General features: G+C 28.8%; 121 protein-coding genes and 1 tRNA gene (1 of these 122 running past the window's edge). 52 read left to right on the top strand and 70 right to left on the bottom strand.

Annotation, left to right across the window (positions count from 1 at the left end; all coding sequences use genetic code 11):
* From CRU95_RS06570 to nifN, 18 genes are all read right to left on the bottom strand, one after another.
* Positions 1-572, bottom strand: partial view of a response regulator gene (locus CRU95_RS06570; RefSeq protein WP_129100350.1) — the 5' portion only. 118 nt of this gene lie to the left of the window's left edge; only the first 572 of its 690 coding nucleotides appear in the window; it begins with the start codon at positions 570-572; its stop codon lies off the left edge, out of view.
* On the bottom strand, positions 569-1,600 hold the full coding sequence (locus CRU95_RS06565) for a DUF4118 domain-containing protein (protein ID WP_129100349.1): 1,032 nt from the start codon (positions 1,598-1,600) through the stop codon (positions 569-571). Before CRU95_RS06565 ends, CRU95_RS06570 begins: the two co-directional genes overlap by 4 nt.
* 204 nt (positions 1,601-1,804) lie before the next feature.
* On the bottom strand, positions 1,805-3,214 hold the full coding sequence (locus CRU95_RS06560) for a methyl-accepting chemotaxis protein (RefSeq protein ID WP_129100348.1): 1,410 nt from the start codon (positions 3,212-3,214) through the stop codon (positions 1,805-1,807).
* 144 nt (positions 3,215-3,358) lie between these two features.
* Positions 3,359-4,822 carry a methyl-accepting chemotaxis protein gene (locus tag CRU95_RS06555; protein ID WP_129100347.1) on the bottom strand — a complete coding sequence of 488 codons (1,464 nt, stop codon included), beginning with the start codon at positions 4,820-4,822 and terminating at the stop codon, positions 3,359-3,361.
* A 158-nt stretch (positions 4,823-4,980) separates the two neighbouring features.
* Positions 4,981-6,228 carry an RNA polymerase factor sigma-54 gene (locus CRU95_RS06550; protein WP_129100346.1) on the bottom strand — a complete coding sequence of 416 codons (1,248 nt, stop codon included), beginning with the start codon at positions 6,226-6,228 and terminating at the stop codon, positions 4,981-4,983.
* A 53-nt stretch (positions 6,229-6,281) separates the two neighbouring features.
* Positions 6,282-6,578 carry a 2Fe-2S iron-sulfur cluster-binding protein gene (locus CRU95_RS06545; RefSeq protein ID WP_129100345.1) on the bottom strand — a complete coding sequence of 99 codons (297 nt, stop codon included), beginning with the start codon at positions 6,576-6,578 and terminating at the stop codon, positions 6,282-6,284.
* A 142-nt stretch (positions 6,579-6,720) separates the two neighbouring features.
* Complete coding sequence (locus CRU95_RS06540) at positions 6,721-7,062, bottom strand: hypothetical protein (protein ID WP_129100344.1); 342 nt, start codon at positions 7,060-7,062, stop codon at positions 6,721-6,723.
* Between the two features lie 91 nt (positions 7,063-7,153).
* Entirely contained in the window at positions 7,154-7,564 is a 411-nt protein-coding gene (locus CRU95_RS06535) for a nitrogen fixation protein NifZ (RefSeq protein ID WP_129100343.1), read from the bottom strand.
* Positions 7,554-7,889: a nitrogenase-stabilizing/protective protein NifW gene (locus CRU95_RS06530; protein WP_129100342.1), complete on the bottom strand. Its 336-nt coding sequence runs from the start codon at positions 7,887-7,889 to the stop codon at positions 7,554-7,556. Before CRU95_RS06530 ends, CRU95_RS06535 begins: the two co-directional genes overlap by 11 nt.
* 126 nt (positions 7,890-8,015) lie before the next feature.
* The gene (locus CRU95_RS06525) at positions 8,016-8,531 is read right to left on the bottom strand and encodes a flavodoxin domain-containing protein (RefSeq protein WP_129100341.1); all 516 of its coding nucleotides are present in this window, start codon (positions 8,529-8,531) and stop codon (positions 8,016-8,018) included.
* 19 nt (positions 8,532-8,550) lie between these two features.
* Positions 8,551-8,982 (bottom strand): NifX-associated nitrogen fixation protein, encoded by a 432-nt coding sequence (locus CRU95_RS06520; RefSeq protein ID WP_129100340.1) that lies wholly within the window; start codon positions 8,980-8,982, stop codon positions 8,551-8,553.
* Complete coding sequence (locus tag CRU95_RS06515; RefSeq protein ID WP_129100339.1) at positions 8,982-9,377, bottom strand: NifB/NifX family molybdenum-iron cluster-binding protein; 396 nt, start codon at positions 9,375-9,377, stop codon at positions 8,982-8,984. The genes CRU95_RS06520 and CRU95_RS06515 overlap by 1 nt, the downstream gene beginning before the upstream one ends.
* Before the next feature lie 56 nt (positions 9,378-9,433).
* Entirely contained in the window at positions 9,434-9,736 is a 303-nt protein-coding gene (locus CRU95_RS06510; protein WP_129100338.1) for a hypothetical protein, read from the bottom strand.
* Positions 9,733-10,980 (bottom strand): nitroreductase family protein, encoded by a 1,248-nt coding sequence (locus CRU95_RS06505; protein ID WP_129100337.1) that lies wholly within the window; start codon positions 10,978-10,980, stop codon positions 9,733-9,735. Before CRU95_RS06505 ends, CRU95_RS06510 begins: the two co-directional genes overlap by 4 nt.
* Positions 10,964-11,416: an ankyrin repeat domain-containing protein gene (locus CRU95_RS06500; RefSeq protein ID WP_129100336.1), complete on the bottom strand. Its 453-nt coding sequence runs from the start codon at positions 11,414-11,416 to the stop codon at positions 10,964-10,966. The genes CRU95_RS06505 and CRU95_RS06500 overlap by 17 nt, the downstream gene beginning before the upstream one ends.
* On the bottom strand, positions 11,413-11,934 hold the full coding sequence (locus CRU95_RS06495) for a hypothetical protein (RefSeq protein WP_129100335.1): 522 nt from the start codon (positions 11,932-11,934) through the stop codon (positions 11,413-11,415). Before CRU95_RS06495 ends, CRU95_RS06500 begins: the two co-directional genes overlap by 4 nt.
* Positions 11,935-12,312 carry a hypothetical protein gene (locus CRU95_RS06490; protein ID WP_129100334.1) on the bottom strand — a complete coding sequence of 126 codons (378 nt, stop codon included), beginning with the start codon at positions 12,310-12,312 and terminating at the stop codon, positions 11,935-11,937. It abuts the gene before it with no gap.
* Positions 12,302-13,597 (bottom strand): nitrogenase iron-molybdenum cofactor biosynthesis protein NifN, encoded by a 1,296-nt coding sequence (gene nifN / locus CRU95_RS06485; RefSeq protein WP_129100333.1) that lies wholly within the window; start codon positions 13,595-13,597, stop codon positions 12,302-12,304. The genes CRU95_RS06490 and nifN overlap by 11 nt, the downstream gene beginning before the upstream one ends.
* Positions 13,598-13,757: 160 nt before the next feature.
* On the opposite strand from nifN, the gene CRU95_RS06480 reads away from it, so the two are divergent.
* On the top strand, positions 13,758-14,180 hold the full coding sequence (locus tag CRU95_RS06480; RefSeq protein ID WP_129100332.1) for a hypothetical protein: 423 nt from the start codon (positions 13,758-13,760) through the stop codon (positions 14,178-14,180).
* A gap of 48 nt (positions 14,181-14,228) precedes the next feature.
* Positions 14,229-14,474 (top strand): hypothetical protein, encoded by a 246-nt coding sequence (locus CRU95_RS06475; protein WP_129100331.1) that lies wholly within the window; start codon positions 14,229-14,231, stop codon positions 14,472-14,474.
* A gap of 6 nt (positions 14,475-14,480) precedes the next feature.
* Here the strand turns inward: CRU95_RS06475 and CRU95_RS06470 are convergent, their stop codons facing one another.
* The 3 genes from CRU95_RS06470 to CRU95_RS06460 all read right to left on the bottom strand — a co-directional run bounded on the left by CRU95_RS06470 (position 14,481) and on the right by CRU95_RS06460 (position 18,483).
* Positions 14,481-15,503, bottom strand: coding sequence for an AI-2E family transporter (locus tag CRU95_RS06470; RefSeq protein ID WP_129100330.1), 1,023 nt, complete (start codon positions 15,501-15,503; stop codon positions 14,481-14,483).
* A gap of 49 nt (positions 15,504-15,552) precedes the next feature.
* Positions 15,553-17,058 (bottom strand): hypothetical protein, encoded by a 1,506-nt coding sequence (locus CRU95_RS06465; RefSeq protein ID WP_129100329.1) that lies wholly within the window; start codon positions 17,056-17,058, stop codon positions 15,553-15,555.
* Between the two features lie 84 nt (positions 17,059-17,142).
* Positions 17,143-18,483 carry a nitrogenase component 1 gene (locus CRU95_RS06460; protein WP_129100328.1) on the bottom strand — a complete coding sequence of 447 codons (1,341 nt, stop codon included), beginning with the start codon at positions 18,481-18,483 and terminating at the stop codon, positions 17,143-17,145.
* Positions 18,484-18,636: 153 nt separating this feature from the next.
* On the opposite strand from CRU95_RS06460, the gene CRU95_RS06455 reads away from it, so the two are divergent.
* Genes CRU95_RS06455 through CRU95_RS06440 form a run of 4 tightly spaced genes read left to right on the top strand, consistent with a single transcriptional unit; the run spans position 18,637 to position 21,598 of the window.
* Positions 18,637-19,023 (top strand): NifB/NifX family molybdenum-iron cluster-binding protein, encoded by a 387-nt coding sequence (locus CRU95_RS06455; protein ID WP_129100327.1) that lies wholly within the window; start codon positions 18,637-18,639, stop codon positions 19,021-19,023.
* A gap of 10 nt (positions 19,024-19,033) precedes the next feature.
* Positions 19,034-20,005, top strand: coding sequence for a NifU family protein (locus CRU95_RS06450; RefSeq protein ID WP_129100326.1), 972 nt, complete (start codon positions 19,034-19,036; stop codon positions 20,003-20,005).
* Entirely contained in the window at positions 20,002-20,358 is a 357-nt protein-coding gene (locus tag CRU95_RS06445; protein ID WP_129100325.1) for a NifB/NifX family molybdenum-iron cluster-binding protein, read from the top strand. Before CRU95_RS06450 ends, CRU95_RS06445 begins: the two co-directional genes overlap by 4 nt.
* A gap of 1 nt (position 20,359) precedes the next feature.
* Entirely contained in the window at positions 20,360-21,598 is a 1,239-nt protein-coding gene (locus CRU95_RS06440; protein WP_129100324.1) for an FprA family A-type flavoprotein, read from the top strand.
* 63 nt (positions 21,599-21,661) lie between these two features.
* Here CRU95_RS06440 and CRU95_RS06435 read toward each other — a convergent pair whose 3' ends face one another.
* Positions 21,662-21,847, bottom strand: a complete 186-nt coding sequence (locus CRU95_RS06435) for a hypothetical protein (protein ID WP_129100323.1) — start codon at positions 21,845-21,847, stop codon at positions 21,662-21,664.
* Entirely contained in the window at positions 21,844-22,203 is a 360-nt protein-coding gene (locus CRU95_RS06430) for an ArsC/Spx/MgsR family protein (RefSeq protein WP_129100322.1), read from the bottom strand. Before CRU95_RS06430 ends, CRU95_RS06435 begins: the two co-directional genes overlap by 4 nt.
* A 102-nt stretch (positions 22,204-22,305) precedes the next feature.
* Here CRU95_RS06430 and nifB point away from each other — a divergent pair, with 102 nt between their 5' ends.
* The 7 genes from nifB to CRU95_RS06395 all read left to right on the top strand — a co-directional run bounded on the left by nifB (position 22,306) and on the right by CRU95_RS06395 (position 27,646).
* Positions 22,306-23,754 (top strand): nitrogenase cofactor biosynthesis protein NifB, encoded by a 1,449-nt coding sequence (gene nifB / locus CRU95_RS06425; protein WP_129100321.1) that lies wholly within the window; start codon positions 22,306-22,308, stop codon positions 23,752-23,754.
* A gap of 68 nt (positions 23,755-23,822) precedes the next feature.
* Positions 23,823-24,938 (top strand): homocitrate synthase, encoded by a 1,116-nt coding sequence (gene nifV, locus CRU95_RS06420; RefSeq protein ID WP_129100320.1) that lies wholly within the window; start codon positions 23,823-23,825, stop codon positions 24,936-24,938.
* The gene (locus CRU95_RS06415; RefSeq protein WP_129100319.1) at positions 24,920-25,726 is read left to right on the top strand and encodes a hypothetical protein; all 807 of its coding nucleotides are present in this window, start codon (positions 24,920-24,922) and stop codon (positions 25,724-25,726) included. Before nifV ends, CRU95_RS06415 begins: the two co-directional genes overlap by 19 nt.
* A 23-nt stretch (positions 25,727-25,749) precedes the next feature.
* Positions 25,750-25,959, top strand: coding sequence for a CCE_0567 family metalloprotein (locus CRU95_RS06410; RefSeq protein ID WP_129100318.1), 210 nt, complete (start codon positions 25,750-25,752; stop codon positions 25,957-25,959).
* A gap of 6 nt (positions 25,960-25,965) precedes the next feature.
* Positions 25,966-26,208: a hypothetical protein gene (locus CRU95_RS06405; RefSeq protein ID WP_129100317.1), complete on the top strand. Its 243-nt coding sequence runs from the start codon at positions 25,966-25,968 to the stop codon at positions 26,206-26,208.
* Between the two features lies 1 nt (position 26,209).
* Positions 26,210-27,202, top strand: coding sequence for a leucine-rich repeat domain-containing protein (locus tag CRU95_RS06400; RefSeq protein WP_129100316.1), 993 nt, complete (start codon positions 26,210-26,212; stop codon positions 27,200-27,202).
* Positions 27,203-27,325: 123 nt separating this feature from the next.
* Positions 27,326-27,646 (top strand): nitrogen fixation protein NifQ, encoded by a 321-nt coding sequence (locus CRU95_RS06395; protein ID WP_129100315.1) that lies wholly within the window; start codon positions 27,326-27,328, stop codon positions 27,644-27,646.
* Between the two features lie 2 nt (positions 27,647-27,648).
* Here the strand turns inward: CRU95_RS06395 and CRU95_RS06390 are convergent, their stop codons facing one another.
* Positions 27,649-28,551: an RluA family pseudouridine synthase gene (locus CRU95_RS06390; protein ID WP_129100314.1), complete on the bottom strand. Its 903-nt coding sequence runs from the start codon at positions 28,549-28,551 to the stop codon at positions 27,649-27,651.
* Between the two features lie 141 nt (positions 28,552-28,692).
* Here CRU95_RS06390 and purB point away from each other — a divergent pair, with 141 nt between their 5' ends.
* The 5 genes from purB to CRU95_RS06365 all read left to right on the top strand — a co-directional run bounded on the left by purB (position 28,693) and on the right by CRU95_RS06365 (position 35,113).
* A complete protein-coding gene (purB, locus tag CRU95_RS06385; protein ID WP_129100313.1) occupies positions 28,693-30,021 on the top strand; it encodes an adenylosuccinate lyase in 1,329 nt (442 codons plus the stop codon).
* A gap of 27 nt (positions 30,022-30,048) precedes the next feature.
* The gene (locus tag CRU95_RS06380; protein ID WP_129100312.1) at positions 30,049-32,433 is read left to right on the top strand and encodes a ribonucleoside-diphosphate reductase subunit alpha; all 2,385 of its coding nucleotides are present in this window, start codon (positions 30,049-30,051) and stop codon (positions 32,431-32,433) included.
* Positions 32,434-32,482: 49 nt separating this feature from the next.
* Positions 32,483-33,502: a ribonucleotide-diphosphate reductase subunit beta gene (locus CRU95_RS06375; RefSeq protein WP_129100311.1), complete on the top strand. Its 1,020-nt coding sequence runs from the start codon at positions 32,483-32,485 to the stop codon at positions 33,500-33,502.
* 488 nt (positions 33,503-33,990) lie between these two features.
* Entirely contained in the window at positions 33,991-34,239 is a 249-nt protein-coding gene (locus tag CRU95_RS06370; protein WP_129100310.1) for a hypothetical protein, read from the top strand.
* Positions 34,240-34,663: 424 nt separating this feature from the next.
* Positions 34,664-35,113 (top strand): thioesterase family protein, encoded by a 450-nt coding sequence (locus CRU95_RS06365; protein WP_129100309.1) that lies wholly within the window; start codon positions 34,664-34,666, stop codon positions 35,111-35,113.
* 9 nt (positions 35,114-35,122) lie between these two features.
* Here the strand turns inward: CRU95_RS06365 and CRU95_RS06360 are convergent, their stop codons facing one another.
* Positions 35,123-35,737, bottom strand: a complete 615-nt coding sequence (locus CRU95_RS06360) for a LysE family translocator (protein ID WP_129100308.1) — start codon at positions 35,735-35,737, stop codon at positions 35,123-35,125.
* Complete coding sequence (locus CRU95_RS06355; protein ID WP_129100307.1) at positions 35,738-36,619, bottom strand: EamA family transporter; 882 nt, start codon at positions 36,617-36,619, stop codon at positions 35,738-35,740.
* A gap of 140 nt (positions 36,620-36,759) precedes the next feature.
* On the opposite strand from CRU95_RS06355, the gene CRU95_RS06350 reads away from it, so the two are divergent.
* The 5 genes from CRU95_RS06350 (at position 36,760) to CRU95_RS06330 (ending at position 40,550) form a co-directional block, all read left to right on the top strand.
* A complete protein-coding gene (locus CRU95_RS06350; RefSeq protein WP_129100306.1) occupies positions 36,760-37,644 on the top strand; it encodes a GyrI-like domain-containing protein in 885 nt (294 codons plus the stop codon).
* A 138-nt stretch (positions 37,645-37,782) separates the two neighbouring features.
* The gene (locus tag CRU95_RS06345) at positions 37,783-38,772 is read left to right on the top strand and encodes a hypothetical protein (protein WP_129100305.1); all 990 of its coding nucleotides are present in this window, start codon (positions 37,783-37,785) and stop codon (positions 38,770-38,772) included.
* 51 nt (positions 38,773-38,823) lie between these two features.
* Positions 38,824-39,219: a VOC family protein gene (locus CRU95_RS06340; protein ID WP_129100304.1), complete on the top strand. Its 396-nt coding sequence runs from the start codon at positions 38,824-38,826 to the stop codon at positions 39,217-39,219.
* 123 nt (positions 39,220-39,342) lie between these two features.
* Positions 39,343-40,158: an OmpA family protein gene (locus tag CRU95_RS06335; protein ID WP_129100303.1), complete on the top strand. Its 816-nt coding sequence runs from the start codon at positions 39,343-39,345 to the stop codon at positions 40,156-40,158.
* A 2-nt stretch (positions 40,159-40,160) separates the two neighbouring features.
* On the top strand, positions 40,161-40,550 hold the full coding sequence (locus CRU95_RS06330; protein WP_129100302.1) for a hypothetical protein: 390 nt from the start codon (positions 40,161-40,163) through the stop codon (positions 40,548-40,550).
* Between the two features lie 3 nt (positions 40,551-40,553).
* Here CRU95_RS06330 and CRU95_RS06325 read toward each other — a convergent pair whose 3' ends face one another.
* Genes CRU95_RS06325 through CRU95_RS06315 form a run of 3 tightly spaced genes read right to left on the bottom strand, consistent with a single transcriptional unit; the run spans position 40,554 to position 43,090 of the window.
* The gene (locus CRU95_RS06325; protein WP_129100301.1) at positions 40,554-40,997 is read right to left on the bottom strand and encodes a low molecular weight protein-tyrosine-phosphatase; all 444 of its coding nucleotides are present in this window, start codon (positions 40,995-40,997) and stop codon (positions 40,554-40,556) included.
* Position 40,998: 1 nt separating this feature from the next.
* The gene (locus CRU95_RS06320; protein ID WP_129100300.1) at positions 40,999-41,715 is read right to left on the bottom strand and encodes a carbon-nitrogen hydrolase family protein; all 717 of its coding nucleotides are present in this window, start codon (positions 41,713-41,715) and stop codon (positions 40,999-41,001) included.
* Positions 41,690-43,090, bottom strand: a complete 1,401-nt coding sequence (locus CRU95_RS06315) for a phosphomannomutase/phosphoglucomutase (protein ID WP_129100299.1) — start codon at positions 43,088-43,090, stop codon at positions 41,690-41,692. The genes CRU95_RS06320 and CRU95_RS06315 overlap by 26 nt, the downstream gene beginning before the upstream one ends.
* Before the next feature lie 108 nt (positions 43,091-43,198).
* On the opposite strand from CRU95_RS06315, the gene CRU95_RS06310 reads away from it, so the two are divergent.
* On the top strand, positions 43,199-43,828 hold the full coding sequence (locus CRU95_RS06310; RefSeq protein WP_129100298.1) for a LysE family translocator: 630 nt from the start codon (positions 43,199-43,201) through the stop codon (positions 43,826-43,828).
* An 8-nt stretch (positions 43,829-43,836) separates the two neighbouring features.
* Here CRU95_RS06310 and CRU95_RS06305 read toward each other — a convergent pair whose 3' ends face one another.
* Genes CRU95_RS06305 through CRU95_RS06295 form a run of 3 tightly spaced genes read right to left on the bottom strand, consistent with a single transcriptional unit; the run spans position 43,837 to position 48,070 of the window.
* The gene (locus CRU95_RS06305) at positions 43,837-45,069 is read right to left on the bottom strand and encodes a glutamate-5-semialdehyde dehydrogenase (RefSeq protein ID WP_129100297.1); all 1,233 of its coding nucleotides are present in this window, start codon (positions 45,067-45,069) and stop codon (positions 43,837-43,839) included.
* Between the two features lie 53 nt (positions 45,070-45,122).
* Positions 45,123-47,057 carry an adenylate/guanylate cyclase domain-containing protein gene (locus CRU95_RS06300; protein WP_129100296.1) on the bottom strand — a complete coding sequence of 645 codons (1,935 nt, stop codon included), beginning with the start codon at positions 47,055-47,057 and terminating at the stop codon, positions 45,123-45,125.
* Between the two features lie 38 nt (positions 47,058-47,095).
* Positions 47,096-48,070 (bottom strand): YhdH/YhfP family quinone oxidoreductase, encoded by a 975-nt coding sequence (locus tag CRU95_RS06295; RefSeq protein WP_129100295.1) that lies wholly within the window; start codon positions 48,068-48,070, stop codon positions 47,096-47,098.
* Between the two features lie 106 nt (positions 48,071-48,176).
* On the opposite strand from CRU95_RS06295, the gene CRU95_RS06290 reads away from it, so the two are divergent.
* On the top strand, positions 48,177-48,521 hold the full coding sequence (locus CRU95_RS06290) for a helix-turn-helix domain-containing protein (protein ID WP_129100294.1): 345 nt from the start codon (positions 48,177-48,179) through the stop codon (positions 48,519-48,521).
* Positions 48,522-48,530: 9 nt separating this feature from the next.
* Here CRU95_RS06290 and CRU95_RS06285 read toward each other — a convergent pair whose 3' ends face one another.
* Positions 48,531-49,217: an ABC transporter permease gene (locus CRU95_RS06285; protein ID WP_129100293.1), complete on the bottom strand. Its 687-nt coding sequence runs from the start codon at positions 49,215-49,217 to the stop codon at positions 48,531-48,533.
* 1 nt (position 49,218) lies between these two features.
* The gene (locus tag CRU95_RS06280; protein WP_129100292.1) at positions 49,219-50,109 is read right to left on the bottom strand and encodes an NAD(P)H-dependent glycerol-3-phosphate dehydrogenase; all 891 of its coding nucleotides are present in this window, start codon (positions 50,107-50,109) and stop codon (positions 49,219-49,221) included.
* A gap of 143 nt (positions 50,110-50,252) precedes the next feature.
* Between CRU95_RS06280 and CRU95_RS06275 the strand changes: the two genes are divergently transcribed.
* On the top strand, positions 50,253-50,693 hold the full coding sequence (locus CRU95_RS06275) for a MarR family winged helix-turn-helix transcriptional regulator (protein WP_164969741.1): 441 nt from the start codon (positions 50,253-50,255) through the stop codon (positions 50,691-50,693).
* A gap of 54 nt (positions 50,694-50,747) precedes the next feature.
* Here CRU95_RS06275 and gatB read toward each other — a convergent pair whose 3' ends face one another.
* The 13 genes from gatB to CRU95_RS06210 all read right to left on the bottom strand — a co-directional run bounded on the left by gatB (position 50,748) and on the right by CRU95_RS06210 (position 65,965).
* Positions 50,748-52,166, bottom strand: coding sequence for an Asp-tRNA(Asn)/Glu-tRNA(Gln) amidotransferase subunit GatB (gene gatB, locus CRU95_RS06270; RefSeq protein ID WP_129100290.1), 1,419 nt, complete (start codon positions 52,164-52,166; stop codon positions 50,748-50,750).
* Between the two features lie 9 nt (positions 52,167-52,175).
* Positions 52,176-53,027 carry a peptidylprolyl isomerase gene (locus CRU95_RS06265; protein ID WP_129100289.1) on the bottom strand — a complete coding sequence of 284 codons (852 nt, stop codon included), beginning with the start codon at positions 53,025-53,027 and terminating at the stop codon, positions 52,176-52,178.
* A 75-nt stretch (positions 53,028-53,102) separates the two neighbouring features.
* The gene (locus tag CRU95_RS06260; RefSeq protein ID WP_129100288.1) at positions 53,103-55,934 is read right to left on the bottom strand and encodes an FAD-binding and (Fe-S)-binding domain-containing protein; all 2,832 of its coding nucleotides are present in this window, start codon (positions 55,932-55,934) and stop codon (positions 53,103-53,105) included.
* 176 nt (positions 55,935-56,110) lie between these two features.
* Entirely contained in the window at positions 56,111-57,472 is a 1,362-nt protein-coding gene (locus tag CRU95_RS06255; RefSeq protein ID WP_129100287.1) for a TRAP transporter large permease subunit, read from the bottom strand.
* Positions 57,469-58,077, bottom strand: coding sequence for a TRAP transporter small permease subunit (locus tag CRU95_RS06250; protein WP_129100286.1), 609 nt, complete (start codon positions 58,075-58,077; stop codon positions 57,469-57,471). The genes CRU95_RS06255 and CRU95_RS06250 overlap by 4 nt, the downstream gene beginning before the upstream one ends.
* 108 nt (positions 58,078-58,185) lie before the next feature.
* A complete protein-coding gene (locus CRU95_RS06245) occupies positions 58,186-59,259 on the bottom strand; it encodes a TRAP transporter substrate-binding protein (RefSeq protein WP_129100285.1) in 1,074 nt (357 codons plus the stop codon).
* Between the two features lie 95 nt (positions 59,260-59,354).
* The gene (locus CRU95_RS06240; RefSeq protein WP_129100284.1) at positions 59,355-59,996 is read right to left on the bottom strand and encodes a response regulator transcription factor; all 642 of its coding nucleotides are present in this window, start codon (positions 59,994-59,996) and stop codon (positions 59,355-59,357) included.
* Complete coding sequence (locus tag CRU95_RS06235) at positions 59,993-62,191, bottom strand: ABC transporter substrate binding protein (protein WP_129100283.1); 2,199 nt, start codon at positions 62,189-62,191, stop codon at positions 59,993-59,995. The genes CRU95_RS06240 and CRU95_RS06235 overlap by 4 nt, the downstream gene beginning before the upstream one ends.
* 18 nt (positions 62,192-62,209) lie before the next feature.
* Positions 62,210-62,797: an LUD domain-containing protein gene (locus CRU95_RS06230; RefSeq protein ID WP_129100282.1), complete on the bottom strand. Its 588-nt coding sequence runs from the start codon at positions 62,795-62,797 to the stop codon at positions 62,210-62,212.
* Complete coding sequence (locus tag CRU95_RS06225; protein ID WP_129100281.1) at positions 62,797-64,161, bottom strand: lactate utilization protein B; 1,365 nt, start codon at positions 64,159-64,161, stop codon at positions 62,797-62,799. The genes CRU95_RS06230 and CRU95_RS06225 overlap by 1 nt, the downstream gene beginning before the upstream one ends.
* Positions 64,158-64,901: a (Fe-S)-binding protein gene (locus CRU95_RS06220; protein WP_129100280.1), complete on the bottom strand. Its 744-nt coding sequence runs from the start codon at positions 64,899-64,901 to the stop codon at positions 64,158-64,160. The genes CRU95_RS06225 and CRU95_RS06220 overlap by 4 nt, the downstream gene beginning before the upstream one ends.
* A gap of 59 nt (positions 64,902-64,960) precedes the next feature.
* Positions 64,961-65,530, bottom strand: coding sequence for a class I SAM-dependent methyltransferase (locus CRU95_RS06215; protein ID WP_129100279.1), 570 nt, complete (start codon positions 65,528-65,530; stop codon positions 64,961-64,963).
* The gene (locus CRU95_RS06210; RefSeq protein WP_129100278.1) at positions 65,531-65,965 is read right to left on the bottom strand and encodes a dCMP deaminase family protein; all 435 of its coding nucleotides are present in this window, start codon (positions 65,963-65,965) and stop codon (positions 65,531-65,533) included.
* A gap of 194 nt (positions 65,966-66,159) precedes the next feature.
* On the opposite strand from CRU95_RS06210, the gene accB reads away from it, so the two are divergent.
* The 3 genes from accB (at position 66,160) to CRU95_RS06195 (ending at position 69,648) form a co-directional block, all read left to right on the top strand.
* On the top strand, positions 66,160-66,618 hold the full coding sequence (accB, locus tag CRU95_RS06205; protein WP_129100277.1) for an acetyl-CoA carboxylase biotin carboxyl carrier protein: 459 nt from the start codon (positions 66,160-66,162) through the stop codon (positions 66,616-66,618).
* Positions 66,619-66,630: 12 nt separating this feature from the next.
* Positions 66,631-67,983 carry an acetyl-CoA carboxylase biotin carboxylase subunit gene (locus CRU95_RS06200; RefSeq protein WP_129100276.1) on the top strand — a complete coding sequence of 451 codons (1,353 nt, stop codon included), beginning with the start codon at positions 66,631-66,633 and terminating at the stop codon, positions 67,981-67,983.
* Positions 67,984-68,175: 192 nt separating this feature from the next.
* Complete coding sequence (locus CRU95_RS06195) at positions 68,176-69,648, top strand: DEAD/DEAH box helicase (protein WP_129100275.1); 1,473 nt, start codon at positions 68,176-68,178, stop codon at positions 69,646-69,648.
* On the opposite strand, the gene CRU95_RS06190 is transcribed toward CRU95_RS06195, so the two are convergent.
* Positions 69,645-69,869 (bottom strand): hypothetical protein, encoded by a 225-nt coding sequence (locus CRU95_RS06190; protein WP_129100274.1) that lies wholly within the window; start codon positions 69,867-69,869, stop codon positions 69,645-69,647. The genes CRU95_RS06195 and CRU95_RS06190 overlap by 4 nt on opposite strands.
* A gap of 263 nt (positions 69,870-70,132) precedes the next feature.
* Here CRU95_RS06190 and CRU95_RS06185 point away from each other — a divergent pair, with 263 nt between their 5' ends.
* The 5 genes from CRU95_RS06185 to CRU95_RS06165 all read left to right on the top strand — a co-directional run bounded on the left by CRU95_RS06185 (position 70,133) and on the right by CRU95_RS06165 (position 75,157).
* Complete coding sequence (locus CRU95_RS06185) at positions 70,133-71,689, top strand: inorganic phosphate transporter (protein WP_258238655.1); 1,557 nt, start codon at positions 70,133-70,135, stop codon at positions 71,687-71,689.
* Positions 71,690-71,755: 66 nt separating this feature from the next.
* Complete coding sequence (locus tag CRU95_RS06180) at positions 71,756-72,673, top strand: AEC family transporter (RefSeq protein WP_129100272.1); 918 nt, start codon at positions 71,756-71,758, stop codon at positions 72,671-72,673.
* Between the two features lies 1 nt (position 72,674).
* The gene (asnB, locus tag CRU95_RS06175; RefSeq protein WP_129100271.1) at positions 72,675-74,456 is read left to right on the top strand and encodes an asparagine synthase (glutamine-hydrolyzing); all 1,782 of its coding nucleotides are present in this window, start codon (positions 72,675-72,677) and stop codon (positions 74,454-74,456) included.
* A gap of 10 nt (positions 74,457-74,466) precedes the next feature.
* Positions 74,467-74,772: a hypothetical protein gene (locus CRU95_RS06170; protein WP_129100270.1), complete on the top strand. Its 306-nt coding sequence runs from the start codon at positions 74,467-74,469 to the stop codon at positions 74,770-74,772.
* A gap of 121 nt (positions 74,773-74,893) precedes the next feature.
* A complete protein-coding gene (locus CRU95_RS06165; protein ID WP_129100269.1) occupies positions 74,894-75,157 on the top strand; it encodes a hypothetical protein in 264 nt (87 codons plus the stop codon).
* Here the strand turns inward: CRU95_RS06165 and CRU95_RS06160 are convergent, their stop codons facing one another.
* The 11 genes from CRU95_RS06160 to rsmA are packed head-to-tail and all read right to left on the bottom strand — an operon-like array spanning position 75,158 to position 86,484.
* Entirely contained in the window at positions 75,158-75,898 is a 741-nt protein-coding gene (locus tag CRU95_RS06160; RefSeq protein WP_129100268.1) for a succinate dehydrogenase/fumarate reductase iron-sulfur subunit, read from the bottom strand.
* Positions 75,895-77,484, bottom strand: coding sequence for an FAD-binding protein (locus CRU95_RS06155; protein ID WP_129100267.1), 1,590 nt, complete (start codon positions 77,482-77,484; stop codon positions 75,895-75,897). Before CRU95_RS06155 ends, CRU95_RS06160 begins: the two co-directional genes overlap by 4 nt.
* 1 nt (position 77,485) lies before the next feature.
* Positions 77,486-77,905 carry a hypothetical protein gene (locus tag CRU95_RS06150; RefSeq protein ID WP_129100266.1) on the bottom strand — a complete coding sequence of 140 codons (420 nt, stop codon included), beginning with the start codon at positions 77,903-77,905 and terminating at the stop codon, positions 77,486-77,488.
* Complete coding sequence (locus CRU95_RS06145; protein WP_129100265.1) at positions 77,898-78,827, bottom strand: D-2-hydroxyacid dehydrogenase; 930 nt, start codon at positions 78,825-78,827, stop codon at positions 77,898-77,900. The genes CRU95_RS06150 and CRU95_RS06145 overlap by 8 nt, the downstream gene beginning before the upstream one ends.
* A gap of 59 nt (positions 78,828-78,886) precedes the next feature.
* Positions 78,887-80,305, bottom strand: coding sequence for a PhoH family protein (locus tag CRU95_RS06140; protein WP_129100264.1), 1,419 nt, complete (start codon positions 80,303-80,305; stop codon positions 78,887-78,889).
* Positions 80,298-80,816 (bottom strand): protoporphyrinogen oxidase HemJ, encoded by a 519-nt coding sequence (gene hemJ, locus CRU95_RS06135; RefSeq protein ID WP_129100263.1) that lies wholly within the window; start codon positions 80,814-80,816, stop codon positions 80,298-80,300. The genes CRU95_RS06140 and hemJ overlap by 8 nt, the downstream gene beginning before the upstream one ends.
* Positions 80,817-81,998 carry a replication-associated recombination protein A gene (locus CRU95_RS06130; RefSeq protein ID WP_129100262.1) on the bottom strand — a complete coding sequence of 394 codons (1,182 nt, stop codon included), beginning with the start codon at positions 81,996-81,998 and terminating at the stop codon, positions 80,817-80,819.
* Complete coding sequence (locus CRU95_RS06125) at positions 81,991-82,791, bottom strand: pseudouridine synthase (RefSeq protein WP_129100261.1); 801 nt, start codon at positions 82,789-82,791, stop codon at positions 81,991-81,993. The genes CRU95_RS06130 and CRU95_RS06125 overlap by 8 nt, the downstream gene beginning before the upstream one ends.
* Before the next feature lie 5 nt (positions 82,792-82,796).
* Entirely contained in the window at positions 82,797-83,756 is a 960-nt protein-coding gene (locus tag CRU95_RS06120; RefSeq protein WP_129100260.1) for an SIS domain-containing protein, read from the bottom strand.
* Positions 83,757-83,765: 9 nt separating this feature from the next.
* Complete coding sequence (locus CRU95_RS06115) at positions 83,766-85,700, bottom strand: ribonuclease J (RefSeq protein ID WP_129100259.1); 1,935 nt, start codon at positions 85,698-85,700, stop codon at positions 83,766-83,768.
* Positions 85,672-86,484 carry a 16S rRNA (adenine(1518)-N(6)/adenine(1519)-N(6))-dimethyltransferase RsmA gene (rsmA, locus tag CRU95_RS06110; RefSeq protein ID WP_129100258.1) on the bottom strand — a complete coding sequence of 271 codons (813 nt, stop codon included), beginning with the start codon at positions 86,482-86,484 and terminating at the stop codon, positions 85,672-85,674. The genes CRU95_RS06115 and rsmA overlap by 29 nt, the downstream gene beginning before the upstream one ends.
* A 74-nt stretch (positions 86,485-86,558) precedes the next feature.
* On the opposite strand from rsmA, the gene hisF reads away from it, so the two are divergent.
* The 7 genes from hisF to CRU95_RS06075 all read left to right on the top strand — a co-directional run bounded on the left by hisF (position 86,559) and on the right by CRU95_RS06075 (position 93,609).
* Complete coding sequence (gene hisF, locus CRU95_RS06105; protein WP_129100257.1) at positions 86,559-87,320, top strand: imidazole glycerol phosphate synthase subunit HisF; 762 nt, start codon at positions 86,559-86,561, stop codon at positions 87,318-87,320.
* 1 nt (position 87,321) lies between these two features.
* The gene (locus tag CRU95_RS06100) at positions 87,322-87,993 is read left to right on the top strand and encodes an SIMPL domain-containing protein (RefSeq protein WP_129100256.1); all 672 of its coding nucleotides are present in this window, start codon (positions 87,322-87,324) and stop codon (positions 87,991-87,993) included.
* Complete coding sequence (locus CRU95_RS06095) at positions 87,990-88,526, top strand: purine-nucleoside phosphorylase (RefSeq protein ID WP_129100255.1); 537 nt, start codon at positions 87,990-87,992, stop codon at positions 88,524-88,526. Before CRU95_RS06100 ends, CRU95_RS06095 begins: the two co-directional genes overlap by 4 nt.
* 44 nt (positions 88,527-88,570) lie before the next feature.
* On the top strand, positions 88,571-89,638 hold the full coding sequence (gene rlmN, locus CRU95_RS06090) for a 23S rRNA (adenine(2503)-C(2))-methyltransferase RlmN (protein ID WP_129100254.1): 1,068 nt from the start codon (positions 88,571-88,573) through the stop codon (positions 89,636-89,638).
* A gap of 88 nt (positions 89,639-89,726) precedes the next feature.
* Positions 89,727-91,139 carry a glutamate--tRNA ligase gene (gltX, locus tag CRU95_RS06085; protein WP_129100253.1) on the top strand — a complete coding sequence of 471 codons (1,413 nt, stop codon included), beginning with the start codon at positions 89,727-89,729 and terminating at the stop codon, positions 91,137-91,139.
* A 75-nt stretch (positions 91,140-91,214) separates the two neighbouring features.
* Entirely contained in the window at positions 91,215-91,418 is a 204-nt protein-coding gene (locus CRU95_RS06080) for a heavy metal transport/detoxification protein (protein ID WP_129100252.1), read from the top strand.
* 10 nt (positions 91,419-91,428) lie between these two features.
* Positions 91,429-93,609 (top strand): cation-translocating P-type ATPase, encoded by a 2,181-nt coding sequence (locus tag CRU95_RS06075; protein WP_129100251.1) that lies wholly within the window; start codon positions 91,429-91,431, stop codon positions 93,607-93,609.
* A gap of 18 nt (positions 93,610-93,627) precedes the next feature.
* Here the strand turns inward: CRU95_RS06075 and CRU95_RS06070 are convergent, their stop codons facing one another.
* On the bottom strand, positions 93,628-94,056 hold the full coding sequence (locus tag CRU95_RS06070; RefSeq protein ID WP_129100250.1) for a DUF411 domain-containing protein: 429 nt from the start codon (positions 94,054-94,056) through the stop codon (positions 93,628-93,630).
* A gap of 148 nt (positions 94,057-94,204) precedes the next feature.
* Here CRU95_RS06070 and CRU95_RS06065 point away from each other — a divergent pair, with 148 nt between their 5' ends.
* The 7 genes from CRU95_RS06065 (at position 94,205) to CRU95_RS06035 (ending at position 102,140) form a co-directional block, all read left to right on the top strand.
* On the top strand, positions 94,205-94,867 hold the full coding sequence (locus tag CRU95_RS06065; RefSeq protein WP_129100249.1) for a response regulator transcription factor: 663 nt from the start codon (positions 94,205-94,207) through the stop codon (positions 94,865-94,867).
* Positions 94,868-94,922: 55 nt separating this feature from the next.
* Positions 94,923-95,996: a HAMP domain-containing sensor histidine kinase gene (locus CRU95_RS06060; protein ID WP_129100248.1), complete on the top strand. Its 1,074-nt coding sequence runs from the start codon at positions 94,923-94,925 to the stop codon at positions 95,994-95,996.
* Between the two features lie 63 nt (positions 95,997-96,059).
* Positions 96,060-96,443, top strand: coding sequence for a FixH family protein (locus CRU95_RS06055; protein ID WP_129100247.1), 384 nt, complete (start codon positions 96,060-96,062; stop codon positions 96,441-96,443).
* Positions 96,443-97,639 (top strand): TolC family protein, encoded by a 1,197-nt coding sequence (locus tag CRU95_RS06050; protein WP_129100246.1) that lies wholly within the window; start codon positions 96,443-96,445, stop codon positions 97,637-97,639. The genes CRU95_RS06055 and CRU95_RS06050 overlap by 1 nt, the downstream gene beginning before the upstream one ends.
* On the top strand, positions 97,636-98,619 hold the full coding sequence (locus CRU95_RS06045) for an efflux RND transporter periplasmic adaptor subunit (RefSeq protein WP_129100245.1): 984 nt from the start codon (positions 97,636-97,638) through the stop codon (positions 98,617-98,619). Before CRU95_RS06050 ends, CRU95_RS06045 begins: the two co-directional genes overlap by 4 nt.
* A gap of 6 nt (positions 98,620-98,625) precedes the next feature.
* On the top strand, positions 98,626-101,745 hold the full coding sequence (locus CRU95_RS06040) for an efflux RND transporter permease subunit (RefSeq protein ID WP_129100244.1): 3,120 nt from the start codon (positions 98,626-98,628) through the stop codon (positions 101,743-101,745).
* Positions 101,746-101,813: 68 nt separating this feature from the next.
* Entirely contained in the window at positions 101,814-102,140 is a 327-nt protein-coding gene (locus CRU95_RS06035) for a hypothetical protein (RefSeq protein WP_129100243.1), read from the top strand.
* A 32-nt stretch (positions 102,141-102,172) separates the two neighbouring features.
* On the opposite strand, the gene CRU95_RS06030 is transcribed toward CRU95_RS06035, so the two are convergent.
* The 5 genes from CRU95_RS06030 to rlmB are packed head-to-tail and all read right to left on the bottom strand — an operon-like array spanning position 102,173 to position 107,565.
* Positions 102,173-103,528 (bottom strand): MATE family efflux transporter, encoded by a 1,356-nt coding sequence (locus tag CRU95_RS06030; RefSeq protein ID WP_129100242.1) that lies wholly within the window; start codon positions 103,526-103,528, stop codon positions 102,173-102,175.
* Positions 103,529-103,551: 23 nt separating this feature from the next.
* Entirely contained in the window at positions 103,552-104,814 is a 1,263-nt protein-coding gene (locus CRU95_RS06025) for a homoserine dehydrogenase (protein WP_129100241.1), read from the bottom strand.
* An 8-nt stretch (positions 104,815-104,822) separates the two neighbouring features.
* Positions 104,823-106,031: an LL-diaminopimelate aminotransferase gene (locus tag CRU95_RS06020; protein ID WP_129100240.1), complete on the bottom strand. Its 1,209-nt coding sequence runs from the start codon at positions 106,029-106,031 to the stop codon at positions 104,823-104,825.
* 2 nt (positions 106,032-106,033) lie between these two features.
* The gene (locus CRU95_RS06015) at positions 106,034-106,855 is read right to left on the bottom strand and encodes a hypothetical protein (protein ID WP_129100239.1); all 822 of its coding nucleotides are present in this window, start codon (positions 106,853-106,855) and stop codon (positions 106,034-106,036) included.
* 17 nt (positions 106,856-106,872) lie between these two features.
* Entirely contained in the window at positions 106,873-107,565 is a 693-nt protein-coding gene (rlmB, locus tag CRU95_RS06010) for a 23S rRNA (guanosine(2251)-2'-O)-methyltransferase RlmB (RefSeq protein ID WP_129100238.1), read from the bottom strand.
* A gap of 117 nt (positions 107,566-107,682) precedes the next feature.
* Between rlmB and CRU95_RS06005 the strand changes: the two genes are divergently transcribed.
* Positions 107,683-109,662 carry a methyl-accepting chemotaxis protein gene (locus tag CRU95_RS06005; RefSeq protein WP_129100237.1) on the top strand — a complete coding sequence of 660 codons (1,980 nt, stop codon included), beginning with the start codon at positions 107,683-107,685 and terminating at the stop codon, positions 109,660-109,662.
* A 2-nt stretch (positions 109,663-109,664) separates the two neighbouring features.
* Here the strand turns inward: CRU95_RS06005 and rsmI are convergent, their stop codons facing one another.
* The 4 genes from rsmI to CRU95_RS05985 all read right to left on the bottom strand — a co-directional run bounded on the left by rsmI (position 109,665) and on the right by CRU95_RS05985 (position 113,202).
* Positions 109,665-110,480, bottom strand: a complete 816-nt coding sequence (rsmI, locus tag CRU95_RS06000; protein ID WP_129100236.1) for a 16S rRNA (cytidine(1402)-2'-O)-methyltransferase — start codon at positions 110,478-110,480, stop codon at positions 109,665-109,667.
* 16 nt (positions 110,481-110,496) lie between these two features.
* Entirely contained in the window at positions 110,497-110,697 is a 201-nt protein-coding gene (rpmE, locus tag CRU95_RS05995) for a 50S ribosomal protein L31 (protein ID WP_129100235.1), read from the bottom strand.
* 86 nt (positions 110,698-110,783) lie between these two features.
* Positions 110,784-111,662 (bottom strand): tRNA (adenosine(37)-N6)-dimethylallyltransferase MiaA, encoded by an 879-nt coding sequence (gene miaA, locus CRU95_RS05990; protein WP_129100234.1) that lies wholly within the window; start codon positions 111,660-111,662, stop codon positions 110,784-110,786.
* Between the two features lie 13 nt (positions 111,663-111,675).
* Positions 111,676-113,202: a carbon-nitrogen hydrolase family protein gene (locus CRU95_RS05985; protein ID WP_129100233.1), complete on the bottom strand. Its 1,527-nt coding sequence runs from the start codon at positions 113,200-113,202 to the stop codon at positions 111,676-111,678.
* Positions 113,203-113,316: 114 nt separating this feature from the next.
* Between CRU95_RS05985 and mqnP the strand changes: the two genes are divergently transcribed.
* Together mqnP and CRU95_RS05975 are read left to right on the top strand one after the other, a co-directional pair.
* A complete protein-coding gene (mqnP, locus tag CRU95_RS05980; RefSeq protein WP_129100232.1) occupies positions 113,317-114,177 on the top strand; it encodes a menaquinone biosynthesis prenyltransferase MqnP in 861 nt (286 codons plus the stop codon).
* 66 nt (positions 114,178-114,243) lie between these two features.
* Positions 114,244-114,320 (top strand) — tRNA-Arg (locus CRU95_RS05975).
* An 18-nt stretch (positions 114,321-114,338) separates the two neighbouring features.
* Here the strand turns inward: CRU95_RS05975 and CRU95_RS16790 are convergent.
* Positions 114,339-114,470: a hypothetical protein gene (locus CRU95_RS16790; RefSeq protein WP_258238646.1), complete on the bottom strand. Its 132-nt coding sequence runs from the start codon at positions 114,468-114,470 to the stop codon at positions 114,339-114,341.
* A 363-nt stretch (positions 114,471-114,833) separates the two neighbouring features.
* Here CRU95_RS16790 and CRU95_RS05970 point away from each other — a divergent pair, with 363 nt between their 5' ends.
* Entirely contained in the window at positions 114,834-115,205 is a 372-nt protein-coding gene (locus tag CRU95_RS05970; RefSeq protein ID WP_129100231.1) for a hypothetical protein, read from the top strand.
* Positions 115,206-115,343 lie beyond the last annotated feature (138 nt).

The following is a 115,343-nucleotide window of genomic DNA, read 5'->3' as shown; positions in this document are numbered from 1 at the left end:
TGCATTTCAGTTTGATAACCTGTTCCCCATACTTCATTTAGAATTTGTTTATGGGTTAAGGTTTTGTTTGCATTTATCATAAAATATTTTAACAACTCATATTCAATAGGGGTTAGTTTTAGTACTTCTTTTTTGAATTTGATAGTTCTTGTACTAATATCCAAATCTAAGTCATTGCAAATAAATTTATTATCAATCTCTTCTTTTGTAATATTTCTTCTTAAATTTGCCCTTATTCTTGCCAATAGCTCATTTACTGAAAATGGTTTTGTAATATAATCATCTGCTCCAACATCTAAAGCAGCCACAATTTCTTTTTCATCATGTCTTGCTGTTAGAACGATAATTGGTACTTTTGATATTTCTCTAATTTGTTTTATTAAATCTTTCCCATCACCATCTGGTAGTCCTAAATCAACTATAAGAAGACTTGGATTATGACTTAAGAACATCATTATAGCATTTTTCTTGCTTTCACTTGAAATAAAATTAAAAGCATACTCTTTAAATGTTATTTCTAATAATTTTTTTACAGAAGAATCATCTTCTATTATATGTATTAACTCTTTCATATTAGTTTTGCTCTTTTTAATACGGGTAGATTTATCTCTATTAGTATGCCATTATTTTGTGAAATAGCTTTAATCTCTCCATTATGAAGTTTAACTATACTTTTACAAATAGCCAAACCAATACCACTACCTGAGATATCATTGGTATCTTCTACCCTATAAAATTTATCAAAAATATTTTTTAATTTTTCTTCATCTATAAATTCTGTTTCGTTAAATACTTGAATTTTTATATAATTATTGCAATCAATCACTTCAAAATCTATTTTTGCATTGGTAGATGAATATTTAAATGCATTATCAAGTAAATTTACTACTAATTGAGTAAGTAAAGTATTATCTCCCCAAAATAGTCCTGTCTCTTCAATATTTACTATTACTTTTTCATCACTTTGTTTTTGAGAAAATTCATCTAAGGCAACTCCCACAATATCTTCGAAATCACACCATTGAAGTTTTAAATTAATATTGCCACTTGATAATCTAGTACTATCAAGAATATTTGTAATAAGTCTTTCCATTCTAATAGAAGCATAATTTATATCTTCTAGTAGGTTATTTTTATTTGTTTCAGTTAACTCATTGTTTGATAATATTAAATTAATACTTCCATGAATAGTTGATAAGGGAGTTCTTAAATCATGGGAAATAATATGTAATAAACTCTCTCTTAATTCATTTTGTTTCATTTGATTGCTTATGCTTTTTGCTTGATAAGTAATTATCCACCCAACAATTCCAAAAATCAAAAAACTCCAAATATAGAGTTCATTGTGCACAGAAAAGCTATATATTGGGGGAATGTATAAAAAATTTAGAAGAACTACACAAAGAATTGTCATAAAAAAAGTAGCTTTACCTTTTCCATGAATAGCTACTACAATAACAGGAATAATATGTATAAGTGCTATGTTTATGATGTCTAAAGAGCTTCTAAATATGTGACTAATAATAGTAATGATTAATAAAATTCCTAAGGCTTTTAGTATGTAATTATATTTTCTATATGGGAAAAGTAGATTCATCATTTTAAGCTTTAAATAGTTTTATTATTAACAAAAATATTAAAAAAGATAAAATAGAAAGCATAATAATATTTGGTGTAGTCATATTTTTTTCTTTAAAATAGGTGTGACTACTATTATATGTTGTATTATCTAAAGAAAAAATCAAAAAACAAATTTAAATATCAAAATTTTATAAAGATGCTTTTTATTAATTAATATAAAAGCTTAAGCACATATATTTTCAAAGATACTTTCTTTTCCTTCAAAAGTTTTTTTACTTGTCTCTTCAACAATAGTATTTGCAATATTTGATGTTTCAGTTGCAATTTTATTTGATTTAGAAGATATTTCTGAGTTTGTATAAATTTGTTTTTCTAAAACTTTTACGGAATTGTTAATTTGAACTATACCTTCTTGTTGTTTTTTAGAAGTAATTGCCACTTCATTAATCAATTCTATTGTTTTATCAATATCAATGTTTAAATTTGAATATCCCTCTATCATCTCATTTGCGATAGCTTTTCCTTCATTGGCTTTTTGATTTGCAGCTTCAACTAGTTTTTTTATATCCTTTGCCGCTTCTGTACTTTTATTTGCAAGATTTCTTACTTCTTGGGCAACTACTGCAAATCCTTTTCCTGCTTCTCCTGCAGTTGCAGCTTCAACGGCGGCATTTAGTGATAAAATGTTAGTTTGAAATGCAATTTGATCAATGATACTTATTGCTTCATTTATCGAACTTACTTCTTCATTGATCTCATCCATAGAAATATTAGTTTTATTTGCAAGGTTCTCTCCCTCTTTTGCAGATTTTATAACTGCATTTGCAAATTCAGACATTTCAATTGTTTTTTCGTATGTTTTACTAACATTTTGTGTGATTTCTTCTAATACAAGTGTTGTCTCTTCTAAGCTTGTAGATGCTTTTGTTGAAGAGCTATTTAGTTTAAAAGCATTATCTAATAAAATTTTAGATGATTTTTGTAAGATAGTACCATTTTTTTTATTTTCTAATAACATATAAGTAATTGCATTTTTAAGTTCATTAATTGAAGTTGATAAATTTATAAACTCACCATCATCTGAAATATTTTTTAAAATTAAATCATTTGTGTAGTTGTAATTAGTATATTCATTAAGAATATTATTAATAATCTCAAAATGTTTTTTTGTATTTATTATCATATCATTAACAACTATCTTAAATTCTTCCAATACTTTATTTGAAGTTTTTACTTGAATAATATTATTATATCTACCATTTTTGACCTGTTCTAGGATATCTTTTGCTTCTGTAATAAATAAGAGTTCTTCTTGTTCTTTGATTTTTTGTTTTTTATCTCTTGTATCAATAATATTTTTTATTTCAGAGTATTCACTTGCAAAAGAAGTATTTATTTTAAGTTTTGCATCTTTATTATCCATATTTTTAAAAAAATTTACTAATTCTTTTGATAATTTTTTACCATTTTTTCTTTCATCTAGTTCATGAAAAATTAAAGCTATTGCAATAACAATTTGAATTGTTTGTGAAGTTGTATTTGTTGTAAAAAATAGTGCATTAATAGGTAATAATAACATTCCAAGATAATGAATTATTGTCATTCTAAAATATAATGATTTTATATTAAACATATGTGGTCCTTTTTTTAGAATATTATCTAAATAGGACAAAAAGAGTATTGATTAAAATCAATACTCTTCAAAAGGGAGAGCATTTAAATCTTTCCCCTTTATTTTTTGTTGTTTACAGTGGTATAATTTTTTTGGAGTTATTATTTATTTAGTTCTTTTATTCATCTCTTTTGCTTTAACATCATTTTTACCAATAAACTCTTTTTCATTTGCTTCTGAAACAATAAGTTTTGCAATAGTATCTGTTGTTGTTGCTATATCATGTGCTTGAGATGCAACCATTGCATTTTGTTGAGTTTGTTGATCAAGTTGAGTTACTGCTGTATTTATTTGTTCTATTCCTGTTTGTTGTTCTTTACTTGACATTTCAATATCAGAAATAAGATTTATAGTTTCTTGAATATTTTGATTTAACTCTTTATATCCTTCTATCATATTTCCAGCTATATTTTTACCCTCATTTGCTTTTGAAGTAGCATTCTCAACTAATGTTTTTATCTCTTTTGCTGCTTCTGCAGAACGAGAAGCTAAGTTTCTTACTTCTTGTGCAACTACGGCAAAGCCTTTACCTGCTTCTCCTGCAGTTGCAGCTTCTACTGCTGCATTTAGAGATAAAATATTTGTTTGAAATGCAATTTGATCAATCACGCTAATTGCTTCATTGATAGATTTAACTTGCTCATTTATTTCATCCATTGCAACTGTTGTTTGTTTTGCAAGCTTTTCCCCATTTGACACAGAAGTTGTAACATTAGTTGAATTACTTGCCATTTTTGCAATATTTTGAGTGTTGTTTCTAATATTTGCAGTTATCTCTTCTAAGGCTGCTGCTGTTTCTTCTAAACTTGCTGCTGCTTCATTTGAACTTTGATTCAATTTATCAACATTTGCTAAAAGTAAATCTGAACCTTTATCAAGGGTCAATCCATTTGCTTTATTTTCTACTAACATTTCATTTACAACATTAGCAAGATTGTTTAATCCTTGAGCTACTTCCCCTAAATTGTTTCCTTCTATTCTATGGGTAAAGTTTAATTTTTGAAAAGATAATAAGGCAGCTGATATTTTATTTAAATCACCATCTACTTTAGTAGATACAATTTCAAATAAGTCATTAATGCCATTTTTAAGATTCTCTATACCTTCATTTTGTGTTTTTTCTTGTATAGTTTGTTTCATAATACCTGTTTTTGCTATATCAATTGCCTTATTAACAGCTTTTATTACATTTTTTGCATCAGTAATATCTTGCGCGAACTTAACAACACGAGTCACTTTCCCACTTTTATTTTTTACAGGAGTATATGAAGCTTGAATCCAAACAGAAGTACCATCTTTTCTAATTCTTTCAAATTCATTTATTTGAGATAACCCTTTATTTAAACTCTCCCAAAATTCAGTATACTCTTTTGTAGTTACATATGTTTTATCACAAAACATTCTATGATGCTTACCAGCTGTTTCTTCTAATTTATAACCCAAAACATTTAGAAAATTATTATTTGCATGTATTATTGTTCCATCTGGTTTAAATGAGATAATTGCATAGTTTTCATCCATTGCAGTTAATCTGGCAGATTCTTCTTCTGTTTTGCCTAAATTAAACATTATATTCCTTCTTTATTAAAATTATTTTCTGTTATTCTAAGTTATTTTTCTAATATACTTTAAAAATAATATCTTATGTTATCTTAAAAACAAACTATTTAGTAGTTAGTTTATGTTATTTGATATGAGATAATGAGCTTTATTAGTGTAGAATAAAGCTATAGATTTTCTACTTTGTAAAGCTTTTTTCTCTCTTTTGAAGAGGGAACATCCAACATCTTTCTGTATTTCGTAATAGTTCTTCTTACCATTTCTAGGTTAAATTTATCTTGAATAGCATCTAAAATATCTTGGTCTGTTAATGGTATTTCCTTATCTTCATATTCTACAAGACTTTTTATATAATTTTTTATCTCTGAAGATGATAAATCTTTATTGTTAACTGCATTTGAAAAGAAATGTTTTAAAGGATATGTTCCCAAAGAACACTCAATATACTTATTTGCCACAGCTCTTGAAATTGTTGATTCTGCAAAACCAATTTCATTTGCTAATTCTTGCATAGAGTAGGGTTTTAGTTCACCACCCACAAAAAATGAAATTTGTTTTTCCACAATCAAAAGAACTATTTTGTATAAAGTTGATTTTCGTAAACCTAATAAGTTTACTAAATCTCTTGCTTCTTTTAATTTCTCTTTTATTCCCTCATTTTTAGAATTAAAAGCATCTTTTACTTCTAAATCTGGGTAATAAGCATGATTTATTTTGATATTGATATCTTCGCCAATATCCACAAAAAAATCAGGAATTATTTGTACATTGTCATTCATATAATTTACAGCAGGAGGATTATTAAAGTATTTTATTACCTCTTTTGCATCTTCAAACCTATGGTGTGCTGCATATTTATCCAAATGAGAAATATCTTTAATAATCTTTTTTATGAAGTTATATAATTCGTCATCAATTTTTTTATCACAGGCATCTAATTGAAAAAGAAATGACTCTGATAAATCTTTTGCTCCAATTCCGCTTGGTTCTAGAAGTGAAAATCTTTGTCTTATAGACTCAACATACTCTTTATATACATTACAAGTTTGAGCTATTTTTTCTATATCTCCTTCAAAATATCCCTCTTCATTTATGTCACAAATGATTTCCATAGCTACTTTTTGAGAGTTTGGAGTTGAAAAATTTGGGGCACATATTTGTTCACTTATTACATCATTTAAAGATTCATTATAAATTGCCAAAGATTCTATAAACTCCCCACTAGTTCCTTGTGGCATAAAGTTTGCATAAAACTCTTTTGGTTTTTTTATTTCCAAAAATGGATTTTCATAAGAGACATTTTTTAGATGTTTCTCTAGGTCTTGAAGTGAAGATTGTAGCATTGGTAACCACAATTTCAAAGATAAGTTAAGATTTTGCTTTTGTGAAGCCGAGGTTGATAATGTTTGTGCCATTATGATATTTTGCCCAAATTCAAAAAGAATTTGGACATTTCCTTGTATATTTTTTAATACTTAATTCTAATAACACCATTAGGCTTAACTATTTTCATTTGGCAAGACAATCTTGTTTTCTCAGTTGCTGTACCTACACAATTCTCTTTGATTACTTTTACTTCTTTTTCATTTATTGGAGAAATAAACTCCATACCTTGTTCAATTTCAACTACACATGTTCCACATTCTCCATCTCTACATCCAAAAGGTAAAGCTGAACCTGATGCTTCAACAACATCTTGAATTGTACTTCCTGGTTTAACATTAATTGCTAAAAAATCGTTTATAATTTCTACTCTAGTTGTCATTTATCTTCCTTTTAAATTGTCCCAATTTTAAAGGGACCTTCATTTTTTATCTACTTTTTAACAGGATTTATAAAAAATCCTTAAAAGTAGCAAAATCCTAAAGAGCGAATGAATTCGCTTTTTTATACTGATTAACTTATTGTTATTTTAATTTGTATGGTTTTACTAAAATATCACCTTTGATTAACATCATTGGTGCAATTCTAACTTTTGGGCTGATTGTAAATTGTTGACATTGTAAAGCTTCATCAGAAGTGATTGCTCCCAATTTAACTAAGACATCTAACTCTTCATCTTCCATGTAACTTGTTGGTTCTTCATCTGCAAGATTTTCAACATAGATTAAACTTTTTGCATAATCTTTTGCATCAGATATAAGAGGAACACCTTTTTCTTTAGCCAATCTAACAATTGGTTCACCGATTTTTGCATCATAAATACCATCAGTAACAGTATCAAAATGCATAAAAATAACTTTTGCCATATTTTGTCTCCTTTTTTAGCTTGTTTTCTTCATACAAACCAAGCCATATGATAAAGTTCTAAAAACTCTTTCATCTGACTTGGTTAATAATTTAATCTTTTGAATAGTATTTTTCTCTATGTTTCCTCATAAATTCTAACTCTTCTTCTACTTCATCCCTATAATCTTCCATTGCTTCTAGTTCATGTTCTCTACACCCTACTATTTCAACTGGAACATCTAATAATCCTAAAAAGTGAACTTCATATACTCGAATTACTTGTAAAAAATCACCCATAGATTTGATATATCCAATTGCACCTGCTGGCATTAGTTGTGCTCCAATTGGTGCATGAGGATAGGTTCCATCATTAACTATCTCTTTTAGAAGTTTAACTTTTTGACCTATTCCAAACTTTGGTTTGTCTTCATCTTTTCCTGAACGACCTGCTGTTACACTATCATGAAGAGGTGTGTTAGCATCTACGATATCTTTATGTGTAAATCCATCTTTAGCACCCACAACTTCCTCCTGCTCCTGTTGGACTTGGACTGCAAGACGAACAACCCTCTAATTTCCCAGTCTCATACATATTCCAAACATCTGCAGCACTTGGTGAGTGACCATTTTTATAATCACCATAAACTCTTAACAGAGAAAATTTCAAAAATTCTAAAAGCTTATTTTCTTCAGAAATTGAAGATAAACCTTTTTTTATAAGTGTTCCATACTCTTTCATCATATGAAATCTTTTTACATTGATTAGTTTTTGGTCGAAATCTATATCAAAAAATTTAAAAAAATCTTCTGTATCTCTTAATTTATAAAACTCTTCTATTGTTTTCATTTTATATCCTTTAAAATGTCCCATTTTAAAGGGACCTTATTTTATTTTCATCTACTTTTTAACAGGATTTGTAAAAAATCCTTAAAAGTAGCAAAAACTAAAGGGTTTTAAGAATAAAACCTTTTTTTAAGCTGGAATCTCTTCTTTTAAAGAGTCAATCCATTTAGCTACTCTAATTTCTGTTTTATCTTTTTCATTATGTTCATCTATTGCTAAACCACAAAGTTTTCCATCTATTTCTGCTTGTGAGTATTCATACTTATAGTCATTTGCATCTACAAAACCAACAACATTTGCTCCAGCAGCTGTAAAGGTTTTGTAAAGTTTTCCTAAAGCTGAACAGAAGTGTTCACCATGTTTTACACTATCTCCTGCCCCAAATAAGGCAATAGTTTTCCCTGAAAAATCAATACCATCTGATTCTATTTCAAGTAAAGGATCAACCCACTCAAAATATACATCTCCTTGTCCCCAAGTAGAACTCCCAATGAAAAGAACATCGTGCTCAAGCATTTGATCTATATCATCAAAATCTTCTTCCATATTAATCACTTCTTCCACATCAAAAGCTTCTGCTAAGGCATCTGCAACTATCATAGATGTTCCACCTGCTGTTCCACAAAAAATTCCAATATTTGCCATACTTATGTCTCCTTTTTGTCTATACATTCTTATATTTGTTGTAAGTCTCTTCTGCTTTTACAAGATATTTTTCACCCTCTTTTAACAAATCTTCATATGTTCTAAATGAAAACCTATGAGCATCTTTAAAAAACTTCTCAGCTAATACAATTTTTCCTGCAAAAACTACTACTCTTCCAAATCCTTCATGGCTCATCTCCATTACAACTGAGCACATTACACCTGTAAGTTTTTCAAAAGCCAAAGCAACAGCTTGAAATACAAGTCTTATATCTTTGATTTGCATCTCATCTATATCTGCAATAATTGGAATGTTTTTTAAGTCCTCTTTAGTTCTTACATATTTTTCCACTAGTAAGTCTTCATCACTCTTATTAACCCATGTTCCAAATTGATCTAAGGCTCTAACTTGTCCAATTAGTGTTACTTTAAAAAGTTCTTTTTTATCCATTATGAAGCCTTTTTTTCTATAATTTTTTTGATAAAAGGAGGAGGATTTGTATTTAACATATCCTTTAGTTTTTTTACTTCTTCATCTATTGATACAACTTCTTTATACTTAATAGTGAAGATTCCATTATTGATAAGTTTTGCAGCTGCTATTGCTCCCACATTTGTAAAATATACAATGTCAACACCTTCTAAAAGTGCTACTGTTTTATCCGTATCTTTTTCAAGTACTTTTTTTATCTCACACATTGTTGATTGCTCTTTACTTATTTCATAAATAGCAAACTGTTTTGCACTACCAAAGTGAGAATCAATGTTCTCTAAATCAGTAGTTGCAAAAGCAACTTTTATAGTACCTTCTTGAGAGTCATTTGTTGTGATTTTAATACTGCTCATTTTTTTGTCCTAAAATAAATTTAAATAGATATATGCAAATAGTGTTCCACAAAAAATTAAGTAGTTTTTTTACTTCTAATTAGTGCCAGAAAATCTATAAGGTCACTTAGGAAAAATGCCCTATTTGTGAGCTCTGCAAAGTAAACATTTGTAAAAGTATTTTGAGATGTAAATGATTTTGCGCTTTGTACAAACTCTTTTGGTAATTGATTATTTATAGGAAGTGGTTTTATTAGTTCATCACAAACTTCTTCAAAAAGAAATAAAATTTCAGCAGGTTTTTCTTCACACAACATATAAATATCACTTCTATAAAGATCATATTTTTTATATAGTTGATGATAAGTCTCTTTACTCATTTTCCTACCGCCATTAAATATAAGATATTGTTTGAAGTGATTAAAGTATTTTGTATTTCATCATCAAAATAAGCTCCAATTCCAGTGGAGTTTATTTGTAGATTTGTTGCCTTTAAAGCAATAATATGAGCTAAAAAACCACTAAGTATAAGAGCTAAAGAGTAATTTGATCTTATTTTTGAAGTGAAAAATATAGTAGCACTTGAAGTCCCTCCTATTTTTTGATTAAAGGCTAAATTTGTTGATATCTCACTAAAATCACCCTCTTTTTGTAGTTTAAACTCTTTATAAATCCCTTTTTTTAGAGTATTTATTAGGTGATTTATAAAATATATTTCTATATGATATTTTTTTGCAAAACTAATAATACCTTGCATAATAGTTTCAAAATCTTCTTTATTGATAGGTTCTTGTTTAAATGCCCTTACTGATCTTCTTTTATCAATAGCATTTTGTAGATTTTCTTTTGATAACTCTTTTAAAAAGTCTATTTCCAATTTATCAAAATTTTTATGATAAGAGTGTGAATAAAACTCTTCAATAAATGGCTCTTTTATATAATAATCACAAGGGTTAACAAAAGGAATATTCTCCCTTAGTCTATTTGTCTCTATATCTTTATACTCACTTGAATAAATGGAAGCCACAAAGTGTTCATAGTTATCAAAAGAGAAGGCTTTATTTAGTTGTTTTTTTTTAAATCTAAAATTGAAAAGATGTTCTAAATCTTCTAACACTAATGAAGCATAAATTGAACCTAATTGGTGACCTGTATCAAGTAATAGATACCTTATAGCTCTTTTGTCATATTTCCATGAACTTCTAAAATATACATTACTAAGCAAGAAGATAAACTTTTGTTGTTTTATATTCATATAACTTTCTAAGCCATCATTACTTAATTCATGAATTAAAGTTAAAGAGTTTTCTATTGGTTCATAGTGATAAATACCATTTAAAAACTTTTTGATTCCTCTTATTTGAATATAAATTTCGCAAGGATAAAGCCCTCCAGCACTTGGATTTACTCTTAAGTTTACCTCATCCTTTCCATATTTTTTTGTATATGAAATTTTTCCAAAGTTTTTTATAAATTGTAACTCTTCATAATCATCAAGTTTAAAGCGTCTATAAAATTTTGGATAGCTTTTATATGCCCTTGCTTGAGTTTGCCAATTTATAAATTGGGTTTGCAAAAAAGCATTTTTTTGTGTAATGTCTGTTTGATTATGAAACTCTTGCATTTCTTAACATTTTTACGATTTTTGGAGTAACTGCTAAATCAATAGCCTTAAATCCATCAAGATTTTCAAAAGAGCTATTGGCTCCTTTTTCTAAGAGAAGTTTTACAAAATCTTCTTTTCCTGCACTTGCACAGTACATCAAAGCTGTTACATCATTTACATTTTTTGAATCTATTTCAATACCAGCATTTACAAGTAGTTCAAAACACTCATAAGATGAAGCAAAACAGGCATTCCAAAGTGCAGAATTTCCATCTACATTTTTCATATTTAAATCAACACCTAACTCTAATAACTCTTTTACAAGATTTACTTTTCCTTCTCTTGCTGCTTTCATTACAGCAGAGTTTCCATATTTACCTGCTTTATTTAAGTCATTTTCATCATAGTTATTACTTTTTAACCATGATTTTAATTCAATAGATAAAGTTTTCATACACTCATCCAGTTCTCGTGAGTATGGCCTTTTACTTTGGTGTTAATAACTTCTTCCAATGCTGATTCAAATTCATCTAAATCGAGTTTATGTTCAGCATTTGAAGGTATCTCTTTATATTTTATTACACCCTCTTTATCTATAATAAATACCGATTTTGCAATTAAATTTTCATTTAAATTCACTCCAAATTTTAAAGAAAATTTATTAAAGTCATTTGAGAGATTACCCTCATTCAATCCAAATACAGCTGCAACTTTTTTAATATCACTAATAGGGCTATTTGTTATAATATATACTAAAATCTTTGATTCAAATTTTTTCAAAATGTCATGTAAACCATTGTTATAATCTTTTATATTAGGTGAAGTGAGCATTATTTGTATTTTAGGTGCCATCATACCTATAACTTTGGATTCTCCATTTAACATCTCAACTCTAGATGCTGGTGCTTCAGAGTCAACTTTTCTCTCTTTTGTTTTTAAGATATAAAACTCTTTTTTGTATTTTACTTCCATTTATAAAATTTCCTTATGTGTTATTTGACAATTTGTATCAATTATCATTAAAGATTTTTTTAGCTGGTTTTTCTCATCCTTTACACTAAAGATTTTTGAGAACTCTTTGTATTCTCTTGAGATTAGCCCCTCTTTTAGTTCAAACTCTTTTATTATCTCTTCACACTCATCAATACTACTCATAGTGATAACAAAAGTTTCAGCTCTATTTTCGAAAAAGCTTATTGCATCGTTTAATTGTTCATTAAAGGCTTTAATATCAGGCAATGAAATCACAACTTGTATTTTGTCTTTTGGAATTCCCAATAATCTTGTAGTTCCATTTATCATCTCTAAACCTAATGCTTTTACTATTGGTCTTTGTAAATTAATGCCCATGAAATGCCCCTTGATTATGATGGTTTATTAGGTTTGCTAACTCAAAAAGTAAGTATGTACTTCCCTCATATAAAATATCATTTTTAAGTTGATTACCAACTCCTTCAAAATCAGGGAAACCTCTTAGCATAAGAGCTTTTTCATGTCTCATTGTGTATCTTTCCCCATGAAAGTTTGATATTAATATGTCACTTTCTTTTAGATATTTTTCAACATCTTCAAAATCACCAATTATTATATTTTCACATTCTATATTATCTAGTAAATCATTTTTATGGGTAGTTACTATGGCTTTTATATTTGCCCCTGCTTCAATAATAGTATTTGCAATACTTATACATTGATCAGGTTCAAGGGCTAATACAACAGAAGCACTTCCAATTGCAAAGTGAGAATCAAGCATAGCATCTTGCAATCTTTTTCTCCATCTAACAATACTTGGATGGGGAGTTGAGATATTTTTGATTTGGCAAAGGGCTTTGAAAAACTTATCACTATCTTCTAATCCACCTAAAGAATCAAAATGTAGTAATTTCATATTTTCATTTTTTGCTTTTAATTTATCTCCAGCTTTTTTTACACTACTTCCTATACTAATAGCTAGTGAACAAGTTCCTAATTTCTCTATATCTTCTACTGTTATTCCTCCACTACTTAAAGCACCTTGCTTTAATCCTAAGTGACCATCTAATGAATCACTTAAATCAGGAAGAGATAAAACTTCATAACCAAATAATGCTATTGTGTCTTTGATTTTTTCTATCTCTATTGGTTTTAGATTTACATTTGGAATAATTACTGCTTTATTCACATCAACTTCACTTGCATTTGCAACAAGTTGGTCAATGATTGCTTCAATAGATTTTGCAAAACCACTTTCAATAGAACCTTCAAAATCAGGAGTATTTACATAGACCATTTTTTGTTGGTCTTGGACAAGTAAACAAGCCCCTTTTATATCATCCCCTTTTGTCTCCGTAAGACCTGTTGTAAAAAGACCTACAAGATCAGTTTGTACTTTTTTAGTGATATTTTTAATTGATTCAGAAATCGCATAATCTCCTCCATCAATTACAGCTGTTATATCATTTACAGCTGTTGTTTGAACTGCTATTGGATCATTGAAATGTCTTGTAAAAAACACCTTTGAGAATGAAGCACAACCTTGCGCTCCATGCATAAGTGGCATACAGTTTTTTATTCCTAAAAAACAAAGCATCGCTCCCATGGGTTGAGATAGTTTGATAGGGTTTAATTGTAGAGGTTTTGCACTTATACTTTCCATGATATTTCCTATATTATTTTCAATATATATGCAAATAGTGTTCCTAAAATTAAAATAACAAAATAATCTCTAAAATAATTATCTTAATCTAATTTTAAGGTAAGTGCTCTTATAATTTTGTATTATTTAAATAATACAAAATTATAATTAAGGAGTAACTATGTCTGGAATTGATGACGTTGTGAATATTTTTAATGTTGGTTTTTTTCAAACAAATAACAATAATAAAAACCCAATTGATTTAAATATTCCAGAAAACTCTCAATTTGGTGATTTTAGTGAAAAACTTAAAGTAATAACTTCTGAAGCTACTTATCGCCCTCCTGAAACTGTCTATCTTGATGGATATGATTTTTCTGACCCAAAAAATCCTGTACCTACAAAAATTCCACTTACAGGTTATTTCCAACATCCTTTTTTAGATGAGGATGGAAACTGGGATGAGGAAGCAGAATATAAATCTTATGCAGAAACAGAATTGGAGTATAAAAAAGAAGTAGTAGCCAACTGGATGGAAGAAAGAGGTTATGATTTAAAAAATAATGCAGCCTTGATGAAAGCTTTATTGGAAAAAGAAGCATAACTATTTTATTCTTTTTAAATATTTAACATAAATTATAAGGAGTTACTTATGGCAACAATTGGGGAAATAACTGGTGGTTTTAGTTCTGGTATTTTTAAAACAGATACTAATGGTGAATTTAATATTCCAAAGGATTCTGAATTTGATGACCTAATGAAAGGAGAATTTACAGACGTAAGTTCAAGTAGTCTAGAGCCTGTACCTTATGAACAAGCTCCTTTGGAGTATGATAATAATACTGAATTAGCTAATAATGCAACTTTAATGAAAGCTGTATTAGGAAATCAAGGATAATTATTTTTATCCTTCTTTTACACTTGACATAAGTAGGGATATCCATTTAGTAGTTTTATTTGAATCAAAGGCAATTTTTAATGTCATTGTAATAGGAACTGCTAAAAACATCCCTACTATTCCCAATACCCAACCCCACAAAATCAATGAGAAAAATATAACTAAAGGAGAAAGACCAAGCTCTTTTCCCATAAATTTTGGTTCGATAATATTACTTATAAAAATATTTATGGCAAGATATAATACTATTAATATCAAAGTAGTATTTAAATCACTTGTTAAAAAAGACAAAAGTATTGCTGGAACGGCTGCTATTATAGACCCAACTACTGGAATAAAATTAAATAACATTGCAATTACTCCCCAAAGTATAGGGTAGCTAATATCAAAAAATATTAAAGTTATAGCTACTAAAAATCCTGTTAAAAAACTAGTTGCTGTTTTTACTAAGAAGTATTTTTGTATATTATTTGAAAAAAGCTTGAAATGCTCTATTTTATCACTCTCTTTTCTAAAAAGTATTTTTAACTTTTTTTCAAAAGATTTTGATTCGGCTAGAATAAATCCTATACCAATGATAATAAGTAAAAATTTAGATAAAAATGTACCAATACTTCCAATTAGATTTGTAGTAATTCCAAAAAATGAGTTTAGATTTAAAGAATCTAAAATAGTTTTTTTATCAATTGAGTAGCCATAGTTTTCTGCTAATGAAATAATATTTACAATAGTTTGTTGTAATTTCTCTTCATAAGTTGGAAGATTTGTTATAAAGTCTTTTAAAGAGATATTTACAATGTAAGCTAAAAGTAATGAAATAAGTGTGAAAAACCCAAGTACTAATAAATAAGAGATGAGTTTAGGAATATGTCTTTTATCTAAGATTTTTATTAAAGTTGATATTATAGATGAAATAAATATTGCTAAAAATAAGACAATTACAATTTCACTGGCTATTTTTACTCCGGCAATAATAACTACTATACAAGCCAAATAAAAAAAATAGTTCCTTATTTTCTCTTCATCCATATTTTCCCTTTATTTTATAAAAGTAATTATAACGGCTTTTTATATAAATCTAAGAAAATAGATTATTTTTGATCTCATTGTATTGAGAAATAAAATTTGAATATGCCTCTATAATATTTTTGTTATAGGTTTTTGGGGGTGTTTGACCTGCATTTTTAGCTGATTTTTCTACAATATCTATAATAGAATCAAGATTTAAGGGTTTTGCATCCATTTGCTGTGTATTTGGAGGATTTTTATCTTCTTTTTGATTTTCAGCATTATCTTTGTTATCTTCATTTTTTTGAATATCACTTGGATAGAATAATAACCCATCAATTATGATGGAATCAAGATTTCCATTTTGAAGGTTTTCTATATTTTCATTAATAGCTAAATTACTCCATACTGCCACTTTAGGATCTTCTATATTTTGAAGTTTATTGTATATTGTTTCGTTTAAAGTATCATCTTTTAAGTAAGCTACTTTTTCTAATTGGGCTTTAAAAGCAAGTAGATTATCGGTATCTTTTTTATTAAGACTAGAAATATTTTTTAAAGAGTCATCTAAAATTTTTTTTAAATCTTCATAATTTTTTTTAGCTTCATCAAAAGTTATCTGTCTTAATTGAGCAGCTGAATAGGTATTATAATCTGGTTTAGTATCTTCATTTTTTATTTCTTCTGTTTTTGAATCTACTTCTGTATTCTCTTTAATTTGATTATTCTCATTTTTTGAATAATCATTATTTACACTTTTTTTGACTTCATAGAGGCTAAATGTTTTATTAGAAATTGTTATTTCTTTTCCTGAAATCATAAAGCCATGATTATAACCATATTGACTATCAAATTGTTTATCAGATGATATAAATCCATGAGCATCCATAAATTCAGTTGCATCTTCAATTGATTGTACAATTTGTTTAAGATCTGTACCTTGGATAGAGTAAGAACTTCCTGCAAAAAAACCATCAGAACCATCTAAGTCAGCAGGATCGGAATAGTCATAGAAAACTTGAGCATTATCCTCATAATTAGAATATATCGCTCTATTTATTTCGTCATTATCAAAATAATTAACAATTTTAAATTTATCATTAAAGTTAAGTAAGTCTTGTGTCTCTTTATTTACTCTTGTTACTTCTCCGTATTGCTTATCAAGCATATTATCAGTGATTTTATCTTCATTCATAAACTTTGATGTAACTTCATTCAAATATACTTCATGGTCTTTAGAACCACCTCTTATCTCAGAGGGATTACTAATAAGAGATCTTTTTTGATAATTTTTAAAAGATTCAGAATTTAGAATATCTTGAGATTCTTTCATCCTAGATTCTAATTCCTTTTTAATCTCTTCATAATTTTTCTTTATTTCATTATAAGAGAGTTCACTTAATTCTGCTGCACTATATGTAGAATAATCACCTTCAACTTTTTTAGTAAAAGCAGTAATTTGTACATTAACTTCATCTTTTTCTATTTCTAAAGTTGAACTTTTAGGATTGGTATTAAGTGTATTTGATATATTAGCAAAGGCATTGAAATTATTTATATTTGTTATATTAATCATATTTATCCTTTAACAAAGTCATAATAACATTATATTAATACTTTCTTAATATTAGATAAAATATAATTAATTAAGTGATTTTTCTTAATTCCAAGGTTCTGGACTTCCGACTACTTTAAATACCTTGTTATTAACTGCATTAGAAACATCTTTTGCTAAATTTATAAGTCCATTATATGCTCCGTAACTTACTTTTTTCTCTTGATTTACATCCACAAAGGCTACTTTTTTCTTAATAGCTGTATATAAACTTCGTCCACCTGCTAATAAAATATCTATATTATGTTCATCTATTAATTTTGCTTGTTGGGTTCCTGGATCATTCATAAGTATTTTTACATATGTTGCACAAATCTCTTTATCTTCTAAGGTTGCTTTCTTTACACTTGTTGCAACCACATCTATACCTATATCTTGTAAGGCAGATGCTATAGACCAGGTTTTATTCCCACCTGTATTTAAAATAGCCTTTTTCCCTTCAAGTATTTTTCTATATGGAATTAGCGCTTTTTCAAGTTTTGTCTCTTCCTCTTCTATAACTTCTTTTGCTTTTTTGATAAGTTTTTCATCTCCAAAGGCATTTACTATACTCATAATTGCATTTGTTGTATCACGTTTTCCATAAAATGAGATACTTATATATGGTATATTGTATCTCTCTTGCATCTTTCTTGTTAGAGAGATAAGTGATTTAGCACAAACAATTACATTCAGTTTTGCCCTATGTGCCATTTGAATATTTTCTATTCTTCCATCACCTGCTAGGGTTGAAACTACTTTTATCCCTATTTTTTCTAATATTGGAGTATATTGCCACATGTCACCTGTAACATTGTATTCACCAATTAAATTTATTCCGAAAGGGTGAATCTCTTCTGGTTCTTTTGTTCCTATAAGTTGGTGCAAAACTGATTCTCCTCCAAGTCTTGATCCTAAGTTTTTACCACCAACAAACCCAGGAGAGTGAATAACAACTATAGGAATACCATGTTTCTCTTCCATTCTATTACAAGTATTATCCATATCATCACCAATCATAGCTGTAACACAGGTTTCATAGACAAAAATTCCCTTTGGATTTTTATTTTCAACTATATAATTAATAGCATCTTCTAGTTTCTTATCTCCACCAAAAATCACATCATTTGTATTTACATCTGTTGTATATCCAGTGATTGTATTATTCTCCCCCTCATGTGAAGTTAGAGTTTGTCTAGTCTCCCATGAAGCTCCTATACAAGTAGCAGGAGAATGAACAAGATGCACAACATCAGCATAAGGGAAAAGTGCAATTTGAGCCCCCTCAAAAGCACATCCCCCACTAGTAGCACCTGGTTTTGGTTTATCACAAGATGATTTTTTTTCTTTATTGTGAGAACATGCACTTTCACTTAATAACTCTTGAATTAGTTTTTTATTTACCATTTTAGTTCCTTTGTTATCTACTTTTGTAGGAAAACACTAAAGAGGATAATCTCTTACCCTGACATTTAATTATCATAGATGCAATAAGCGTTCCTTTTTTTATTGTGGAATGGATTTTGCATGGTAAAAATATAATGATTTAAAGGATTTAAAATGATTGCTATACCCTTAAGTAAAGAAGACTCAACGGTAATTTCTGATTTATATGGAAATGCTCCATATTTTGCCCTCTTAGATTTAAGCTCTGGATATTTTAATGTAAAAGAAAATGTTGGCTGTGGCAATGGGCTTGAAACAGCAAAATGTGTAGAAGATTTAGGTGCAAAAAGCACGATTTTTTATCATATGGGAGAAGGTGTTTTTAATCATCTAGCTGAAAATAAAGTAAAAGTTTACAGTGCAGCAAAAACTTATTTGACAATAGAAGATATATATAGAAATATTTTAAACAAGTCGTGCAAAGTTGTTACAAAAGAGAATTGTGAGAGTTTATTGGACTCTGGAACAACATCTTGCTCATGTGAGTGTGATAAAAACTAATCGAGTAAATATGCAAAAAGATTTAGAATATTATCTAGCTTTAGATTATCCCTTTGAAACATATAGTGGAGAAAATGAAGTTGGAGATGCTTTTTTAGTAGAATTTTTTGATTTTGATATAAAAGCTTCAAGTGAAGATTTTGATGAGGCAGTTGAACTTGCACATACATATTTAGAAGAACATATAAAAAGAGAATTAGAAGCAAACAGAGAAATTCCAAAGCCAAATGAAGGAAGAAGATTTATGAAACATAGGGAAGCATTAGCTGCATACAAAAACAAAGACTTTGATAAAGCCTATAGTATTTGGGAAGAAGAAGCAAAACTAAAAAATGACCAAGCTATGACAAATCTAGGTTTGATGTACTTAAAAGGTGAAGGTGTAGAAAAGGATTATTCTATAGCCAAAGATTGGTTTGAAAAAGCTAGTTCTTATGATAATGATTCTGCAAATTTCAATTTGGCACTTATGTATCAAACAAAAATTGGTGTTGAAGAAGATATGGAAAAGGCAAAAGAGTACTTTAGAAGAGCAGTTAGAAAAAACCATACCCAAGCAGCTTTTAGATTGGCGCTTGTTTTACTTCAAGATAGACAAAATCTTGAAGGTGTAAAAGAGGGCTTTGATTGTATGTTAAAAGCTGCAAAAAATGGTCATACAATGGCAACTATCCAATTAACTGGCATAGATAAACCTTTAGTCGAAAATGTAGAATTAAATGAACATTTTAGAGCCCAAACTATGGAAAAACAGCTAGAAATCATAAATGATACTTTAGATAGATTTATTAGACCAATTTTATTAAAAGATGGTGGGAATATTTTACTAATAGATTATGTAAATGAGCCAGAAATAGAACTAAGACTTGCCTATCAAGGTGCCTGTGTTGGATGTTCGATTGCAAGTACGGGAACCTATGAGATGATAAAAGGTACTTTAGAAAAAGTAATTGACCCAAGAGTTAGGTTATATATATTATGAGAATTGCATTTGCTTCTAAAGATAATATTTATGTGAATCAACACTTTGGTTGGTGCAAAGAGTTTTATATCTATGAAATAAAAGATGATAGTTTCTCTTTTATAAAATCAGTTGACTCTTCTATTGAGATAGAAGATGAAATAGAGAAGTTAAATTATAAAATAGAGTGTTGTGAAGGGTGTGACATCTTATATGTACAACAAATAGGACCAAAAGCAGCCCTTATGGTAAAAGCTTCAAAAATATTTCCTATGCAAGCAAGCAGTGAAGATGAAAAGATAGAAGATATTTTAAATAAATTAGTCAAAATGAAGGAGAATCCTCCCATTTGGATGAGAAGGTTAATAGATTAAGATGGATACAAATCAACCAATAGAAATCGCCCCAAACATTTATTTTATAGGATCATTTGATCCAGATATTAGAACCTTTGATATTATTATGAAAACAGCCAATGGCTCATCATATAATGCATATTTAATCAAAACAGAAGAGGGTGTGATTATTCTAGATACGGTTAAATTAGAGTTTCAAGATGAGTTTTTTAAAAAAATAGAATCTTTGTGTTCTTACGATGAGATTAAATATGTAATCTCACATCACTTAGAACCGGACCACGCAGGAGCAATTCCTGAGCTAATTAATAGAGCTCCAAGAGCAAAAGTTCTAATCTCTCCTCAAGCAACACCTATGCTAAAAGCAATCACAAGAAATGAAAATATAGATTTCGAGACAGTTTGGACAAATAAGAGTTTGACCTTAGGCGATAAAACAATTAAATTTCTTACAACTCCATATTTACATTGGCCTGAAACTATGAGTTCTTATGTGGTAGAAAATAAGTTGCTATTTTCAGGTGATGTTTTTGGAAGTCATTACCATGATAGAAGATTGTTTGATGATTTAGTCGGAGACTTTTTTTATGCTTTTAAATATTATTATGACCATATTATGAGGCCATTTAAATCTTATGCCCTAAATGCAATCAAACTTTATGATAAGCTTGAAATTGATATGATTGCAACTTTACATGGACCAATATTAAGAGATAATCCAAAACAGTATATTGATTATTATAGAAAATGGAGCCAAGATAACTATAAAGATAGCGCACATGGTAAAAAAATCTTGTCTATTTTTTATCTAACAAGTTACAAAAATACTAAAGATATGGCTGAAGCTATATTTGAAGGTGCGGAAAGTGTTGATGGAATCATCACCAATGTATATGATTTAGCCTCTATTGAAGAATCAAATATGATAAATATACTTGAAGAGAGTGATGGTGTTTTAATAGGAACACCAACAATTAATGCAGATGCCCCAAAACCTGTTTGGGATCTGCTCTCATGTATGATGTTGTTGGAAAAAAAGGGAAAAACAGGAGGTGCCTTTGGTTCTTATGGTTGGAGTGGTGAAGCTATTGATATGATTTTACATAGATTAAAATCCCTAAACTTTAGAGTTCCTCCAATGGATTCTTTAAAAATAAAACTAATACCCACTACAGAAGAACTAGCTCAATGTTATGATTATGGTGTTGAGTTTGGTGAAATTATAAATGGGAAAATGTTAGAAATGACAATGAATTAGATTGAATGAATAAGTGATGAGTATAAATAAATTGACTAAAACTATTACTCATCACCTATTTGTTTATGATAGGTCACTAAGTGTTGATACCTTATAAACTACATCTTTAAGTTCATTTAGTTTTTTTATTATATCTTCATCACAGTGTTTATCCATATCAAATCTTGTCTCCATAAAATCATATATATTATCTATATTTGAAAATACTTCTTGGAGAAGTTGCTCTTTTATACTATCTTGTATACTCATCTTAACTCCCTTAGTTTAAAATCTAAAATTTTATTTAAATCAAATCCACAAAATTTATTTGTACCAATTGTTATAAGAGGTCTTTTTATTAAAATAGGATTTGAAATCATAAGATTTAGTAACTCCTCATCAGAAGTATTATCTAAATCTATCTCATTGTTTTTTATTAAAGGAGCATTTGGATTTATGCACTCTTTTATACTTTTATTCTCAAAAAAATTAAGTAGTTGTTTTTTTGAAAAATTAGTTTTTAATAAATCTGTACTAATAACATTAAATCCAAACTCTTTTAATCTCTTCTTTTGTTTGGTGTTATTTACACATCCTATTTTTTCATAAAAAATTATTGGAATCATTTTATTCTCCTTAATAAACTCTATAGATGCATATTTCATTCCTAAAAAGTTTAAGGAACGCAATATGCATAAAGTAAAACAGAAATAAAAAAAGGAGATACTATGAGTTGTTCTTGTACATCTAGTAGTACACAAGAGGAATTACAACAAGAAGTTATGGATAAGATTAACAATCATCCATGTTATTCAGAAGGTGCTCACCAACACTACGCGAGAATTCACGTAGCCGTTGCACCTGCTTGTAATATTCAATGTAACTACTGTAATAGAAAATTTGATTGTTCAAATGAGAGCCGTCCTGGTGTTACTTCAGCTAAATTAAGTCCTGAAGATGCAGTTAAAAAGGTTTTATATGTTGGTGGTGATATTCAACAACTTTCAGTTGTGGGAATAGCAGGACCAGGAGATGCTTTGGCAAACCCTAAAAAAACATTTGATACTTTTAGAATGCTTCATGAAAAAGCACCAGATCAAAAATTATGTTTATCTACAAATGGACTTAGACTTCCAGATTATATTGATGAAATGGTTAAATACAATGTTGATCATGTAACAGTAACTATTAATTCAGTTGATCCAACTGGAGAAATCGGTGCTAAGATTTATCCATGGGTTCACTGGAATCATGAAAAAGTATTTGGGGCAGAAGGAGCAAAAATTCTTTTAGAACAACAACTAAAAGGTATCAAAATGCTAACTGAAAGAGGTATTTTAGTAAAAGCAAACTCTGTTTTAATTCCAGGAGTTAATGATAAAGAGTTAGTAAATGTAGCTAAAAAACTTAAAGAGTTAAATGTATTCTTACATAATATTATGCCACTTCTTTCAAAAGAAGAGTATGGTACATATTATGGACTAAATGGACAAGCAAGCGCAACTGATCAGGAAGTAATGGCTGCACAAGAAGCATGTGGAATGGATATGAAACTAATGTCTCACTGTAGACAATGTCGAGCAGATGCTGTTGGACTGATTGGTGAAGATAGAGGAGAAGAGTTTACTCCTGATGTTTTCCAAAATATGTCTTGGGAAGAGTTACAAACTCAATATAACATGGAGGCAAGAGCAAAAAAACATGAAGTTATTGAAAACTGGAGAGCTGCACTTGATGCTGCAAATGACAGAATCAAAATAGAACAAGCAAGTAAACAAGAACTAAGTTCCACTGGTGAAACTAAACTTGTAGCTGTTACAACTGCGGGTGAAGGAACAGTAAATTTACACTTTGGTAATGCTACAGAGTTTTTAATCTACGAAGTTGGTGACAAAGCTATCAAATTTGTAATGCATAGAAAAGTTGAAAATGCTTACTGTAAAGGTCCTGAAGATTGTGATGGTTCATATCCAATTGAAGAGATAAAAAATACTTTAAAAGATGTGGATATTTTATTAACAGAAAAAATTGGTGGTTGTCCTCAAGATGAGTTAAAATCTATTAATCTTATTTCTGATGATTCTTATGCACTTCAACCAATAGAAAAATCAGTTTTTGCAGCAGCTCAAAAATATTTCTTTGCTAATGAATCAAAATCAGAGAAAGAGTTAGGGTAAAACCTAACTTCTAAATTCTATGGAATAGATTTTGCAACTATACTTTTAATCCAACAAAAGGCAAAATAATGTTTCTTATAAATGACACAACATTACGAGATGGCGAACAAGCTCCTTATGTAGCATTTAATACAAAAGAAAAATTAGATATTGCCCAAAAACTTTATGAAGCGGGCGCAGATGAACTTGAAGTTGGAATTCCTGCAATGGGAAAAAAAGAACAAGAAGACCTAAAAGAAATTTTAGCTTTAAATCTTCCTATTCCAATCATGAGTTGGAATAGAGCAACAATGAGCGATTTGGAAGCTTCTTTAGAGTGTGGGCTCAAATCAGTTGATTTATCAATTCCTGTTTCAGATATCTTAATTGATGTGAAATTTGGTGGAGATAAACAAAAAGTCTTATCTCAACTTGAAAAGGTGATTCTTCATGCAAAAAAAGAAGGCTTATTTGTTTGCATTGGAGGAGAAGATTCAAGTAGAGCTGATTTGAACTTTTTAAAAGAGATTTTGGCACTAGGAAAAAGTCTTGGTGCAAATAGATTTAGATATTGTGATACAGTTGGAATATTAACTCCTACAAAAACTTATCAAAATATTAGTGAGCTTACAAAGTTAGATTTACTTGATATTGAAATGCATACCCATAATGATTTTGGTATGGCAACAGCGAATGCTATTTCGGGTTATGAAGCAGGAGCAAAAAGTGCTAATACTACCGTTATTGGGTTAGGTGAACGCGCGGGAAATGCCTCTTTTGAACAAGTATTGATGACTTTGGCAAGACTTCTTGGAAAAGATACACAAATAAAATCTGATAAATTAAAAGCACTTATTCAAACAGTAGGATTAGCATCAAATAGAAGAATAGATACTAATTTACCTATTGTTGGAGAGTATATCTTCTCCCATGAATCTGGTATTCATGTAAATGGAATGATGAAATCAAAAAGTGCTTATGAGCCGTTTACTCCAATGGAAGTTGGATTAGAGAGATATTTCCCTATAGGAAAACACTCAGGAACATCTACTTTACTTTTTCACTTACAAACTTTAGGAATCACTCCTACAAAAGAGAGCCTACAAAAGTTATTGCCATTGGTTAGAGAAATGGTTACAAATAGAAAAAAAGTGTTAGATATAAAAGAATTGGAAGAGTTATACTTATGTTCGTTGGATATTTAAGAAATGATTTTGAGGAAGAACTTTCTAGTATATTAGAAAGTGATACTCTTTTTGACTTGGAATTGTTAAAACAAACATATGAGATATTCCCTCAATACTGTTTTGCTGCCTATGAAGATGGTAAAATTGTAGGGGTAGTTAGTGCTTATGCTTTTAGTAAACATGTATTTATAAATGTAATTAAAGCTTTGGATACACACAAAGATGTACTTACACGACTTATTAAGTTATTAGTGCAAAATGTGTCAAGTATGAATATATATGTACTAATAGAAGATAAGTTAGCTTCATATTTTACTGCTTTTAATTTTCAAGAACATTCAAAGTTTTTAAGATATATGCATAGTGGAGAAGCTGTTGCTTTTAACTTTTCAAATTCAACTGCGAAACAAGTAAGTGGAGAAAACTATGATGATATCTCTAGAAAAATAGATAGGGAAGTCTTTTTAGATGACAGAGAAGAGTACATAAAAAAAGATTGCGTATTTACAAACTCTTTGAAACTATCAACAACAAGTGGATTTATGCACTCTTATGTTGTAAATAAAAGATATATAAAAATCTCACCTTGGCTTATGCAAAATGAATCTTACTTAGATGCTGAAAAGCTTTTAAGAGGAGTTTTGTATTATCGAGGGTTAAAGAAAATATTTGCTTTTATCCCAAAAGACATAAAAGAGATAAGTGAACTCTATGAGAGTTATAAGTTTAAAAAAGATGGAAATTTTTCTTTGCTTTATTTAGGTGAAAAGCCTGAACTAAAGTTAGAGAATTTATATGCACTTTAATAAACAGAAAAGGAGACTAGAAGATGGTAGATTTAACAGAAGAGCAAAAAGAGAAGAAAAAAGAGTTAGCAAAATATAAAAGAAAAGTTATTGAAAAGGCTGGTGTCGTACATGACATAGTTGAAGATACAATTTGGACAGAATATGATAAGTTGCCAAAACTTAGTGAAGAGATAGGCTTGGCTATGAAAGATGTGGAGAGTTTTTTAGAAGAACATCCTTATTTAAAGTGATATAACATGGAAGATTTAAAAAATAAACTTATTTGTGAGTGTGGACAGAAATCGATTCTTGATGCAGTAAAAATATTTGAAAAAACGGATCTTCCATATAAAAAAGCTAAAAAACTAGTAACAGGATGTAATAAAACCTGTTGTAGAAAACCTCTTATGGCATTGTTTAATATGGTCGATTTTGGATTTGTTGATTATGAAGAAATTTCATTTTTAATAGATGCTATGAATGATAGATTAAAGGGATAAAATGAGAAGTGAAATAGAAGACTTTATTAAATGGGTAAATGTCAATGGTTTGAACTCTTTCATCTCAACTCATATTGATGATATAAATAGTATGACCCACTTAGATTTATCAAAAAAGAAAATTAGAGAATTGCCTGAATCGTTTGGGGTATTACAAAATCTTACAGTATTAAAACTATCAAATAATAGATTAAAGAAATTACCTAATTGTATTGGTGAATTTAAATACTTGAAAAACTTACAATGTGAGAATAATCTTTTAAGTGAAATACCAAGTAGTATTGGAAAGCTTTCGAAACTGATGATTTTAAATCTAAACGGGAACAGGTTAGAAGAGTTGCCAAAAGAGTTATATGATTTAAAAAGTATTACAAGATTGACTCTTGCTGCAAATAAGATAAAAAAACTTGATGTGGAATTGGGTAAATTATCAAAACTTCTGTATTTTTCTTTAGATACAAATGAGTTAGACGAATTACCTGATAGTTTCTCTAAGATGAAGTCTTTGTATTACCTTGATGTTTCATTTAACAATCTAACAAAGCTACCTAAATCTATCTCCCAAATAGATGAGTTACAAACATTATTGTTAGAGGGAAATCAAATAGATGATTTACCTTCATTAGAATCCCATGATATGCTTATAAAACTTGATTTGAGTGATAATTCCTTGAAATCTTTAGATTTTAATATTAGTAAATTAGAAGATTTGAAAATACTTATTTTAGATAACAATTATCTTGTAAAACTCCCTGATGAGGTATGTGATTTAACTAACCTTAACAATTTAAGTGTTAGTTCAAACTCCTTGATTGAACTTCCCAAAAACATAGGGAAACTACAAAATCTTGAAGAGTTGGATATAGAAGATAATAATGTAGAAAAGTTACCAGACTCTTTTTTTGAATTAAAAAAACTAAAAAACTTATATTTAGCAGATAATGAGGGCTTAGAAAGACCTGAGGGAATGGATTTTGAATATTGTGATTTATAAATAAGGACAACTCATTGTCCTCTTTAGGGTTTGTTTCTTTAAGCAAAATTTATTTTTGCTGGTAAAAGAAGTAATAAATAAAAGGTTTCCTTAAAATTGGGGACCAATTTAAAGGAGTCTATTATGCGAGATTTAGAATTAATGGAAAAAGAGGTTTTAGCCCTTTTGGTTAAACATGCAAATAATGAACAAATAAAAATAACCTTAGCCCCACTTATTGCAAAAACTTCTATACAAATGGGACATCTTTATTCTGATTTGGGTTTACCAACCAGGGAAGTAATGGGAAAACTAATGAGTGCAAATTTTAGTTCACTAGCAAAACTAAAGCCCTCAGATGTAAGATGGAAAAAGTATTTATATGATTGTATTGGTAAAACTGCACCTGCTTGCGCTAAGTGCAATGATATTTCAAATTGTTTTAACTGTACATTAGCTTCATAGAATCAATTATCATCTAAAAACTGATTATAAAGATCTTTGTTTTTAGAGTAAATTTTATATAAAGTATTTTCATAATTAAATTCTAAATAATTTGCATGAAGCCATAGTCTATGTGAACCACTAACTTCTTCTCTTCTTTTATCATCTAAAAGTCTATCTAAGTAAGCATCTGCAAAGTCATCATCAACACCGTATATTGGGTCACCAAAAATAGGATGACCTATTGAATAAAGATGCACTCTTATTTGGTGCTGTCTTCCAGTTACGGGTAGGGCTTCCACTAAAGTTAAATCTTTTTTTTCATCATATTTTATAGGATTGATTATTGTTTTAGATTTTTTTCCTTCTTCTCCTGCAACCATTCTTACACCTATATTTTTACCCTCTTTTTGTATGGAAGTATCAATAATAACTGACTCTTTTATGTGACCTCTTACTATGGCTAAGTATGATTTTTGATACTTTTTCTCTTCAAACATTAATTTTAGTTTAGATTCTATGTCTCTATCTTTGGCACACATTATTAAGCCAGAAGTTTCTGCATCAATTCTATGTACTAAATTGGCATCATCTCCAAAGTGATAACGAACTTCATCCAATAAACAATATTCAGTATTTTTACTGATTGGGTGAACAACAACTCCAGAAGGTTTTTCAAAAATAGCAAAGAAATTGGTTTGAAATAGGGGGTTCAAACCTCTTGTATGACCTTCAAATTGAGCCATATAAATCAAATCAGAGTCTATAATATCTCCATACTTTAAAGTATTGAAAGCTTCATCGAAAACTCTACCTTTGCTAATAGACTTTTGCGCTGTAGAGGTCTTTATCTTGAGATTTTTGACTAAATGCACTTGGATTTTTTCTCCAGAAAGTGCGGGGTATTCTTTTAGTATAAACGGCAAAACTATATCCTTAAATTAAGTAAAAATTAACCAAAAATTAATAAGATTCTTTGACTAAAGTAGATAACATATCATAGTAAAAAAAATCGAAATTTATGATAAAAATACAAAAAATTAAAAAGTGCTATAAGGAATTTATGAATGGTTGAAAGATACGCAAGAGAAGAGATGAGCGCAAAGTGGACTCAAGAAGCGAGATATGCTGCGTGGCTTGAAGTAGAAAAAGCAGCTGTAAAAGCTTGGAATAAAATAGGTCTTATTCCAGATGAAGATTGTGAAAAGATAGTAAAAAATGCTACTTTTTCTGTTGAAAGAATAGAAGAAATAGAAGCTGTTACAAAACATGATTTAATTGCATTTAATACAAGTGTATCTGAATCATTAGGAGAAGAATCAAGATGGTTCCATTATGGAATGACTTCATCAGATGCCGTTGATACAGGTGTTGCAATTCAAATGAGAGACTCTTTAAAAATCATTATCGAAGATGTAAAGATGTTAATGGAGTCTATTAAAAAAAGAGCCCAAGAACACAAATTTACTTTGATGGTAGGAAGAAGTCATGGTATTCATGGTGAACCTATTACTTTTGGTTTGACTTTAGCTGTTTGGTATGATGAAGTATCAAGACATCTTAAAAATCTTGAAGAGACTATGGAAGTTATTTCTGTAGGACAAATCTCTGGAGCTATGGGTAACTTTGCTCACGCACCACTTGAACTTGAAGAGTATGCAATGGCTGAACTTGGACTTAAACCTGAGCCTTGTTCAAATCAAGTAATTCATAGGGACAGATACGCAAGACTTGCAACTGCTTTAGCATTACTTGCAAGTTCTGTTGAAAAGTTTGCAGTGCAAGTAAGACACTTACAAAGAACAGAAGTTTATGAAGCTGAAGAGTATTTTGCAAAAGGGCAAAAAGGTAGTTCAGCTATGCCACATAAAAGAAATCCTATTTTAACAGAAAATATAACTGGGTTAGCAAGAATGATTAGATCATATGCAACTCCTGCTATGGAAAATGTTGCTTTATGGCATGAAAGAGATATTTCTCACTCATCAACTGAGCGATTTTGGTTGCCAGATGCATTTATTACAAGTGATTTTATGTTACATAGAATGAACAGTGTAATTGCAAACTTATCAGTTATGCCAGAAAATATGATGAAGAATTTAAATTTAACTGGTGGATTAGTATTTTCACAAAGAGTATTATTAGAGCTTCCAAAAGCTGGAGTTTCAAGAGAAGATGCTTATAGAATAGTACAAAGAAATGCAATGAAAGTATGGGAAGAGATACAACAAGGTAAACCTAGTACAAATGAAAAAGGTGAATCTTTATATTTACAATATTTATTAGGGGACGATGAATTAAGAAATTCATTATCAGAAGAACAAATAAGAGAGTGTTTTAATTTTGACTACTACACGAAAAATGTAGATGCAATTTTTAAAAGAGTTTTTAAATAATAAAAATATCTATCAAAAGGTAATTAAATGGCTTTAATGATTCAAAAAAGAAATGGAAGAAAAGAGATTTTAGATATAACTAAAATCCAAAAGATGTCAATAGCAGCAACTGAGGGACTTGAAGGAGTTTCTCAAAGTGAGCTAGAACTAGATGCTCAAATTAAGTTTATAGATGGAATGAGTTCATCTGATATTCAAGATGCTTTAATAAAAACAGCTATAGAAAAAATTGATATAGATGTTCCAAATTGGACTTTTGTTGCAGCAAGACTGTTTATTTTTAATTTATACCATAGAGTTGGTAGAACAACAAATAGTGTAAAAGGTGAAGCTTATGCTCATCTAGCAGATTACATTAAAATTGCGCAAGATGCAGGAAGAATGATTCCAGGACTTGAAACTGGATATGATTTAGAGGATTTAAATAGTTATTTAAAACCAGAAAGAGATTTACAATTTAATTATCTTGGTATTAAAACTTTATATGATAGATATCTAATCAAAGATAAAAATTCTGACCCAATAGAGTTACCACAACATATGTTTATGGGTATTGCTATGTTCTTAGCACAAGATGAAGATGATAAACAAGCTCGAGCAAAAGAGTTTTATGATGTTGTTTCTAAATTTGAAGTTATGTTAGCAACTCCAACTTTAAGTAATGCAAGAACAAATAGACATCAATTATCATCTTGTTATATAGGTTCAAGTCCTGATAATATTGAAGGTATTTTTGATGGTTATAAAGAGATGGCACTATTATCTAAATATGGTGGTGGTATTGGTTGGGATTGGAACCAAATCAGAGCCCTAGGTGGTGCGATTGATGGACATAAAAGTGCTGCTGGTGGTACGGTGCCATTTTTAAAAATCACAAATGATATTGCAATTGCAGTTGATCAACTAGGTACAAGAAAAGGTGCCATTGCTGTTTATTTAGAGCCTTGGCACATGGATATTTCTGATTTCCTTGACTTGAAGAAAAACTCAGGAGAAGAAAGACGAAGAGCACATGATTTATTCCCTTCACTTTGGATTTCTGATTTATTTATGCAAAGAATTATGGAAGATTCTCATTGGACTTTATTTGATCCAAATGATGTAAAAGATTTAAGTGAACTTCATGGTGATGCTTTTGAAAAAAGATATATTGAGTATGAACATGATAATTCAATTATAAAAGATAGAATCAAAGCAAAAGATTTATGGAAGAAAATTTTAACTTCATATTTTGAATCAGGTTCTCCTTTCCTTTGTTTTAAAGATAATGCAAATAGAGCAAATCCAAATGCCCATGTTGGACATATTAGAAGCTCAAATTTATGTACAGAGATATTTCAAAATACAAATCCAAATAAATACAAGATAAAATTAGAGTTTGAAGATGGTTCAATAGAAGTTCATGATGAAGAGGATACTATAAAAGTAGATTCTGGAATCGTTAAAAAAGCTAATAAAGTTACAGCATTGGATTCAATAGGTGGTAAAAAAATATTTATAGTTGAAAAAGAGAAGACAGATGGAGATACAGCTGTTTGTAACTTGGCATCTGTAAACTTAAGTAAAATCCATACAAAAGAAGATATTGAAAGAGTAGTACCAACTGCTATTAGAATGTTAGACAATGTTATTGATTTAAATTTCTACCCTCTTAGAAAAGTAAAAGCTACAAATCTAAAATCAAGAAGTATAGGTCTTGGTGTTATGGGTGAAGCTCAAATGCTAGCGGAAGAAAAACTTGTTTGGGGAAGTGTTGACCACTTGAAAAAAATAGATAAAGTTATGGAATCAATTTCATACAATGCTATTAAATCAAGTGCTGAACTTGCAGTAGAAAAAGGTAAATATCCTACATTTGATGGTTCAAATTGGTCAAAAGGTATTATGCCACATGATCATGCACCACAAGCTGTTAATGCTTTAGTAGAAAAAGATTTATTTGATACAGGTTATGATTGGGATGCACTAAGAGCACAAGTTAAAAAAGATGGTATGAGAAATGGTTATTTAATGGCAGTTGCTCCAACATCATCTATTTCTATTTTAGTTGGAACTACTCAAGCTATTGAACCAGTATACAAAAGAAAATGGTACGAAGAGAACTTATCAGGACTTATTCCAGTAGTTGTTCCAAAACTTAGCCCTGAAACTTGGTCTTATTATACACCAGCTTATGAAGTAGATCAATTGGATATAATCAAAGCAGCAGCAGTAAGACAAAAATGGATAGATCAAGGTCAAAGTACAAATATTTTCCTTTCTTTAGATAAAGCAAGTGGAAAATATATGCATCAGATTTATACTTTAGCTTGGCAGTTAGGTTTAAAATCAACTTATTACCTAAGAAGTCAATCACCTGAAGCTTCAAATGATGTAGAAGATAGAAGTATGGAGTGTGCAGGTTGTCAATAAGATAACCTGATTTTCCCATTGTATGATAAAAATAATATAAGGTAAAAAAGTGGCTAGAAAAACAATATATAATCCAGATTCAAAAGAGAGTTTAAGCGATAGAAGAATTTTTGGTGGTAACCCAGATGGTATGATAAACTTCACAAAAATGAAGTACCAATGGGCTCTAAATCTTTGGGATACTATGGAAGCAAATACTTGGTTCCCAAGAGAAGTTCAAATGACAGGAGATGCAAAGGACTATAAGTACCTAACACCTGCTGAAAAGAGAATGTATGATTTAGTATTATCCCAGCTAATTTTTATGGATTCGTTACAAACAAATAACTTGATGGATAATATCAATCCTTATATAACAGTACCAGAAATCAATGCTTGTCTTTCAAGACAATCATACGAAGAAGCAAATCACTCAAAATCATATGCAGTTATGGTTGAATCAATTTCTGATAATACAGATGAGATTTATGACAAATGGAAAACTGATACTCAATTAAGAGAAAAAAATAACTACATAGCAGCTGTTTATGATAACTTATCTGATGATATTACAGATGAAAAAATGGTTTTAGCAATGTTTGCAAATCAAATCTTAGAGGGATTATACTTCTATGCAGGTTTTGCAGCTATATATGCCCTTGGAAAATCAGGAAAGATGCTAGGAAGCTCACAAATGATTAAATTCATCCAAAGAGATGAAGTAACGCATTTACTACTTTTCCAAAACATGATTAACTCTACAAGAAAAGAAAGACCTGATTTATTTACTCCTGAGTTAGAAGTAAAAGTAAGAGCTATGTTTAGAAAAGCAGTAGAACTAGAAGCTGCATGGGGAGCATACATTACTCAAGGTCAAATCTTAGGTTTCACAGATGCAATCATCACACAATATATCCAATACCTAGCAGATAAAAGATTAGATGCAGTAGGATATAAACCAGAATACAATGTTAAGCACCCTATTCCATGGGTAGATGGATACAGTAGTTTCAATGACCAAAGAACGAATTTCTTCGAAGGGAATGTGTTGAACTATTCAAAAGGTAGCATCGATTTCGACGACTTCTAAAAAAGAGTTTTATTAATAGCTCTTTTTCGAAATTTCTGCGTTATCGCAGAAATTTTATTACTCACTTACTTCAGTAAGCTCCTAACAAAATTTCCACTCTAGCCTTGAACTTTCAAAAAATACCTATCACTAAAACTCTTTTAAAACAATAAAAAATAACATATTATTTAAAAATTTATAAATATAGTATCATTTAGTAACACTTTTGCCAAATAAAATTTATTTTATGGTATAATTACGTATATTTATTATCAAATAGGTTTTGTAATAAATAAATTTTATGTTAGGAGGAGTTGTATGACTTTGATTAAAATTATAATTAAGAAAAAATAGCACTCAAAAAAAATCTTTGAAAAATTATCTTTAAGTGCAAGTTTATATTGAGACCATAATAATGCCATATTAAAGATAAAAACTACAAATATTTTTTAGAAATTAAACTGTTGCAGCAATGTAAACATGCCAATAATAATTTAAAAGGCAAAATTATGAGTTATAACTCCAAACAAACAAGTAAAAATATAGCATCTTTAGGTGCAAAAGTTATGAGCGATAAAAGTTCGTCAAAAATTGCTAAGTCATTAGGTGGAAGTACAGTTTCCCAATATCACACTGGAAATCAAACTAGTAGTAAAATGGAAACTATTGCTTCAAAAGTATTGAAGAGTCCAAAATATAATCAAAGAACTAAAAAATTGGCGGGAGCAGTATTATCTCAATCTAATAAAGAAAGATAATAAAAGTTAAAACACCAAAGAAATCCCAGCCTTTGTCAAAGCCGAGTGTTTATTTCTCTTTTCGGAAAACGCCCGAAACTGTTTGAGCGTAAAGAAATGACCTAAATGGTCATTTTAGCGAGTTTTGCAGGGCAGAAAAGAGAAATAATAAGCGAGGGAAGGACGCACATAGATAATTTATGACATTGGTCATAAATTTCTATGCTTCCCTTTGACAATTCGGCTGGTGGCTTTTTGTCTTACTTTTTGCCACCAAAAAGTGAGAAAGCGAAGAACTTGTTCTTCAAGATAGATTTTAATAACTTGAGGTCACATTTTGCGACCTCAAGTTATGCTTATAAAAATAAAGTTTAAAATTAAACAAACCCTAAACCCCTTTAGTTAAAATATCTCACTAAAATTTATCAAATATAAGAGGTACAAAATGTTCACAGAACTAATAAGACCAAGATTTTTAGAAACAGATGCTTTAGGGCACATAAACAATAACACTTATGGAGTATGGTTTGAATCAGCTCGTGATCCGATTTTTCATATTTTTATGCCAAAAGTAGATATAAAAAGATGGAATCTAGTTATGGCACATAGTTCTTTTGATTTTCTAAAAGAGGTATTTTGGGGTAAACCAGTTGTTATTAAAACAGCTATTATAAAAATAGGAAATTCATCTTTAGAGATGAGTCATGCAGTTTATCAAGAAGGTAACTTGTGTACCACAGGAAAGGCTGTATTGATTCATTATAATTTTGAGACAAAAGAGGCTGTAAAAATCCCCGATAATATAAGAGCAGAGCTTGAAACTCATTTGTTTACTTTACCTTGGATGCAAACGCTAAAAGAGGTGCAGGAGTTTGAGATTAGTAAGGAGGCATAATCCTTATTACTAATGCTCAATTATTACAGGAAGAACTGATAAAACTAAAAGTATCGCCATGATTAGATTGAATTTTCTCACATGGCTATCATCTTTTATAAATCTTTTTAAAGCAACACCACCTATAGCCCAAGCATTACAAGCTATAGCACCAGCTAATAAAAATATAAAAGCTATGATAACTACTTGACTTATACTATTATCTTTTGAAGTTACAAAAATAGACATAGCCGTCATAGACATAATCCACCCTTTTGGGTTAACCCATTGGAAAAGTGCTGCTTGTATGAAAGTAAAAGGTTTATGTTTCTCTTTTATTTTCATATGTCCTTTGCTACTTCCTATTTTATATGCCATCCAAAAAAGATAAAGTATTCCTACTATTTTTAGTATTTTAAGTACTATTGGAAATTCTTCAAAAACAATTCCAATACCTAAACCCACAAGTAGTACCATCAATGCAAAGCCTAAAAATACCCCAAATACATGGGGAAGTGTTCTTTTATATCCAAAGGTTAAACCAGAAGATAAAAGCAAGACATTATTAGGTCCTGGTGTTATTGTTGCTGTTAGGGCAAAAGCTGAGATTGATATCAATAGGGTAACTGTATATAACTCTTCCATCTAAACTTCTTTGTATTTTTTTAGGGATATTCTTTTCCCAAATGTATTTATTAATAAGGCTAATATAATTAGCCCTGATGCTACTATTTTTATAAGTCCAATCTTTTCATCAAAAATAAAATATGACCCAGCTATTCCAAATATAGGAATAAGTAAACTAAGAGGTGCCACACTTGATACTGGATACTTATGTAATAGTGTATTCCATATCCAATAACCTAAAAGTGTAGTGGGATAGACTTGAAACATTATTGAAAAAATTGCCATATTGCTAAGATTATCAAAAAAGTTTGTAAATACTATTTGCCCATGGGTAATAAAAGCCAAAATAAACAGTGGAATAGGCGAAAACATGCTTGACCAAATCATAAATGAAAAGAGATTTTTAGTACCAGCTTTTTTTATTATGATGTTAGTAAAACTAAGTGATACGGCAGCTATTAAAACAAATATCAAACCAAGTACTGTAACAGAACCATCTGTAACATTTATAATCAACAATAAGCCAAATAATGAAATAGCAAAAGCTATCTTTTTTGTTATATCAATAGTCTCATCTAATAATATAGCTCCTAGAATCACAGTTAAAAATGCACTCATTTGAAGTATTAGAGAAGACATACCTGCTGATATTCCAAAATATATTCCAACATATACCATTCCCCAAAGTCCTACACCAAAAAGTAATCCATAGGAAATCAACCACTTTATGTGTACTTTTGGTCTTTTTACAAAAAATACTAAAGGTAAAGCACACAATAAAAATCTCATACCAGATAAAATAAAAGGATCAAGGTCTATAAGTCCTAGTTTAATTACTGAAAAGTTTACACCCCAAATAAAAGCAACTAAAACTGCTAATAATAAATCATTTACTTTCATTAAACTACTCCTTTTAAATTTTGTATATGGATTTTAGCTTTTAAATCTTTTTTATTCTTTACATATATTGGTTATAAAGTTATCTATTTTTGTTAAAAATATATACATTATATGTTAAAATTAAAATAATAAGGATAAATATGCAAAAAAGAAGTACTTACAACAAAAATGTACAAATAGCAAATGATGCTATGTATTATATATATGAGTATATCGATACGGATATCAATATTGATGATTTAGCTTTAAATTTTGGTATTAGTAAATTTCACTTGCATAAACTGTTTAAAGAAGTTATGGGCATAAATATATATGAAACCATAAAATCAATACGACTACAAAAAGCCGCAAGTCTACTTCTTACTAATAAATATTCAACGATAACTCAAGTAGCTTCTATGTGTGGCTACTCATCTCAAACTTCTTTTATCCGTGCTTTTAAGGAGAGATTTCATCAAACACCAAAGGCATGGAGAAGTGGTGGAAGTGAAGAGTATTCTACCAACATATTAAAAAACTCTACAATGCTTTTGTATGAAAAGAAAGATTTTGAAAATATTGAACCCAAAATAGTAAAATCAAAGGCTTTAAAAACTTACTATATAAGACAAAGGGGATATTTAAAAGAAGATGTCATAAAAATCTGGCAGAAACTTCAAGCTTGGGTCTATACAAATAATATAACAAAATATGATGAAATAGGAATCTATCATGATAATCCTACAATTACTCCTCACAATGAGTGTTTTTATGTGGCAGGGATTATTCCAAAAGGTGAAGTAGACTTGTCAAATACCAGTCTTCCTATCTTTTATACTCCTGAGGCTTTATATGCAAGCTTTGAGATAAAAGGAAAGATGGGAGATATTCTAAGATTTATACAATGGGCTTATCAAGAGTGGCTTCCAAATAGTGGTTTTGAAACAACAACAAATCCACCCTATGTAATATTTAAAAAGAATCATTTCCTAAATGAAGATAGACTTTTTGAAGCAACTTATTATTTACCTATTCAATATGTGTAAATGCCTTTAAAATTAAGATATATAATATTTCTATTTTATTAAAACCTTTTAGTTATATTAAGTTTCATTATTAGTTTATATGGTAATATACATAAAATTTTAATATAACTAAATTATATTAAACAATCAGGAGAAATAATGAAAAATAAATTTAAATTAATGGGACAAATTACAATAGTTTTAACTATTATTTTTTCTTTTCAAGCTTGTACTTTAAAAGTACCATTAAAAACTGTTTCAGAATCTGAAAATGTTTATGTACCTTCTTTAGAAAAAAAAGACAATATTAATGTTAGTTTTAAGGATGGGCTAGGGGAAACACCTCAAATAGTAACGGGAATCTTTGAAAAAGCAATATTTTTGGAAAAAGACGATAAAAGCCTTGAGTCATATATTTTTATGTCAAATGCAATAAAAAGTGAACTTCAAGCAAGAAAATTACCAATTAACTTTGATGATAAATCAAAAGAATCACTGATTTTAAAGAAGTTTGAAATATTTACTCATAGAAGTTCTGGATTTTCTCCTATTGTTACAATCTCTATGTTGAAAGTAACAGCAAATATAGGTAATGAAGAAAAAGTATTTACATCTGTAGTAAAAAGAGGGAAAGTACCAATTTGGGCAGCAGAAGAGATTATTGATCCTTGTTTTAATGAACCTATTATGCTTATGGTAAAAGAAGTTGTAGCAAAAATTAATAAGGCGTATTTCAATTACCAATTAAGTGATGAAAAAGTTACAGAGATAGTAAATAAAATAGAAACTGGTATAAATACAAAAGATAGTTTAAATTATATAAATATGTATGAATTAGGTTTTTCAAATAATGAAAAAGCACTTGATTTCGTAAAATCTTATAATAATAATTCTGATGAATATTTGAGATTAGCATCTATTGCAGTAGTAGGTTTATTAGGTGGAGAAAAAGAATTTTTATATTTAACAAGTATTTATAGAAATGCAAAACTTTGGCAAGATAGAGCTATGGCCTTAAAAGCTATTGCTGACATAGGAACAGAAGAGAGTAAAAAGTTTATTGAACTAGAAAATAATCTTTGGCAAACACAAGATACAAAAGAAGGAAAATGGAATAATATGATTTTAAAGTTATATGAAAAAAATTAATTTTTCATATAACTTATACTAGTAAATTAACTTATTTTGCTATAATTTTTTATGATAAAAATAAACCACTTAGACCATTTTGTACTAACTGTCAAAAATATAGATGTCACTGTAAAATTTTATACTCAAATTTTAGGCATGGAAAAAGAAGTTTTCAAAGGCTCACGAATTGCTTTAAAGTATGGTAATCAGAAAATAAATCTACATGAATTAGGGCATGAGTTTGAGCCAAAAGCTTTTAATGTAAAAGAAGGAAGTGCTGATTTGTGTTTTATAGTGGATACTCCGGTTGAAGAAGTAAAAGAGTTCTTAGAATCAAAGGATATAGAAATCATAGAAGGAATAGTTTCTCGAACAGGTGCAATGGGAAATATAAAGTCTATTTATATAAGAGATCCTGATAAGAATTTAATAGAATTATCAAATTATAATAATATTTCTTTTTAAATTAAATACTAAATTAATTATTTATTATAAGAATTAGTTTATTTTGTTATTAATATTATTATTTTTTGTTGAAAAATATAATTTTTTTAGATACAATTAATAGATTTAACTAAAGAGAGTTGCATGAGTATTCTAAAACAAATAATTTTTTTGTCATTTCTTCTAATAGCAATTATGGTTGCTTGTGTATATTTATATATAAATCAAGATAAATTTGGAACAAATACTTTTTACACTCCTTCCAATATAGAAAAAATAATTCCTTTGGAAAAAATAGATAACAATAAACATGAATTTGTAGAAGAAAAACAAAAAGAAGTTGAACCTATAATAAATGAAGAGCAAAAAGATGATGCTGTTATTGAAGAAGATACAAATGAAGACCAAAAGAAAGTCGATGAATTAGAAAAACCTGAAATAGAAAATGGTGATGTTCTAGTAGATGAAAAAAAAGAAGTTTCAGATACACCAAAAGTAATAATACCAGAAGATAAAAAAATAGAAGAACTTTCTCGGAAAATTCAACCTAAAAAAACAGAAGAAAAAATAATTGAACCTAAAATAAATAAAAATATAAAAACTCAAGAAGAGATAAATCAAGTCGTATCTAAAGATAAAATATATTTTAAAAGATTGGGTACAGATATAACAGATGAAAGTTTTAAAGTTGTTCAGCAAATAGCAAAGATCTTATTAAATAATAAAGATGTTAAGATAGAAGTAGGTGGACACACTGATGCTAAAGGTGAAGCTGAAGTTAATCAGTGGATATCTTTAGAAAGAGCAAAAAGTGTAAAAAAAGAGTTAGAAAAACTGGGTGTTCCTAAAGATAGAATAAGTGCTAAAGGTTATGGAGAATCTCAACCTTTAGTACCAAATAATAAAAATGGTTACTCTTCTGAGAATAGAAGAGTTGAATTTAAGATAATAGAGGAATAAGTATGTTGATAATCGCTTCAAAAATAGTTTTTTGGTTACTATCTGTTGCTATACTTGCAATGTATATAGGATTCTTAATAGGAAAACTAAGATACAAAAAAAGACAAGTCTCTTATGAGATAAATCCAATTTTAAGAAAACCAGGAAATATATATAATAAACCTTTTATTTTAGGAAACCCAAGACCTACAGGGAAAGATGATTTAAAAGCAATTGAAGGAATCGACCATCAAATGGAAAATAAACTAAATGCTTTGGGAATCTTTCATATAGAACAAATTGCTAAGTGGAGCGAAAAGAATATTGACTGGATAGAAGAATACTTTTCTATTGATAATAGAGTTATAGAAGAACAATGGGTAGAAAAAGCAAAAGAAATTATAAAAAGATAGAGCTTACTTTTCTATCTTTTCTTTTATAAGATTCTTAACACAAGTCTCAATCATCTCAAAAACTTTATCAAAACCTTCAAAACCATCAAAAAAATAGGGGTCAGGAACATCTTTTCCTTCATATCCAAAGTCACCTATTAAGAGTGGATTTTTACATCCTAATTTTCTTAACGAAGCGATATTTTTAGAATCAAGCCCTACTATTAAATCAAACTTTTTAAAGTCTTCTTTTTTTACTTGTCTGGCTTTATAATTTGAAATATCAAGACCTTTTATTTTTGCTATTTTTTGAGAATCAGGACAAGGTGCTTCCCCTATATGCCAAGAACCTGTTCCACAAGAATCAACTTCTATGTTATAATCATTTTTTTTGGCATACTCTTTTGCAATAGCTTCTGCAAGTGGTGATCTACATATATTTCCTAAACATACAAATAAAACCTTCATATTATTTTATGCCCACATCTAAATATTTTCTCATGAGTTTTATCTCTTTTAGGTCAATATTCTTAGAGATAAGTTCTTTGTTATCATCTATAGTTACATCTCCAAAAGGAGTGATAATAGCTGAACTTTTAGCACAAGAGTCATCAGAACTATCACTAGCTATTACAAAACATTGATTTGCAACAGCTAGGGCTCTACATAAAGTTTCATAATTTTCTTTTCTTTTTGAACCCCACATAGCTGGCACAAGGATAATATCAGCACCTTGCAGTTTTTGCCAATAGTCTAAAAATCTAAGTTCAAAACAGATAAGAACACCTATTTTTAAACCATCAATTTCAAATATCTTTATGTCTTCTTCTCTTCCACTTTCAAAATATTTATTTTCATCATTTATCGCAAAAAGTTTTATTTTTGACTGCTTATGTATTATTTTACCTTTATGAAAAATATAAAAAGTGTTGAAGTACTCTTCACACTCTTTATTTGTCATAGTAAGACTTATAGTTCTGTCTTTTGAGAGTTGGGTTAGCTTATCTATTGCTGTTCTTGTAAACTTTCCTGCTTCTATTATTCGTCCATAGGCATATCCTGTAAGACATAACTCAGGGGCTAAAATAAAAGAGTCCTTTGGTGTTTGTAAAATAAGTTCTTCAAGATGATTCAAATTATCTTGAAAGTTTGTACTAGGTTTAGTTTGAAGAGTTACTAAGTTCATTTTTACTTCTTATTATTAATTCATTTAGTTTTGTTTCATAAAGTTTTGCAACTTCTAGGTCTGTTGATTCAAATCTTGTAACAAGTACGGGTGTTGTATTTGATGCTCTTATTAGTCCCCAACCTTGTTCAAATATTACTCTTACTCCATCAACTTCTATGATATCTAAGATTTTAGGAAAATCATCTCCTACTGTTATTAGATTTTTTTTGATTTGGTGCATTAAATCAAATTTTTCTTCGTCTGTTGTCTCTACTTTTATCTCTTCGGTTGAATAAACTTTTGGTAAAGAGTCTATTTCTTTATCTATATCCATTCCATTTTGGATAAGTTCTAAAATTCTAAATGTTGCATAAATAGCATCATCAAAACCATAATATCTATCATTGAAAAAGATATGTCCAGATACCTCTGCTGCCATATCTGCGTTTAACTCTTTTAGTTTTACTTTTAGGTTAGAATGCCCTGTTTTGTACATAACAGCAGTGCCACTTTCATTGATTCTGTCATACATTATTTGAGTACATTTAACTTCACCAATGATTACTGGGTTTTTCATAGTTTTTGCAAAAAGTAGCGCCATGATGTCACCTTTTACATTATGATTTTTTGTTAAAAATGCGATTCTATCAGCATCTCCATCATAAGCAAAACCATACTCATAATCACCTTTTAGCTTTTCAATTACATCTTTTAGATTTTTTTCTTCGCTTGGGTCTGGATGGTGATTTGGAAAAGTTCCATCTGGTTCGCAATAAAGGGCATCATAATTTAGCTCTAAGGCATCTAAAATATCAGTTAAAACAGTATCAGCAACACCATTCCCACAATCAATAATTAGCTTTTGTTTCATACCTTTTAAGTGGGCAAATTCTGCTATCATATAGTTTTTATAGATACTTTTTATATCTATTTCTTTATATGTATTGTCATTTTCGATAATCATATTTTCATTGTTTGTGATTTCTTCACCCATAGAATAAATATCTTCACCAAAAAATGGTGCATTGTTAATAGTTATTTTAAAGCCGTTGTAAGGACTTGGATTGTGGCTACCTGTTATCATAACGGAAGCATTTGGTTTCTCCCCATCAAACTCTTGAAAAGAAGCAAAATAATTAACTCCTGTTGCAACCATTCCCATACCTAAAACTTTGCAACCAGCTTTGTTAAATCCAGATGTTAAATAATTAAATAGTTCAGGTGAGTGAGTTCTTGCATCATAACCAATTACTATAACTGGCTCTTGTACATTAGTTCTTTTTATCGCTTCTAATCCTAAATAATAACCTATAAGTTTTGAACTTTGTTCATTTAGTTCATCTCCTACAATTCCTCTAATATCATACTCTCTAAAAATACTTTTATTTATCATTTTCTTCGCTTTTTTATTGTGATTATATCAAAAAAGTATTTATATTACATTTGCTAGTGTTTGTATTTGTTAAAGCTAAGAGTAGTTATAATTTAAAAAAGGAAATTAATGATAGAACTTACAAATCTTTACATGTTTATATTTGCTTCATTTTTATTGTGTTTGGCTCCTGGTCCTGATAATATCTATGTTTTAACCCAAGGTATGACAAAAAGTAAAAAAGCAGCTATTGTTACCACTTTAGGCTTATGCTCAGGTCTTATTATTCATACAAGTGCAGCAGCTTTTGGTATATCTGTGATTTTTAAAACTTCAGAAATAGCTTTCAATATTGTAAAATTTGCAGGTGCTGCTTATTTATTGTATATTGCTTTTCAAGCTTTCAAGTATAGAAATGAACCCCTTGATTTATCAGTGCAAAACTCATCAAATGAGCTAAAAAAACTCTATTTAAAAGGCTTCTTTATGAATATCTTAAATCCAAAGGTTTCTATATTTTTCTTGGCTTTTTTACCACAATTTGTTAGTCCTCAAAATGGAAGTGTTCCTATGCAAATGATAATTTTAGGTTTAGTTTTTATGGCTTTGACTATTATTGTTTTTTCATCTATAGGAATCGCAGGAAATCTTTTAAGTGCAAAATTAGTACAAAAACCAAGTATCGTAAAGTATATGAATATCTTGACTTCTTTTGTGTTAGGTGGATTGGCTGTAAAGTTAGCTTTATCACAAAGATAGGAGCGTTCCTATCTTATTTGTCCGTTCCCATAAACTTTAAATTTGAAAGTTGTGAGATCATTTATCCCCATTGGTCCTCTTGAGTGAAGTTTATTTGTAGAAATACCAACTTCAGCTCCTAGTCCAAAAGCTCCACCATCTGTAAATCTTGTACTTGCATTTGCATATACACATGCAGAATCTACTTCATCTAAAAACTTATTTATACTACTGTAGTTTTCACTTATTATTGCTTCTGAGTGACCCGAACCATGTTTTGCGATATGTGCTATTGCCTCATCTATATCTTTTACAACTTTTATAGATAAGATGTTTGCTAGGTATTCTGTATCATAGTCATTTTCACTTGCACTATGTATATCAATAAAATTTCTTGTAATCGTACAACCTCTTAGTTCTGTACCATTTTGCATAAATGCCTCATGTAATGGTGGCAAAATATATGCAGCTACATCTTTATGAATTAGAAGTGTTTCTAAAGCATTACATGCACTTGGTCTTGAGCATTTTGCATTTACAGATATTGCTATTGCTTTTTCATGGTTTGCATCTTTATCAATATATGTATGGCAAACTCCCTTATCATGTTTTACAACAGGAACAGTAGCATTTTCACTTACATATTTTATTAAGGCTTCTCCACCTCTTGGAACTATTAAGTCCACATATTTATCTTGTTTTATTAAAAAAGCTACACCTTCTCTTGAAGAATCAGGAAGTAATGAAATGGCATTTTGTGGAAGAGCATTGTCATCTAATACCTTTCGTAAAATTGTTGCTATTGCTTTATTTGAATGTTCTGCTTCTTTTCCACCTTTTAGAACACAAACATTTCCACTTTTAAAACAAAGTGCTGCTGTGTCACTTGTAACATTTGGTCTGCTTTCATAAATGATACCTATAACTCCAATTGGAATAGAAACTTTTTGAATATTTAAACCATCTTCTGTAACCCAACCATCTAGTGTTCTTCCTACTGGTTCTTTTAGTGCTGCTATTTCTTTTATAGCTTTTGCCATAGCCATTACTCTATCACCTGTTAGAAGTAGTCTATCTTTTAATGCTTCATCTAGATTATTTACTCTTGCATTTTCCATATCTTTTTCATTGTGGCTAATTATATAATCGCAGTGTTCAATAATAGCTTCAGCCATTTGATTTAGAACTTTGTTTTTTATTTCACCACTAAGTGTAGAGATATGTCTGCTTGTTTTTTTTGCTTCTACTAAAAATTGTTGCATGAAACTCTTTTTTTTATATGTTATATATTTTGATTATTTTACCTAAAAAATCTTTAACTATTTTTCTCAATACTTAAAATTGTATTTTTTAAAGTACTAATAACATTACTTTTATCAATCTCATTTAAATCTAAAATCAGATTGAATCCAATTTGCTCTTCTATAATTGTACTATTACTACTATTTGAAAGTACTTCATAGGTTTGTATAGGATGAGATATTCCTTTTACATTTAATTCTTCTTTCTTAGTACATTTTACACTATCTTTAATAAACATGTATGTTTCTTTTGAGATCAAAATCTCATCGGGTCTTGCATTTGCTTCTAGCCTTGAAGCTAAATTTACAACTCCTCCTATAATCGTATAGTCAAGTCTATTTTTAGAACCAAAATTTCCAACTGTACAATAACCACTATTTATTCCCATTCTTATGTGAAAGGGTTTAGTTATTCCATCTTTTTGCCATTTAATTCTCAATCGTCCCATCTCTTCTTTCATCTCAATAGCCATATTTATACAAGAAATTGCATCTTCCACTTTACCATTTGAAAGTGGATCTCCAAAGAAAATCATAATAGAATCACCTATATACTTATCTATGGTTCCTCCATGTTTTATGGCAATACTTGACATAATATCCAAGTACTCATTTAAAAGTTGAGTTAAGGATTCTGTTTCTATTGTATCTGTTAAGTCAGTAAATCCTTTGATGTCTGAGAAGAATACTGTTAGGTATTTTCTTTTTGATTCTAATTGTACATCTTGTTTTCCACTAAAAATAGATTCAAATATTTGAGGAGAGAGATATTTTGCAAGTTTATTTGATAAATTTTCTAAAATATCTTTTTGATTTTGAATATTTATTAAAGCGGTTTGTAGTTCATTTGTTCTTATTTTTATCTTTTCTTCTAGTGTATCTTGGTTCTCTTTAATATTTTTAGACATATTATTAAATGTTTTAGCTATTTCATTAAACTCTTTATCTTCATTTATGACTATGTTTACATTATAGTCTCCATTTTTCAATTTTTGTACACCAATTTTTAGCTTTTTGATTATTAATGTAAGTCTTGAAGTAATATACAAGGTCAAAATAAATGTAATTAAAATAATACTCATCACTAAAATAAACTCTAAGGTTGATACTTTATTTAAGAATTGACTAGTAATCTCTTCTATTTTTGTTTCAATAGAAATAGAGACTTGTTTATTTTCTTTTAGTATAGAAATAAGTTTTTGTATTAATGTTTTTTCTTGATTTTCTATAAGGTTTATATTTATAGCTACTGTACCAACTTCTTTTACTGTCTCTTTGTAGTTATTAAATAAGTTTAATAAATCTTCTTCATCTTTATTTAATTCTTGCATGATTTTATTTATAGAATTTAGCCATTTTTTGAATCTTACTTCATCTTTGTGTTGGTAAAGAGTCTCTTTACTATAATATTTCAAGTTACCAAACTCTTGGATTAATGAAAGATTATTTGTTTGAAAGATAAGGTCTTGTAATGTATTTCTTGTATCATTCTCTTTTGGATAGATATTTTTGAATAAATTATTATTGAAAATATGTTTTTTTTGAAAATTATATACTTCATCAAAAATTAATTCAATAGTATGTTCATTTACAAATAGTTTATTTAAATAGTTTGTAATATATTTATCTTGACGAATATTACTTAGAATACTATCTACAAAATCTTTTTCATTTTTTTTAAGAATTTCACTTTTTAAATGTTCAAAGTTTTTTTCATAAGCGTTGAAATTCTTTTTTATTTCATTTAAATTATTGCTGGAGTTTTCTACTGTTGCTAAATTAATAAGTTCATTCATATCTTCTTGGATAATGATTAATTTTGAAACTTCCTTTGCAAAACTAGAGTTCTCTTTCATGTGATATGTTGTTATTAAACTAAGAGAACTAATAGAAAGAATAAATAGGATTAAAACTATAAAACTATAAATTACTTTTTTTCTTATATTCATAGAGTCTCTTTATTTTGGAATAATTAGACTCTATAATATTATATTTTTACTAAAAATCTCCCTGAAGCTTTACCTGCAAGTAGAGTATCATATGCATTTTTTATTTCATCTAATGATATTTCATTTGTAAGTTGTGCTAGATTTTCTATTTTAAAATCACTTGCAATTTTTTCCCAAGCAGCAATCTTTTTCTCAATTTTACATTCAACTGAATCAATACCAATAAGTCTAACTCCCCTTAAAATAAATGGGAAAACATTTGTATTTAATTCAAAAGAAGAAGTTAATCCACAACAAGTAACTACTCCATCATATCTTACTATTTTCAAAGCTTCTGCTAAAATATTTCCACCAACTGTGTCAATTACTCCATCAAATTTTTCACTTCCCATTGGTCTTTTATTTTCCACATCAAATTCACTTCTTAAGATAACTTCACTTGCACCTAAATCTTTTAAAAATGGTATTTTATCCTCTTTTCCACTAATAGCAGTTGTATTAAATCCAAGTTTATGTAAAATACTTATTGCAATACTTCCAACTCCTCCTGTAGCTCCCGTAACTAAAATATTTCCTTTTGTTATTCCATTATTAAGCAGTTCATTTACACTTAAAGCAGCTGTCAATCCAGCTGTCCCATAAGTCATGATTTCTCTATCTGTAATAGTTTTTGGAATCTTAACTACCCATGAATCTGGAACTTTAACAAACTCTTGATGACCACCATCTGTATTCATACCAAAATCATAACCAGTTACTAAAACTTTCTCCCCTATAGAAAATTTATCTGAGTTTGATTTTTCAACTACACCTGCAACATCAATACCTGTCACATGTGGAAAGTTTCTTGTAACCCCTGGATTTCCAACAGAACTTAGAGCATCTTTATAATTAAGTGATGAGTATGTTGCTTTTATTAAAACTTCATTTTCCCCTATTTGTGGAACTTCTATCTCTTTTAATCCTGATTTAAATTTTTTATCTTCAAATTTTTCTACTATAAATGCTTTCATGATTATCCTTTATTTACTTATTCTAAAACTTTAGCTAAAATTAGCCAAAAGAACAAGTACTTACTAAAAGTAAATGTACTATCTAAAAAGATACTATGGAATAATAATGACAAAAAAAATAGATAATGATTTTCAAGAAAATATTGAAAAATGTCCAGTAGAAACTGCCCTTGATGTATTAGCAGGAAAGTGGAAAATACTAATTTTATGGTATTTAAGAAGTGAAACTAAAAGATTCAATGAATTACAAAAGCTTCTTCCAAGAACTACACAAAAGATGTTGATACAAAAGTTAAGAGAGTTAGAAGAAGATGGAATAGTTCATCGTGAAGTTTATCCTGTAGTTCCTCCAAAGGTGGAATACTCTTTAACTGATTATGGGAAAACATTAAAACCTATATTAAAACAACTCTATCTTTGGGGTGAAATTCACAAAAATAAAGATTTATAATTTTAGGCTTTAGCTTTTTTTTAGCAAGAAATATATAATGGCACTAATTCCTGCACTTGATAAAACCATGGTCATAATCATGATTTGATATCTAACTGCAATCAAAGGATCAATACCAGAGAGTATTTGCCCTGTCATCATTCCAGGTAGGGAAACTAGTCCAACTGCAAGTAAAGAGTTTATTTGGGGTATTAAACAGGCTTTAAAGGCTACTTCTCTTGCTTTCTCAAAAGAAACATCTCTACTTAGTTCTTTTTCATACCTTTCAATTGCTAAAGATAGTGCATTCATTGTATTTGCAAATATCATTCCTGCTATTGGTATTACATATCTTGGTTCATAAAGAGTATGTAAGTCAAGTACAAAAGCTATGATTAAAATAAGATGTATTATTCCAGATATTGCAATTGATAAAAATATTTTGCTGTAGTGATTAAGTGATTTATCTTGGGTATTTCTTAAAGCAATCCAAGTTGATACTGTAATCATAAAAATTATGATTAATAAACCAACAAAATCATTTTTTTCTTTAAACAAATAAATTAAGAAATACCCTATTATTAGAAGTTGTATTACCATTCTAATCGTAGAAGTGATTATTTCATATTTATCATTTGTCCATTTTTTATAATAATACCACACAATAAAAAGGGGTAAAATTGAATAGGCTAAATGAGTAAAAGGGATTATTTTCATTTTAACTTTTTAATAAGTCTTTTAAACTATCTATTGGTTCTTTGCCATCAAGTATTTTTTTTACTTCATTTGATATTGGCGTATAGATATTGTATTGTTTGGATAGTCTATATATAGCTTCTGCTGTTTTAACACCTTCTGCTACTTCTCCCAACTCTTCTAAAATCTCTTCAAGTTTTTTATTTTGTGCTAAGCCTAGCCCTACTCTATAGTTTCTACTCATAGTAGAACTAGCTGTTAAAAATAGATCACCTGCTCCACTTAATCCTAAAAAAGTAGATTTTTTTGCCCCAAACTCTTTACCAAATCTTGCCATTTCTACTAAGCCTCTTGAAATCAAAGAGGCTCTTGCATTATTTCCAAGTTTTAAGCCATCACAAATACCACTTGCTATAGCTAATACATTTTTATAAGCACCTGCTATTTCTGCACCAATTATATCTTTTGAGTGGTAAGTTTTTAAATATTCTGGAAAAAATTGGCTAAATTCATCATATAATTTTTTTGATTTTGAGTTTATAACTATTGCTGCTGGTAAGGCTTTTATAACTTCTGCTGCAAAAGAAGGACCTGAAATAAAACCAATATTTTTGTTTGGTACAAACTTTTCATATATTTCATTAAGAAATTTTCCACTTGATGCTTCAATCCCTTTGGATGCTACAAGTACTTTTTGTCCTTTATAAATAAAGTTTTCTTTTAACCAATTTTTTATCTCTTGGGCTGGAATAGCTATTATTAGGTATTCACATTCCATTGCAGTTTTTAAATCAACAAAGTTTTTAATATCCTTTTTTGTTCTTGATGTTATATAAACTTCTTGTTTTAAACTAAGAGCAAAATGTAAGGCTTGCCCCCATTTTCCTGCTCCTATTACTGCGATTCTTTTCATAAAATACCTTCAATAAAATTAAATAATATAGAAATAATAGCTAAATATTGCTTTTAAATATTTTTGCTTTATTTTTTAGATTAAAAAAAAATATTTAAGGTAAGTATAAAGTTGTATACGCAACTATTATGCAAGGAGTTTTAATGAAAGATATAAAAAAGGTATCTCTTCCTCACAAAGTAACACAAACTGCATATAAAATTAACCAATCTTTATCAAACGATTTAAAAGAATTTGATATTGCACCTGAACAAAGAGCAATTCTTGAAGTTATTGATAACAACAATAAAGTTTCTCAAAATGAACTTAGTCAATATCTTAAAAAAGATAAAACAACCGTATCTCGGACTTTAGATGTTATAGAAAGAAAAGGTTATATTACAAGAAAATATACGAAAGAGGACAAAAGAATAAAGTTTATTACTTTAACTTCTTTTGGAAAAGATGTTTTAAATAAAACAGAAGAAATACTTAATTTATTTAGGAAAAAGACTATAGCAAATCTCTCAGAAGAAGAGATAACTATTTTTTATGATTTATTAGAAAAACTTTTGTTAAATATTGAAAGAAGTGATGATAAATAATTTTTTTATTAGGTATTTAAATAAAATTTACAAAGTAGAGATTCTCTACTTTGTTTATGCTAATCTTTGTTTCAAAAGTTCACTTACTTTTTGAGGGTTTGCAGTACCTTTACTAGCTTTCATAGTTTGACCTACAAAGAAGGCAAACATTTTTTCTTTTCCTGCTTTGTATTCTTCAACTTTATCTTGGTTATTAGATAAAATTTCATCAATCATAGCAAGTAAAGCAGCATCATCAGATACTTGTTTTAATCCTAGCTTTTCAATAACACTATCAACATTTGTATCATTTTCCATTAGATAATCAAGTACTTCTTTAGCTGCTTTTCCAGAGATAGTATTGTCTTCAATTCTTTTAACTATTGTTGCTAGTTTTTTAGCATCAACTGGTGAAGTTGTAAGTGAATCGTTTAATCTTCCTTGTAGTTCAACTGTTAACCAAGTAACTGCATTTTTACCACTAATTCCTTCTTCTAACATCTCTTCAAAAAAGTGAGCCATCTCAAGTTGACTTGTAATAACACTTGCGTCATAATCTTTGATTCCATACTCTTTTACAAATCTAGCTTTTTTCTCATCTGGAAGTTCTGGTATTTGTGAATATTTTTCCATCATTTCATCTGTAATAATTACAGGTCTTAAATCTGGGTCTGGAAAATATCTATAATCAGCAGCATCTTCTTTACCTCTCATAGATCTAGTTTCACCCTTTTCTGGATCAAATAGTCTTGTTTCTTGTACTATCTCAGTATCATGAATACCATCTTCCCAAGCTTCAATATGTCTATTTACTTCATAAGCAATTGCTTTTTCAATAAACTTGAATGAGTTCATATTTTTAATTTCACATCTTGTATAAAGATTTGTATCACCTTTTGGTCTAATAGAAACATTAACATCACATCTAAAGCTTCCCTCTTGCATATTAGCATCACTAATTCCAAGGTATCTTACTATTGAGTGAAGTTTTTTAAGATATAAAATTGCCTCTTGTGCAGTTCTCATATCTGGTTCACTTACTATTTCAAGTAAAGGTGTTCCAGCTCTATTTAAATCCACATGAGATTCACTTCCTGCATGAATACTTTTACCCGCATCATTTTCTAGGTGAGCTCTTGTTACTCCAATAGTTTTTTGGCTTCCATCAGGAAAATCAATAACTAATTCTCCAAGCCCTACAACTGGAACTTCAAATTGAGATATTTGGTAACCAGATGGTAAGTCGGGATAGAAGTAATTTTTTCTATTGAAAATAGATTTTTGGTTAATTTTTGATTTTAATGCAGTTCCTAGCATAATTGCTTTATGCACTGCTTCTTTATTTAAGACAGGAAGAGCACCTGGAAGACCTAAACAAGTAGGACATACATTTGTATTTGGATCTTCTCCAAAACTAGTTGCACACGAACAAAAAAGTTTACTATTTGTGTTCAGTTGTACATGTACCTCAAGACCTATTATTACTTCAAACATCTATTTCCTTTATCTTATCACTTTTATATCAGCTGTTAATTTTAATTTTTCAAAATATTCTTTTAAGAATTTTTGTTCTCTTTCACCCATTAGTGCATTAAAAATTTTCTCTTTTACTTCATCAAATTTTAGAGTTGTAACTCCACTTTTATTTTTTACAAAAAACATTACAAAGGTTCTATCTGCTGTAAAAATTGGTGTAAATGTACCATCTTGTGTATCATTTAAAAGGAATTTTAATTGTGGATTTAATTTATCTTGTTCTAAAGTAAAGTCTTTTTTTACAACATCATTTAAAATTGCCATTGGGTTTTGAGATATTGTTATTAAAGATCTTTTATTCTTACTAGCATATTGTGTTACATTTATCTTTGATGCAGTCGTAAACATTGCTTGGTTATTGTCATAATAAATCTTTAAATCTTCTTCTGTAGCAACTGGAATATTCCCTCTTACTAGCTTTGCTGCAAGTTTTTTCTTCATAATCTCTTTTTTTATGTTTTCTTCAAACTTATCAAAGTCTTTATTCTTTTGTCTAAGGATTGATTTGAATGTATATAAATCCATACCATTAGATGCAGCTAATTTTTCCAAATAATCATTAACTTCAAAAATATCAACTGTTATATTTTGTTTTTCAAGCTCTTGATTATACAAAATTTCATCAATCAATTCACTAACAGCATCTGCTTTCTTCAATTTAGTTTCTGCCATTTTTTCATTTATATCATTTGTAGTTATTGGTTCATCGTTTACTGTTAAAGCTAAGGCATCTATCATTTGTGCATTTGAAAATGTAAATGTTGCCATCAAAGTAAAAAGAACTTTTTTAGCAAAAAGTTTAATTTGCTTATCTTTCATCGTTTAATCCTTTTTTATAAAGCAAATATTCTACCACAAAGTTGGTAAAATATTTGTTTGATGAAAGTTGTGTTTTTAAACTTTAGTAGAACTACATCTATTTACTAAATATAAAATTGAATTATAGTCAAGTCCTGAATGCTCACTTAACCCTATTTCACAAGTCTTTGATGTAGAAAATGCAAGTTTTGCTTTTGAGGTTTGTTCTTTTAGTTTACTGAGGGCTGAATCATTTAGTTCAGGAAAATTAAATCCCCTATCTCCCGCAAATCCACAACATTTAACATCTGTTGGAACTATTACTTCATTGGCACATAGTTTTGCAAGATCAATAAATTTTTCATGTATACCCATTTTTCTTGAACTACATGTTGAGTGTATTGTTATTGGTTCATCTATTTTAGTAAGTTCCAATTCATTTACTACATAGTCTAAACAAAATTCAATAGGTTCATAAATTTTAATATCACTAATAAAACTCTCATGCATTTTTTTAGTACAAGGACTTGTATCACATAAAATTGGATATTCGCCATTAGCACTTGCATCTATTAAAGCTTGTTCAAGTTGTATTGATTTATGTTCAGCTTGTTTTTTGAATCCTTTTGATGAAAAAGGCATACCACAACATAACTCTTCAAGCTCTTTTGGTAATATAATTTCAAAACCTGCTTTTTGAAGAACTTCAACTGTTGTATCATATAAGGTTTTTTCTTCTTGAGAAAAACTACTTTGTCCCATAGTTCTACTTAAACAAGAAGGGAAATAGACTACTTTTTTATCACTTGCTTTATTTGCAAATTTTTTATTTATACTTAAGCCACTTGGTAGTGTTGCACTCCATTTTGGTGTTCCTAATAGTTTTCTAAAGCTACTTGTCATTCCACTCATTAAAGAAGTTCCTACTAAATTGTGAACAAGGTTTGCACCTTTTAGCCCTACTCTCATGCCACTTAATGTAGTAGAAAAGTTATTTGCTATAAATGTAGCAATTTTATCTTGCGTTGGAGTTATTCTTTCATGTCTTAAATACTTCGTAAGAGCTCCTGTATCAATTCCTACTGGACAGGCAGTTGAACATAAACTACATGTTGCACAAGTTTCTATACCATCATATACATATGCTTCTTTTAACTCATCTGCTTCTTTTTGTTCACCAATTGATTCTAGTCTACTTATTTCTCTATTTGCAACAATTCTATGTCTTGGAGTAAAAGTAATGGCATTTGAAGGACACATCGGCTCACAGAATCCACACTCAATACAAGTATCAACTAAATCATTAGTTTGTGGCAATGGCTTTAGGTTTTTTAAATGGGCTTGTTTATTATGATTTATAATTACACCTGGATTTAAAATACCATTTGGATCAAAGATATTTTTAATACTTTCCATCAAATCAAAAGCAGTTTTTCCCCATTCTAACTCTATAAATGCAGCCATATTTCTACCTGTACCATGCTCAGCTTTTAAGCTTCCTTGGTATTTTAATGCAACCGAATTAGTAACATCATTCATAAATTCATCGTATCTTTTAATCTCTTTTTCATCATTAAAATCTTGTGTAAATACAAAGTGAAAATTTCCATCTAAGGCATGTCCAAAAATAAGTGCTTCATGGTAACCATGTTTTTCAAACATAGATTGAAGTTCTAATGTTGCTTCTGACAAAGATTCTATTGGATAAGCAACATCTTCAATAATAACTGTTGTTCCTATTTTTCTCACAGCTCCCACAGCAGGGAAAAGACCTTTTCTTATTTTCCAAAATAGTGTATATTCTTCTACTTTTGAAGTAAACTCTATCTCTCTTACAGTTGTAAATTCACTTAAAAGAGTCTCTATCTCTTTTGTTTGTTTTGTCAAGAGTGTTTTTTTACTAGCTCTTGTTTCCACTAATAAAGCTGTTACTTCATTATTGAACTCTTTTAAATACTCTGGCATACCCTCTTTATCTTGTACAGATTTTAAGGCCTTATTATCCATAAGTTCAACAGCATCTACAACTATTTTTTTAGCATCTTTTGCTAATTTTATTTTTGATACAGCATCACAGGCATCTTTGATATTTTCAAAAAATATTAAAGCACTTGCTTTATTTGGATAATCTTCAACTGTGTTATAAGTTACCTCTTCAATAAAGGCTAAAGTACCTTCACTTCCAATTATTAAATGAGACAAAATATCAAATTCATCTTCATAATCAATAAGGGCATTTAAAGAGTAACCACAGGTATTTTTTATCTTATATTTTTTTTCAATAAGTTTACTTAACTCTTTATTATCTTTAGTGATTTTTGATAATTCTTTTAAATCATTTAAAAGTTTTCCATGCTCTTTTTTAAACTCTTTTTTTGATTTTTCACTAGCAGTATCAAGTCTTGTTCCATCTGCCATAATAAGTTTTATTGATTTTAGTGTTTTATATGAGTTTTGTGCAGTTCCACAACACATACCTGAAGCATTATTTGCAGCAATTCCACCTATCATAGCGGCATTTATACTTGCTGGATCTGGACCTATTTTTTTATTAAATTCTTTTAATATATTATTTGCTTGTTCCCCTGTAATTGCTGGTTCTAAGCTTATATAACTTTTATCTTCTGCCAATTTAAAATTAGTAAATTTTCTTGATGTAATTATCAAAATAGAATCACTAATTGCTTGTCCTGATAAAGATGTTCCCCCTGCTCTAAAAGTGATTGGTAATTCTCTTTTATACGCTTCTTTTATGATAGCTTGCACTTCATCTGAATTGTCTGCTTTTATTACAATTTTTGGAAGTAGTCTATAAAATGATGCATCAGTCCCATAAACTAAAGTATGTAGTTTATCTGTAAAAATCCTATTATGTTCAATATTTTTAGAAATGCTTTCTAAAAAATCTTTGTATTTCCCCTCTAACATTCGAAATCCTTTTTAATTTTTTATAACTTTAATAAATCAAAAAGAGTTATCTACTCTAGTCTGGGTACTGTGTATATTCTTTGTTGTGGGTCATTAATAAATGAGTGCATTATGTCACGATGCTTTAAAATTATATTTAATAACAGTTCTAAAAATTGTGACATAATCCCTCTTTGTTAGTTTGTAATACTCATTCCAAATATTTGTGGATAGAATGCAACTAGTGCTAATACAACTATTTGTATTAAAATAAATGGTAAAACACCTTTATAAATATCTATTGTCCTCACTCCATCTGGGGCACAACCTTTTAAATAAAAGAGTGCAAATCCAAATGGTGGGGTTAAGAATGATGTTTGTAAATTCATAGCTATTAAAATAGCAAACCATACTGGGTCAATTCCTAATGTTTGTGAAACAGGAATTAATATTGGTACTATTATATATGAAATTTCTATAAAATCAATAAAAAAACCTAAAAATAATATAGCTAACATTGTAAATATTATAAATGACCATTTTCCATCACCACCTGGTAAGTTCAACATAAAGTCATGAACAATATCTTCTCCACCTGTATATGAAAATACCATAGAAAACGCTGTTGCTCCAATTAAAATAGCAAATACCATTGATGTAATTTTAACAGATTCTAAAGCGGCTTCTTTTACCATAGCAGTTGTAAAAGTTCTATACATAAAAGATAGAAAGATTGCCCCTAAACATCCAACTGCAGCAGATTCTGTTGGTGTTGCAACACCTTCAAAAATAGAACCTAAAACTAAAACAATAAGAGTAAGTGAAGGAATAATAGCAATAAGTGCCTGTATTATTTGTTGTTTTTTTGTTCCCATATCTGCATGTTTTGGAATAGCTGGTGCCATATCTTTTTTAAAATATGAAACAATTAATATAAAAAGAATATAAGCCCCAACAAGAGCAAGTCCTGGCCAAACAGCAGATGAAAACAGATCACCAACAGGAACTTGGAATACATCACCTAATATGATTAATACTAAAGAAGGAGGAATAATTTGTCCTAATGTTCCAGAAGCACATATTGTTCCAGCAGCAAGAGGAACATTATATTTATATTTCATCATAACTGGAAGTGAAATAACTCCCATAGCCACAACAGAAGCCCCAACAACACCAGTAGAAGCAGCAAGTAGTGTTCCTACAAGTACAGTAGAGATTGCAACTCCACCTCTAATCTCTCCAAATAAAAATCCCATAGATTCAAGTAATTTTTCAGCAAGACCAGTTTTTTGTAAAACAATACCCATAAAAATAAACATAGGAATAGCCATCAAAATAGTATTTTGTTGAATTGCAAAAATTCTAAAGGGCATATAATCAAACATCAAGATACCTTCATGAACACCTTCAATCAAGCTATGTAAACTACCATCAAAACCTATTTCTACTATTCCTGCTATTATTCCAAAAAATACTGAAACAGCAGCAAATGTAAAAGCAACGGGAAATCCAATCAACAGCATAAATAATGCTGTAAAAAACATTATTACACCAATCATTTAGAATCTCCTCTTTCATCGATATCAATAGTGTGAAATTTATGTTGTTCTAAATCACATTTTAGGTTTGATATTTCACCTTTTAGGTTATAGTCATCTGATGGGTGAAGTCCTTTATATATGTTTAAATTTTTAATAAAGTATCCAATTGATGTTATTATTAAAAGTAAGAATGATAAAGGAATTAGAGATTTAACAATCCATCTATAAGGTAATCCCCCCGGATCGCCACTTTGCTCCATTGACAAGTATGCTTCATGGGCATTATTAATTGAACTTAATCCTACAAGTATTGCGATTGGTAATATAAAAGCAATAACACCAGTCATATTAATCATAGCTTTTTTTCTATCAGTTAATCTATCATAGATTAAGTCTACTCTTACATGTCCATCTTCTTTTAAAGTATATGACATTCCTAAAAGTATAACTACAGAGAATAGATGCCACTCCATCTCCTGCATTGCAATACTTCCATCTCTAAAAAAGTATCTCATGACAACATCATAAAAGACATTTAAAATCATAAGTACCATAGCAATAGAAGTAATAGTTCCAATTAAATCAGCAAATTTATCGAAACCTTTTTCTAGTTTTAACAGCATAAAATTCCTTTGGGTTTTTTAAATAAGTCAGATAAATATACTTTATAAGTACATTTATCTAAATATATAAAAGGTTTAATCCCTTAAAAAAGGGATTAAACAAACTTCTTATAAATTATCTTTTAAGTATAAGTAGTCTGACATTTTTGTCCATTCTCTAACTTTCTTTTGATAAGCATCTTGAGAATCTAAAACTTCTTTTAATAAAGGATGTCCTTTAACCATTTCTTCTCTTAATTCTTTGTTTGCTTTTTTCATAGCATCCATAACTGGTTTTGGAAAAGTTTTAATTTGAATATTTGGGTAATCTTTTTTCATTTCTTCCCAAGCTGTTGCACTCATATCATAGTTTTGGATATACATATCATATGAACTTAATTTCATTGCTGTTACTAAAATCTCTTGTAAATCTTTTGGAAGTTTATCATATGCTCTTTTATTTACTAAAAATTGTAATTCAGTTGCTGGTTCATGCCAACCTGTATAGTAATAAGGTGCAATTTTATGGAATCCCATTTTTATATCCATTCCAGGTCCAACCCATTCCAATGCATCAATTGTTCCTCTTTCAAGTGAAGTATATAGTTCACCTGGAGCAATGTTAGTAACTGTAAGACCTAGTTTTGCCATAATTTCCCCTGCAAAACCTGGGATTCTCATTTTAAGACCTTTTAGGTCATCAAGAGATTTGATTTCTTTTCTAAACCATCCACCCATTTGGTTTCCTGAATTTCCCCCAGGAAAAGATAGCATTTTATGTGGTGCATAAGCTTTTTCCATTAATTCCATTCCCCCACCGTAATAGAACCATGCATATTGCTCAGGTGCAGTCATACCAAATGGCATTGTTGTAAATGGTAAAAGATTGATATCTTTACCTTTCCAATAATATGATGCAGAGTGCCCCATCTCATATTGACCCCCTTTAACCATATCTAAAATGCCAAGAGCGGCTTTATGTTTATTGGCAGCATCTACTCTAATTTGTAGTCTCCCATTAGACATTTTTTCTACCAACTCTGCCATTTTTGTAGGCGAGTCAATAAATGGATGTAGCGTTGGTCCCCAAGTTGTCGCTAATTTCCACTTATATACTTTATCAGCAGCTAATGAAGCAGTACTCATCCCCGCAAGTAGTACTGAAGCCACTATTAACTTCGTTGTTTTTCCAAACATTTTCATATATTCTCCTTTTTTATTTGTTCATATAAATTGTAACTTGTGAATATGATAATGAAATGATATTTTAAGTTTAATTTTTTAAAGTAGGCTAAAATTTATATTTTAAATATATAGCCTGTATCGACTACTGTATGGATATAATCTTTTATTAATATTTTTCTAAGTCGTCTTATCAAGCTTCTTATTGATTCAAGTGAAACAAAGTTTCCTTCCCAAACATAGTTTTCTATCGCAGCATAGGTAATTACTTCATTTTTTTTAGTTAAAAAAAGATTTAATAGAAGTCTCTCTTTTTTTGTAAGTCTTACTTCTTCTTTATCTATTTTTAATAAAGAGGATTTAAAATCAAAATAATACTCTTCATCAAACATAATAATATTATTTGTAATTTTACATAATTTTTCAATCTTTATTTCTAATTCATCTATAAAAAAAGGCTTTTTTAAATAGTCATTACATCCATAATCATATGCTTCTTTAATAATATCAAGTTCTACAGTTGAACTGATTATTATAATAGGTACTTCTATATAATATTCTCTAATTTTTTTGAGAATTTTTATTCCATCTATATTTGGAACATTTATATCTAATAAAAAACAATTATAACCATTTGATATAGAATCATATGCTTTTTGTCCATCAGAAAATGAATCAACTCTATATCCTTTTAGTCCTAGTCTTTTAGATATGGTTTGACTAAGTTTTGTATTATCTTCTAGAAGTAAGATTTTCATTGTAAAACCTTTTTCATTTTGGGAATTTTTATTGTAAATATAACTTTGTTTTCATCATTTTTGACAAACATTTGTCCTTTCATTTTATCTTCAATAATTACTTTTGCCATGTATAATCCAATCCCTGTACCATCTTTTTTTGTAGTGAAATAGGGGTCAAAAATAGAGTGTATTATTTTTTCATCTATTCCACCTGCATCATCTATTACTTCTATTATAGTGTAATTATTATTTGTGTAAACATTAACTATTATTTTGCATTTATTTTCTAAAGAATTGTCTGATATTTTATTTTTTGCATTATTTAAAAGGTTTAATAATACTTGTTTAAATTCATTTTTATACCCATATACTAGAAAATCATTATTATTTTCTTGGTAATTTATTTCAATATTAATATTCAAATAGAAGAGTTGTTTTCCTACAATTTCTAATATATCTTCAAAAGATTGTTTTACAGAAAAATTTGTTTTTTTAGTTGAGGGTTTTAAAAAGTTTCTAAAATCACTTAAAGTTTGTGACATGTATTGAATTTGAACCATTGAATCTTTTACAAAACTTTGCACATCCTGCGTTTGTAGTTCTTCAAGCATGTGTGAAGTTTGTATATCTTGAACTAAGGCTGAGAGTTCAACTAGTGGTTCATTCCATTGATGTGCAATGGCTGCTACCATATCTCCCATTTCTGCTAATTTTGTTTGTTGTATTAAGAATTGTTTTTGTTGAACTCTCTCTGTAATATCATCCATAATACAAACAATACCCCCAACTTCTCCATTTATATTTTCATATGGAGCTTTATTTAAAATAAAATATTTCATTTGTAAGTTTGCAAAGTGTAAGACTATCTCTGAGGTATCTGTTTCTTGGCTTTTTTGAATCTTTTCATCTATTTCTATGTTTTTTATAGCTATATCTTTTGGAAAAAAGTCAAAGGCAGTTTTTCCAATAACTTCTTGTTTTGTGATGTTAAATAATTTTGCAAAAGCTAAGTTTGAACCAATAAACTTACCATCTTTATTTTTATAGTATATTGCATTAGGTAGGGTGTCTAATAAAACTTTCTCAAACTTTAGTCGATTTGAAAGGTCATTTTCAAGTTTTTTTCTTCTATTTATATTGGCTCTCATACTAATAACCATGATTGAAAGAATAAAAATTATAGAAAAAACAATAACTATAAATTTTGTATATTTTTTATAAAATGAGCTTGGTTCATTTAAAATTGTATATTTTTCATGGATATTATTCAGTGAAATATCAAATTTCTTTAGTTCGTTATAATCAAAAATATATCGATTGGGAGATTTTTCTAAAATAGGAATATCTTTTATATCTTTTCCATTTAAAACTTGTAAAGCCATATTTGCAACACTATTACCTTGTGCGGTTGCTGATGTTACTAATCCACCTACAATTCCATAATTTAGATAAAAATCCCACAGTCCATAAATAGGGTTATGACTTATTTCTTTTATTTGTTTTAAACCCTCTTTATAAGTAAAGTTTTTCCCTGCTTTATCTTTAAAAAGAAGCAAAAAAAGTAAAACATCATCTTTATTTAAATTTTTAACTTTATTTTTTAAAGTCTCCATATCTAATTGATCTATGTATTCTATGTTAAATTGATCTTTGTATTTTTTTATTATAAGTCTTAAATCTCTTTTTATTGCATAACCTGTTTTTGACTTATCATTTATAATAACAAGATTCTTCATCTTAGGGTGAAGTTCATGTATCAATTTAAAGTTATTCTCTAAATCAACTTGTTCTACTACTCCTGACATATACTCTTTTATATTCTTTTCTTCTAAAAGAGTTTTATCAAAGTTATTGATACCACAAAAGAGTACAGGAGTATTAGGAAAGAGATAATCATGATACTTTATAATAAATTCAAAGGCATTATTATCACTTACAAGGATTAAATCAAATTTTCTATTTTCAAATTGTTTTTTGTAGAGTTCAGCAAGTTCATTTAGATATATGCCTCCAACAACTCTTTTGGTATCCATATATCTAGTTGTAAGTTCTATATTACCATATGAGGCAAATTTATCTTCGATTGCTTTTGATATGTCATCACTCCATTTATACCCTTTATGATACGAATGGAGTAATAAAACTTCTTTATTATTGTTCGCAAAAGAAGATGTAAGAAAGATTATAAAGTATAGTAATAAAAGTTTTTTCATATTGTTCTGATTATATCATTAATCTACAAAAATGATATATCCAGATTTTGGACCATGTGCTCCTATTACAAGTGATTGTTCTATGTCTGCTGTTTTTGAAGGCCCTGAAACAAATACACCATATCCACTATTTTCAAACTCTATTTTTGTATAAGCTTCATGCATATTATTTACAATATCATTTTTATTTACTACTATTATGATATTTTGAGCTATGAAATAAAGACTTCTATGTCTATTATTCTCATCTTTTAACCAAACTGCACCATTTTCAGCAACTGCAAAATTTCCTTTAACTATTGCTAAATCTATATCTTTTAAGTTGTGAGCATCATCTTGTGCATTTGCATCAAAATTACTTAATGAACAAAATTCCACATTTGAATAAACTTGCCCTAACTCATCTTTATATAGATTTTTTATAGTTTCATCAAGTTTCTCTTTTGTTGTTATAATAGATTCTCCGCCTACAGTTTTTATGACTTGGGCATATTTTTCTAATTTATTTTCAAAAGTTATTCCAAAATGATCATATTCAGGAAGGATTTCATCTTTTACTACATTATTTGATTTAATAGCATTTAATATCTCATCTCTACTTGACATTATGAATCCTTTCTTTGTTTATATAACTCTTTAAAAGAGTTTTTTGGCATCTTTGGAATATCCCTTTGTTTTCCCCAAACATTTGCTTTTGAGTAAATAATAGAATCAGGTAACATCGGAATTACTTTTCTCATGATTTTCCCACCTATATTAAATAGTGTAGGGTGATCCATTACCCATGAAGTTATTTTCATAGCTACTGCTTTTTTTGTGTCTATTAAATGCTTTTTAGCAAGGTCTTGTCTATGGGCGTAAAGTTGAGAATCCAAATCAATTTTTACAGGGCATACATTTGTACATGAAGCACAAAGTGTACAAGCAAAAGGTAATGATTTATGCTCTTTAGGATTTCTAAATGCTGCTAAATTTGAACCAATAGGTCCTGGAATTGTATATTTATAAGAGTGACCACCACTTCTTCTATAGATTGGACAAGTATTCATACATGCACCACATCTAATACAATTAAGTGATTTTTGATAAGTAACATCAGCTAATATTGGAGTTCTTTGGTTATCTACTATTACAATATGCATCTCTCCACCTTCTACTGGACCATGGTAATGTGATGTATAAGAAGTAATAGCTTGACCAGTTGCACTTCTTGCTAGTAATCTTGTAAATACTGATAAATCTTTAAGTCTTGGAATAGTTTTTTCTATACCCATAGACGCAATATGAAGTTTAGGAACACTTGCCCCCATATCTGCATTTCCTTCATTTGTACAAACAACTATTCCACCTGTTTCACTTATTGCAAAGTTTACACCAGTGAGTCCTGCTTGCGCTGTTAGGAAATCTTCTCTTAAACTAGCTCTTGCTGCACGTGTAAGATAAGTAGGATCATCATTGCCTTTCTCAGTTCCTAAGTGTTCGTGAAAAGTATCACTTACATCAGATTTTTTAAGGTGAATCGCTGGTAGTACTATATGTGAAGGTGGTTCATTTCTAAGTTGAACAATTCTTTCACCTAAATCTGTATCAATTACTTCAATCCCTTTACTTTCTAGATAAGGATTTAAATGACACTCTTCTGTTAGCATTGATTTTGATTTTACAAGTTTTGTTACATTGTGTGAAGCTAAGATTTCATGAACTATTTTATTATGTTCTTGGGCATCTTTTGCCCAATGAACTTTTATACCTTTTTTTATTGCATTTTTTTCAAACTCTTCTAGGTAAAAATCAAGTTTATGCATAGTATGTGTTTTTATATTATTTGCATATTCTCTTAATTTTTCCCATTCAGGTATTCCTTTACTTGAGACATCTCTTTTTTCTCTTACAAACCATAATGCTTTGTCATGCCAATGCATTCTCTCATCATTGGCTACAAATTTTGCTGCTTCTTGGGGATGACTCATATCGTTTCTCCTAAAAGTATTTCACTTATATGCATAACTTTGATAGGATTTTTGTCCCTATTCATTATTCCTTGCATATGCATCAAACATGACATATCTGCACCTGTCATAATTTGAACATTTGAATCCATATGGTCTTTTATTCTATCTTTTCCCATTGCAACAGATATTGCTTCTTCTGTTACACAAAAAGTTCCACCAAAACCACAGCACTCATCTTCTCTATTTAATTTAACTAGTTCTATTCCCTCAACAAGTGATAAAAGATTTTCTAGTTTATTAAAATGTGGGATGTTAAGTTCACTTGCACTTCCAAGTTTTAAAACTCTATGTCCATGACATGAATTATGAACTCCAACTTTATAATTAAATTTTGAATCCAATTTATCAATTTTTGCAATGTCATGTAAAAATTCTGTTATTTCATATATTGATGTTTTGATTTTATTATAATCTTTATTGTCATTAAAAAATGGCTCATAATGCTCTTTTACCATGGTTACACATGAACCACTAGGTGCTACTACATAGTCATATTTTTTAAAAGTATTTACAAATCTGTGTGCTAATTTTTCAATATCTTGGCTACAACCTGAGTTTGCCATTGGTTGTCCACAGCAAGTTTGCTCCATTGGATATTCTACATTAAATTTTAATTTTTCTAAAAGCTTTAAAGTTGCCATACAGCTTTGCGGATAAAGCTCATTCATAAAGCAAGGTATAAATAGTCCTATAGTCATAAAAACTCCTCTTTTGATGGTAAATTATATAAAATTGGTATAACAATAATATGATATTTCTATTTTTTCATAAAAATTGAAAAGTCATTGTCTAAATAATTATCCTTTATTGTTATATCTTCTGTTAATGTTTTGATGTGTGATAATATATCTTTTGGTTTAATATTAGTCAAGGAATCATTTTTTAAAAAGTTAAAAATAAATCCTTTTTTTGATGAATTAAAGCACTTATTAATAAATGTTTTAATTTCATTTTTTGTTAGAATACTTAAAGCTCCACTACATACATAATAATCTGCTTCTTCTAATTCATCTATAAGAATATCTGCAAGATAGAAGTTAACATTCAAAAATCTTTTACTAGCTAACTCTATCATTTGTTTTTCACAATCAATACCAATGTAAGATTTTGGTTTTAAATTATTATCAAATAAATAGTTATAATACTCTCCAAAACCACATCCTGCATCTATTATAGTTGAGTTTTTAATTTCATCTTTTATAAACTCTGTTAAAATCTCAAACCTTTTATATTGGGAAAATTCAGAATTCCAGTGAACTCCCCTTGCACTTATGCCATATTTTTTAATGGTTTTATTATAAAATGTATTGTTGTCTTTGTGAGCCATTTAATTTATTTGTTCTATTACTACTTTGTTGTCTTTTAAGAATTTTGAAACAATATCTGAAGCTGTATGCTCATATGCTTTTTGGAAAACAATTCTTTTAATTCCTGCTGCGATTAAGTTTTTTGAGCACTCACTGCAAGGCTCTAAGGTTACATAAATAGTTGCTCCTTCTATACTTATACCTTTTCTTGCAGCCCAAATTAGTGCATTCATTTCTGCATGTATTTCATAGGTTTTTGACCAATCATGATGGTCCTTTGTATATTCATCATTCCAATGTTCTTTGCAATTTATATATCCAGCTGGTGTTCCATTATAACCTGTTGATAAAATTCTTCCATCTTTTACTATTACTGCACCTACTTGTTTTGATACACATTTTGAAGCACTTGCTATCTCATGTGCAATATTTATAAAGTTTTTATCACTTATCATTTTTTATCCTAAAGCATTTTTTATTTTTCTAAAAAATCAACAATTTTTCTAAAAAATCAGTAGTTTTCTTAAAATTTTCATTAAAAATGTACAAATTATGTTAAAAATTGTCAAATTTTATAAATTTTTAATTTATTACATTTTTATAGTTATTTGTGTATTATACCCTAAAATTTTCAAAATAAAGGCTAGAGATGGAATTCAAAGATATAAAAGAATTAATTAGAGTTTTTGATAAAAGTGATTTAAATAAATTAAAAATCAAAGATGGCGAATTTGAAATTAGTATGCAAACTGGTTTTGATGGAGGATCAATTGTAACAACTACTGCACCTGCAGTTCAAGTAGCTCAAGCACCTGCGCCTATTGCTGCAAGTACTTCTGTTACTAATGAAACAACAGCACCTATTACAGGAGATACAATTAATTCTCCAATGATTGGAACTTTTTATGCTTCACCATCTCCTGAGTCTGCTGCATTTGTAAAAGTAGGGGATACTGTAAAAGCTGGACAAACTTTATGTATTTTAGAAGCTATGAAAATCATGAATGAAGTTGAAGCAGAATTTGATTGTAAAATTGTGAAAGTATTAGTTGAAGATTCTAATCCAGTAGAATATGATATGCCACTATTTGTTGTAGAAAAATTATAAGAAAGATTAAGTATGGCAGAAATAAAAAAAATCTTAATAGCTAATAGGGGAGAAATTGTTCAAAGAGCAGTTCGAACTATTAGAGAAATGGGTAAGAAATCAGTTGCAGTTTATAGTGCAGGGGATAAAGAAGCTTCATATTTAAAACATGCTGATGAAGCAGTTTGTATTGGTGGTGCAAAATCAAGTGAATCATACTTAAATATTCCTGCAATTATTACAGCAGCTGAAATGACTGGCTGTGATGCAATTTTCCCAGGATATGGGTTTTTATCTGAAAATCAAGATTTTGTAGAAATTTGTAGATTGCACAATATTAAATTTATAGGTCCTTCTGTTGAAGTAATGGAAAAAATGGCTGATAAATCTAAAGCAAAAGAAGAGATGGTAAGAGCAGGGGTTCCTGTTGTTCCTGGATCTACTGGTGCTGTTCATAATGTGGAAGAAGGAAGAAAAGTAGCTCGTGAAATAGGTTATCCAATCATGGCAAAAGCATCAGCTGGTGGTGGTGGTAGAGGTATGAGACTTATTGAATCAGAAGATAAATTCGACCAACTATTTACAGCAGCTTCTAGTGAAGCTTTAGCAGCTTTTGGTGATGGTACTATGTATTTAGAGAGATTTATTAATAATCCAAGACATATTGAAGTTCAAGTAGTAGGGGACTCTCATGGAAATGCCATTCATATAGGTGAAAGAGATTGTTCTTTACAAAGAAGACATCAAAAAGTTATTGAAGAATCACCAGCTATTTTATTAAATGATGAAACTAGAGCGAAACTTCATGATGTTGCAGTTAAAGCTACTAAATATTTAAAATATGAAGGTGCTGGAACTTTTGAGTTTTTAGCTGATGATAAACAAAATATTTATTTTATGGAGATGAATACTAGACTTCAAGTTGAACATCCAGTTTCTGAAATGGTTTCAGGAATTGATATTGTTGAGCTTATGATTAAAGTTGCAGAGGGTGATGTTTTACCTCCTCAAGAAAAAATCAAATTTAGAGGTCATGCAATAGAGTGTAGAATTACAGCAGAAGATCCAAATACATTTTTACCAAGTCCTGGAAAAATCACACAATGGATGGTTCCTGGTGGAAGAAATGTAAGAGTTGATTCTCATATTTATACAAACTATGTAGTACCTCCTTATTATGACTCTATGATTGGAAAACTAATTGTATGGGGAAGAGATAGAGAAAAAGCTATCAAAATTATGAAAAGAGCTTTAAATGAGTTTGAAGTATATGGAATCAAGACAACTATTCCTTTTCACATTAAGATGATGGGAAATAAAGATTTCAATGATAATAATTACGATACAAAATACTTAGAACACTACAAAGGTTTAGGTGATATTTAACAAAAGAGCATAAAACTCTTTTGTTAAAGCTTAAACTAATACAAATTTATGTATAATCCAGCAAATATACACAATTATACTTATTACTCACTCATTTAGTTACTGTACACTTTTATAACTAAACTGTTTTATCAAGTTTCAAACTTTTAGTTTTAAATATATACGTGTATATAAAATACACAAAGGTAATTAATGAATTTCTCAGATTTCAATTTTAAACAAGAACTACAAAAGGCTATTGATGACGCAGGTTTTATACAACCAAGTCCTATTCAAGAAGATGCTATTCCTGTAGTTTTAAGTGGTAAAGATATGGTTGGTCAAGCGCAAACTGGTACTGGTAAAACAGCTGCATTTGGTCTTCCAATGATTAATATGATGAAAGGTAACTCTGGTGTTGAAGCTGTAGTTATTGTTCCAACAAGAGAACTTGCAATGCAAGTTTCTGACGAATTATTTAGATTCGGTAAAAGTTCAGGAATGAACACAGCAACTGTTTATGGTGGTCAATCTTACTCTATGCAGTTAAAAAATATAGATAGAGCATCAATTATTGTTGCTACTCCTGGTAGATTAATTGATTTATTAAAAGGTAAAAAGATTGATATTAAACCATCTTTCGTAGTTTTAGATGAAGCTGATGAGATGTTAGATATGGGATTTCTTGATGATATTAAAGAAATCTTTACTTATTTACCAAAAGATAGACAAACTCTTCTTTTCTCAGCAACAATGCCTCCTGCAATTAAAAAACTTGCACAAAACATTTTAAAAGAACCAGAGTTTATTACTGTTACAAAAGCAGAAATGACTAACTCTAAAATTACTCAATTATTTTATGTAGTTGATGAATATGAGAGAGATGATGCATTAATCAGACTTTTTGATTTCAAAAATCCTGAAAAATCTATCATATTCTGTCGCACTAAAAAGGAAGTTGATAGATTATCAACTTACCTAGTATCTCAAGGACATATGGCTAAAGGTCTTCATGGAGATATGGAACAAAGACAAAGAGAAGAAGTAATTAGATCTTTCAAAAAAGGTGCTTTAGATGTACTTATTGCTACAGATGTGGCGGCAAGAGGATTAGATGTAAATGATGTATCTCATGTATTTAATTATCATTTACCATTTGATTCTGAATCTTATGTACATAGAATTGGTAGAACAGGGAGAGCTGGAAAAGAGGGTGTTGCTATTTCAATTGTAACTCCACATGAGTTTAGAATGATTCAAAAGATTCAAAAAACTACTGGTGGAAAAATGGAAGCGAAAGTTATTCCTAATATTGACTCTGTTAAAGAGAAAAAAACTAGTACTTTACGAGGTAAAATTTCTGAACAAAAAGTTTATGATTCTGGTATTTCACTAGTAGAAAGTTTAAAAGAAGAATTTGATTTATCAACTATTGCTTTTAAATTAGCGTCAATTTTATCTGATGCAACTATTGTAAAAGGTAACAATTATATTGGTAAATCAGAAATTGATATTAAAAAACTTTTCGAAAGATTAAAAGACGACAGAGGCGATGATTCAAGAGGTCGAGGTGGTCAAAGAAGAGGAAGATTTGGTGGAGGTAATCGAAACCGAAATGGTGGCGGTGGAAACCGAAACAGAAGTGGCGGTGGAGATAGAAACGGTGGAGGAAGAAGAAGAGATTAATCTCTTCTCTTCTCTTTATAGTATCTTTTAACAACTTTCGTTGCTTTTTTATAAGCTTCTTGAGTATTTCTACCAAATGCTCTAAACACTCCATTTTTACCAAAAAACTCAACACTTTCTAATTCTCCATTTTTTATACCTACAACGCTAAAAATATTAAATTTTTTTTTCATTTTAGATACTTCTGGAAATTCATTTTCTGTAATAATTCTTATAGTCATATTCTTTCCTTTATCTATAATTTATTACTATTATATATAAAAGCACTTAAATAGTACTTAAGTAAATTTTTTATTAACAATTTATTAATATAGATTTATTTTAGAATAATTTATATACTTTAATTATAAGTTAATACTAAAAGGTATAAAAATTTAAGTTTAGTTTAAGTTTTATGTAACTAGAGAGTGGGTAATATTTTAACTACTAAAAATTACAAAATGGTTACAAAAGGATATCTTTGGATTTTAATACCATAAAAAAAATGGATGATGCAAGAGACAAGTCTCTTCCTAGTTTTGCAAAACTTTCTCTTGCATTATTGTTTATAGTTATTGTATTTTTGTGGAGTTATTCTTCACATGAGGAACTACCTAATAACAGCTTTTTGATTATTGGTGCTGTATTTGGTGCTTACATGGCAATGAATATTGGTGCAAATGATGTTGCTAATAATGTGGGGCCAGCTGTTGGTGCCAAAGCTATGACACTTATGTGGGCTATTGTTATTGCAGCTATTTTTGAAGCTCTGGGTGCTTTAGTTGCTGGTGGTGATGTTGTTAATACTATAAAAAAAGGAATTATTAATCCAGCTCTAATCTCTAATCCACAAATTTTTGTTTGGGCTATGACAGCTGCTTTATTATCTGCTGCTTTGTGGCTTAATTTTGCGACATCAATTGGTGCTCCTGTTTCTACTACTCACTCAATTGTTGGTGGAGTTATGGGTGCTGGTATTGCAGCTGCTGGTTTTGACATTGTTTCATGGGAAACAATGGGTAAGATTGCCGCATCTTGGGTTATTTCACCGATTTTAGGTGGTGTTATCGCTGCACTGTTTTTATATTTTATTAAAAAAAATATTATGTTTAAAGATGAGAAATTAGATTCAGCAAAGAAATTTGTTCCTTTATTAATTGCCTTTATGACATGGGCTTTTTCTACATATATTATTTTAAAAGGTTTAAAACATCTTATTAAAGTAGATTTTGTTACTGCTTTAATTCTTGGTCTTATTATTTCAATTGTTGTTTTTATTCTTGTTAAACCTTTGATTGCAAAAAAATCATTAAAATTAACAGATAATAGAATAAGTGTAAATAGTTTGTTTAATATTCCTTTGATTTTTGCTGCTGCTTTATTATCTTTTGCCCATGGTGCAAATGATGTTGCAAATGCTATTGGTCCATTGGCTGCTATTAATGATGCTGTAATGAATGCTACAATTTCATCAAAAGTTGGTATTCCATTATGGGTTATGGCTGTTGGTGCTATTGGTATTGCTATTGGTTTAGCACTTTATGGTCCTAGACTTATAAAAACAGTTGGTTCAGAAATTACAGAGCTTGATCAAGTAAGAGCTTTTTCTATTGCAATGGCAGCTGCAATTACTGTTATTATTGCTTCTCAACTAGGACTTCCAGTCTCTTCTACTCATATTGCTGTTGGTGGTGTATTTGGAGTTGGTTTTTTAAGGGAATGGTTAGATTCATCTGAAGAAAAATTCTTAAAAGAAATCAGAGGTAAGTTTAAAAAAGATAAAAATCAACTTGATAAATATCAATTGGAGTTAAATCAACTTGCTGCTAAAGATTCTAAGTCAAAAATTGATTATAAAAGAATAGTTGAATTATACAATTTGATTGATGAAAAAGATGAAAAAGTTAAACTAGAGAGAAAAGAGTTCAAATCAGCTAAACGAATAAAATATGTTAAAAGAGATGCAATTAAAAAAATTATTGCAGCTTGGATAATTACTGTTCCTGCTGCTGCATTTGTATCTGCTACTATCTTTTTTATGATAAAAGGTATGATGCTTTAATTTCTAAATTTTCTTAATTAATGTACCTTATGATAATATTTCAGAAATTATCATGAGGAACATTTCATTCAAGCTTTAATCTCAGTTGCTACTATTTATTTGTTTATTTTAATTGGTTTTGTTTTTAAAAAATCTTTTAAAGGTGAAGTAAATGAAAGAACTTTAGTATTATTAAATTTATATTTTCTTCAGCCTTTACTTGTGTTTTGGGGATTAACTAGAGCTCCTATTAGTAAAGATTTTCTTCTTACACCTGTAGTTAGTGGAATATCTCTTTTACTTGTTTTAGTTATTGTATATTTTTATTCTTTGAAGTTTTTTAAAAAAGATGTTCAAAATAAATCTATTTTTTTGGCTTCATCTTTAGTTGGTAATACTGGTAATTTAGGTATTCCATTAGGAATAGCTATTTTTGGTTTACAAAGTGTTCCTTATACTTCTATTATCAATATTGTCAATGTATTTTATATGTATATATTTTCTGTTTATTTTTTTACAGGTGAAAAATTTAATATAAAATCTTCTTTAAAAGCAATTTTTAAAATGCCTGCAATTCATGTTACTTTTATTGCCATACTATTTAATTATTATGATTTACATATTAATGCAGATTTTGAGAAGTTTTTTACTATGGGTGCATATACAGCTATTGTTATGCAGTTAGTAATATTTGGAATCTTTATGTCCGACGTTAAAATCAAATCGGCTAATTGGCATTTGGCACTTAATATATCTTTATTTAAACACTTTATTTTACCTTCTGTTGGTCTTTGTGTTATCTTTTTATTTGATTTACCAGCTATGGTTAGTGCGATTATATTTATGGAATTACTTGTTCCCCTTGCTGTTAATAATGTAAATCTTGCATCTTTATATAAATGTAAGCCAATTGATGCAACTTTTTCAGTTCTAGTTAGTTCTCTTATATTTGTGATTTTAACTTATGCTTATATTCTTTTAATCAATTATTTCTTCGGATTATAATATGTGTGGAATATTAGGTTCTAATTTTATTTCAAATAATTTTGACTCAGCCTTAGCTATTATGAATAATAGAGGGCCAGATTATTCTATGGTTTTCAATCATAAGAATTACCAATTTGGTCATACAAGATTGTCTATTATTGATGTTGATGATGAAGCCAATCAGCCTATGATATTTGATGATATTTTGATTGTTTTTAATGGTGAAATTTATAATTACAAAGAGTTAATAAAAGTTGAAAATCTTATTTGTAAAACATCCTCTGATACTGAAGTGATTATTAGGTTATATCAAAAGTATGGTATTGATTTTTTAAATAAATTAAATGGTATGTTTTCTTTTGTGATTTTTGATTTAAAGCAGGAGAAGTATTTTTGTGCCAGAGATAGATATGGGAAAAAACCGTTTTTTTATTACTTCAAAGAGAATAAATTTATCTTTTCTTCTTCTATTAAATCTATAATAAAAATATTGGGTTTTACTCCAAAATTAAACAAGGTCGCTTTGTCTCAGTATTTACAATATTTTGTTTCTTTAAATGATTTAACTTTTTATAATGATATTAATAAATTAGAAGCCTCTTCTTATATGATTGTGTCTAATAATGAGTTATTTATCAAAAAATATTATAAAATCAATACTTACAAAAAAGTTGTTGATGAAAAACAAGCTTTAAATGATATTGAAGAGCTTTTATTTAATAGTGTTGAATCTAGACTTGTAGGCGATGTGGAAGTAGGGAGTTTGTTAAGTGGTGGAATTGATAGTTCACTTATCTCTGCTCTGTACACAAATATAACAAGTAAGCGTATTCACACTTTCTCTGTTGGATATAGTGATTATAAAAGCTATTCTGAGCTTGATTATGCTTCTTTAGTATCTAAAGATATTAATTCTATACATCATCCCTTAGAGGTATCTAGAAATGATTTTATTGATGTATTTGATGAAGTTATTGATGCCTTAGAAGAACCACATGCTGATAGTGCTGCTTTTCCTTTATATTGTCTTACTAAATTAATTAATAAAAAAGGAATAAAAGTTGTTTTAAGCGGTGAGGGTAGTGATGAACTTTTTTTAGGATATGATAATTATTCTAAGTTTCTAAAATACTATAAGTTTAAAGAATCTTTATCAAACGATCAAGATGGCTTTTTAAAAGATATCATTTCTGCTTTGCAAAATAATACTAAAGAGAGTGAATATTTACGAAGAGTGGTTACCGATGAAAATATTTATAACTCTTTTGGTGAAATATATACTACTATACAAAAAAAGCGTTTATTTAAACGACTTCCTACTTTTAAACAAGAAAAAGCAAAAAAAGACCCTGTTGATTGGATGAGTTATATTGATTTGAAAATTTGGTTAGGACAATCATTACTTTCTAAAGTTGATAGAATATCAATGTCTAACTCTATTGAAGTTAGAACTCCATTTTTGGATTACAGATTAGTTGATTATTTATTCAGTGTTGATACTAAATTAAAAACTGGAGATACTAATAAGTATTTGTTAAAAAAGATTGCTAATAAATATATTCCTGAAAAGATTATTAACAGAAGCAAAAAAGGATTTAATTCTCCTTACAATGAATGGATTTTTAATAGTCATGGTGAAGATTTATTAAAAACTATTTTAAATGTTAATCGTGAAACAAATTTATTCAATGATGATTATGTTATTATGATTTATAATCTTGCTAAAAAAAATAAATTCAAACAACATTTTTGGTCTTTGTATATTTTTTCTTACTGGTTTAATAAAAATTATCTTATTTGAAAGGTTATAAATGACGCTACTTATTCCTACTGATTCTAATAATAGACATGAATGTATTATTTCAAGTATTGAAGAAAATAATTCATGGGCTTATGTGATTTTAAATGATGGGCAAATTATTTCTTGTGATTTTTTTGATAGAAAAGAAGATGTTATAGAATGGATTGATTATGTAATTGTTTTAAATGATAAAGAATATATTTGGCCTTTTCTTAGTGAAAACATTAAAGTTCTTATATCAAATAACGAAAAAAGTATTGATGAAATAGTTGAATCTTTTCTTCTAAATAAGCTTTTTTTATATACTCATAAATAAGAAAAAGAATTTTATATTTTTTCTTATTTTAATTAAAAAAAATACTATTTATAATTATGTCTAGTTATATTTAGATATATCTAGCTATAATTATCTAATTACTATATTTAGGGCTTAAATTATGGAAAAAAGAAAAGTAGGAAGACCAATCCAAAAAATTGGCCGTGTAAAAATTGGAATGTCGATTGATGGAAAGACTAATGATTATTTGACAGAATTAAGCATAAATAGTGGTAAAACTAAGAGTAAAATATTAGAAGAATCCATTGCAATGTATTATGAAAATAATAAAGAATTACAAGATAAAATTATAATGGCAAATAAGTTAAAAGATGATCCTTATTTTCATATTAGAGATGTTTTAAAAAAATCTTTAGATAAATAATTAAAAAGAATTTGGATTAAATCCAGTATTGAAATCATTATAATTATTGAACTCATTTAAAAAATCATTGCTTTGAATTGTTGGATCAGAATATCCATTTTGTACTGATTTCATTCTAAGATTCATAATATCAGTTTTAGAATCTATAAATTGGGGACAAGCAATCGTACAATTACCACATAAAGTACAGTCCCAGATTCCATTTACTTGAATTGCATCGAGTTTTTTTGTGTTATTAGCTTCTTTTTTGTCATTTGTATATCTGAGAACTCTTGTAAGGGCAAATGGGCCTAGAAAGTCCTTATTTACACTATATACTGGACAAGTACTATAACAACTTTGACATAAAATACAGGTACTTTGCAAATCTATTAGTTCTTCATCTTCTTTTTTTATATTAATATCTTGAAATTTTTCAATAAATGCCTTACTTTTAAATAAAAGTTTTGCTGTTTGTTCTAAATCTACAACTAAATCCTTTATAATAGTGCCATTTTTTAGAGGTTTTATTGTGATATCATCATTTAATTTGCATTTACAGGCTAAAACTTCTTTATCATTTACCAAAATACTACATGAACCACAACTTCCACTTTTACATCCACTTCTGTAAGTTAAGGTAGAATCTATATTTTCTTTTATATATTCTAGGGCTTCAAGAGTAGAAATATTCTCTTTATCAATTTTATATTGTTTCATATAATTTTCTTTATCGTTTCTTCTATTTATACTTATTATCATAATGCTTCCTCAAGCTTATATTCAACTCTCTCTTTAATATTTTGAATAGTTGATATCTTTTGATATTCTTTATTTATTTGTTTATAGTCTTTTCTAAAATGTGAACCTCTTGATTCTCTTCTTTTTAGTGCAGATTGGCATACAAGTTTTGATAAAATTAATAAATTACCTAATTCAATATAATCAACGATATTTTTATTATATTTTTTGCTTTTATTTTCTATTCCAGTATTTTTATATTCTTCTTCAAATTTTTTAATCAAAAGATGAAGTTTTTTTAAATCATTATTTGTTCTATATAATCCTGCATAATTAAACATTGCTTCACTTAAATCATTTTTTATTTTATAAATAGACTTTCCAAGCTTTTTTTCTAGTATGAGATTTATTACATTGAATTCTATTTTATTAGGAATATTTGTCTCTTTTTTTAATGATATTTCAGCAGCATTATTTCCCGCTATTTTGCCAAAAGTTATAATTTCTAATAGGGAATTTCCTCCTAGTCTATTTGCACCATGTGTATTATTCTGCGCGACTTCTCCACAGGCATAGATATCTTTTATTGATGTTTCACATGAAACATCAGTTAAAATGCCACCCATTGTATAATGCACTGCAGGAACAATAGGAATCAAATCCTTATGAACATCTAGATTCATAATATCTTTTATAAGTTTTTGTTCTTGGGGCATTTTCTCTTTTATTATATTAGCATTAATATGTCGCATATCTAAATATACATTTTCCCCATTATCTATTTTTATCTTAATAGCTCTTGCCACTTCATCTCTTGTAGTTAATTCATCGACAAATCTATTTCCTTCATCATCAATCAAAAAAGCACCTTCTGCTCTAGCACTTTCACTAATTAAAGTATTAGTACCTTTAAGTGCAGTAGGGTGAAATTGTATGAATTCTAGATTTGATAGTTTAATTCCATGTTTAAAAGCAATTGCAAGCCCATCACCTGTAGTTGAGACACTATTTGTTGTATGGGTTGAATATATATTCCCATAGCCTCCTGTTGCAATTATAAGAGTTTTGGAATATAAATCAATTACTTCACCACTTAGTAGATTAAAAACGTTTATTCCTAAGTATTTATTTTCATTTATAATTAGATCAATTAAAGTGTGTTCATTTAAAAATTCTATATTATTTTTAATACAATTATCATATAAAGTATGAATAATTTTAAGACCAGTATAATCAGAAGAATAACAAGTTCTTTTAGCCTTTGTTCCACCAAAATATCTTTGCGCTATTTTCCCACTATTATCTCTTGAAAATGGTACTCCTAATTTATCTAACCAAATTATAGTTTTTTGAGCACTTTCACACATTTTTTTTATAGTATTAATATTGCCTAATTCTTTTGAAGATTTGTAAGTATCATTTATATGATTAGAAATAGAATCATTTTCATAGTCTAAAACACAATTTATTCCACCTTGTGCTTGAACTGTTTGTGAGTGAGTAGGGTAGGTTTTTGATATAACAAGTACTTTATTTGTTTTTTCTTTAGCACTTAATGCTGCACTTAATCCAGCACCACCAGAACCTACAATTATTACGTCATACATGTTATTCCCAAAAGTCTTTTAAATTCTCTTGTACATCTGTTTTATCGTTGATTATTATTCCCTCAATGCTATCAAGTTTTTCTAACAGAGATGATTTTTTTTCTTCTTTTACTTTATTAAAAGATTTATCAACTTCTTTAGGTAAATTTATCTCTTTATTTACAGTTGTGATTTCTTCTAACATATCTAGTTCATTATCAATACTTATGTTATTATTTAAAAAGTAATTAACAATTTCTTCATATTTTTTAAAGTCCATTAAAATAAAAGATGGTTTCCCATCTCTTAATATAACAGCTTTTTCTATCTTATCATTGTGTATAGAATCAAATACTAGTTTACTTTTTCTTATTAATTGTGTTGAAGGAATCATTTCATTTGACTTATATTGTAACAATGATTTTAAAGTATCTTTATTCATCAATAAATCCTTTTATATTATTATAAATACCTTCTATAAGTTTTTTTCTTGATTCAATAGAAGACCAAGCAATATGTGGTGTAATAATTACATTATCATTTTCAAGAACTTCATTAAGAGGAGAATCTTCTTCTATTGGTTCAGTTGTAACCGTATCTATTGCAAAGTAAATATTTTTTTCCTTTAATATTTTTACTATGTCATATTCATTTATTATTCCACCACGGGCAACATTTATAACAATTGCATCATTTTTTAATAATTTCATGTTTTCATAGTTTAACAAATCTTTTGTTTTTTCATTTAATGGTGAGTGAATTGAAATAATATCTGATTCTGATATTAATGTTGTGAGATTAGTTGCATCATAATTCGCATTATAATTCATACCAGAAGTTGAGTAATATTTTATGTTACAGCCAAATGCACTTGCAATCTGTGCGACTTTTTCACCAATATTTCCTAAACCAATAACTCCCCAAGTTTTTCCATCAAGTTCCATGAATGGGTTATCTATATGAGTAAAAATCTTTGATTTATGCCAATTACCATCTTTTACATAAGAAGAATAATAATCCATTTTTTGTATAAAGTTAAGTGCAAAAGATATTGTTAATTGTGCAACACTTGACGTTGAATACCCAGCTACATTTTTAACTTCTATACCTTTATGTTTAGCGTACTCTACATCAACATTATTCATACCAGTTGCACTTATGCAAATCAATTTTAACTCAGTAGCATCAATAACTTCTTTTGTTATAAGAACTTTATTGGTAATTGCAATATCACAATCCTTCAATCGTGCTATTGTTTCTTCTTCATTTGTGTAATCGTAGCAAACGAGTTCCCCAAATTGATTTAAAACACTTAAGTCCATATCTGAACCTAAAGTAGATCTATCTAAAATTACAACTTTCATTTTGTATACCTTTACATATTATAGTATGTAAAGGTATCAAAATTAAGCTAAAAATTTGATTATTTATTTTTAGTAGAAAATATGTTTTCAGCCCATTCAGTAATAGGACCTCTAAGTACTTTTTGTAACTCAATAGCAAATATATTTACTAATGAAGATTCTGTTTTTGTAGACTTTAAAAGTGTAGTTAGTGAGTTGGTGTATTTATTTACATAAAAGTTATCTATTTGTTTGTTACTTCCAAGTATTACAACTTTGCAAGTATTGTCTATTCTTGAAAGAACCATTTGCATTGTTTTATTTGACATGTTTTGTGCTTCATCAATAATTACAAATGCATTTGATAATGTTCTTCCTCTCATTTCTCCTACCCACATAGTTTCAATAAAATAGTTTTGTACCATTTGATCAACTCTAGTTTTTAGTTCTTGCTCATCTATTTCTTGCTCTTCTTTACTTTTAGTTGCTCTTCTTTTTTTGTATTCAGAACGAACTATATGATCAATACTATCCATTAGTGGATGATTGTAAATTTTGAACTTTTCTTCAAGTCCGGGTAAGTATCCGACATCTTCACCTTTGTCTAATGATTCAATTGAATTTCTTATATAGATGATTCTTTGGTATTGTTTATTTTTTACTAATTTTAATGCTCCACTTAATGCTAAAAGTGTTTTACCAGAACCAGCTTTGGCTTCTATAATTAAAACATTAAAGTAGTGTTGAATAATTGCATTTGAAAAAAATAGTTGCTCTTTATTTAATGGAGCTATTATTTGATTTCTTACTTCATCTTCATTTAATACTCTTATCTTTTCATTTTGAATTGATGCAAGTACAACTTGATCTGAACCTTTAACTTTAAAGCAATAAGAGAAATTTGAAACTTTATATTCATTATCAAGTTCTTTGATATCTCTATTTTCTATAGTCTCTAAATCTTCAAATTTTATTTGAATAGTTTTTATAAATTCATGAATAAATTCATCTTTATTTGAACCAATTAATGATTCAGCTTTTATATCTAAAGATATTGCTCTAGTTCTTGCCATGATATCCATAGAGAGAAATGTTGAATTTTTATTATAAAATTTTGTAGTAAACTTTGCTATTTCTAATATTCTTCTATCATTTGCAATATTAGGAGCTGTTGTTTTTGTAACAAATTGATATTCAAGTTTTGAAATTACATCTATAGAAATAGGAGATTCGTTATCTATTCTTAATCTTACAATTTTGAAGTCATCTTCACTTTTTGTAAAAAGAATAGTTGAGTTTTCTAAGATTCTTGCAAACTCTCTAGCTTGAAAATTTATCTCGTCAAAACCACTTTTTTTAGCATCAATTTCGTCCAAAACTGTTTCAGGAAGGATAATAAGATTTTTATTATCATCAGATAATTTAAATATATTATTTGCATCTTCTAATAATATATTTGTATCAAGTACATAATATTTATCAAAGTTGTCATTATGCATTTTTTACTCTTTTTGGTTTCATTATCATATAAATTATAAATGAAAATAAAAGTATCATAGCTAGTGTAAATGTAATTGAAACAACTTTTACAATTACATAAGTTACAATTAGTATTGATAATAAAGTTGGTATTTCATTGTAAGCTCTAAAAAATTTACCACTTCTTTTACACTTGTTTTCTTCTAATTGTTTTCTAAAATACTCTAAAGAAAATGAGTACATAATAAGTAAAAATACGACAGTTAATTTAGCATGTAACCAAGGACCTGATTTAAAAAGTTCTGGAGCTAAATATATCATTGCAGCACCACTTATAATAGTTGTCCACATTGCTGGCATACCAATATATTTATATATTTTATATTCTTGAATTTTTACTACATCAACAAAATCTTTTTTTTCACTGTTTTCAACATGGTAAACAAAAAGCCTAGGTAGATAAAACAACATTGCCATCCAAGACAAAACTGATATAACATGAAACGCCAATATCCAACTATAATATTCCAATTACTTATCCTTTATTTTTTTTATCCAATCATCAAGGGTTTTTTCAAAACCTATACCTTTTGATTCATATAAGCTCAAAGGTTCACTTAAATACTTTTGTTCAACATAACCACCAAAGTTATGGGGATACAAATAATCTTTGTGAAAAGAGTCTATATTTTTTGGTATATCTAAGATTTTACCATTTTTAACTTCACTTATTCCTTTATTTATTGCTTCATATGCTGAATTTGATTTTGGGGATGAAGTTAAATAAATAATGCATTGAGATAATATAATTTTACTTTCTGGATAACCAATTTTTGAAGTTGCAAGCATAGTGCTAACAGCAAGATTGAGTGCATTTGGATTTGCATTTCCAATATCTTCACTGGCATGTATGACCAATCTCCTTGTGATGAACTCTACACTTTCTCCACCCTCTATTAGTCGTGATAGATAATAAAGCGCTGCATCAACATCTGAACCACGAATTGATTTAATCATTGCACTTGCTAAGTCATAATGTGTATTTGAAGATGATACTCCATCTCCTATTACATTCTGTCTTAATTCCTTTAATGTTTCACATGAAACACTAGTATCAACTTTAAAAGCAAATTCAAGGAGATTTAGCATAGCTCTTGCATCACCTGATGAACTATTTATTAAATACTCTTTTGTTTCATCATTAAGTTTTGTATCTAGTTTTATTTGTGCAACTTCTAATATTTTTGTTAAATCTTCTCTTGAGTGAGGTAAAAATTCAAATAAGAAACTTCTGGATCTTATTGCACTTGTTAAAGTGAAAAATGGGTTTTCTGTACTAGCTCCTATAATTATTGCTTGATAACTTTCCATAATTGGAAGTAAGACTTCTTGTTGATTTTTTGATAATCTATGTACTTCATCTATAAATACAATTGGTTTAATAAGACTATTATCATATTTACTAAATACTTTTCTTAAGTCTTCAATTTTTAAAGATGTTGCATTGAAATAGAAGTAATCTGTGTTGATAGTTTTTGCGATAATCTTTGCTAAAGTAGTTTTTCCAGTTCCAGGTTTACCATAAAAAAAAAGGTGAGGAATCTCACCTTTTATGATTAGTTTATATAAGACTTTATTTTTTGATATTATATGATCTTGTCCTACAAAGTCTTGAAGAGTATTTGGACGAAGAATAGAACTTAGATTAGTCATTATCTTTTGAATGCAAATAATCTTTTAAGTTTTTGTACTCTTCTCTTGTAAGATATCTGCTTTTACCAGTGGGTAAATTATTTAAACTAATTCCACCGTACTCAACTCTTTTTAAATCCATTACATCAAGTCCAAAGTGAGCAAAAAATCTTCTCAATTCTCTATTTTTACCTTCTGTAATTGCAACTTTTAATTTAGAAAAAGTATCTTTAACCGAATCAATTTTATATCCTAAGAAAGGTGCAAAGTTCATTGATTTTACTTTACTATCTTTCCAAGCACCTTTAGTTGCATCTTCAAGTTCAAGGCCATGTAACATAGCATCTTCAACTTGTTTATTTATAGGACCACTTACTTTTATTTTATATACTCTTTGTAAGTCAGAATGCATAAGCCCATTTGCAACGTCTACGCTGTCCGTGAGAAGCAAAACTCCCTCACTTGCATAGTCAAGTCTACCTATAGGTAAAAAGTGCTTATATTTAGCTCCTAGAGTGTCGAATATGATTCTTCTACCTTGGGGATCATTTTTAGTTACAAGTTCACCCTTTGGTTTGTTATAAACTAGAACAGTATACATCTTGTTTTTTTCAAATTTGATAGGTTTATTATCAATTGCAACAATATCACTATCTAATACTTTTGTAGATAAATCAGTAATTGTTTTCTTATTAACTTTTACTCTACCTTCTGCAATAATTGCATCAGCTTCTCTTCTTGAGTATTTACTATTGTGTGATATAAATTTGTTTAATCTCGTATTGTCTTCTTTTGTTTCTGTTTGATTTTTCATGGTACCTACTTTATTCCTGCTTCTATTAAATCATGAATATGTAATACACCAACAAGTTTATTACTATCATCAACAACAACTAAAAGTTGTATCTTATAATCTTCTATAATTTTCAATGCATCGCTAGCCAATAAATCTTTATTGTTTAAAACTTTTGGATTTATAGTTGCGATTTCTTCAACTTTACACTCTAATGAAAAATTATCATTCATTAAAGCTCTTCTTAAATCTCCATCACTTAATACACCAATGACTTTATCATCATCTGTAATTATAACATTTCCAAGTCTACCTTCACTCATTTTTATAATAGCATCTTTTAAAAGAGTTCCACGTGAAACAATTGGTAATTCTTCTGTTCTAATTAAATCAGAAACTTTAATAAATAGTTTTTTTCCTAAACTTCCACCTGGGTGAAATGAAGCAAAATCACTTTTTTGAAAATTTCTTTTTTTCATCAAACAAACAGCTAATGCATCACCCATAGCCATTGTTAAAGTTGTAGAAGAAGTTGGAGCTGTGTCTAATGGACAAGCCTCTTTTGTAACATTTATATCAAAAAATATGTCAGCATATTTAGCTAAAGTAGAGTTTGGATTTTTTGCCATAGCAATCATTGGTATATCAAATCTTTTTAGATGAGGAAGAATTTGAATTAATTCTTCACTCTCCCCAGAGTATGATATAGCTAAAACTGTATCATCTTTGCCAATCATTCCTAAATCACCATGCATAGCTTCTGTAGGATGTAAGAAAAAAGAACTAGTTCCTGTGCTTGCTAGTGTTGCAGCTATTTTTGTACCAACTAATCCAGATTTTCCAACACCTGTAACTATTAGTTTGCCTTTTGTATTATAAACAAGTTCAACTGCAGCATTCATATCAAAAGAATTATCCCTAGAGGCTCTTTCTAACTCCTTCGCTTCAGTTAGTAAAACCTCTTTTGCAATCTCGTTATAATTCATTTTATTTCCTTAATAAACAAAAATAGTAGGAACAATCATAGGGTATTTTTTGAACTTTCTAACACAATGTTTTCTCACAACTTTTCTAATCTCATCTTCCAAATATTTATTATTTTTAAAGATGCCTTCTTTTGCATTAGTAAAGAAAGTTTCTAATAAGTCTTCAATCTCTTTTGCAAAGAATCTATCCTGATTATCTGGAACTAAACCAAATGATGTAACTCTAGTTTTATCTGAAAGTTTTCTATCATTTTCATTGATTTGTGCAACAATCATAACAACACCTTCGTTTGCCATTGTTTGTCTATCAAGAATAATGTCATCTGCAATTTTATTGTTAAGTTGATTATCTATATAAGTTTTACCACTTTTTACAGTTTTAACTTTTTTAAGATATTTTGGAGTAACTTCTATTTGTTCACCATCACTCATAATGTAAGTATTTCTCTCTAAAACACCACATGAAATACCTGTTTGCTGGTGTTTAACAGCATGGTTATATTCACCATGAATTGGCATAAAGAACTTAGGTTTAACAAGTCTTAGCATAAGTTTTTGTTCTTCTTGAGCAGCATGTCCTGAAACATGTATTTCTGAGAAGTTTTGATATGCAACTTCAGCACCAGCTTTTAACAGATGATTAATGATTTGAGAAACACTTGCTTCATTTCCTGGAATTGCTTTAGCCGAAAGTATAATTTGATCACCTGGCTTAATTTTAATATGTCTATGTTCATGTATTGACATTCTATAAAGAGCACTCATAGATTCACCTTGAGAACCAGTTGTTACAATTAAAATTTGGTTGTCATCATATTTATGAACTTCATGTGGCTCAATAAATTGATCTCTTGGGAATTTGATATATCCTAATGCCATTGCTAACTCTAAGTTTTTCTCCATAGATCTTCCGATAACACATACTTTTCTACCATATTTTAATCCATGTTCAATTGCTTGTGCAACTCTGTGTGTATTCGAAGAGAAAGTAGACATGATAACTCTACCTTTTGCTTTTGAAAATAGAGTATCAAAAGTTGGACCAACTGTTGATTCTGATTTTGTAAATCCTGGTGTATGCGAGTTAGTAGAATCTGACATTAAAAGTAAAACACCTTTTTCACCATAATGAGCAAATCTATGTAAATCAGATGGGAAACCATCAATTGGAGTGTGGTCTATTTTAAAGTCACCGGTATGAATAATTGTACCAGCATCAGTAGTAATAGCTAAAGATGAAGCATCAATAATTGAGTGAGTAATATGCATCCATTCAATTTCAAAATCACCAATTTTAATAGGAGTTCTTTTTTGAATCGCATGAAAATAACTTCTATGTTGTCTCATCTTGTGTTCATCAAATTTTGAACCAATCATTTCTAGTGGTAATGATGTTCCATAAACAGGAAATTGCATCTCTTTAAATAGATATGGCATAGCACCAATATGATCTTCATGACCGTGAGTAATAATAACAGCTGCGATTTTATCTTTGATTTCTCTAATATAAGTAAAATCAGGGATTAAAATATCAACTCCATGCATATCTTCATCAGGGAAACTCATACCAACATCAACGATAATTGCACTTTTCTCAGTTTCAATTACCATCATATTTCCACCAATTTCACCTAATCCTCCAAGTGGAGTAATTCTAACTTTTTGAGTACTAGAAAGGTTTAGTTTATTATGTGGATTTAATCTCTCTTTATGAATTCTTTCATTTATTACATGCGCTTTTCTAAGGTCTGTTATCCAACCTTCACCTGATTTATCTTCCATTTTAGGAACAACAGTCTTTTTTCTTTTATTAATTGGTCTTTTTGGTTTTGGCTTTTTAGGGCTAGGTCCTGTAGTTTCTTGTTTTGCAGTAGTGTTATTTGCTTCTGGAGCACTCTTTTCTACAACTTGAGTATCATTCTGTACTGTTTTGTTTTCTTCCATCTATTATTGCCTTTGTATATATTTGGCTATACAAAGATGCACTAAGCTCATGAGGTCGAATGTTATCACTGATTTCAAGCTCTTCAAATAAAGAAGAAATAGTCTCTTTAGGAACAATAGATGAGATATTCTTAGATAATTTTTTTCTTTGTTGTTGAAAACAAGCCTTTAGAAAACTATTAAAATTCTTATCCATTGTTTTTGACATATCCTTTTTTATATAAAGAATAGAAGATGTAACTTTAGGAGGTGGATCAAAAGATTCTGGTGGAACATCAAACAAAATCTTTGACTCTATTGAGCAAAGTTTTGATATCACACCCAATGCAGAGAACTCTTTATCCCCTTCATTGGCAGAAAACTTTTCAGCTACCTCTTTTTGAACCATTACAATAATGTGTTCACAAGCTTCATCTTCAAATGCTCTTAGTATTATATTTGTCGCAATATAATACGGTAAATTAGCGATAAGATCATATTTACTATTATGTAAACTTTTTTGCTTTGTCCATGACTCTAAAACATCAGCGTGGATGAGTGTTAAAGAACCACTATCTATTGGGATAGCAAACTTCGTTTTTAGTATAGCAAATAGATCTGTATCAACTTCATAGGCCGTTACATCTTTGCATTTGACTAAATTTTTTGTCAAATCACCTAATCCAGGCCCAATTTCTACAATATGATTATTGTTGTTGGGCATCGATTGGATGATCATTGATAAGACTGTGTCATCTTTTAAAAAGTTTTGACCATATTTTTTTTTAGCTTTTATTTTTTCCATAAGAGCAAAGATTATATATGAACTTAACTTACATTTAGATAAGATAAAAACTTAATAATGAATAAGGACAAAAAGTGAGCAATTTTGCAAAGAGAATAATTCCATGTTTAGATGTAAAAGATGGAAGAGTTGTAAAAGGTGTTAATTTCGTAGGATTAAAAGATGCAGGTGACCCTGTAGAAGTTGCAAAACGATATAACAATGAAGGTGCAGATGAAATTACTTTTTTAGATATAACAGCTAGTCATGAAAATAGAGATACAATAGTTCATATAGTAAAAGATGTGGCAAAAGAAGTTTTTATTCCCCTAACTGTAGGTGGTGGGATAAGAACTTTAGATGATATTTATAAACTTTTAAATGTAGGCTGTGATAAAGTTTCTGTAAACTCAAGTGCAGTTGTAAATCCAGGGTTTATAGATGAAAGTTCTAAAAGATTTGGTAGTCAATGCATAGTTGTGGCAATTGATGTTAAAAAAGTTTCTGATGGTTCTTACCATGTTTTTGTTAAAGGTGGTAGAGAAGATACTGGACTTGACGCACTTGTTTGGGCAAAAGAGGTTTACAATAGAGGAGCAGGAGAAATACTTCTAACTTCTATGGACACAGATGGTGCAAAAAGTGGATTTGAATTAAATATTACACAACAAATTTCAAGCATAGTTGATATCCCAGTTATTGCAAGTGGTGGTGCTGGGACTATGAAGCACATGAAAGAAGCCTTTGAACATGGAGCAAGTGCTGCCTTAGCTGCTTCAATTTTCCACTTTAAAGAAATAGATATTATGGATTTAAAACATTATTTAAGAGATAATAATATACCAGTAAGGATTTAATATGAGAAAGATTTTATTTTTATTTTTACCATTTTTTCTTTATGCATTTGAAGTTGATTTTAGTAAAGAATTTACAAAAGATTTGATTCCCAATGTTTTGAGTGCAGATATTTCAATAATAATTGAAGATGAAAAAGAAAAAAATGTTATAGAAAGATTAGAAGTTTTTAACAAAGAGATAAAAGCTTACAATAAAGTTGAAAAACAACTAGGAACATTTAATGTAAGACCTTTATACCAAAAAGCTAGTAATACACCAAAAATATATGGATATAGTGGAGAACTTAGTTATAAAATAGAAACAGATGATGCTTTTTCTATGGGAGAATTCATCTCTATGATAACTAATATGAAAGAGAATAGAGATACTTCTGTTACTTTGAATAATTTATCATGGAGAGTTAAAGATGATAGTTATAATGTAATTTTAGACTTAGTAAGACTTGAAGCAATTAATTGGGTAGAAAATTATGTAAAAGTCCTTTCAAATGATTTACACAAGGACTGTGAAATAAAAACTATAAGTTTAGAAAATAATATTATGCATACTTATAGAGCCCAAATGACCTCAATGAAACTTAGTTCATCTTTAAAAAAAGAAGATGTACCCGTCCCTGAAGTATCACATCAAAAGCTTTCTATACTTACAAATTACAAATTGGAGTGTAAATGATTATTTGTGCAGGAAACATTGAAAGTTTCAAATTCGCTGAACCTATGGGAATAGGGCTAGTTGATATAGCTATAAATCTTACAAGAAGATGTCTGTTTAATAAACCTGATTTCATTTTATTTATAGGAACAGCAGGTAGTTATGGGAATCATAATATTTTAGATATTATAGAATCAAAGCGTGCTGCAAATTTAGAATTGTCTTTTTTGGAAAACAACTCTTATACTCCACTTGATAATGTATTAGAGTCAGAAAACAAGATGACTAGAAATGACACTATAGTAAATAGTTCAAATTATATTACTACAAATGAAGAAATAGCTAAAAAGTATAATGAATATGGAATAGGAATTGAAAACATGGAGTTCTTTTCTGTTGTAAAAGTTGCTCGTGAGTTTGAAATACCAGTTGCAGGGATATTTGCTGTGACAAACTATACAAATAAAAATGCCCATGAAGATTTTAAACAAAACCATAAAAAAGCAATGGAATCAATCACGAAGTATTTATTAGAGAAAAATATAATCAAATAAAAAATGTTTCATGTTTCATGTGAAACATTTAAAAAAGGAAAAATTTGCAATCAATATATGACTTTACTTTAGATGAATTAAAAGAGAAATTAAAACCATCATTTAGAGCAAAACAGGTTTATAATTGGATATATAAAAAATATGCTACATCTTATGATGAGATGAAAAACATACCAAATGATTTAAAAAAAGATTTAAAAGAAAACTATGCAATCGATATATTAAAGATTATAAAAAAAGAAAAAAGTAGTGATGGAAGTATAAAGTATCTTTTTAAACTTCATGATGGACATACGGTTGAAACAGTATTTTTACTAATGCGTGAAAAACAAATCGGTGATGATGGAGTTATTGAAAAAGGTGAAAAGCATACAGTTTGTATATCTACTCAAGTTGGCTGTAAAGTTGGCTGTACTTTTTGTCTAACAGCAAAAGGTGGATTTGTTAGAAATCTTACAGTTGGTGAAATAGTAGCTCAAATTGTAAATATGAAAAGAGATAATAATATTGATGAAAACAAATCATTAAATATAGTATTTATGGGAATGGGTGAACCATTAGACAATTATAAAAATTTTGTCCACTCTGTAAAAGTTTTCTCTGAAGAAGAAGGTTTATACATAAATAGAAGAAGACAAACAGTTTCTACTTCAGGAATATCTTCAAAAATAGAGAAACTAGGAAATGAAAACTTAGGAATACAACTTGCAATTTCATTACATGCAGTTGATGATGAATTAAGAAGTGAATTAATTCCTATGAATAAAGCTTACAATATAAAATCAATTATTGATGCTGTTAAAAAGTTTCCTGTAGATGCTAGAAAAAAGGTGATGTTTGAATATTTAGTTATAAAAGACAAAAATGATGATATCGCAAGTGCTAAAAAACTTTTATCATTACTTGATGGAATAAAAGCGAAAGTAAATCTTATATACTTTAATCCATATCCAGGTACTACATATCAAAGACCAGAAAGCAAAAAAATGGTAGAATTCCAAAACTACTTAATAAGTAAAGGTTTGCTTTGCACAATACGAGAATCAAAAGGCTTAGATATCTCTGCTGCATGTGGACAACTCAAAGAAAAGGACTCAAATGAGAGTATCTGATTATGCAATGGTTATATTTTTGGCAGTATTTGTTATCGCAACAGGAATATTTTTTTTAAAAAATTTTAAATAAGTAAGGAATAGATTAATGACAGTTACAAGATTTGCTCCAAGTCCAACAGGATATTTACATATTGGTGGATTAAGAACAGCTTTATACAGCTATTTATGGGCAAGAAGAAATAAAGGTGAATTTAGACTAAGAATCGAAGATACAGATACAGCAAGAAATAATGAAGATGCCTTAAGTGCTATTATGGAAGCATTTGAATGGGTTGGATTAGATTATGATGGAACAGTAGAGTATCAATCAAAAAGAAATGATGTTTACAAAAAATACATAGACCAACTATTAGATGAAGGTAAGGCATACCTTTGTTATATGAGTAAAGAAGAGTTAGAAACTTTAAGAGAAACTCAAATGGCAAATAAGCAAACTCCTCGATATGATGGAACATGGCGACCAGAAGAGGGTAAAGTTTTACCTGCTATTCCAGAAGGTATAGAGCCAGTTGTTAGAATAAAAGCACCAAAAGATGGAATAATAACTTTTATTGATGGAGTTAGATCTATCATGAATTTTAGTAGTAATGAAGTTGATGATTTCGTTATAGCTAGAAGTAATGGAGTTCCTACATATAATTTTGTTGTTGCAATTGATGATGCTTTGATGGGAATGACTGATGTAATTAGAGGTGATGACCACTTAAGTAATACACCAAAACAAATAGTTATATATGAAGCGCTTGGGTGGAAACCACCAAAGTTTTACCATATCCCTATGATAAATAATCCATCAGGTAAAAAACTATCTAAAAGAGATGGTGCTATGGATGTAATGCAATACAAAAGAGATGGTTTTCTTCCAGAAGCACTTCTAAACTTCTTAGTAAGACTTGGTTGGTCAAATAAAGATCAAGAGATCTTTTCAATGGAAGAGATGCTAGAACTGTTTGATCCAACGCATATTAATAAGTCTGCTTCTGCATTTAATGAAGAGAAACTTTTATGGCTAAATTCACACTATATAAAGAATGTATCAAATGAAAGATTAGCAAAAGAGTTAGAATTTTTTGATTGCCATATTAGTGGACATGATAAAAAAGAGATAATCTTAGACTTGACAAAAGAGAGAGCTCAAACTTTAGTTGAATTAAAAAATGCGATTGGAGCTATTTTAGATGCACCAAGTGACTATGAAGCAAAAGGTGTTAAAAAGTTTATTAAAGATGAAACTATTTTAAAAATTCTAAATAATTATGTAAAATTACTTGAAGAAAATGCGGATAATTTAAATATTAGCATTGATTATGAAGGAGTTACAAAACCATTTATTGAAGAGTTTGAATTAAAATTTCCTCAACTTTTTCAACCAATAAGATTGGCTCTTACTGGTTCTACACAAGCTCCATCAGTATATGATATCATGGGAGTTTTAGGTGTAGAAACTGTTTGTGAGAGAATTAAAATAGCATGCGAGAAAAACTTTAATAAAGAGTAGTTTTACTCTTTATTAAACACTTACTACACACTGCTTCCATACTTTCATGTTAAAATATAACAAAAAGGACATAAAATGAAAAGAACATACAAATCAGAAAAAATAAATTGTGCAAAATGTGAAAATCTAATAAAAGTATCTTTAGAAGATGACTTTGGACCAATAGATGTTGATTTAACAAAAACTCCAAAAGAAGTAACAGTAGACATAGATTCTGATGAACAAGAAAATAACTTCAAAAATGAGATGAAAGATTTAGGATTTGATATCTTAAATTAAAGGCTAAATTATGGCAAAAGAAAAAATTAATTTAAATATATCAGGTATGACTTGTGTCAATTGTTCAGGTGGAATAGAAAAATTTTTAAATAAAAAAAAGGGAGTAATCTCTGCTAATGTAAGCTTTGCTTCAAGTGAAGGGGAGTTTATTATTGATGATTCCCTTTATTCTAAAGAAAAACTAGCTAGTGATATACAAAAATTAGGCTATAAGGCAGAAGAAGATTTAAAAGCCTTAGAAGAAGAACAATTACTCTCTTTTAAAAAACTAAAAAAAATATTTTTTACCTCTATTACCTTAACTATTGTTATGTTTTGCCTAATGTTTTTAAATATATTTAATGAACAAATGACAAAATATGTAGTGTTTTTAATAGCTTCTATTGTTCAGTTTTATTGTGGATTACGATTTTATAAACTTGGAATAAAGTCCGTTATAAATAGAAATTATGATATGAATGTTTTAGTTGCACTAGGAACTAGTGCTGCATACTTTTACTCAACAGTTGTAGTCTTTTTTCCACACTTATTCCCTGAGAATTTGAGATTTTTATATTTTGATGGGGCCTCTGTAATTATTACTTTTGTACTTTTAGGAAGATACTTAGAAGAAAACTCAAAACTAAAAGCGAGTGATTTTTTAAAAAAACTTATGAATTTAGCCCCTGTAAATGCTAATTTGATAGATGAAAACAAAAATATAAAAACTGTGCTAGCAAGTAGTTTAAAACCAAAAGATATAGTACTTGTAAAAAGTGGAGAGAAAATACCAACAGATGGTATTATCATTGAAGGTAATGCTGATATTGATACTTCAATGATAACAGGTGAATCAATGCCTATTTTTAAAAAACTTGGAGATGAGGTATTATCTGGAACTTTAAATAGCAATGGAACTATAAAAATAGAGGTTAGTAAAGAGTCTTCTGATACAACACTATCTAAAATAATTACACTTTTGAAAACTGCACAAAGTAAACAAATACCAATTAGTAGATTTGCAGATAAAGTAGCAAATATATTTGTACCTTCTGTTATTGTTATCTCTGTTTTAGCATTTTTGGTTTGGGGTTTTGTATTTGGAGATTTCCAAAAAGCAATAATAGCTGCAATTAGTGTTTTGATTATCTCATGCCCTTGTGCTTTAGGACTAGCAACACCAATTGCAATAGTAAGTTCTGTTAGTCGTGGTGCAAAAGAGGGGATTTTGATTAAAAATCCAGAAATACTAGAAGAGATAAAAGAGATAAAATATGCAGTATTTGATAAAACAGGAACATTGACAAAAGGGGAAATAACTGTTTCAAAAACAAATATTGATGAAAAATATTTTGAACTAATAGGCTCAATTGAAAACTATAGTGAACATCCTATTTCAAAAGCAATAGTGAGTTTTATCAAAGATAAAAAGTATGATATAAACAAAGAGATAAAAGATATAGATATTATCCCTGGAAAAGGCATAAAAGTATCTTTTGATGGTGATGAGATAGTTTTAGGTAATAAAAAGTTATTAGATGAAAACAGTGTTCAAATAGACAAAAACCATGAAGAATTCTATTTAGAAGAGTTAGAAAAATCAAATGGGCTAATTTATGTAGCCATAAATAAAAAAACAATAGGCTCTTTTTCTTTAGAAGATAAGCTAAAAGATGATGCTATAACTGTGATAAAAGAGCTAAAACAGCTAAATATAGAGCCTATCTTATTAACAGGTGATAATAAAATCACAGCTGCTAAAATAGCTGATAAATTAGGGATCAAAAAGATTTATAGTGAAGTCTTACCTACAGAAAAATATGAAGTAATAAAAGAGTTGCAAAAGAAATCAAAAGTGATGTTTATAGGAGATGGAATAAATGATGCTCCCTCTATAAAACAAGCAAATATAGGGATTACTTTAAACTCTGGTTCTGATATTACTAAAGATGCTGGAGATATAATTTTAGTACATAATGAACTAAGTTCTATTATTAAAAGTATTAATTTATCTATTGAGACAATGAAAATAGTGAAACAAAACTTATTTTGGGCATTTACTTATAATATATTAGGAATACCACTTGCAGCAGGGATTTTATACCCAATCTTTGGATTGATGTTAAATCCAATGTATGCAGGTATTGCGATGAGTTTTTCTTCAGTGAGTGTTGTTTTAAATTCATTGAGACTAAAAATTAAAAAGTTGTAAATATAATTTACAACTTTTTTAATGTTTTTCATAAATTCCTTGCGAACCATCTTTTTTCACATAAATAATATTGTAGTGTTGTTTAATATTATCTTGTTCCATGCCTGGACTTCCTAAAGGCATGCCAGGAGTAGAAATACCTAAAATATCAGGTTTCTCAGCCAACATTTTTTCAATAGCCGAATAATCAACATGTCCTTCAATAAAGTAACCATCTACAAAGGCTGTGTGACATGAAGTTTGTTCAGCTTGAAGACCTGCTTTCTTTTTGATTTCATTCATATTGTTTGTTTGGTAGACTTTTATATCAAAGCCTTTTGTTTTCATAATATTGATCCAATTTTCACAACACTCACAATAAGGTGATTTGTAAACAGTCATTGTCTTATTCCCATTTGCAAAAGTAGTTATGGCAATAAATATTAAAAATAATATTGTCTTTTTCATTTGTATTCCTCTATAATTTTTTTCTTTTTTAAGATATCAAGAGGAGTAATGTTATCAAGAGTATGTGTAAAAAGTGTGCAAATAGAATAAGAGAAATAAAATGCAAAAAAATATATTATGCTACAATTACTTTTTTAAAAGGAACTCGATGAAAATACTTTTGATGGAAGATGATTTGATTTTAAATGAGATTATAGAAGAACATTTATTGGAAATGGGACATAAAGTTATAACTACTTTTACAGGTAACGAAGCAGAGGAATTATTGTATTCTCAAAAATTTGATTTATTACTTTTAGATGTAAATGTACCAGAAATAAAGGGTTTTGATCTTCTATCTGACTTAAGAAAAAACAATATTAAAACTCCTGCAATCTTTTTAACATCGTTAAATTTAACTGATGACATAGAAAAAGGTTTTCAAAGTGGTTGTGATGATTATATAAAAAAACCTTTTGAGTTAAAAGAACTTGATTTACGAATAAATAACATAAAAAGACTCTTCAATATCTCTTCTTCAACTCAATTAGAATTATCAAATAATATGATTCTTGATGCAAATAATTTACTTGTAATAAAAGAAAACGAAGAGATACATTTATCAAAAAAAGAGATAGAAGTGTTGATGTATTTTATAAGAAATAAAAATAAAATAATAAGTGTAGAAGAGTTGTCTTCAAATGTTTGGGTATATGAAGAGAGCCCCAATGCCTCTACCATAAGAACATATATAAAAAATCTTAGAAAAATTCTAGAGGAAAATATGATTACAAATATAAGAGGAGTAGGTTATAGATTTAACAGCAAATGAAAAAAGTACATTTTATAAGTTTTTATCTTTATATTTGGGATCATCTTTTATATTAATGACTTTGATAGCTTTTTTGTATTTTGAAAACCAACAAAAACTCTATTTTGATTTAACAAAATCAAGAATGCAAAATATTGCTTCAAAAATTGCTTCAAAAATAATAGTTGCACATATGAATGGAACAAAAATAGATATATCAGGAGACTTTGAACCAAAAGATTATAAATTGGCTTTTTATGATAATAGTGGGAAAAAAGTTTATGGTAATATTGATGAAAAAATAGATTTAAAAAAAGATATTATAGAAGAAAAAAATAGCTTTGTATTGGTTGATAAGTCTACTTTTGGGCACTTAGGAATATATGCAATTGCCATAAAAGAACATCTGTATTCTAAACAAATAAAAGAGTTAGAAATAAACATAATAGTACTTTTCTTTCTTATTTATTCAATTATTGCTCTTATTGGATTTTATTTAGCAAAACTCTTTATTAAGCCAATAAAAGAAGAAAGAGATAAGTTAAATAACTTTATAAAAGATACAACACATGAATTAAACACACCAATTAGTGCAATACTTATGTCTACAGAAGGTAAAGATTTAAATTCAAAACAAATTGAGCGTGTAAGATTAAGCGCAAAAAGAGTCTCTGAGATTTACAAAGACTTGACATATGTTTTTTTACAAAAAGATTTTGAAAAAGAAGATTTAAAAGAGATATCTCTTGGTGAAGTTATAAAAGAACAACTACTGTATTTTGAGCCTTTAGCAAATAAAAAGAAAATAAAAATCAATTTAGATATCCAAGAATATAGTTATAAAATACTCAAAGAAGACTTTATTAGAGTATTTAATAATCTAATTTCAAATGCAATAAAATATAATAAAATAAATGGAACAATCTTTATTACTCTAAATAATAATAAACTTATTATAAAAGATACAGGAATAGGAATACAACAGACAAAAATAAATGATATATTTAAAAGATACTATAGAGCAACTTCCTATCAAGGTGGCTTTGGTATTGGATTAAGTATAGTCAATGAGATAAGTAAAAAATACAATATAAAAATAGATATTAACTCTATTTATGATGAAAGTACAACAATAACTCTAAACTTCTAATCTCCACACACACTCCACACAATACAGCTAGAATTCCTAAACTTAAAATTTAGGAGTTCAAAAATGAAAAATATCTTTAAATTATTCGCTGGTTTGCTAATAGCATTTAACTTAGTTCATGCAGATCCACTACTTCAAGAAGGAAGTAAAGATGGGTATGATGTAAAACTAAGTAGTGAAAAATCACTAGTAATGGGAAGCAATGAAATCATTATAGAGTTAGCAAAAGATGGTGCAAATCTTTCAGATACAAAAGTAAAAATAAAGTTCTTTATGCCAGAGATGCCTGGAATGCCATATATGGAGAGTGAAGTAAAAGGAAAAATTGTTGATGGTAAATTTAAAGCAAGTGTAAATTTTGCTATGGGTGGAACTTGGCAGTACCAACTAAAATTTAAAACAGAAGATGGGAAAGTTCATACTGTAAGAGGGAGTGTAAACATCTAATGTTAAGAAATAGTTTTATTCTAACTTGTTTGATAATTACAAGCTCATTTTCTACAAGCTTAGAAAATATAATAAATAGTGCAATAGTAAATAATAAAAACCTACAAGCTATTGAAAAATCTATACAAATAGCAAATGAGCAAATTAAGCTATCAAATAAGTGGGATAATCCTATTTTGACCATTGGTGCCAACGACTTGCAGTTTGACACTTCTCGAAGAGATCTGGAGCCAATGCAAGCACAATATATAGGTTTCTCACAGAATATACCTATAAATGGGAAAATCAAACTACAAGAAGAGATAGCCCTGAAAGATAAAGCTATCTCAAATCTAAATTACGAAGATGCAAAACTAAAATTAAAATCAAAACTTATAGAGTATTTATATAGTATAAAAATCTTAGAAAACAAATATTTACTACTTAATCAATATCAAAAAAATATAAAAAGCCTAGAAGATCTGACAACTTCTTTATATGAAAGCAATAAATCAAATCAAAGTATGATTATAAATCTAAAAACAGATTATTTAAAAATAGAAATACAAAAAGAAAATTTGCAAAATATTATCAAAAACAATTACTTAAAACTAGAAGAAATAACATACGAAAAAATCACAAGTATAGATGTTTCTTTAGATGTAAAAGAGTTAATTTTCTCAAAAGATATCTCTACCCACCCAATAATAAAGATACTAGAACAAAATAATGAAAAATTTAATAAACAAGCACAACTAGAAGATGCAAAAAAATTATCAGATATAAAAGTAAGCGCTGTATATTTTCAAAGGGATGACAAGTATAAGGATTATGCAAATATATCACTTAGTATTCCCCTTGCTTTTTATGGAAAAGAGAATATAAAGATATTACAAGCAAAGATTAAATCAAGAGAATTTAAAGATAAACTTGATGATACTAAAAAGAGATTTGAGATAAAAATTGCTTCTTTGCAAAATGACTTAGATAGCTCAATCAAGAAATATAAACTTTTAAAAGATCTAATTATACCTTTACAAGAAGAAAATCAAAAAACAATAGAAAAATACAATAGTCTAGAACTTATAAAATCAGATGAAATACTAAAAAATCTAAACAAAATCATACAAAACAAAATTGCTCAATATGACGAGGTAAAAAACTACTTTGATGCTTATTCGCAAGCTTATTATTATAATCAAGGAAAAATTAGATGAAAAATATATTTAAATTACTTTTATTATTGTTATACCTAAGTTCACTAGATGCGAAGATTTTAGATGCAAATCAACTATTCAATAAAAAGATTGTTAAAGTAAAAGATGAGAGTGTTTATGAGACAAAAAGCTTTTATGGTGAGACTTTATTTGCAGAAGAGAGTATAAAAGACATAGTTCTTAGATTTGATGGTTATATCACAAAGCTAGATGCAAATAAAAATCTTATGGAAGTGAAAAAAGCAGATAAACTTTTTTCTTTGTACTCAGATAAAATCCAAAGCATAAAAAAAGAGATAGAAGTCACAAGATCTATAAATAAAGCTATGTACAAAAGTTCCCTTGAAAAGCTTGATTCTTTAGATGTCAACCTTTCTCAATTAAAAAGTAAAGATATATCTTTTTATGCTCCTTTTGATGGAATAATCTTAAATAAGAAAATAAATGAAGGCTCTTATGTCAAAACAGGCTCACTTATTATGCAAATAGCAAATATAAATAAGCTTTGGTTTATCTCAAAAGTTTATCAAAGTGATTTGGCATTTTTAACTAATAATATGGATGCTAAAATCAAAATTGATGGAAGAGATATGATCTTTAAAACTAAAGTTGACTATATCTATCCTTATGCAAATAAACAGAGTAAAACTATAGATGTACGATTTGTAATAGAAAACAAAGATAAAACACTTTTCCCTAATATGTTTGGTAAAGCTATAATAAAAACAAGTTCTAAAAAGGTATTAACACTGCCTAAAACAGCAGTTTTAAGAAAAGGTGCAAAATATTATGTATTTAAATACATATCAAAAGATGAATTTGAACCAGTATTAATAGACGCAAAACAGATAAGTTCTGGAAAATATGAGATAGAAGATGGTCTAAAAGTTGGTGATGAGGTAATAGATAATGCCTTATTTTTACTAGATTCAGATGCTGTGACAAATAATTTGTATGAAGATGAAGACAATGATTGGTAAAAAATAATGGTTGAATATATAATAAACAAAAGTGTACAAAATAAATTTTTAGTTCTTTTTTCTGTACTGATTTTAACAGTTGCTTCTATTTGGGCAGTAAAAAATAGTTCTTTAGATGCCTTACCTGACCTCTCACCTCCACAGGTAATTGTACAAGTAAAATGGGCAGGACAAAGTCCAAAGACTATAGAAGAGCAAGTCTCTTATCCTCTTATTTCAAATTTGATGAGTCTACCAAATATTGATACAGTAAGAGCTATGAGTTCATTTCAAAATGCTCTTATTTATATAATATTTAAAGATGGAACTGATATTTATGATTCTAGAAATAGAATATTAGAACAGTTGTCTCAACTTCAAGGTACTTTTCCTGATGGTGTTAATGTGGCAATTGGTCCTGATGCTACAGGTGTTGGTTGGGCTTATGAATATGCTTTAAAATCAAAAACCAAGTCATTGGATGAATTAAAAACATTGCAAGATTATTACTATAAGTATGCTCTTTTAGGAGTAGATGGAGTATCTGAAATAGCTTCAGTTGGTGGTTTTATTAAAAATTATGAAATAACACTAAATCAAGATAAATTAGTGCAATATAATTTAAGTATAAATGATGTAAAAAAAGCAATAACAGCAAATAATGATGAAAAAGGTGGTCGAATCATTTTAGAAAATGGTTATGAACACATGATTCAAGCAAGGGGTTATTTAAAAAGTGTAGTTGATATAGAAAATATTACAGTAAAAACTTTTGGCTCAACTCCTTTAAAAATAAAAGATATAGCAGATGTAAATATTACTTCATCAAATAGACGAGGAATGGCTGATTTAAATGGAGAAGGTGAAACTGTTGGTGGAATCGTAGTTGTAAGATTTGGAGAAAATCCATACAAGGTTATAAAAGCAGTAAAAGAGAAGTTAAAAACACTTCATGTGGATGATGTTGAAGTAGTTGAGACTTATGATAGAAGTTCATTAATAGATAAAGCTATAGATACATTAAAACACACCTTACTAGAAGAATCAATTATTGTCATAGTGGTTACTGCTTTATTTTTATTTCATTTTAGAAGCGCCTTGATTATAATCATAACATTGCCAATAACTGTGCTATTTACTTTTCTTTGTATGAAGTTTTTTTCAATGGGTTCAAATATTATGAGTCTAGGTGGAATAGCCATTGCAATTGGTGCGATGGTTGATGCAACTATTGTGATGGTAGAAAATGCCCATAAATATCTACAAGGCAAAGAAAACATAAGTAATGAAGAGCGAATAAAAATCATAATAAAATCAGCAAAACAAGTAGGGCGACCAATCTTTTTTGCCTTGCTTTTAGTTGTTGTTTCATTTTTACCAATCTTTGCTTTAACAGGACAAGAGGGAAGATTATTCTCTCCTTTAGCTTTTACTAAATCCTTTGCAATGATTTCAGGTGCCGTTTTATCTATTACACTGGTACCCATTCTTATGATATTTTTCATTCGTGGAAAAATCATGGATGAAAAGAGAAATTACTTAAATAAGTTTTTTATAGCTCTATATTCTCCCTTGTTAAAACTTTCACTTAGATTTAGATATGTGGTAGTTGCCTTATTTATAGGAACTTTGATTTTGGCATACCCCGTTTATAAAAAACAAAATTGGGAATTTATGCCAATGATGAATGAACAAACTTTTATGTACATGCCTGTAACTCCTTATGGTATTGGTATTGATTTAGCAAAAGAGCTTACACAAAAGACAGACAAGATTTTAAAATCATTTCCAGAAGTACAAACAGTATTTGGAAAAGCTGGGCGAGCAGATAGTGCGACAGACCCAGCACCCTTAGCCATGATAGAAACAATAGTACAATTTAAACCCCAAGACCAATGGCGAGAGGGAATGACTTATAAAAAGTTAATGCAAGAAATGGATGATAAATTAAGAGTTACAGGATTAGTTAATTCATGGACATATCCAATTAGAGGAAGAATTGATATGCTTTTAACAGGGATTAGAACTCCTTTAGGAATAAAATTATATGGAAATGATCATCAAAAGTTAGAATCTGTAGCTTTAAAAATAGAGCAAAAGCTTAAAAAATTTGATAAAACACTATCTGTATCATCTGATAAAATAAATTCAGGATACTATTTAAATATAGATTTAGATGAAGAGATGTTATCTCGATATGGAATTACAAAAAATGATATTTTATCAACTGTATCTTTAGGTGTTGCAGGAGCTAAAATATCTACATATCTTGATGCCTTAGAGAGATATCCTATTAGTTTGAGATATGAAACAACACAAAGAGAAGACATCACTTCCTTGAAAAGTCTTCAAGTGAAGACAAAATTAGGTTTCCAACCCCTAAGAATGTTTGCAGAACTTAAATATGAAGAGGGACCATCTGTAATAAAGTCTGAAAAGGGATTAAATGTAAACTTTATATATATAACTCCTAAAAATGATGTATCAGTTAAAGAGTATAAAGATAAAGCTCAAGCATTACTAAAAGAGATAAAACTACCAACTGGTTTTTATTATGAGTGGGCAGGACAAAGTGAGTATTTGGAATCAGCAATGAAAAAGTTAAGTTATATTATACCTTTGACTTTTGTGATTATATTTATACTTATCTTTTTTGCACTAAGAAATATCACATATACAGTGATAATCTTTTTTACACTTCCTTTTGCTTTAACTGGTGGGATATTTTATTTGGATTATTTAGATTTTAATATCTCTATTGCTGTAATTGTTGGATTTTTGGCCTTGCTTGGTGTAGCTGCAGAGACTTCAATTGTGATGCTTGTATATTTACATGAAGCAATGCTTGAGTTAAAAGATAAGTGCATTTCTTTAGATGATGATAAACATATTTTTCATGCTATTTATAAGGGAGCTGTTTTAAGGCTTCGTCCAAAGCTTATGACCTTATTTGCTATTTTAGGAGGCTTGGTTCCTATTATGTACATTGATGGAGTAGGAAGTGAAGTTATGCAAAGAATTGCAGCACCTATGATAGGAGGAATGATAAGTTCAGCCTTTCTTACACTTATCATTATTCCATCTGTATTTTTTATATTAGCATTAAAAAAAAGAGATAAAATATTAGAACAAGAGTTGTCACATTAAAATAGATAACTCTACACATAAATTACACAAAGATTTTATAAAATAAAAAAACAATAAAGGATTTAAGAATGAAAAATATTATTATGTTAGTAGCTGGACTACTATTTACAGCTGGTGTATCTTTTGCAGATGGTAAAACTGGTTCTTGTGGGGCGGGTAAATGTGGAGACTCTAACAAAACTATGATGAAAAAAGGCATGAGCTCAGAAGAGATGAAAAAAGTTGGTTCTTGTGGAACTGGTAAATGTGGTGATTCTAAAAAACAGATGATGAAAAAAGATCATATGAATAATGATATGATGAAGAAATCTGGAAATAAAGCTACAGGTTCTTGTGGAGCAGGTAAATGTGGTGGTGAAGATATGAAAGGTATGAAGAAAAAAGAGATGAAATAATAAAATCTATTTTTTTTAAAGAGTGTAGTCTTCTACACTCTTATATTACATAATACTCTTAACTTATACATAGTATAAAAATAAGCAAATATAGCTGCACTATAAATCATAAGTAACATACCCACAAACAAATAAATATAATCAAGTTTAAAATAGCTTACAATGATATATGAAACTATTGCTTTAGCTATAAGTTGTCTATATATTCCTATATAAAATATCATCTTAGGTTGTTTTATAGCTTGAAGAGTTGATACACAAATAAATAAAATAATATAAGCATAAAATATCCATACTTCAACAAGTAAGTAATTAAAGCCATATTCGATAACTGTTATATCATCATCAAATTGAGCAACTATAATTTTCCCAAAAACATATAAAAATATAATTCCAAATGTTGATATCATAAAGCCATATTTTAATGACAACATAACAATCTCTTTTACTCTATTAAATTGTTTTGCTCCATAATTATTTGATACAAGTGAAAGAACAGCAGTACTAAGTCCAAGTGCTGGTAGTAACATAAGTTGTTCAACTCTAAATCCAATTCCATATCCTGCAACTGCTTTATACCCATATTGTGTTACATAGTAAGTTAGAATAATAGAACCAAAAGCCATAGTTAGCATATTTAAACTAGAAGGTATTCCTTGCTTAAAGAAAGCCTTATAAACTCTTAAATTAGGTAAATAGTACTCTAACCTATCAAAGTGGATTATCTTTGTTTGTAGCACTTTATAAAGCATATAAAACATGTTTATAAATTGAACTAAAACAGTTGCGAAGGCAATACCTGCTATTCCCATTTCTGGAATAATCCAAAAACCATACATAAACAAAGGATTTAATATTAAGTTTGCAAAAAAACCAAAAATCAAAGAGTTTCTATATGTTTTTGTATCTCCTTTTGATACAAGTATTGCATTAAGTGCAAAATTGGCCATAAAAAAAATAGTACCAAAAAGTATTACATTGATATATTGTAAACAAATATCAAGATAAGCATCTGTTGCTCCAAGTAGTTTAAATAACATAGGAGAAGCAAAATATCCAAGTATAGAGAATATAACTCCTAGAATAACTAAGAAACCAATTCCTTTATGGGCATAGATTGATGCAAGGTGATTTTTCTTTTTTCCAAAAGAGTTACCAATTAGTGCGCTAATTGCCGATGAAAAACCATATCCAAAACCTGTAATTAAAAAATATATCATAAATGATAGGGATAATGCAGCAATTGCTTCTGTGGAAATTAAGCCTGCGTAAAATGTATCTACAACATTGTACATTGTATTAAAAAACATACCAGTACTTGCAGGTATTGCTAATTCTTTTATAAGTTTTGGAATAGGTTCTTCAATTAAATATTGAGTCTTATTCAATTGAAGCCTTTATTTAAATTTTATTAATCTTCTATTCTGATCATAACTGGTTTAGTAGTTGCAACACCAGAATTTTCTATTTCTTTTAGTGCTTTATTTATATTTTTCTCTATACAAACATGAGTAGAAAGTAAAAGATGGGCACAAGTTGTATTGTATGGTTTTTGAATCATTTTTTCAATAGAAATCTCATGTTCACCTAATATTTTAGTAACTTTTGCTAAAACACCTACTTTATCTTCAATTCTAAGTCTTAAATAGTATTTTGTCTCAATTTCATCTTTTGGCATGATTGTTAGGTTTGCTTTATAATCAAACTCAAATCCTAACATTGGTGCACCTTTACCTCTTCTTGCAATATCTACAATATTTGCAATAACGGCGCTTGCAGTTGCATTTCCACCAGCTCCTGGTCCATAATACATAGTTTCACCAACTTTATCACCAATTACAGATATACCATTCATTACTCCATCAACTTTTGCAATCATTTCACTTTTTGGAATAAATGCAGGATGAACTCTTAATTCTATTTGTTTACCAACTCTTTTTGCAATAGCTAATAGTTTGATAGAATAGTTAAACTCATTGGCAAAATCAATATCTGGAGTATCAATATCTTGAATTCCTTCTATTAATATATCTTCAGGTTTAGCATCAACATCATAAGCAATTGAAGCTAAGATTAGAAGTTTATGGGCTGCATCAAATCCACCAACATCAAAAGTTGGATCAGCTTCTGCATAACCTAACTCTTGAGATTCTCTTAATATAGAATCATAATCAACACCATTATTTATCATTCTAGTTAGCATATAATTACAAGTACCATTTAAAATACCTCTAATTGATTCTATATTATTTGCAGATAATCCATCCCTTAAAGCATTGATAATAGGAATCCCACCAGCAACTGCTGCTTCATATTCAAATGGAATATCACCAGCTAGTTTTTCTAAATCATATCTATGATATGCAAGAAGAGCTTTATTAGCTGTAACTACTGGTTTACCTTTTAATAGCGCTCTTTTAATGATTTCGTATGGTCTTTCAACACCACCCATAAGTTCAACAATGATATCAATAGAATCATCATTTAAAGCTTTATCTAAATCATCTGTTAATTCAATAGTTACATCTCTTTTTTTGTTTAAATCATTTACAACACCAATAGTAGGAACAATTTCAATTCCAGCACGCGAAGTAATAATATCTTTATTATCTTTTAATATATTTGCAACACTTGCTCCAACAGTTCCTACACCAATAATTGCGATTTTTAACATTTCTTTTCCTATAAACTATTTAAATATTTCTTTATATTTTTTGCTGCTTGTCTAATTCTTTTTTCATTTTCAATTAAAGCAATTCTTACATATTGGTCTCCATATTGACCAAATCCAATACCAGGACTTACTGCCACTTTGGCTTCTGTAAGAAGTTGTTTAGAGAACTCCATACTTCCTAAGTGTGCAGCTTTTTCAGGGATTTTTGCCCAAATAAACATAGATGCATTTGGTATATCCATATTCCATCCAGCATCTTTAAAAGCTTCAATCATAACATTTCTTCTATAATGGTACTTTTCTGTATGTTGTTTAACACACTCTTGTGGTCCATCAAGTGCAATAGTTGCAGCTACTTGAATAGGTGTAAACATACCATAATCAAGCCATGATTTGATTCTTTTTAAAGCCCCTACTAGTTTTTCATTTCCAACAATAAACCCAACTCTCCATCCTGCCATGTTATAAGATTTACTTAAAGTAAATGATTCAACAGCAACATCTAAAGCACCCTCAGCTTGGAAAATAGATGGAGTAACATATCCATCAAAAGTAATATCAGCGTATGCAATATCAGAGATAATATAAAATCTCTCTTTTTTTGCAAGATCAACTAATCTTTGATAAAACTCAGGTCTAACTGTTGCACAAGTTGGATTGTGTGGAAAATTTACTACTACATATTTAACTTTTGGTATTGACTCTCTTAATGTTTTATTTAATCTTACAAAGAATTCATCTTCATCAACTTTAAAGTCTCTACCAAATGGTAATTCAAAATTATGAATACATCCACCAGCTAGCATAAAAGCATATGAGTGAATAGGATATGTAGGATCTGGAACTACTGCGACATCACCAACATTTACAATAGCTTGTACTAAGTGAACATATCCCTCTTTACTTCCCATTGTAGCAACTGCATGTTTATTTGGGTCTAAATAATCAACACCATATTTTCTTTTATACCAATTACAAATAGCAAGTCTTAGTTTATAAATACCTGCACTTGCACTATAACCATGATTTTTTGGTTTATCAGCTGTTTCTTTTAACTTGTCAGTTATATGTTGAGGTGCTGGACCATCTGGATTTCCCATTGAGAAATCTATGATATCTTCACCTTTTCTTCTAGCTTCCATTTTTATATTATTTACTTCTGCAAACACATAGTTTGGAAGTCTTTTCATTCTTTCAAATTCAATTTCTGGGAACACGACTACTCCTTGATTAGTACTGTTAATCCACGCTTTATATTAAATAGCGTGTACAAATCTGTTATTTTAATATATCTTGTATTTTCTGGTATAGAAAGTGTTATATTTCTATATACTTTTTCTTCTTTGGATACCTTTAGTATATTCAAATGATCATCATAAAATACTACATAAGGAAGCCAACTATTAAGTGTTTTACTTGCTATGAATATATTACTTGCTTTATCAATTTTTATAAAATATGGAGATAAAGGTTTAGAAAAAGATACTTTTTCATTTGTTGATACATATGTCGCATCATATAAAGATGCATTTGTTGTATCTAATTCATATACCCATTTATCATTTTCTTCTTTAGTTATATTTAATACTTTACAATCATGTTGAAATAGCTCATTTGATAAGACTAAAGGATCAATGGCGGCTTCTGTTTTTAACTTTATTGTCCAAGTTAAAGTTTCAGTTCCATCATAAACCGTATGCTTTGTAAAATAGTAGTAGTATCCAAGTGACTTTAATGTATCTTTTAAAATTTTTAAAGATTTAGTTGGGCTACTATTTATTTTAAAAGTAACTTCTATATCTTTAGGTGCATTAAATGCAAGAGTTAATAAACCATTCTCTTTTAAAGTTTTTAAAATAGTTTGATAGTTAAGTCCATCAACTGTAGTAAACAAGTACTCTTTTTTAAAAATAAAATTTACTAAATTTTTATGTGTAAGATAGCTATGAGTACCAATGAAGTTTTCAATTTTTTGATTTAACAATTCATTTGCATTAAGACTTATCACTAAAAAAACAGAAATTAAAATTTTTTTTATCATCAGTTTACTCTTTTACTTTATTTCATTAAATTATATATTAAAATACCAGCTGCAACAGATACATTTAAAGAATCAAAATTATTTTCCATACCAATTGATACTTTTAAATCCAATTTACTAATAATTTTATTAGATAAACCTTCCCCTTCACTTCCTAAGAAAAGAGCAACTTTATCTTCTTTTGTTATCGTTCCATATTTTTTTAAATCTGTCCCATTCATAGTTGCACCAATAAGTGCATAACCACACTGCTTTAGCTCATTTGCAAGATCCAAAGAGTTGGGATACAAAGAAAAGGGCATGTCAAGCATAGCACCAGAACTAGTTCGTATAACCCCTGATTCATTAAGAGATTTTACTCCAGCTGCAACTATTCCATCTACTCCAAGTGCATAAGCAGTTCTTGTAATTGCTCCTATGTTACCTACATCTGTAAGACCATCAAGTACTACTATAAAATTGTTTTGTTTCATTTCGTTTATTGGAGTGTAATCGAACTCTTCTTTAAGTTTTAGAAAAAATCCTTGATGATTCCCACCTTTTGCCAAAGATTGGGCTTTTTTGTTATCAAGTCTGATTATTTTTTTACCAAGTTTTAAAAACTTTGAAAAAATCTTTTTATCTAATTCTTTAGAAAACATAACCTCTTCAATGATTGAAGGGTGATTGTCTAAAACGTATAAAACTATTTGTTTGCCATATATTATCATAGGGGGATTTTATCTAAAATATGTTGATAAATATCTTTTGTAAAATTATTTTAACATTTTGCTTTAATCAGGCTATATAATTAGAGTAGACTTACAAATAAAAAAGGGATACAAGTAATGGAAAAGTTAAACACAAATTTTATAAAAATTCTAACTACTGATAATACTAATTTAAGTGATTTACTTATAAGTGAGTTATTTTTTGAAGAAAATGCTCCGAAATTAGTATTAGGATTTATCTCTCCAAATATAGACTTTCAAGAGATTTCTTCAAAAATAAGAAACTTTTTTCCTAATTCTACAAAAGTAGTCTTATCAACAACAGCGGGGGAACTTTGTACATTTAATCTAAATGAAAAAAGAGACTCTTTGTATCATGAGACAAATGAGGGTTGGAATAATATTGTTTTACAAAGTTTTAGTGATGAAATTATTGATAAAGTTGAAGTATTTACCGTACCATTATATAGTGAAAGTATTGCTTCTCAAACAATATCTCATAAAGAGCGAATTGAAAAAATCAAAAATGAAATAGATAGATTCAATATTTCTTTTAAAATAAACCATACTGATAGTTTGGCATTTACTTTAGTAGATGGTTTATCAAATAGTGAAAGTTTTTTTACTGAAGCTGTTTACGCAAGTGGGAAACTACCTTGTTTATTAATAGGTGGATCAGCTGGAGGTAAATTAGATTTTAAAGAAACATATATTTATAATAATGCACAGCCAGTAAGACATAGCGCTGTTGTTACCTTGATAAAATTAAAACCAAACATTAAGTATGGTGTATTTAAATCACAAAGTGGTGATTTAACAGATATGGCATTTTTGATAGCCCAATCAAATGTATTAAATAGAAGTGTACAAAGTGTTTTAAAAACAAGTGATAATAAAATTATAAATTTTGTTGATGCTCTATGTTCAAGATTAAATTGTACATTAGAAGATTTACCAAACTTACTTAGTCAATATACTTTTGCTATTAAAGTTGAAGATGAAATATATATTAGATCAGTATCTAATGTAGATATAGAAAATAAAAACATCTCTTTTTTCTGTGATATAGCATTTGGAGATATTTTATACCTTGTAAAAAATAAAGAGTTTACTTCTCAAACAGAAAGTGACTATCGAAAGTTTTCTTCGAAGAAAAAAGAAAAACCAATAGGTGCTATATTTAATGATTGTATTTTAAGAAGATTATTAAATGCAGATAATTTAAATGGTATAAAAACATTCAATGATATTCCATTAGCAGGAAGTTCCACTTTTGGAGAATTATTAGGATTAAATATAAATCAAACTTTGACAGCACTTTTCTTTTATAATGTAGAAGATGATAATAATTTCAGTGATGAGTATGCTGATAATTTTGTTGATAAATATGCTTCATATTGTTGTTATTTTAAACAAAGGGAGATAAACCAATATCAACTTTTTTCAAGAGTAAGAACTACTGTTGTAGATAATCTTAAAAATACATTTCCATTAATTCAAGATATGGTAAATATATTAAACTTTATTTATGATAATACAAAAGAAGAAGCGATAGTAATAGATGATGTTACAAAAAGATTTGAAGCTTTTACAAAAGAAATATTAAATAATGTTGATTCAAATATTAAATTAGTTGCAGATATGGAAGTGTTGACAAAAAATGCTGCAGATATCAAAAATGTTTTATATGCAATCTCTGAAGTTGCGATTCAAACAAATCTTTTAGCATTAAACGCAGCAATAGAGGCTTCTCGTGCAGGAGAGTTTGGAAGAGGTTTTAAAGTTGTTGCTGATGAGGTAAAAAAACTTGCCCAAAGAAGTCAATTAAGTCTTACTGATAGTAATAAATCAGTTGATGTAGCAATAAAAGGTATCGATACCATATCTAATTCAATAACAACCACAAGTGAAAAATTACGAGACATATCTTCAAATATGGAAAAAATAAATATTTCAATTGATAAAATTAATGATAGCTCTACTCATAGTAATAATTTTATTGAAGAGAAAAAAGGTAGTTTCGATAAATTAATTCAAAGTATAAAAGCAATTGAAGATATACAACATGAATTGGAGATATTAGAAAAAGGTTTTTAAAATTAGTTTTCGTCTAAAAGTTTTTGATAGATATCTTTGATTTTTTCACCAGTTAATTTAGATAAAAGTTTTGCTTTTACTTTTGGTGCTAAATCAAGCTCTTTTATATCTTCTAAACTTAGATTTTTCCCAGTAGTTGAAATGGGTTCAATGATTACTACCCATTCACCTTTTATAGTTGTTTCTTTAATTTTAGTATAAAGATTTATTGCACTATCTTTAAAAGTTGTTTGGTATTGTTTTGTTAACTCTTTTGCTAAAAAAATAGTTCTATTTTCATCAATATCTTTTAACTCTTCTAAAAGTTTCAAAAGTCTATGTGGTGATTCATATAAAATTGGTAGGATTTCACTATTCATTACTTTTTGTAGTTTCTCTTTTCTCTCAACACCTTTATGGGCTAAGAAACCAAAAAAAGTAAATTCTGTATGTTCAAATCCACTCATGGCAAAGGCTGTTAAAACTGCATTGGCTCCTGGGATAACATCATATTTTATATCATTTTGTATGGCATATTCTACCAAAGTTGCTCCTGGGTCTGAAACACAAGGCATACCAGCATCACTTACATATACAATATTTTTATCAAACATATCTTTTGATAATGTTTTTAAAACTTGTTGTTCATTATGTGAATGAAATGATTTAAAATCTGTACAAGGAAAAATTAGATTGTATTTTGAAGCAAAAAGTGTTAGAAGTTTTTTTGTTACTCTTGTATCTTCACAAAAAATAAGTTCCGCTTCCAATAGGGCATCAAGTGCACGCTTAGAAATATCTTCTAAGTTTCCTATTGGAGTTGGAACTAAAGTTAGCATTATAAGACTTGTTGTCTTATTTTTGTGCGTATTTAGCTTTGAATTTCTCTACTCTACCAGCAGCATCAACGATTTTTTGCTCACCTGTAAAGAATGGGTGACAAGCTGAACAAATATCGATTCTCATTGTTTCAACATTTGATTTTGTTTCGAAAGTATTTCCACAAGAACAAGTTACAACACAAGCTTTGTAGTCTGGGTGAATTTCTTTTCTCACTTTGTTTCCTTTTAATTATGTAATATTTAACAAAAGGTCGAGTCTCGTTTGTCGCCCTTTATTAGATATTTAAAATAAGATTGGGATTATACTGTAAAATACTTAAGAATATCTGAATTTAAGTTCTCTATAATATTTGTCTCTTGTAATTGATTAAATTGTGATTTGTTAAAAGTATTTTGTCTTTTTGCTAGTTTTGAAGTATTTAAGGATATCTTTTCTTCTAGTTGTTCTTTTGTAAGTTTACCATCAATGAATTCTAATGTCTCAAGAATACCAATAGAACTCATCGCATTTGGTTTTCTTGTATATTTTTTCTCTAAAAAAAGAACTTCATCTATTACTCCATCTTTTATCATCTGTTTTGTACGAAGAGCTATTCTTTTTTTTAACTCTTCTCTATCCCAATATATCTCAAAAAGTTTAAGCTCTGGGGAGAGTGGTTTTTTTGGATTTTCTATGAAATATTGGCTAGGAGTCAAGCCACTTTTTTTATAAATAGAATAAGCTTTTTGTATACGATATCTATCATTTGAAGCTATTTTTTCCATATATGTTTTATCTAAATCAAAAAGCATTTTATAAATATCTTCATGGGGCATATCAAGTTTTACATCTTCTCCTACACCTTCACTTATACCTTCAATTAATATTTTAAGGTAAAAGCCTGTCCCACCTACGATAATAAGATTTTTTTCATTTTGTTTTGCGAATTCTTTAGCTTTCTTATAACATTGCAAAAATTCAACCACATCAAAACTCTCATTTACAAAAACTTCATCGATACCAAAATGTATGATTCCATCACGCTCTTTAAGCGTAGGTTTAGCAGAGGCTATATCTATTTCTTTATAAACAGAAAGTGAATCTAAAGATAAGATTATAGAGTTAGTTTTATGGGCTAACTCTATTGATAAACCAGTTTTTCCTGAAGCTGTTGCGCCTATGATTGCTATTTCTTTCATAAACCTTGGTTTCCTATACTCTTATTACATCATAAATATCTGTTCTTCTATCTTTTAGGTTGTTTACACTACCTAAACTATGAAGTTCTGTTAAAAGCTCTAAATCAACATCAGCTATAAGTATCATCTCAGTATTTGGTGTTGATTCAGCTTTTATACCATTTGCTGGAAATGCAAAATCACAAGGGGTAAATACTGCTGATTGGGCGTATTGGATATCCATATTTTCAACTTTTGGCAAGTTCCCTACACAACCAGCGATTGCTACATAACACTCATTTTCTATAGCTCTTGCTTGGGCACAAATTTTTACTCTTGAGTAACCATTTTGAGTATCCGTTAAAAATGGTACAAATAGTATATCCATCCCTTCTTTTGCTAGAAGTCTACTTAACTCTGGGAACTCACTATCATAACAAATAAGTACTCCAATTTTCCCACAATCTGTATCAAAGGCTTTTATTTTATCTGAGCCTTTAAGTCCCCAAACTTTTTGTTCATCTGGTGTTACATGTATTTTGGCATATTTTTCTATTTCACCATCTCTTTTACACACAAAACCTACATTATTGAGTGTTCCATCAATAAGTTCTGGCATACTTCCTGTGATGATATTTATATTATATGCAATGGCAAGTCTTGAGAAGTCTTCTTTAAATCTCTCCGTATATTTTGCAAGTTCTCGTATGGCGTCTGCTTCACTTAGGTGATTAAATTCTGCCATTAATGGAGCATTGAAAAATTCTGGAAAAAGTGCAAAGTCACTTCTATATCCAGATACGGCATCTATAAAATATTCAGCTTGTTCGATTACTTCTTCGTAGTTTTTATAAAGTCTCATTTGCCATTGAATAAGTCCCAATCTTATGACTTTTTTCTGTGCCATTGGTTTTATCGTTGGTTTTGCATAATAGATGTTATTCCAAGCTAATAAACAAGCATACTCTTTACTATCAATATCACCTTCAAGATAATTTTTTATTACTCTTTTTACATAAAAGTCATTAGAAAGTTGAAAATTAAGTACTGGGTCATAAATCTCTCGCTCTTTTACTTTTTGTATATACTCTTTTGGTGTTATTTCATCTGCATATTTAGCATAATTTGGAATTCTTCCTCCAAAAATTATTCCTTTTAAGTTAAGCTCTTCACAAAGCTCCTTTCTAAAATCATATAATCTTCGACCAAGTCTTAAACCTCTATACTTTTTATTAATAAAAACATCTACTCCATAGAGCATATTTCCATTATCATTATGAGTGTCAAAGGTATAATTACCAGTAATTTCTTTATAACTATGTGTATCATCAAACTTTGTATAATCAACTATAATACTAAGGGCAAAACCTGCAAACTCCCCATCAATTTTTATTGCAACTTGTCCATTTGGAAATTTTTCTATTAAGGATTCAAACTCTTCTTTACTCCAAGATGATTCATCAAGATGACGATATTCATCTTCCATTAAAGAGCAAATAGAGTTGTGATCTTCTTTTTTTAAATAAACTAATTCAATTTTATCAATATGTTTTGGATCCATTATTATTTCCGTCCTTTTATTATGAAAAGATTATATTATAATATTTGATTGTTACTCATAAAACAATTAAATACAAAATATCTTTTAAATAATTTATTTGATAAAATACGCCACATGAATAATATATTGAAAAAACTTAATGATTTTAGTGAACTAGTTATGTTCAAACACTCGATTTTCTCACTACCTTTTATATTTATAGCGATGGTTGTAGCAGCAAATGGTTGGTTTGGATGGAGATTGTTTTTTTTAGGAATTTTAGCAGCAGTTACAGCTAGAAATTTTGCGATGGCATTTAACAGATACCTAGATAGAGATATTGATTCTTTAAATCCAAGAACAGAAAATAGACCAAATGTTGATGGAAGATTATCAGCTAAGTCAATTTTGACTTTTACTCTTCTAAATGCCCTTGGATTTATAATTGTTGCAGCTTTTGTAAATAAACTTGCTTTAATCTTAGCTGTTCCTATTTTACTAGTGATTGGTTCATACTCATATTTTAAAAGATTTTCTTATCTTGCGCACCTTATTTTAGGTGTTTCTTTAGGACTAGCTCCAATTGCTGGAGTTGTAGCCATTAGTGAAACTATTACTTTATGGTCTATTTGTTTAAGTATTGGGGTTATGTTTTGGGTTGCTGGGTTTGATTTACTTTACTCTCTACAAGATATAGATGTGGATAAAAAACTAGGACTTCATTCCGTACCAAGTGTTTTTGGGGCAAAAAATACTATGCTATTTTCAAAGATAGCACATAGTTTTACAGTTTTATTTTGGCTTTTATTTGTAATAAACTCTGGAAGTGGTGCTTTTGCATATTTAGCTGTAATAGTTAGTGCTGTAATGTTAAGTTATGAACACTACTTAGTAAATAAAGATTTTAGAAAAATAGATAAGGCATTTTTTACTGTAAATGGATATTTAGGTATAATTTTCTTTATATTAATACTAATCGATACTATCACAAAATAGGCATATAATTATTTTATAAAACAATTATAAGCTAAGCTGTGATACTATTCCAATCCATTTTTAAATGCGTCTGTGGCTCAACTGGATAGAGCTCCCGGTTTCGGCCCGGGTGGTTGTGGGTTCGAATCCTACCAGGCGTGCCATAAAGAAGCCCGATATAATTACTTATTTGAGTGATTATGTCGGGCTTTTTTTATTTCTTTAAAAATTAACTTCACACTTATTTCTTGATTTTGATATTTATCTTCATTAAATAATTGATATGTTTCTTGCAGTTTAAATTTTACTATCATTTTAACAACTCCTTAAGTTATCAAAAAAACTCAAAAAATTTTAGAATCTTAATCTAAATGAAAATTGAATTTCATTCTACTTGTAAAAGGAGACTACGCCCCTTGTTGAATCCTATAATTTTTTATATACTTTTTGTTATGATAATGTAATTAATATAATGGAGAAAAGTATTGCGAAAAGTAATCCCTTATTATCTTTTACTTACTTATTCCATAAGTGCATTTTTTATGTTTAGTAGTTGGAATTCTGAAATTATAGATTATTACTTATTTAGTTGTCTACAAATTCTTGTGTCAATTATATTTTTTGCTTTATTCATTTTTATAAAAGTAAATTTTTTTAAAAATAATCGGGTAATGTATTTGAAACGAAATCAGCCATTATATTCAGAAATAAATAGAGAAGACAATTTGTATATTATAAGTATAATTGTATTTACAATTATTGGATTTTCTTTGCCAAAATATTTAAATAAAAATTATGATAGTAATATAATAAGTAAACAAATATATAAAGTATCGTCAAAAGGTGTTCATAATTTTACATCAACTGCAAGAGGAGATTATCTTATTTTAGTTAATTTAAAAACTAAAAAAACTAAAAAAACTAAGAGATACTATACTGAAACATCAAAATTTAAAGTAAATGATGAACTAGAACTTATAAAGAAATCAGGTTTTTTGGGTTTTGATTATTTTGAAATGATTAAACTAGAAACTAACGATAATATATAATTATTCAATAAATACTTTTGAGATTCATTTTTTATTTTTCTTACATTTTGTAATATTTCCAAGAATCCATTTTTATTTTTGCTAATATTTCTCATCAAAAAATTTATTTGTAAAAAGGATATAAGATGATAAATATAT

The sequence above is a fragment of the Arcobacter sp. F2176 genome (assembly GCF_004116465.1).
In the GTDB taxonomy this organism is placed as follows: domain Bacteria; phylum Campylobacterota; class Campylobacteria; order Campylobacterales; family Arcobacteraceae; genus Arcobacter; species Arcobacter siniprincipis.
The sequence above is the reverse complement of the archived record's forward strand: the minus strand, read 5'-3'. Positions and strand labels throughout refer to the sequence as shown.

Coding starts and splice junctions, on each gene's coding strand:
- CRU95_RS06565 (WP_129100349.1), bottom strand. CDS start 1,600: ATGATGAATCTACTTTTCCCATATAGAAAATATAATTACATACTAAAA.
- CRU95_RS06560 (WP_129100348.1), bottom strand. CDS start 3,214: ATGTTTAATATAAAATCATTATATTTTAGAATGACAATAATTCATTAT.
- CRU95_RS06555 (WP_129100347.1), bottom strand. CDS start 4,822: ATGTTTAATTTAGGCAAAACAGAAGAAGAATCTGCCAGATTAACTGCA.
- CRU95_RS06550 (WP_129100346.1), bottom strand. CDS start 6,228: ATGGCACAAACATTATCAACCTCGGCTTCACAAAAGCAAAATCTTAAC.
- CRU95_RS06545 (WP_129100345.1), bottom strand. CDS start 6,578: ATGACAACTAGAGTAGAAATTATAAACGATTTTTTAGCAATTAATGTT.
- CRU95_RS06540 (WP_129100344.1), bottom strand. CDS start 7,062: ATGGCAAAAGTTATTTTTATGCATTTTGATACTGTTACTGATGGTATT.
- CRU95_RS06530 (WP_129100342.1), bottom strand. CDS start 7,889: ATGAAAACAATAGAAGAGTTTTATAAATTAAGAGATACAGAAGATTTT.
- CRU95_RS06525 (WP_129100341.1), bottom strand. CDS start 8,531: ATGGCAAATATTGGAATTTTTTGTGGAACAGCAGGTGGAACATCTATG.
- CRU95_RS06520 (WP_129100340.1), bottom strand. CDS start 8,982: ATGGATAAAAAAGAACTTTTTAAAGTAACACTAATTGGACAAGTTAGA.
- CRU95_RS06515 (WP_129100339.1), bottom strand. CDS start 9,377: ATGAGCAGTATTAAAATCACAACAAATGACTCTCAAGAAGGTACTATA.
- CRU95_RS06510 (WP_129100338.1), bottom strand. CDS start 9,736: ATGAGTAAAGAGACTTATCATCAACTATATAAAAAATATGATCTTTAT.
- CRU95_RS06505 (WP_129100337.1), bottom strand. CDS start 10,980: ATGCAAGAGTTTCATAATCAAACAGACATTACACAAAAAAATGCTTTT.
- CRU95_RS06500 (WP_129100336.1), bottom strand. CDS start 11,416: ATGAAAACTTTATCTATTGAATTAAAATCATGGTTAAAAAGTAATAAC.
- CRU95_RS06495 (WP_129100335.1), bottom strand. CDS start 11,934: ATGGAAGTAAAATACAAAAAAGAGTTTTATATCTTAAAAACAAAAGAG.
- CRU95_RS06490 (WP_129100334.1), bottom strand. CDS start 12,312: ATGGGCATTAATTTACAAAGACCAATAGTAAAAGCATTAGGTTTAGAG.
- nifN (WP_129100333.1), bottom strand. CDS start 13,597: ATGGAAAGTATAAGTGCAAAACCTCTACAATTAAACCCTATCAAACTA.
- CRU95_RS06480 (WP_129100332.1), top strand. CDS start 13,758: ATGTCTGGAATTGATGACGTTGTGAATATTTTTAATGTTGGTTTTTTT.
- CRU95_RS06475 (WP_129100331.1), top strand. CDS start 14,229: ATGGCAACAATTGGGGAAATAACTGGTGGTTTTAGTTCTGGTATTTTT.
- CRU95_RS06470 (WP_129100330.1), bottom strand. CDS start 15,503: ATGGATGAAGAGAAAATAAGGAACTATTTTTTTTATTTGGCTTGTATA.
- CRU95_RS06465 (WP_129100329.1), bottom strand. CDS start 17,058: ATGATTAATATAACAAATATAAATAATTTCAATGCCTTTGCTAATATA.
- CRU95_RS06460 (WP_129100328.1), bottom strand. CDS start 18,483: ATGGTAAATAAAAAACTAATTCAAGAGTTATTAAGTGAAAGTGCATGT.
- CRU95_RS06455 (WP_129100327.1), top strand. CDS start 18,637: ATGATTGCTATACCCTTAAGTAAAGAAGACTCAACGGTAATTTCTGAT.
- CRU95_RS06450 (WP_129100326.1), top strand. CDS start 19,034: ATGCAAAAAGATTTAGAATATTATCTAGCTTTAGATTATCCCTTTGAA.
- CRU95_RS06445 (WP_129100325.1), top strand. CDS start 20,002: ATGAGAATTGCATTTGCTTCTAAAGATAATATTTATGTGAATCAACAC.
- CRU95_RS06440 (WP_129100324.1), top strand. CDS start 20,360: ATGGATACAAATCAACCAATAGAAATCGCCCCAAACATTTATTTTATA.
- CRU95_RS06435 (WP_129100323.1), bottom strand. CDS start 21,847: ATGAGTATACAAGATAGTATAAAAGAGCAACTTCTCCAAGAAGTATTT.
- CRU95_RS06430 (WP_129100322.1), bottom strand. CDS start 22,203: ATGATTCCAATAATTTTTTATGAAAAAATAGGATGTGTAAATAACACC.
- nifB (WP_129100321.1), top strand. CDS start 22,306: ATGAGTTGTTCTTGTACATCTAGTAGTACACAAGAGGAATTACAACAA.
- nifV (WP_129100320.1), top strand. CDS start 23,823: ATGTTTCTTATAAATGACACAACATTACGAGATGGCGAACAAGCTCCT.
- CRU95_RS06415 (WP_129100319.1), top strand. CDS start 24,920: ATGTTCGTTGGATATTTAAGAAATGATTTTGAGGAAGAACTTTCTAGT.
- CRU95_RS06410 (WP_129100318.1), top strand. CDS start 25,750: ATGGTAGATTTAACAGAAGAGCAAAAAGAGAAGAAAAAAGAGTTAGCA.
- CRU95_RS06405 (WP_129100317.1), top strand. CDS start 25,966: ATGGAAGATTTAAAAAATAAACTTATTTGTGAGTGTGGACAGAAATCG.
- CRU95_RS06400 (WP_129100316.1), top strand. CDS start 26,210: ATGAGAAGTGAAATAGAAGACTTTATTAAATGGGTAAATGTCAATGGT.
- CRU95_RS06395 (WP_129100315.1), top strand. CDS start 27,326: ATGCGAGATTTAGAATTAATGGAAAAAGAGGTTTTAGCCCTTTTGGTT.
- purB (WP_129100313.1), top strand. CDS start 28,693: ATGGTTGAAAGATACGCAAGAGAAGAGATGAGCGCAAAGTGGACTCAA.
- CRU95_RS06380 (WP_129100312.1), top strand. CDS start 30,049: ATGGCTTTAATGATTCAAAAAAGAAATGGAAGAAAAGAGATTTTAGAT.
- CRU95_RS06370 (WP_129100310.1), top strand. CDS start 33,991: ATGAGTTATAACTCCAAACAAACAAGTAAAAATATAGCATCTTTAGGT.
- CRU95_RS06365 (WP_129100309.1), top strand. CDS start 34,664: ATGTTCACAGAACTAATAAGACCAAGATTTTTAGAAACAGATGCTTTA.
- CRU95_RS06360 (WP_129100308.1), bottom strand. CDS start 35,737: ATGGAAGAGTTATATACAGTTACCCTATTGATATCAATCTCAGCTTTT.
- CRU95_RS06355 (WP_129100307.1), bottom strand. CDS start 36,619: ATGAAAGTAAATGATTTATTATTAGCAGTTTTAGTTGCTTTTATTTGG.
- CRU95_RS06350 (WP_129100306.1), top strand. CDS start 36,760: ATGCAAAAAAGAAGTACTTACAACAAAAATGTACAAATAGCAAATGAT.
- CRU95_RS06345 (WP_129100305.1), top strand. CDS start 37,783: ATGAAAAATAAATTTAAATTAATGGGACAAATTACAATAGTTTTAACT.
- CRU95_RS06340 (WP_129100304.1), top strand. CDS start 38,824: ATGATAAAAATAAACCACTTAGACCATTTTGTACTAACTGTCAAAAAT.
- CRU95_RS06335 (WP_129100303.1), top strand. CDS start 39,343: ATGAGTATTCTAAAACAAATAATTTTTTTGTCATTTCTTCTAATAGCA.
- CRU95_RS06330 (WP_129100302.1), top strand. CDS start 40,161: ATGTTGATAATCGCTTCAAAAATAGTTTTTTGGTTACTATCTGTTGCT.
- CRU95_RS06325 (WP_129100301.1), bottom strand. CDS start 40,997: ATGAAGGTTTTATTTGTATGTTTAGGAAATATATGTAGATCACCACTT.
- CRU95_RS06320 (WP_129100300.1), bottom strand. CDS start 41,715: ATGAACTTAGTAACTCTTCAAACTAAACCTAGTACAAACTTTCAAGAT.
- CRU95_RS06315 (WP_129100299.1), bottom strand. CDS start 43,090: ATGATAAATAAAAGTATTTTTAGAGAGTATGATATTAGAGGAATTGTA.
- CRU95_RS06310 (WP_129100298.1), top strand. CDS start 43,199: ATGATAGAACTTACAAATCTTTACATGTTTATATTTGCTTCATTTTTA.
- CRU95_RS06305 (WP_129100297.1), bottom strand. CDS start 45,069: ATGCAACAATTTTTAGTAGAAGCAAAAAAAACAAGCAGACATATCTCT.
- CRU95_RS06300 (WP_129100296.1), bottom strand. CDS start 47,057: ATGAATATAAGAAAAAAAGTAATTTATAGTTTTATAGTTTTAATCCTA.
- CRU95_RS06295 (WP_129100295.1), bottom strand. CDS start 48,070: ATGAAAGCATTTATAGTAGAAAAATTTGAAGATAAAAAATTTAAATCA.
- CRU95_RS06290 (WP_129100294.1), top strand. CDS start 48,177: ATGACAAAAAAAATAGATAATGATTTTCAAGAAAATATTGAAAAATGT.
- CRU95_RS06285 (WP_129100293.1), bottom strand. CDS start 49,217: ATGAAAATAATCCCTTTTACTCATTTAGCCTATTCAATTTTACCCCTT.
- CRU95_RS06280 (WP_129100292.1), bottom strand. CDS start 50,109: ATGAAAAGAATCGCAGTAATAGGAGCAGGAAAATGGGGGCAAGCCTTA.
- CRU95_RS06275 (WP_164969741.1), top strand. CDS start 50,253: ATGAAAGATATAAAAAAGGTATCTCTTCCTCACAAAGTAACACAAACT.
- gatB (WP_129100290.1), bottom strand. CDS start 52,166: ATGTTTGAAGTAATAATAGGTCTTGAGGTACATGTACAACTGAACACA.
- CRU95_RS06265 (WP_129100289.1), bottom strand. CDS start 53,027: ATGAAAGATAAGCAAATTAAACTTTTTGCTAAAAAAGTTCTTTTTACT.
- CRU95_RS06260 (WP_129100288.1), bottom strand. CDS start 55,934: ATGTTAGAGGGGAAATACAAAGATTTTTTAGAAAGCATTTCTAAAAAT.
- CRU95_RS06255 (WP_129100287.1), bottom strand. CDS start 57,472: ATGATTGGTGTAATAATGTTTTTTACAGCATTATTTATGCTGTTGATT.
- CRU95_RS06250 (WP_129100286.1), bottom strand. CDS start 58,077: ATGCTGTTAAAACTAGAAAAAGGTTTCGATAAATTTGCTGATTTAATT.
- CRU95_RS06245 (WP_129100285.1), bottom strand. CDS start 59,259: ATGAAAATGTTTGGAAAAACAACGAAGTTAATAGTGGCTTCAGTACTA.
- CRU95_RS06240 (WP_129100284.1), bottom strand. CDS start 59,996: ATGAAAATCTTACTTCTAGAAGATAATACAAAACTTAGTCAAACCATA.
- CRU95_RS06235 (WP_129100283.1), bottom strand. CDS start 62,191: ATGAAAAAACTTTTATTACTATACTTTATAATCTTTCTTACATCTTCT.
- CRU95_RS06230 (WP_129100282.1), bottom strand. CDS start 62,797: ATGTCAAGTAGAGATGAGATATTAAATGCTATTAAATCAAATAATGTA.
- CRU95_RS06225 (WP_129100281.1), bottom strand. CDS start 64,161: ATGAGTCATCCCCAAGAAGCAGCAAAATTTGTAGCCAATGATGAGAGA.
- CRU95_RS06220 (WP_129100280.1), bottom strand. CDS start 64,901: ATGACTATAGGACTATTTATACCTTGCTTTATGAATGAGCTTTATCCG.
- CRU95_RS06215 (WP_129100279.1), bottom strand. CDS start 65,530: ATGGCTCACAAAGACAACAATACATTTTATAATAAAACCATTAAAAAA.
- CRU95_RS06210 (WP_129100278.1), bottom strand. CDS start 65,965: ATGATAAGTGATAAAAACTTTATAAATATTGCACATGAGATAGCAAGT.
- accB (WP_129100277.1), top strand. CDS start 66,160: ATGGAATTCAAAGATATAAAAGAATTAATTAGAGTTTTTGATAAAAGT.
- CRU95_RS06200 (WP_129100276.1), top strand. CDS start 66,631: ATGGCAGAAATAAAAAAAATCTTAATAGCTAATAGGGGAGAAATTGTT.
- CRU95_RS06195 (WP_129100275.1), top strand. CDS start 68,176: ATGAATTTCTCAGATTTCAATTTTAAACAAGAACTACAAAAGGCTATT.
- CRU95_RS06190 (WP_129100274.1), bottom strand. CDS start 69,869: ATGACTATAAGAATTATTACAGAAAATGAATTTCCAGAAGTATCTAAA.
- CRU95_RS06185 (WP_258238655.1), top strand. CDS start 70,133: ATGGATGATGCAAGAGACAAGTCTCTTCCTAGTTTTGCAAAACTTTCT.
- asnB (WP_129100271.1), top strand. CDS start 72,675: ATGTGTGGAATATTAGGTTCTAATTTTATTTCAAATAATTTTGACTCA.
- CRU95_RS06170 (WP_129100270.1), top strand. CDS start 74,467: ATGACGCTACTTATTCCTACTGATTCTAATAATAGACATGAATGTATT.
- CRU95_RS06165 (WP_129100269.1), top strand. CDS start 74,894: ATGGAAAAAAGAAAAGTAGGAAGACCAATCCAAAAAATTGGCCGTGTA.
- CRU95_RS06160 (WP_129100268.1), bottom strand. CDS start 75,898: ATGATAATAAGTATAAATAGAAGAAACGATAAAGAAAATTATATGAAA.
- CRU95_RS06155 (WP_129100267.1), bottom strand. CDS start 77,484: ATGTATGACGTAATAATTGTAGGTTCTGGTGGTGCTGGATTAAGTGCA.
- CRU95_RS06150 (WP_129100266.1), bottom strand. CDS start 77,905: ATGAATAAAGATACTTTAAAATCATTGTTACAATATAAGTCAAATGAA.
- CRU95_RS06145 (WP_129100265.1), bottom strand. CDS start 78,827: ATGAAAGTTGTAATTTTAGATAGATCTACTTTAGGTTCAGATATGGAC.
- CRU95_RS06140 (WP_129100264.1), bottom strand. CDS start 80,305: ATGCATAATGACAACTTTGATAAATATTATGTACTTGATACAAATATA.
- CRU95_RS06130 (WP_129100262.1), bottom strand. CDS start 81,998: ATGACTAATCTAAGTTCTATTCTTCGTCCAAATACTCTTCAAGACTTT.
- CRU95_RS06125 (WP_129100261.1), bottom strand. CDS start 82,791: ATGAAAAATCAAACAGAAACAAAAGAAGACAATACGAGATTAAACAAA.
- CRU95_RS06120 (WP_129100260.1), bottom strand. CDS start 83,756: ATGAATTATAACGAGATTGCAAAAGAGGTTTTACTAACTGAAGCGAAG.
- CRU95_RS06115 (WP_129100259.1), bottom strand. CDS start 85,700: ATGGAAGAAAACAAAACAGTACAGAATGATACTCAAGTTGTAGAAAAG.
- rsmA (WP_129100258.1), bottom strand. CDS start 86,484: ATGGAAAAAATAAAAGCTAAAAAAAAATATGGTCAAAACTTTTTAAAA.
- CRU95_RS06100 (WP_129100256.1), top strand. CDS start 87,322: ATGAGAAAGATTTTATTTTTATTTTTACCATTTTTTCTTTATGCATTT.
- CRU95_RS06095 (WP_129100255.1), top strand. CDS start 87,990: ATGATTATTTGTGCAGGAAACATTGAAAGTTTCAAATTCGCTGAACCT.
- gltX (WP_129100253.1), top strand. CDS start 89,727: ATGACAGTTACAAGATTTGCTCCAAGTCCAACAGGATATTTACATATT.
- CRU95_RS06080 (WP_129100252.1), top strand. CDS start 91,215: ATGAAAAGAACATACAAATCAGAAAAAATAAATTGTGCAAAATGTGAA.
- CRU95_RS06075 (WP_129100251.1), top strand. CDS start 91,429: ATGGCAAAAGAAAAAATTAATTTAAATATATCAGGTATGACTTGTGTC.
- CRU95_RS06070 (WP_129100250.1), bottom strand. CDS start 94,056: ATGAAAAAGACAATATTATTTTTAATATTTATTGCCATAACTACTTTT.
- CRU95_RS06065 (WP_129100249.1), top strand. CDS start 94,205: ATGAAAATACTTTTGATGGAAGATGATTTGATTTTAAATGAGATTATA.
- CRU95_RS06060 (WP_129100248.1), top strand. CDS start 94,923: ATGACTTTGATAGCTTTTTTGTATTTTGAAAACCAACAAAAACTCTAT.
- CRU95_RS06055 (WP_129100247.1), top strand. CDS start 96,060: ATGAAAAATATCTTTAAATTATTCGCTGGTTTGCTAATAGCATTTAAC.
- CRU95_RS06050 (WP_129100246.1), top strand. CDS start 96,443: ATGTTAAGAAATAGTTTTATTCTAACTTGTTTGATAATTACAAGCTCA.
- CRU95_RS06045 (WP_129100245.1), top strand. CDS start 97,636: ATGAAAAATATATTTAAATTACTTTTATTATTGTTATACCTAAGTTCA.
- CRU95_RS06040 (WP_129100244.1), top strand. CDS start 98,626: ATGGTTGAATATATAATAAACAAAAGTGTACAAAATAAATTTTTAGTT.
- CRU95_RS06035 (WP_129100243.1), top strand. CDS start 101,814: ATGAAAAATATTATTATGTTAGTAGCTGGACTACTATTTACAGCTGGT.
- CRU95_RS06025 (WP_129100241.1), bottom strand. CDS start 104,814: ATGTTAAAAATCGCAATTATTGGTGTAGGAACTGTTGGAGCAAGTGTT.
- CRU95_RS06015 (WP_129100239.1), bottom strand. CDS start 106,855: ATGATAAAAAAAATTTTAATTTCTGTTTTTTTAGTGATAAGTCTTAAT.
- rlmB (WP_129100238.1), bottom strand. CDS start 107,565: ATGATAATATATGGCAAACAAATAGTTTTATACGTTTTAGACAATCAC.
- CRU95_RS06005 (WP_129100237.1), top strand. CDS start 107,683: ATGGAAAAGTTAAACACAAATTTTATAAAAATTCTAACTACTGATAAT.
- rsmI (WP_129100236.1), bottom strand. CDS start 110,480: ATGCTAACTTTAGTTCCAACTCCAATAGGAAACTTAGAAGATATTTCT.
- miaA (WP_129100234.1), bottom strand. CDS start 111,662: ATGAAAGAAATAGCAATCATAGGCGCAACAGCTTCAGGAAAAACTGGT.
- CRU95_RS05985 (WP_129100233.1), bottom strand. CDS start 113,202: ATGGATCCAAAACATATTGATAAAATTGAATTAGTTTATTTAAAAAAA.
- mqnP (WP_129100232.1), top strand. CDS start 113,317: ATGAATAATATATTGAAAAAACTTAATGATTTTAGTGAACTAGTTATG.
- CRU95_RS16790 (WP_258238646.1), bottom strand. CDS start 114,470: ATGATAGTAAAATTTAAACTGCAAGAAACATATCAATTATTTAATGAA.